We start from the raw sequence: 115343 nt of genomic DNA, 5'->3' as shown, positions 1-115343 counted from the left end.
CCATGCGGAGCACATGCCCTCATGAAACGCAGAGTTCTCTTCAGCGCGGTCGCCGGCGCTCTCCTCGCCGGCCTGACCGTCCTCTTCGCGCCCGTCTCCCCGGCGAACGCGCACGGCAACGTCACCGGCCCGGCCTCGCGCAACTACGGCTGCTACGAGCGCTGGGGCAGCAAGTTCCAGGATCCCACCATGGCCACCGAGGACCCGATGTGCTGGCAGGCCTGGCAGGCCAACCCGAACGCGATGTGGAACTGGAACGGCCTGTTCCGCGAGGGCGTGGCCGGCAACCACCAGGGCGCCATCCCGGACGGGCAGCTGTGCAGCGCCGGGCACACCGAGAGCGGCCGCTACAACGCCATGGACGTCGTCGGTGACTGGAAGGCGACCAACGTCGGCAACAGCTTCAACGTCAAGCTGTTCGACGGCGCGCGGCACGGCGCCGACTACATCTGGGTCTATGTGACCAAGCCCGGCTTCAACCCGGTGACCACGGCCCTGAAGTGGTCGGACCTGACGAAGGTGTCGGAGATCGGCAACACCCCGGCGGCGCAGTGGACGCAGCGCAGCGACGGCGTCGAGATCGACATCCCGGTGTCGTTGTCGGGTCGCAGCGGGCGGGCCATGGTTTACACGATCTGGCAGGCCAGCCACCTCGACCAGTCGTACTACTTCTGCAGCGACGTGAACTTCGGCGGCACGACGACCACGCCCCCGACGACGCCGCCCACCACCCCGCCGACGACTCCCCCGACCACCCCGCCGACCACGCCGCCGACGACGACCCCGCCGGCCTCCGGCGCCTGCTCGGCGACGTACGCGCTGACCAGTCAGTGGTCGGGCGGCTACCAGGCCGAGGTCAAGGTGACCGCGGGCACGGCCGCGATCAAGAGCTGGACGGTCAACCTGGCCTACGGCAGCGCGACCACGGTGCAGCAGTCGTGGAACTCGACCGTCACCGCCAGCGGCAACACGCTGGTCGCGAAGAACGCCACCTACAACGGGGCGTTGTCCGCGGGCGGCACCACGAGCTTCGGCTTCATCGGCAACGGGACAGCGGCCACGCCCACGGTGACCTGCACCGCCACCACCTGACCTCTGGCGCCGGGCTCACCGAGCCGTTAAAATCTGATGGGAGCGCTCCCAAACGGACCCCCGGCGAAAGGAGCCCGGCAACGACCGGCGGATCAAAACAACAGGGCTGCGGGGGACGGTGTGTCTGCCCTCCCCGTCCCCCGTATCAAACTGTTGCCCGAGAAGTCACCCGGCCGCGGCGATGCGGTCGAGCCACTCCCCCAGCAAGACCCGCTCGGCCTCGCTGAGCATCCCGAGTCGCGGCGCGAGAGCCCGCAGAGCGACGGCCGCCGCAACCGGCCCGCCCTGCCGGCCGACCGGCGCGTCGGTCAGAATGCGCGCGAGCACGACCTCGAGCATCATGTCGCCCAGCGCGGCATCACGCTGCTCCGGCGGCGTCGCCAGCAGCGTCTGGATGGTTCCGACCCCGGCGGCCTGAATGAGATCGACCGCCTGCGGCTCGGGCACCCGGAGCCGCCCCACCAGCGCCAGCCGATGCACCCGGGTCTCGAGAACCTGCCGGCCCCGGCGCGCCGCCGGTGACCCCTGCACCCGCCCCGGATCGCTGAGCAGCCGGAAGACGGCCGGATTGGCCAGCCCGAACTCGAGCTGCCGGCGCCAGCTCGCGCGCAGGTCGTCGAGCGGGTCGACATCCGCCGCGGCGGCCGCCGCCACCCCCGCGACCTTGGCCGAGACGAACTCGGCCATCACGTGCTCGGCCACCGCCTCGAGCAACCCGTCCTTGTCGCCGAAGAGGCGATAGATCGTCGGCGCCTGGACGCCGGCCCGCTCGGCCACCCCCCGGGTCGTCACCGCGCCGGGCCCCTCCGTGCGCAGCAGCGCCGCGGCGGCTTCGACGATTGCCCGGCCCCTGACCCCATCGCTCACGAACCAACGATAACACGTAGTTGCTATCGCCGATAACGGCTGCTACGGTCGTCGTGTTTCCACCGGTAACACGAAAGGCGAATCAATGATTACCGTCACCGGAGCCACCGGCGCCCTCAACGGCGCCACGGTCGACCACCTGCTCGAACGCCTGCCCGCCGGCGAGATCACGGTCGTCACGCGCGACATCGCCAAGGCCGAGCGGTTCGCCCGGCGCGGCGTCGCGGTCCGGCGCGGGGACTACGCCGAGCCCGCTTCCCTGCCGGCGGCGTTCGCGGGCGCGGATCAGCTGCTGCTCGTCTCCTCCAACGACCCCGGCGCGGACGCGACCGCCCTGCACCGCACGGCCATCGAGGCCGCGGTCGGCGCGGGCGTGAAGCGGATCCTCTACACCAGCCACCAGGCCGCCGCGCCGGACAATCCGTTCGCCCCGGGCCGCACCCACTTCGCCACCGAGCAGCTGCTGGCCGCCTCGGGGACGGCCTGGGTGTCGCTGCGCAACGGGTTCTACGCCCACAGCCTGCAGTGGCTGGCCGGCCCGTGGCAGGAGACGGGCGTGATCGCCGTGCCCGGCGACGGACCGGTGTCGTGGACGGCCCGCGAGGACGCCGCCGAGGCAGCCGCCGTCATCCTCGCCTCCGACGGGGCGTACGAGGGACCGGTCACCCTGACCGCGCCCGCCGCCCCCACCTTCGCCGAGCTGGCCGATGTCGCGTCCGAACTGGCCGGACGCACCATCACAGTCCAGCTGATGGACGAGGCGGACTGGGTCGCCGCCCGGCAGTCCGACCCCCGGACGCAGTTCCTGCTGGGTTTCTATCAGGCCGCGCGGGCCGGTTTCTTCGCCGGCGTCGACCCGCTGCTCGGCGACCTGCTGGGCCGTCAGCCCCGTACGGCTCGGGAAGCGCTGCGGGGCGGAAGCTGAGCCGTGGCCAGCAGGTGGAAGGCCTGAGCCTCGGCCGAGGTCCCGGGCCGGTCGAAAGTGGGCGCGCCGCAGGCCCCGCGAACCAGCCCGTACGCGTCGACCTCCCGCTCGGCCGCGGCGAGCAGCGAGCGGCCCACTCCCTCGTACGGGGAAGGCAGCCACCCGTCGGCGACCCCCGCGAGGGCCGCGTAGGCGAACATCTGCGCGGCGTTGGTCTCGCGGAACGTCGCCGGGTCGTCGAGCACGTCGTGGAACAACCCGTCGGGTCGCCGGAACTCCAGGCACGCGTCGAGCACCTCGCGCGCGTGCCCCGGCAGCTCGGTGGACCGCAGCTCGGGCGCCAGCCGTACGGCCCGGGCGATGCCCGCCACCACCCAGCCGTTCCCGCCGCCCCAACGCGCGGGGCGGCCGGGCGAGATCGCCGAGTAGACGCCGTCCCGGCACAACGCCCGCCGGTGCCCGTTGACCTGCCGCACCGCCTCGTCGAGCTCACCCGACAGGGCCAGAAACGGCACGACCATGTAGACCGTGTCGGCCCAGATCGACTGCGTAGCAAGGACGTGGAAAAGAGTGCCGTCCGTGGCACGCGGCGCGGCGTGCAGCAACCAGTCCAGCTGCCGCCGGGCGGCGTCCGCGAAGCCGGCCTTGACGACCGCCTCCCCGCACGCCGCGCCGTTGACCGCGTTGTCGTCCGGGCCGCCGAGCCGCCCGTCCGGGGCCTGCCGGGCCACCGCCGACTCGGCCATGAGCCGGGCCAGGTCGGCCCGGCCCAGGTCGAGGACCGCCTGCGCGGCGACCCCCTGCTCCCAGCTCTGCCGCTGCATGGCCAGCAGCGCGTCGAGAACCCTCATGCGAATCGGCTCTGTCGTCGCAGGGCGAGCAGCGCGTCGAGAAAGTTCATGCGAACAGGGCGCTGACCGACTCGCCGTTGTGGATCCGGCGCATCGCCTCGGCCAGCGCCGGCGCGACCGACAGGATGGTCAGCTTGTCGGTGCGGCCGCCCACCGGGATCGGCACCGTGTTCGTGCAGACGATCTCCTCGATCTCCTTCTCGTCGGAGAGCCGCTGCACCGCGTTCGCCGCGAACAGCCCGTGCGTGCAGGCGACCCGGACGCTGCGGACGTTGCGCTCGCGCAGCCGGTCGAGCAGCTCGAACACCGTGCTGCCCTTGGCGATCTCGTCGTCCAGCACGATCACGTCGCGGTCGGCCACCTCGCCGATGATCGTGCTGATCACGACCTTGTCGTCGGCGTAGCGCTGCTTGGCCCCGGCCGCCACGTCGACGCCGAGCAGCCGGGCGAACGCCGCCGCCTCCTTGGCGTTGCCCAGGTCGGGTGACACGACGACGGTGTTGCTCAGGTCGTAGCCCCGGAAGTGGCGGGCCAGCTCCTGCAACGCATGCAGGTGGTCGACGGGGATGTTGAAGAAGCCGTGCACCTGCGGCGAGTGCAGGGTCATGGCCAGCACCCGGTCGGCGCCGGCGGTGGTGAGCAGGTCGGCGACCAGGCGTCCCCCGATCGAGATGCGCGGGGCGTCCTTCTTGTCGCTGCGGGCGTACGCGTAATGGGGCAGGACAACCGTTATGCGGCCGGCCGAGGCGCCCCGGGCGGCGTCGAGCATGAAGAGCAGTTCGACCAAATTCTCCTGTACGGGTGGCACCAGCGGCTGGATCAGGAAGACGTCCCGCTCGCGGCAGTTGGCCTGCAGCTGCACCTCGATGCAGTCGTTGGCGAACCGGGACGTACGGGTGGGAAGCAACGGCACCCCGAGGTGATCGCAAATCTCGGCGGCGAGGTCGGGATGGGCGGATCCGGAGAAAACGGCAATGTCGCGCACGTGCCTTACCTTAAAATGCCGCCCCCGTACGGGTCACCACCGGGCGGGCCGGAGCGCTAGCGTGACAAGCATGAACGGTCTTGCCGTGGCGTGCCGCCGGGTGGTGCACATCTATCGGGCCGAAGCGGGCGATGTGGTGGCCCTCGCCGGTGTCGACCTCTCGATCGCGCCGGGTGAGACGCTGGCGCTCGTGGGCCCGTCCGGCTCCGGCAAGTCCACTCTGATCGCGCTGCTGGCGGGTCTGATGCGCCCCTCGGCGGGCCGGATCAACATCGGCACGTACGACATGGGCAAGCTCTCCGACGGCGAGATCTCCCGCCTGCGCGGCACCGAGATCGGCGTGGTCCTGCAGGGTGCGGCGAGAAACCTCCTCCCGTACGCGTCGCTGCATCGCAACATCTGGCTGGCGCAGCGCCGTGCGGCCCACACCCGCGGCATCCAGCTCGACGACCCCGACCGCATCCTCGACCTGGTCGGCCTGCCCGGGCAGGGCCGCCAGCGGCTGAGCGACCTGACCCCGGGCGGCCGGCAGCGGGCCGCCCTCGCCGTGGGCATCGCCACGGGCCCCGGCCTGCTGCTCGTCGACGAGCCGACCAGCCGGCTCGACACCGCGGGCCGCGACGAGGTGCTGGCGGCGATGGAGACGGTCAACGCCGAGCGGCAGACCACGATCGTGGTCGTCACCCACGACAACGAGGTCGGCGCCCGGCTGGGCCGCGCGGTGACGATCCGCGACGGCCGGGTCGGCGCCGAGGGCCGCGACGGGCAGGATTTCGCGGTGGTCGCGGGCGACGGCACGGTGCAGCTGCCGCCCGAGGTGCTGGGCAGCTATCCGCCCGGCACGCTCTTCACGGTGCAGCACATCGACGGCGAGGTCACCCTGGTGCCGGGCGGCACCGAGCAGGTCCTCTAGCCGTTTGTCAGCGCGCGCGTGATCCGGCCGCCGGCCGCCGCGCGGGTGCTAGCGCCTGTTTCGTAGCTGGGGTGGCAGCGAGGCCGGGTCCAGATTTCGTCTGGTGGTGGCCCGGGGGAGCCTGGCTCCCGGTGTTGGAACCTGGCTTCCCCGGGACGCCGCCAGGCGGGATCTGGGCCCTGCCGCAGCCCCGCCCCAGCTACGAAACAGGCGCTAGGTGCGCACCCAGTCGGTGGCGCCGTCGATCAGGTGCAGCTCGCGGTCGCAGGCCGCGGCGGCCTCGGGGTCGTGGGTGGCGAAGATGACCGTGGCGCCCCGGTCGGCCTCGGCCCGCAGCAGCTCCATGACCCGCTGGCGGTTGGCCGCGTCGAGCTCGCTGGTGATCTCGTCGGCCAGCAGCACGTCGCCCCGCAGGGCCAGGCCCCGGGCGATCGCCGTGCGCTGCTGCTGCCCGCCCGAGAGCTCCTCGATGAGCTGGTTGGCCTGACCCGACAGGCCCAGCGGCTCGAGCGCCTCGGCCGTGCGCCGGCGGGCCTCGGCCGCCGTGCCGCCGGTGGCGATGACCGCGACCGAGATGTTCTCGGCGGCGGTGAGGATCGCGGCCAGGCCGTTGTCCTGCGGGATCAGCACCACGCCGAGCTTGACCGCCTGGTCGCGGCCGGTCAGCCGCTCGCCGTCGACCAGCACCTCGCCCCGGGCCGGGGTGAGCAGGCCGGCCATCGCGCTCAGCAGCGTGGTCTTGCCGGCGCCGGAGGTGCCGGTGACGGCCAGGATCTGGCCGGGCCGGGCCTCGACGGTGACGCCGCGCAGCACCGTGAGGTCGCTGTCCCAGGCGAGGTCGGCGTCCACGACGCTCAGTGTTTTCACGAGTCGGCTCCTACGGTTTGATGCGGCGGCGGAGGTCGCGGCCGGTGGCCAGGGCCACGGCGGCCAGCACGAGCAGGACGAGGACGGTCACGCCGGCCAACGTGAGTATGCGTGGCCAGCCCGGCAGGGGCAGCGGGACGGGGGCCACGCCGGCCAGCGGCAGCGCCCAGCCGGTGGCGGCCCAGCCGGCCAGCGCGGTCAGCACGCCCACGGCGGCGGCGATGGTGACCAGCGCCGGATAGGTCCACAGCGTCGCCCGGCTCATCGTCGGGCCGGGCAGGCCCTGGGTGCGCAGCGCCGACAGGTCCTCGACGCGGCGGGCCCGGTCGACGGCGGCCGCCAGCACGAGGGCGAACGCGCCGAGCAGCACGGCCAGGCCGCCCGCGATCACGTGGAACCAGAGCGCCAGCGCCGGCCCCTGCTCGTCGAGCTGGCGGTGCACCCGCTCGGCCCGGCTGTCGCCGACGACGGTCAGGCCGGCCTTGGTGAGCCGCTGCTCGATGTCGGGCGGGGCCTGGTCGTTGAGCCAGACCTCGGGCGCCAGCGCCGGGGCGGCGTCGATGGCGAGCCGGTCGGCGTATTCGAGGTCGACCAGGCTGGCCACCTCGCCCGCGCGGGGCACGGCGGGCAGGTCGTCCCGCTTGGTCACGTCGATCGGGTAGCCGTCGATGCCGGTCAGGCCGCCGTCGATCGGGTCGTCGCCGGCCATCGCGACCGGCAGCGGGTAGGGCGTGGCGACGGGGTGGACCCAGGCGCCGTCGGGCAGCCCGTTCGGCGCGTCGACGTCGATGCGCAGGCCGTCGGGGGCCGCGCTGACCCGGCCGTTCTTGGGCATCCGCCAGCGGTCGGCGGCCAGCGCGACCTGGGACGGCTGGTCGCTGCCGATGCTGTGGACGGTGAGCCCGCCGGTCACGCCGATCACGTTGTCGTTGAGCGCGAACTGCAGGCCGTTGATCCGGCAGCCGTCCTCGCAGAGGTCCACCCGTTCGGCGTAGCGGGCGCGGCCCTCGCGCAGGTCGCCCAGGCGCACCACCGTCTCGCCGAGGTCGGTCAGCGACGACACGGCCACGTTGATCCGCAGCTCCTTGCCCTTGACGACCCCGGACGTGGTGGCCTCGACGACCAGCTCGGGCCCGCCGATCACCATCGGGGCCGGCGCGTCGGGCCGCAGGCGCCGCACGACCTGCTCGACCGAGGGGGCGCCGCCGGGCCAGGTCGCGACGGCGGCGAGCCGGGTGGTGTCGGCCGCCAGGCCCAGCGGCTCGGTGCCGCTGCTGTTGCGCAGCCGCGAGGTGGCCATGGCGAACTTGCCCTCGGGGTCGACCTCGCGCACGGCGTGCAGCAGCTGGCTGCGGAAGACCGGCGACACCTCGAGCACCCGCTGCGCGCCCACGCCCAGCTCGGCCTGCACGACCCGGCCGCGCGCGGCGACGTCGATCGCGCAGGTGGCGTAGCCGGCCACGGCGACCGTGGCGACCAGCAGCGCGAACAGGCGCTGGGCGCCGGGGCGGCGGGAGAGCTGGAAGGCGGCGAGGGCGGGGCCGAGCCGGCCGGCCCGCAGCGCGCCGGTGGCGTACCGGGTGACCAGCGGCAGCAGGGCCCGCGCGGCCAGCAGCGACAGGGCCAGCATGACGAACGCCGGGGCGAGCAGGCCGACGCCGGTGAGCGAGCCGTCCGTGACGGCCAGCTGCACGGCGCAGACGACGGCCAGCAGCACGACGACGGCCTCGACGGCCAGGGCGCGGGCGCCGTTGAGCTGGGGCGGGTTGCGGCGCAGCAGGAACGCGACCGGGCTGAGCAACTGCCGCCGCTGGGCCAGGACCGCCGCGCCGAGGGCGGCCGCCGCGGCGAGCGGGGCGTACCGCAGGGAGGCGAAACCGGGGTCGACCCCCACGCCCGGGAACCGGGCCGCCGCCACCACGTTGACCAGCAGCTGTCCGGCCAGGCAGCCCGCGACGGCGCCGGCCAAAATCGCCGCGAGGCTCTCGCCGGTGGCCAGCCACCACCGCGTCCACCAGCGGGACCCGCGCAGAGCCACCACGGCCAGCTCGGGCTGCCGGCCCTGGGTGCCGTAGCCGACGGCCAGAAAGATGCTGAAGCAGGCCAGCAGCACGAGCGGGACGGCGACCACCGGCACCAGCAGGTGCGCCGACGAGCGGCCGGAGTCGATCCGGTCGAGCAGGGCCGGGATGCCCGAGTCGACCTGCAGGTTGGGCCCGATCTCGGTGGACTTCCGGGTCAGCGCGAGCAGGCCGGCCCGCAGCTCGCCGAGCCTGTCGACGTCGAGCGCGGCGGGACCGGCGGCGCCGTCGATCGACAGGTCGGTCATGCCGTGGTCGGTCGCGGCCACGGTGACGGCGCCGGTGAAGACCGGCTCGTCGGGGCCGCGCCCGGGCACCGCGTCGAAGTAGCCGTGCGATCCCCAGTAGACGTCGGCCGGGTTCTCCACCTCGTACGTGCCGGCGACGGTGAGCCGCTTGGGCAGGCCCTCCGGCTCCCAGCGGGGCTCGCGCGGGTCGTCGAGGAAGGCCGCGTACGTCATCGTGACCGGGTCGCCCGCGGCCAGCCCGGCCCGCTTCGCCGTCCGCACCCCGACGATCACGTCGCCCTCGCCGACCAGGCAGCGGCCGCTGACGATCCGCACGTGCGCGCAGACGTCCTGCCGGTAGACCAGCTGCGTGTCGTTCTCGACGTCCGGCTCGAGGCCGACGGTCGGGAAGGCCGAGGCGTAGACGTAGCTGAAGCCGGGCAGCTCGATCAGGGCCGCGCCGATGTTGGCGAAGTCGGGCGTGCCCTCGTCCTGGATGCGGTTGTCGACCCGGCCGGTGATGCTCAGGGTGCGCTCGGCGGCCACCGACGTGTCGATCTGGCCGGCCGCGATGGCCCGGTCGACAGCGGTCAGATAGGCCGGCGACGCGACCGCGGAGGCCACCGCGAACAGGGCCAGCAGGGCGAGCGTGACGGCCTGGCCACGGCGGGTCCAGACCATGGCGAGCACCAGCGAGATCATCGGCCGGCTCCCGGCTCGCTCGCGCGCAGGCCGCGGATCATCGGCCCGCCCCCGTCTCACCCGCATGCAGGCCGCGGATCATCGGCCCGCCCCCGTCTCGCCGGCACGCAGGCCGCGGATCAGGGGGAGCACCGAGAGCCAGCCGACCAGCCCCAGCACGACGAGGGCGACCAGCCCGGTCACCGAGAGCGCGACCCAGCCCAGGGCGCCCGGCGCGGGCAGCACCGCCCAGCCGTCGGTGAAGCCGGCCACGGCCACCCGGGCCAGCGGGTTCGCGATCGCCGCGGCCAGCAGCCCGGCCGCCAGGCCCGTCCCGATCAAGACCAGAGTGCCCGCGTACGCCGTGCCGACCGCGACCGGCACGGGCAGGCCCTGCAGCCGCAACGCCCGCAGCTGCCCGAGGCGCTGGCGCCGGTCGACGGCCCCGGCCACGCCGACCGCCGCGGCCGCCAGCAGCAGCCCGACGACGCCCGCGATCAGCGCGAACCGGGCCACCGCGGACGGGGCCTGCTCGGCCAGGGCGGCGGCGCGGTCGGCGGCCACCCGCTCGTCGCCGATCACCAGGCCGGCCTCGCGCAGCGCGGTCACGACCGACAGCCCGGCGCCGGGCGCGAGCCACACCTGGAACTCGCCGGCCGGGTTGGTGTCCCCGGCGATGCGGCGAGCCGTCTCGAGGTCGACCAGCACGCCCGCGCGGCCGACGACTGGCAGCACCCCGGCCGCGCCGTCGAGGCGTACGGGAATCGGAGCGGCCCCCAGGGTGGGCAGGCCGGGCTCGTCGAAGCGCCACGACTCGGGGGCCGGGCCGGCCAGCACGATCGGCGGCGGGAGGGCGCTGTCGACCGCCCACACCTCGAAACCGATGTCGGTCGACTTGGTGGTGTTGAGGTCGGCCGTGATGCGCAGCGTGCCGGCGCGGGCGGCCACGTCGGGGGCGACGCCGACCGTGCCGGGCCGCCAGCGGGCGATGTCGCCGAGCTGCTCGGGGCCGAGGATCGCGGGCGCCGGGCCGGGCTGGGTCAGCGAACGCACGGTGACCGACGAGCCGCCGATGCCCACGCCACCCGGCGGGGCGTCGAACTGCCAGCGCAGGATGCGGCAGCCGGGCGCCTCAGCACAGCCGCTGACCGGCGCCGTACGGGTCTGTTCGCCCTGGCTGAGCCGGCCGAACGCCACCTGGGTGGGCGCGCCGGTGCCCTCGTTCTGCAGCACCAGGCCGAGCACGGCGGGCTTCGTGCCGTCGTAGCGCACCTGAACGGTGACCCGGTCGCCGGTGACGGCGGGCAGCGGCCGCGGGCCGGGACTCTCGGCGGTGGCCTTGGCGATCAGGTCGACCGGGCCGTACTCGTCGCGCCAATACGCCACCGCGGCCAGGCGGGAGCTGTCGACGGCGACGACCGGCGGGGTGCTGTCGCGGTCGACCACCACGGCCATCGCCTGGTCGCCGGCCGGGTCGGCCCGGCGTACGGCGTTGAGCAGCGCCGTGCGGTTGGGCGCCTGCACCGACAGCACCCGCTCGGCGCCCAGCTCGGCCCGGCTGCGCTCGAACCGGTGCTCGCCGTCGCCCCGCCACAGCCCGAACGTGGTGGCGAGCAGCGCGACCGCCACCACGACCAGCGCGAACACGCGGTCGCTGCCGGGCTGCCGGCTGACCTGCACCGCGGTCAGGCCGAGCCGCAGCCGCCCGGCGCGCACGGCCGCGCTGCCGCCCCGGTCGGCGACGCGGCCCAGCAGCCGGGCCAGCAGCAGCGCCACGGCCAGGGCGACGAGGGCCGGGGCGGCCAGCGCGAGACCGCTGTCGGGCGCGCTCGACCGGGCCTGATAGACGGCGGCCACCGCCACCGCGAGCAGCAGCAGGTCGGCCAGGCCGGACCGCCAGTCGCCGCGGCCCGAGCCCACCTGGCGCAGCAGGTCGGCCACCGGCCGGCGCAGCACCACGGCCTCGACCGCGGCCAGCACGAGCAGGCCGCCGAGCAGCACGGCCCCGGCCGCCGCGACCGAGAGCAGCAGCGCCTCGAGCCGCTGGGCCGGCGGCTCGACCGGGCCGGCCAGCCACCGCGCCAGTAGGTAGCCCAGCGGCAAGCCGAGCACCGCGCCCGCGGTCAGCGGCAGCAGATGCTGGCCCCAGGCCAGGCGCAGCATCGCGAACCGGGTGCTGCCGCGCAGCTTGAGCAGGGCGATGTCGCCGCGCCGGTCGCGGCCGGTGTAACGGCCCGCCAGGCCGATCGCGAACCAGGTCAGCACCAGCGTCTGGGTCATCGCGATGACCACGCCGAGCCGGATCTCCTCGCGGTCGCGGGCGATCGCGGTCAGCAGCGGGCCGCTGGCGTTGACCACCCGCAGACCTGACGCGCCGAGCTTGTATTCCGCCTGGCGCAGCACGGAGCCGAGCCGGAAGCCGTCGTCGCCGCGCAGCAGCTCGTCCGGGATCGTCACGTCGAACGTGGCCGTGGGCTCCCACAGCATCCGGTCGGCGAACGTGTCGAGTGCGGTGAACGCGGGGTCGAGCCCGCCGTCCGCCTCGAACAGCGAGTTGTTCCAATAAGGACCGTTGGGCTCCCGATAGCTGAAGAGGGCCACCACCTCGAGCCGGATCGGCTTGCTGCCGGGGCTGGGCGCCAGCTCCAGCGGATCGCCGACGCGCAGGCCGATCTGCTGCGCGGCGGACGAGCTGACGGCCACCTCGCCGCGGGCCCGCGGGCAGGCGCCGTCGAGGGTCAGGTGCGCGCAGGCGTCGTCGCGGTAGGCGATGCCCATGGCCGGGAAGGTGCCGCTGACGTCGACGACGAGCGGGAGCTGCAGGCCGATCACCGGGTCGGCCGCGGGCAGCGGCAACTGGGTCTGCATCGACGCCCTGACCTCGTCGATGGCGGTCTGCGGGGCGCCGTTGCTCTTGACGATCTGACGCACCGAGACGGTGCGCTGGTCGGCCGGGGCGGCGGCCACGTCGGCCGCGGCGGCGGCGTTGATGCTCGCATGGGCGAACCAGGGGCCGGCGGCGGCCACGGCGGCGGCCAGCGCGGTCAGCACCAGCACGGTGAGAACCTGGGCGGTCCGCGTCCGCACGGCACCCCAGATGAGCGCGAACATCGACCCTCCCCCCGCTGGGATCCCCCGGAGGTTACGCCACCGGGAGCACGCGCGGGGGGCCCTGTGGATTACAGCCAGCCGCGCCTTTTGAGGAAGTAGTAGAGGGCGACCGAGCCCGCCACGATCAGCGCCGAGCTGACCAGGAAGCCCCACCACTTCTCGTATCCCGGATAGGGCACGTTCTGGCCGAAGTAGCCGGTCAACGCGGTCGGCACGGCGACGATCGCGGCCCAAGCGGCCAGCTTGCGGGTGGTGTCGTTGAGCACGTTGCCCTGCTCGGCCGTGTCCGCCTGCAGCAGCTGGTCGATCCGGTCGCGCAGGTGCTCGACCTCGTCCAGGGTGTGCTGGGCGTGGTCCTCGACGTCGCGGTAGTACGGCTTCAGGTTGGCGTCGACCAGGCCCAGGTCGGTGCGCATGGCCTGGCCGACCAGCTCGGGCATGGGCGCGACGGCCCGGCGCAGCGCGGCCAGCAGCTTGCGCTGGTGGATGCCCTTCATCCGGACGGCCCGGGGCGCCCCGCCCTCCTCGAGCAGCGCGTCCTCGACCTGGTCCATCGCCGTGTCGAGGCCCTGGGTGGCCGCGTACTGCCCGTCGACGACCACGTCGAGCAGGCCGTAGAGCAGGAAGCCGACCCCGTCGGCCGCGCCCAGGTCGCTCGCCGCGTCCCACCGGTCGACGAACTTCGACGTGTCGCTGGGCGACTTGCGCACCGTGATCAGGGCCCGCGGCGTGACGAAGGCGCTGATCTCGGTCTTGCCGAAGCGGGTCTCGGAATCCTTGGTGGCGATGTCGACGGCGTACACGTTGAGGAAGACGTGATGGGGGTAGCGGTCGAGCTTGGGCCGCTCGTGATCGGTCATCGCGTCCTCGACGGCCAGCGGGTGCAGGTCGAACTGCTGGGCCACCAGCTCCAGGTCGCCGGGCTCGGGGGCGAACAGGTCGAGCCACAGCACCGCGTCGGGGTGCTGCTCGAGCAGGCCGGTCACCTCGTCGTAGCCGAAATCCCGCGCGAGCACCGTCCCCTTCTCGTAGAGACGGGTCGCGGTCGGGCAGGAGGGGGAGGTCACGTACCCACTATGCCTCCCGTCGGCCTAGGCTGAGCCGTGACCTGGCTCGACCAACTGCTGACCGCGTTCTACACCGCCAAGTGGCAGGTGACCGCCGATCAGGCGATCTACTACCGCGAGATCGTCGGCAACGCCTTCGGGCTCGGCTCCGCATTGTTCGGCCTGCGCCGCTCGGCGTGGGCGTGGCCGGTCGGCATCGTCGGCAACGTGCTGCTGTTCACGGTCTTCATGGGCCAGGCGGTCGGCAACGACCAAGGCACCCCGCTCTACGGCCAGGCCGCCCGGCAGGTGTTCTTCCTCATCGCCAGCGTCTACGGCTGGTGGCAGTGGAACAGCAACCGCCGCCGTACGCACGGGACTGCGGTCTCGCCGCACTGGGCGACGGCCCGCCAGCGCCTGTTCTACGGCTCGCTGGCCCTGACCGCCGTGGTGCTCTGCTTCTTCGTGTTCCGTACGGTGGGCGCCGGTTTCCCCGTCCCGTGGTGGTATTACCTGGCCGACTCGTGGATCTTCGTCGGCTCGATGCTGGCCACGTACGCGATGGCCCGCGGCTGGGTCGAGTTCTGGCTCTGCTGGATCGCCGTCGACCTCGTGGGCGTCCCCGAGCTGCTGCACTTCGGCTATTACCCGTCGGCCATCCTGTACGCCGTCTACGCCGCGTTCGTGGTCTGGGGCTTCGTCGTCTGGCTGCGCATCTCCCGTACGCCGGAAAGGCCGCCTGCCCTCGAGCAGGCGGCCCAGCCCGCCTAGACCTCCGTGGTGAGCTCGTAGACCTCGGTCGTCGGGTGGCCCGCGCGCTCGTGGATGCGCATGACGGCCTCCTTGCTGGGCGCGGTGCTCAGGCAGAAGACCTTGCCCTGCTCGGGGTCGAGCCAGGCCCGCTCGAAGTGCACGCCCTCCTCCCCCTCGATCTTGAGGTCGGCGTCGTGCGCGTCGGCCAGCTGCTCCGGGGTGACGCCGTGGAATCCGCTGTGTACGTCCTTGGCTTTCTCCCCGCGCTTCTCGGCGAGGAATCCCTGGGTCACCCCAGAGGGTTCCTGCTTCACGGGCGACTGCCCCATCCGGACGTTGGTCCGTTGAGGCCTTACACCGCCTCCACAGGCAGAGCCCGCCAGCCCGGCGGCCTTGATATTTATCGCCGCGTTGACGTCGCGGTCATGGTGTGCGCCGCAATGACAGGTCCACGACCTTACGTTCAGCGGCATCTTGTCAGCAAGCCGCCCATACGCCGAACATAGTTTCGAGGACGGGAACCAACGGTCGATCACGATCAGGTCCCGACCGTGCCACTTGGCCTTGTACTCAAGCATCACGCGGAATTGCCGCCAGGCCGCGTCAGAGACAGAACGAGCCAGCGTGTGGTTTTTGACCATGTTAAGCACGGTCAGATCCTCGATCACAATCGTTTGGTTCTCACGAATGAGCCGAGTAGTCAACTTGTGCAGGTAGTCCCGCCGACGATCAGCGATTCGAGCATGAACGCGGGCCACCTTGATCCGGGCTTTCGTCCGGTTCGCGGAGCCGCTCTCCTTCTTCGCCAAGTTCCGCTGCGCCCAGGCCAGCCTGACGCGGTCAGCACGTTCGTGCCGCGGGTTGGTGACCTTCTCCCCGGTCGATAGCGTCAGAAGGCTGTCGAGGCCGGCGTCAATGCCGACTGCCACATTTGCGGCAGATGCCTGCTCGATCACGTCGTCGCACAGCAACGACACAAACCAGCGGCCCGCAGCGTCCTGCGACACCGTCACCGTGGATGGCGACGCACCATCGGGAAGGGACCGCGACCAAACGATGTCGAGCGGCTCGCGCATCTTTGCCAGGGTCAGCTTGCCGTCGCGCCAGCGGAACGCTCTGTTTGTGTACTCCGCCGAACGACGCGATCTCTTCTTGCTCTTGAACCTCGGATACTTGGCCCTTTCGGCAAAGAAGTTCGTGAACGCATCTTGCAGATGCCGCAGCACCTGTTGCAACGGCACAGATGACACTTCGTTGAGAAACGCCAGTTGCTCGGTTTTCTTCCAGCCAGTCAACAAGGCCGAAGTGGCGTTGTAGTCCACCCGTTCCCGGCGAAGGGTCCACGCCTCAGTGCGAGCCTGCAAAGCCATATTGTAAACAAGCCGCACGCAACCAAATGTCCGGGCAAGCTCGCACGCCTGTCCGGGACTCGGATAGAAGCGGTATCTGAATGCCCGCTTCACCGTTCGACCACTCAAGGCTCGCAAAGTACACGCTCAGCCGATGAAAGTTCGGCGACTCGCCGCCTCTGTCGTAACTCATCTCCAGGCCCCCGTTATGTGGTCACGGTTGTCCGAGCGTAACTGGCCGCCGCCGACCTGCCCGACGCCCTGGCCAGCGACCACTTCGAGCGGGCGGGACGGTTCGACGAGGCGTTCCGGCACGCCCGGGCGGCGGCGCGGAAGGCGACCGCGATGTCGGCCCACCGGGAGGCGGCCGAGCTCTACCGCCGGGCCCGGCGCACCTGGCCGGCCCGGCTGCCCGACGCCGACCGGGCCGGGCTGCTGGCCGCGCTGGCGTGCGAGCTGGCCTCGATCGACGAGAACGAGGAGGCCGCCGCGTGCTTCTCGGAGGCGTACGACGTACGGCGGGAATTGGGTGATGACGCGGGGGCGGCGGCGCTGGTCCCCGACTGGGTGGCCGTGCGCCACTTGCTCGGAGCCGACCTGCCGACGCGCACCGAGGCGTTGCGGGCGGCGCTCCCCCTGGCCGCCGGGCAGCCGGCCACGCGGGCCGAGATCCACGCCGAACTGGCCGCCGCTTTCATGCTGGCCCGTCGCCTGGACGAGGCGCTCGTGGACGGCGAACGGGCCCGCGCGCTGAGCGCCGGCGACGGGACACGCTGCCATCTGGACGCCACGGTCGGGTCGGTGCTGCTGTTCGCGGGCCGCACCGAGGAGGGCACGGCGCTGCTGCGCGACGCGATCACCACGGCGTCCGCCCTGCGGCTCGAGGCCGTGGCGGCGCGGGCCTACCGGATGCTCGGCACGTCGATGTCGGTGCTGGTCGAATACGCGGAGGCGACCGCGACGCTGACCGAGGGGATCGCGTACGCCGAGCGGGTCGAGCAGTTCAACGACCGGCACTACATGGCGGCCCACCTGGCCCACGTGCAGTGGGCGACCGGCGACTGGACGACCGCCGCCACGACCGCCCGCCAGGCGCTGGCCGACGGCGCGGGCGGGATCACCACCGAGATCACGGCCCGGCACGTCCTCGGCTATGTGGCGATGGGGCGGGGATCGTACGGGGAAGCGGTCTCTCACCTGGAAGCCGCCGAAAACCTGGCCTCGGGCATGGGCGAGCTGCAGCGGCTCTCGCCCGCGTGGTGGGGGCTGGCCGAGACCGCTCTGGCCCAGGGTGACTTCGCCACCGCTGTGGCCCGCTGCGAGCAGGGTTACGCGGCGTCGGCACTGGTCAACGATGCGGCATACCTTTTCCCGTACGTCGTCACGGGTGTCCGGGCGCATCTGGCCGCCTCGGGCGTGACGGCCGCCCGCGACTGGCTCGGCCGCACATCGGAGCGGCTGCTGCTGCGCTCGATCCCCGGCACGCTGGGCGCCCTCGACCACGCCCTCGGGCTGATCCAGTTGCACGAGGGCCAGACCGGCAAGGCGCGGCTGACCCTGGCCGCCGCGGACTCGTTCTGGTCGGGCCGCCACCGCTTCTGGGAGGGCACGGCGATCCTGCTCGACCAGGCCCGCTGCGCCACCCGTGCGCGCCGCCCGGCCGACGCGGCCCGGTTCCGCGCGGCGGCGGAACACGCCTACGCCACCGCCGGCGCCCCGGCCGCGCCCGGGCGGCCGGCCACACCGGCCGTCTCGCCCCTCTCCACGCGAGAACTCGAGGTCGCCCGGCTCGTCGCCGACGGCATGACGAACCGCGAGATCGCCGCGGCGCTGACCATCGCGCCCAAGACCGCCGCCGCCCACGTCGAGCACATCCGCTCCAAGCTCGGCGTCTCCCGCCGGGCCCAGATCGCTACGTGGGTCGCCGCCCAATAGCACAATCCCGCCGACGTCCGGCCGTTATCCACAGCGCCCGGGTTATCCACAGGCACTGCGCCTCCGCCCACTCACCACCCTGCCCGCCCACCTGAAACGGTCACTGACCTGGGACCAAGGCGCCGAAATGGCCCCGCACCACCAGTTCAGCACCGCCAGCGGCATGCCCGTCTAATTCTGCGACCCACACAGCCCCTGGCAACGCGGATCGAACGAGAACACCAACGGCCTGCTCCGCCAGTACTTCCCCAAAGGCACCGACCTCGCCCAGCACCACCCCGACCACCTGGCCGCCGTCGCCGCCCAACTCAACCGGCGCCCCCGCATGACCCTCGACCGGGACACCCCGGCCGAACGCCTGGCTGAACTCCTCGACACCTACCGTGTTGCAACGACCCCTTGAAACCGCCGAGGGTGGGCCTGTGGGGTGATCGTTGATCTTGGACTGACGATCTCAACGGCTTCCGGCGGATGTGTCAGCTCAATGTCATGCGTGGTCGGCGGTTCACTTGCGCCGCTACGGCGGTCAGGCGTTCGGGGCTGTGCGGGCTGCAGAGATAAACCGCGTATCTGCGGCGCGACAGAGTTGGTGGTGCAGCGCCATCTCGGCGCGTTGGTCCGGGATCGAAGAGCGTTCCAGATGCTTGGCAGGCGGCACGGTGGCAGCAGGGCGTCACGGGCTTGTTCGGCATTCTGTCCGGCGGCCAGGTGCATCTTGACGAGATTCAGTTAGGGCGTTGACAGTTAGAGTTCTAACGGTTAGCTTTCTAAGCATGGAAGAACCCAGGTTCACGACCTCGCTCGAGCTGCTCCGCTGGATCGGGTGGGCTCAGCGCAAGGCGGCCGAGGACTGGGTGCGCGAGCGGGAGCTCAGCTTCGAGCAGAGCTTCGCGCTCGGGTATCTGGCCCAGAACCCGGGGGCGATCCAGCGGGACATCGCCGAGATCACCCGCACCAGTGCCGCTAGTGTGTCGAGCCTTCTGCAGGGGCTCGAACGCCGCGGGCTTGTCGAGCGCCGTACGGAGCCCGGCAATGAACGCAGCAAGCGCGTCTTCGCTACGGCGGCGGGGGCCGAGCTGATCGCCGGGTTCGAGGCTGCGATGAGCGGCGCCGACGAGACGATCCTGGCCCCGCTCGACGACGACGAGCGGGCCACCCTGCAGACCCTGCTTGAAAAGATCACCGCCGAACTGCCGCGGCCCACCCGCTAGAACTTCCGCTCCACCCCGCACCGCGACGGCACCCAACCGCCGCGCGCCCCAGCACGCCCTAGCACGCCCTAGCACGCCCAAACCCACCACACCCAGAGCACCGCACGCCCAACACCGCAGGCCGACACAAACGGCCGACATAAGCGCCAATGCAAGCGACCGGCACCGGACCGCCCGCGGCCGAGCCGCTGCACCGGCTCCTGCACCGGGCCACCCGGCATCACCCCGCCCCGGCATCCCGCCGCCGCGACCCCATCTGCTCCGGACACGAACCCGCGCCGCAACCGCGACTCAGCGCTGCCCGGATATTTCCGAAAGAGGCTGACATGAGCGCCACCACCCTGGATCCCACCGCGAAGCCCGACGCCGACGGCACCAACCGCTGGTATCTCGCCAGCGCCCCCATCCTGCGCGCGCTCGTGCACCTCTGCGTGCCCATGGCCGCCGCGATGATCGTCGGGGCTGTTTACAACGTCATCAACGCCGGCTTCGTCGGCTCGCAGCACGACACCGCGCTGCTGGCCGCGATCACCTTCGGCACCCCGCTGCTGGGCCTGGTCATGGCGATCGGCGGCGTGTTCGGGGTCGGCGGCGGGGCGCTCATCTCCCGCCTGCTCGGCGGCGCGGAGCACGACCCGGCCAAGGCCGGCGAGATCAAGCACGTGTCGTCGTTCGCCGTCTGGGGTTCGGTGATCACCGGGGCCGTCGTCGCCGGGGCCGGGCTGCTGTTGTTGCACCCGCTGGTGACGTTGCTCGGTGCGGATTCCGCCGCCGTCCCCGCCACCCGCGAGTACGTGGCCGTCATGCTGGCCTTCGTGCCCGTGCTGGCCGCCGCGTTCTGCCTCGAGCAGCTCGTCCGGGCCGAGGGCGCCGCCCGTCAGGCGATGATCGGCCTGATCCTCTCCACGGTCGCCAACGTCGTCTTCGACGTCTTCTTCATCCTGGTCTTCCACTGGGGCGTGGCCGGCGCGGCGCTCGGCACCGGGCTGGCCAACGCCGTCATGGTCGCCTACTTCGCCTTCTGGCTGACCCGCAACAGCGAGCACGTCAGCCTGGCCCCACGCTGGTTCACCCTCGGCAAGACCGTCGTCCAGCCGGTTTTCGGCGTCGGGGTCGGCGAGTTGCTGCAGTCCGCGTTCATGATCGTGACCGTTCTCGTCCTCAACAACCTGGCTTCCGCGTACGGGGATGGTCCGCTCGCCGCCATGGGGGTCGCGGTCCGGATCGCGCAGGTGCCCGAGTTCCTGATCATGGGTGTCACGATGGGCGTGCTGCCGCTGCTGGCCTACGCGTACGGCAAGGGCGACCGGGCCCGGCTCAACGCGGCGCTGCGGGCCTCCGCGGTCACGGTCGGCGCGGTCATGCTCGTCTTCTGCGGCGGCGTGTTCCTCTTCCGCGAGCAGGTGCTGGGCGCGTTCTCGGCGGACCACGCGGTGCTCACGATCGGCGTCACGATCCTGGTCGCTCAGCTCGTGGCGACGGTCGCCAACGGGTTCACCGGCCTGATCACGTCGATGTTCCAGGCGGCCGGGCTGGCCAAGCCGGCGATCGTGATGGGCATGGCCCAGGGCGTGCTCTTCATCCCGATCGTGCTGCTGGGCAACCTCTGGTACGGCCTGCCCGGCATCATCTGGGCCCTGACCGTCACCGAGTGCCTGGTCTTCGTGGCCGGCGCGGGCATGTGGCTGGCCTCGCGCGGCACGATCAACCGCGGCCTGGCCGAGGGCTCCCCCGAGCGCGCCGAAGCAGTGCTCGAGGAAGCCGCCGCGTAAGACTTCAGGCCGCCGACGGGCTCACGTTCGTACGGGATTTGACGATCTCGGCGACGTGGGCCACGGCCTCGTCCAGCGAGACGCCGTTGCGCTGCGACCCGTCGCGGTAGCGGAAGCTGACCGTGCCGCCGTTGACGTCGTCGTCGCCGGCGATCGCCATGACCGGGATCTTCTGCTGCTGCGCCGTACGGATCTTCTTCTGCATCCGGTCCGACGAGTGGTCGACCTCGGCCCGCACGCCGGCTCTCCGCAGCTTGGCGACGAACTCCTCCAAATACGTGGCGTGGTCGTCGCGGATCGGGATGCCCACCACCTGCACGGGCGCCAGCCAGGCCGGGAACGCGCCCGCGTAGTGCTCGACCAGCACGCCGAAGAACCGCTCGATCGACCCGAACTTGGCCGAGTGGATCATGACCGGCTCCTGGCGGGTGCCGTCGGCCGCCTGGAACTCGAGCCCGAAGCGGGCCGGCTGGTTGAAGTCGTACTGGATCGTCGACATCTGCCACGTACGGCCGATCGCGTCCTTGGCCTGCACGCTGATCTTCGGGCCGTAGAACGCCGCGCCGCCCGGGTCGAGCACGAGTTCGAGGCCGGACTCGGTGGCCGCGTCCTCCAGCACCTTGGTCGCCACGGCCCACTGCTCATCCGTACCGATGAACTTGTCGCTCTTGGGGTCGCGGGTCGAGAGCTCGAGGTAATAGTCGTCGAGGCCGAAGTCGTCGAGCAGCGACCGGACGAACTGCAGCAGGTGCTTGATCTCGCCCGGGGCCTGCTCGGCCGTCACGTACGAGTGGGAATCGTCCTGGGTCAGACCCCGTACGCGGGTCAGGCCGTGCACGACGCCCGACTTCTCGTAGCGGTAGACCGTGCCGAACTCGAAGAACCGCAGCGGCAGCTCACGGTAGGACCGCCCACGCGACCTGAAGATCAGGTTGTGCATCGGGCAGTTCATGGCCTTGAGGTAGTAGTCCGCGCCCTCCAGCTCCATGGGCGGGAACATGGTGTCCTTGTAGTACGGCAGGTGCCCGGAGGTGTGGAACAGCCCCTCCTTGCTGATGTGCGGCGTGCCGACGTACTGGAAGCCTTCCTCGATGTGACGGGCGCGGACGTAGTCCTCCATCTCGCGCTTGATGATGCCGCCCTTGGGGTGGAAGACGACCAGGCCCGAGCCGATCTCGTCGGGGAACGAGAACAGGTCGAGCTCGGTGCCCAGCTTGCGGTGGTCGCGGCGCTCGGCCTCGGCGAGGCGGTTCAGATAGGCCTTGAGCTCGTCGCGGGACGGCCACGCGGTGCCGTAGATGCGCTGGAGCTGCGGGTTCTTTTCCGAACCACGCCAGTACGCCGCCGCCGAGCGCATCAGCTTGAACGCCGGGATGAACCGGGTGCTGGGCAGATGCGGGCCGCGGCAGAGGTCGCCCCAGACGCGCTTGCCGTCCTTGTCGAGGTTGTCGTAGTGGGTCAGGTCGCCCGCCCCGACCACGCTCAGCTCGGCGTCGTCGACGTCACCCTTGATGTCGACCAGTTCCAGCTTGTACGGCTCGTGGGCGAGCTCGGTCTTGGCCTCGTCGAGCGAGGAGTACTCCCGGCGGCGGAAGCTCTGCCCGGCCTTGACGATCTCCTGCATCCGCTTCTCGAGCTTCGTCAGGTCTTCGGGCTGGAACGGCTTGGGCACGTCGAAGTCGTAGTAGAAGCCGTCCACGATCGGCGGGCCGATGCCCAGCTTGGCCTCGGGGAAGACGTCCTGCACGGCCTGGGCCAGCACGTGTGCGGCCGAGTGGCGCAGGACGTTCAACCCGTCGGGCTCGTCGATCGCGACCGGGGTCACGTCGGCGTCGGCCTGGGGCTGCCAGTCGAGGTCACGCAGGCGGCCCTCGGCGTCGCGCACGACCACGACCGCCTTGGGGCCCGACGTGGGGAGGCCGGCCGCGGCCACCGCATCGGCGGCCGTAGTCCCGGCCGGGACGACTAGGGGGTCGGCCACAGCGGAAGTACGGGGTGCGGACACGGTGATCTCCTTCGGCGATGAAACTGGCGACAACCTTGACGATGCTAGTCGCCCGGAAATTCCCCCGGCTTCTCCGCCTGCGTAATCCCCTAACGGGTGGGCGTACCGGCGCCGGGCGGGTAGCTCAGGATCCGCCGGCCCTGAGCGCGGCGTTCGAGGTCGTCGAGCGCGGCCAGCCGGCGGTCGAGGTTGAGCTGGGCCTGGGTCATCGCGCCGTCGTGCAGATTCTGGTGGGCCTCCCGCGAGGCGAGCAGGGCCTCCCGGTCGCGGCGCAGCAGCAGGCGGTTGGCCGAGTCGCGATCCTTGGCCGGCAGCCCCACGGCGGCGCCGACGATCTCGGGGTGCTCGACGATCGCCCGGTCCTGCACGAGCGGATGCTGGGACTGCCACCACGACGACTGACTCGCCTTCGTGGACCCGGCCAGGGCGAGCACGGCCGTCTCGTCGTACTCGGGCCGTTCGGTGTCCGGGATGACGGTGTCGCGATAGGTGTAGGCGGTCATCCGCTCGGCGATCACCTGGTCGTCCTGGTTGACCCGGGCCAGGATCTCGCCGATCTGGGCCACGTAGGAGTCGACGGTGGCCTGACCCGCGCCGGCCTCCAGGGGCGCGGTGATCGTGCCCGAGCGCAGGTCGACCCGCAGGCCCCGCTGCTCGGCCTCGGCCACCAGCCCGCGCAGCAGCCGCCGGTGGTCCTCGATCGCCCACGCGTAGTCCCGGATGATGTCGGCGATGATCGCGCAGTTGGTGTGCCCGGTGCCGACCTGCACGCGGATGTCGGCCAGCTTGTCCTGGGCGGCCTGCGAGCTGGGCCCGGCCGGCCAGTGATGGGGCAGGTCGCGGGCGGCCGGCCCGAGGTCCTCGACTGCCGCGTCGAGCGCGAGGGCCAGCTGGTCCCAGCGGCGGGCGATGCTCAGCAGCCGCCCGGTGTCGGCGTCGAGCAGCCCCGTCAACGTGATCGTCATCGGTTCACTCCCACGGCTTCCCGACCGACCGGATCCGGTCGGCGATCCGCTGGTCGACCTCGACGAAATCCCCTGCCGCGGCCCGCAGGTCGTGCCCGAGCTCGCGCACCAGCTGCCCGAGCCCGTCCACGGTGACCTCCCACGACCGCGCCGCGTCGGCCAGCCGCACGTCACACATGATCGCCCCGGCGACGGCCCCCTGGCCCGCGTACTCCCAGCTCTGAATCTGCCCGGCCACGGCGACGAGCCGTTCGCCGACCCCGTCGACCGCCTGCCCCATCGCCCGCACCTCGGGCGCGTCGATGCTGGTCATGTCGTCCATGCCTCCTAAACGGCGTGGTCACCCGATCCGGTTCACGCGTCGTAGGGTCGCCGGTATGCCTGTTGCGATCGCCGCACCCCACCCGGCCGCCGTCGACGCCGCGCGCGAGGTGGTCGCGGCCGGGGGCAACGCCTTCGACGCGGCCCTGGCGGCGGCCGGCGCGCTCACCGTCGCCTACCCGCACCAGTGCTCGGTGGGCGGGGACATGGTCGCGATGGTGCGTCCCGCCCATTCCCCCGTACGGGCGGTGGTCTCGATCGGCGCCGCGGCGCGCGCGGTGGACGTGGCCGCGCTGGGCGACCACATGCCCCAGAGCGGCCCGCAGACGGTGACTGTGCCCGGCGTGGTCGCGGGATGGGCCGCCGTGCACGGGCTCGGGGCGCGGCTGCCCCTCGACCGGCTGCTCGAGCCTGCGGTGCGGCTCGCGACCGAGGGCGTCGACCTGGCGCCGGGCTTGCGCACGGCCGTCGAGCGGCGGATCGACGTCATCCGCGCCGACCCCGGGCTGTCCGCGATCATGCTGCGGCCCCGGCTCGTGCAGCCGGCCCTGGCCGAGACGCTCACCGGGATCGGGCGGGACTGGCGATCGTTCTATGCGGGGCCGATCGTCGCCGGGGTGCGGGCCCTGGGCAGCCCGCTCGACGGCGAGGACTTCGCGGCACACGCGGCGGAGGTCGGCGAACCCCTGCGTACGGTGATCGGGGAAACCACCTGGCATGCCGCGCCGCCGCCGGTGCAGGGCGCGACGTTCCTGGCGATCGTGGGCTCGTCGTCGCTGGTTGCCGACAGCCTCCGCGCCCAGGCCGCCCGCGACGCCTTCCTCGGCGACCCCCGCGGCGGCCCGATCCCCGTCGACAGACTCCTTCTCCGTACGCCGTCGGTCGTGCCCTCCGCTGCCGAGGCGCCCGAGCCCGCCGGTGACACCGTCGCGGTGACCGCCGTCGACGACGAGGGCAACGCCGTCACGCTGATCCAGAGCGTCTTCGAGAGCTTCGGCGCGGGCCTGCTCGACCCGGCGACCGGGGTGGTGCTGCACAACCGGGGCTCGTCGTTCAGCCTCGACCCGGCCCACCCCGCCCACCTCGGACCCGGCCTGCGCCCGCCGCACACACTTTGCCCGGCCATCGCCACCACCGAGGACAGTGTGATCGCGCTGGGCTGCCAGGGCGGCCGCGCTCAGCCGTGGATCCTGGCCCAGCTGGCCCCCGACGTGCTCTCGGCCCCCGACCCCGGCGCCCTGGTGACCCGCCCCCGCTGGATCATCCGCGGCGACCACCTGATCCTCGAACCGGGCCTGGCCGAGCCACCCGGCACTTCGGACCTGCGGGTCTCGACCGTCCCGGCCTTGCACGACGACGCCGGCCACGTTCAGCTCTCCCGCCTGCGCAACGGCCTGCTGGACGCCGGAAGCGACCCCCGCGCCGACGGCCTGGCCGCGGTGCTTCCGTGATGAACGGTCCGGCATCAGCAGCTGCCGGACCGCTCGCCATTGCACGACAGCCACCCCCTCCCCGGGATGACCGCGCCTGCACCTAGTCAAACGACCCCTAGGCGCGAGTCAACTATGGCACGCCCCTTCAACGGCAGTCAACGGCCAGGCGGCGTCTCGCAGCGCGAATCCACAGTGGCGGATTCCCTTCCCTCAGTTCGTCAGCGGCCGACCCTGATCCGCCGCTCTTCGACCGTCAAGCGGAAACGGCCGGTAGGGGGCAGTTCCGCCGCTCGAGCCTCCCAGCCGCCGGAGGCGTTGCGCACCGCGGAATTGACAAGAACCGGCGAATCGGGACCGCCGAAGGACGCCAGCGTCACATGGTCATCCAGCGAGGCCGCCGGTCGCTGCTGCCGAAATATGGCCTTTCCCCAGTCGGCGGCGAGCCCCCGGAAGACCCGCTTGCGTTTCCAGAACGGGCTGCGCGGCCCGGACGAGCCGAGCCGCACCTCGACCCCGTCGTCAAGACTCACGGCCGCGCCGACGGTGTCCTCGCTGTCGAATCGCGCGTCGTGAACGTCATCCAGGCTCAGTTCCAGCACCGTGACGCCGGCTCGGGACAGTTTCAGATGGCCGCGGAGTGCCGGCCCGGCCTGTTCGACCCGCAAACAGCCGACCCGCACATCGGGCAACTCGCCAGGGACGATTCCGGCCTGATCGGTTTCGGAGAGAAGTTCGGGTTGTCCGGCCATCCACAAGCGACGGGCTGGGCGCCCGTGCCCCATCCAGGCAAGAGCCGCTCGCGCTCGCGCCGGGTCGGGCAGCGCGTGGAACAACGACATCGTGTTGTTGTCCCAGACGTCGGCGATGGTGGCGATCTCCTGGCGGTTGAAGAACCGCGCGTCGGCCGACAACTCCGCGATGCGGGCGGCCGACCGGTCGAGCAGCCCGGCCAGGAAGCTGGCCGTCACAGCAATTCCGCCAAGGGGGCTCGGACGCTGGGTGGGAACAGGTTGAGCGGCTCGAAGTCGGCCGGGGTGGCCCACAGCAGCTCGAAGCTGTTGAGCGGGCCGTTCTCGACCGCCTCGGGGCCGGACAGGACGGGGGTACCCTCGACGTCGGTCATGAGGAAGTAGACGGCCCGCCGTTTGACGTGCCGGCCCGACCACAGTTGCCGCTCGATGCGGGCGGTCAGCGTGGTCTCCTCGGTCAGCTCGCGCAGGGCCGCCTCCTCGAACGACTCTCCACGCTCGACACTCCCGCCCGGCAGCACGGCGTAGTGGTGACCCGCGCAGGCCAGGGCGCCACGCGGGCACATCACACACGGGCGGGGCCGCTGCAGGTATCGCTTGATCAGCAAGACCCGGCCCTCGGAGATCACGACGGCCACGGCGCGCGGTTGAGTCATGGGAAAAGAATGCCGCACAAACGGTCGATGTCGTCGTGGGTGGTGCCGAGGCCGAAGCTGACGCGGAGCAGGCCGCCGGTGCCGCAGTCGCCGTCGCCGCCGAGGCGCCGCACCAGCGGGTGGGCACAGAACATTCCCGCCCGTACGCCGATGCCGTGCTCGCGACCGAGCCGGTCGGCGACGGCGACCGGGTCGGGCAGGGCGTACGAGACGATGCCGACGCGCGGCTGCCGTCCGCCGAAGAGGGTGACACCTGCGGGGAGCGCAGCGAGCAGTGCACGCTCATGCTCGTCCAGCTTCGCGCGGTCGGCCTGCATCAACGCCTCGCAGACGGCGGCCAGCGCGACCGCCCCGACCAGGTTGGGGGTGCCGCCCTCGTGCCGCGCGGGGCCGGTCGCCCAGGTGACGTCGTGGTCGCCGACGGACAGGCTCGCGCCGCCGCCGCGCAGGTACGGTTCGGCCGCGTCGAGCCAGTCGCCGCGCCCGGCCAGCACGCCCGCCCCGAACGGCGCGTACAGCTTGTGCCCGGAGAAGGCGACATAGTCGGCGCCCAGCTCGCTCAGGTTCACCGGCCGGTGCGGCGCGAGCTGCGCGGCATCGAGCAAGACCCTTCCCCCGTACGAGTGAGCGACGTCAGCCAGCGCGCGGACCGGCCAGATCTCGCCCGTCACATTGCTCGCGCCGGTCACGGCGAGCAGCGCGGGGCCACGTACGGACTCGAAAGCGGAACGCACCTCCTGGACTGCCTCGTCGGGGTCGGCCGGCGCCGGCAGGCGCACGGGCGACGGCCAGGGCAGCAGGTTGGCGTGGTGCTCACCGTCGAACACGATCGTCGTGGTGCCCGCGGGCAGCGCGCGGGCCAGCAGGTTGAGCGAGTCTGTCGTGTTGCGCGTGAAGATGACGGTGTCGCCGTCGCGGGCGCCGACGAACTCTGCCACGATGTCGCGCGCCCGCTCGTAGGCGAGCGTCGACCGCTGCGATCGCAGACCCGCGCCGCGGTGCACGCTGCCGTAGTACGGAAGCAGATCCCGTACGGCGTCGGCCGCGGCCCGCACACAGGGCGCCGAGGCCGCGTAGTCGAGGTGAACGAACCGCCGCCCGTCCACGGTCAGGTCGGCACCGACGACATCAAGACGATCGACTGCGTCAGCTGAAAGGACCACCATGGCCACGCCTCCGGAGGCTCGCGCTTGCCCACGCCCGGCCGGGCGCAGACCTGGTCCTCACCCGGGGCACCCCATCGCGAACGGAAGGGTTGCCGGCCAGCAAGCCGGGGCTCCACGCTGGCACTCATGACCTGGGAAAGAGGCTAGCATCACTCAAGTCCTACCGGTCAAGTAGGCATAGGCTGGGCGCATGGACGAGCAGCTTTGGGCCGAGTGGCACGCCGAGCACGAGCGCACCCTCGCCGACCCGCACGGTTTCCTGGCCGTCACCAGCCTCAACTTCCTCACCGCGACCCCGCAGCGCTTCCCCGACGCCCCCGGCGAGTGGAGCACCGGCCCGGCCGGCCCCGTCGTCACCCTCACCCCCGGCGAATCGCTGACCGTCGACGGCGCCGAGGTAACCGGCCGCCACGAGTTCGGCGTCCTCCCCGAGCGCGGCGGCCTCAACGCCACGGCCGGCGAGGCCATCATCGAGGTAGCCAAACGCGGCGGCTTCGACATCGTCCGCCCCCGCCACCCCGGCAACGCGCTACGCACCGAGTTCCGCGGCACCCCCACATACGAGCCCACCAGCAAGTGGCAACTGACCGGCCGCTACGTCCCGTTCGACACCCCACGCGACATCACCGTGGGCGCCGCCGTCGAGGGTCTGGAGCACGTCTACGAGTCCCCCGGCGTGGTCGAGTTCGAGGCCCAGGGCACCCCGCTCTCCCTGACCCTGTTCAACGGCCGCACGCCGGGCTCGTTCTTCGCCCTCTTCACCGACGAAACCTCGGGCGTCACCACGTACGCGGCCAACCGCAGCCTGGCAATCCCCGCGCCGGCCCCCGACGGCACGGTCACCCTCGACTTCAACCGCGCCACCAACCTGCCCTGCGCCTACACAGACTTCGCGACCTGCCCCCTGCCACCCACCGAGAACAAACTCCCGATCGCGATCGAGGCCGGCGAGAAGATCCCGTACGAGCGCCAAGCGCACTCGGGGGCTTAGCTGCCGTCAACCAGTCCTTTGCGCAGCACCGGTGCGCGAGGCTCAGGTAATCCTCCCGCCCCTTCAACGGGGGGATTTCCGAAAGGAGTGACTGGACGTCCTGGATCGACGCGCCGAGCTGACTGATGACTTCCGAGACCGGTAGCGGCAGGCGCCCCGATCCTCTGCACTGATCACAAAGCGCATTGAAATCATCCAACCACCCTGAACCTTCGCAGCATTCACAAGCAGAAGTTCCAGAGGGCCAGACCGGGGCATGCCCGCACCGACAGCAGGCATGCCCGCCGACGGTCACGCAGTCCGACGAGACTTTCTTGTCCAGAAGGTCGCCGCAAATCGCACATCGCCCGCGCTGCCACCATTCCATCGCCTCAGTGAACCTGCGCGTGGCATATGCGCACGTCTCACCGACAACTCGTCCGATGACCCGGAACTCGGGCCACTGCCAGCAAACAGGCTCGGACCCAACTGCGCGCCGGCCCATGCCGCCTCGCTTCGTCAGGCACCTCCGGTGGAGGTCCGTGCGATCGGTTTACTCCCGGACGAAGCGAGCGGCAATAAGTGGAGGTCAGTCTGTCGTGCCCCCGACAGCGTCGCGCCAGGAGAATTCGGGGGTGTAGCCGAGTAGGCGGCGGGCTTTGTCGATGGAGAGGAGGGTTTCGTGTTCGGTGAGGTCTTTTTTGAGGGGGAGGTCGGGGAAGACCTCGGCGGCCAGTGCGGTGCTGGGGCGGGTCATCACGGTGTCGGCGTTGGCGATCACGAAAACTTCAACACCGGGTTTCCCGTACGCGAGGGAGAGTCGGACTGCTTGGGCGCCGTCGCGGGCGTCGATGTAGCCCCACGCGTTCCAGCTGCGTTGGTGGGGGTCAGTGTCGTACGTGGGGAAGGTTTTGTAGTCGGCGGGCTCCATGACGTTGGAGAAGCGTAGGCCGATCATCGTCAGCGTCGGGTCCCAGCGGCAGAACTGGGCGGCCATCTGCTCCTCGAGGTGCTTGGCCAGCGAGTACGACGAGTTGGGGCGGGCCGGATAGTCCTCGTCGGCCGGCAGGTACGGCGGTGGGGTGTCCTCGAAGGGCAGGCCGAGCACGGTCTCGCTGGACGCCCAGACGATGGTCTTGATGCCGGCTGTGCGGGCGGCGGCGAAGACGTTGTATGTCACCGTGATGTTGTTGTGGAAGGTCGCCGCGTTGGGGAGGAGGCCGGGGGCGGGGATCGCGGCCAGGTGGACCACGGCGTCGATCTTGTCGTAGCGGTCGTCGACGGCGGTCAGCACGGAGACGGCCTGGCCGAAATCGGACAAATCGGCCCTCGTCCACAGAGCCCGTGGATCGCTCCCCGGCGCCACGTCGAGGTTGACGACCTGGTGGCCGTGGTCGAGCAGATCCTTGACGACGGCGCGGCCGAGTTTGCCACTGCCACCGGTTACCGCGATGCGAGCCATGCAGACCTTTCTACCCCCGTACGAGGTGGGCTCGCAGGGCGGCCGCGATCTGCCCCGCCGCGGCGAGCTGGTCAGGTGTCAGGGCGTCGACGAAGAGCTCGCGGATGTCGCGCAGATGCGGGCGGGTGGCCTCCTGGAAAGCGGCGAGCCCCTCCGGCGCCAGCACTACCTCGTGGCCACGGTTGTCGGTGAGGCACTCCTCGCGGCGGATCAGCCCGCGCTTCTCCATCCGGCCGAGGTGGTGTGACAGGCGGCTGCGTTCCCAGCCGATCGTGGCCGCCAGCTCGGACGACCGCAGCCGCTGCCCGACGGCTTCGCTCAGCGCGAGCAGCACGGCGTAATCCCCCGGCGAGAGCCCGGACGACTGCTGCAGCCGGGCCGTCAGCTCGGCCCGGACGAGGTCGCCGGTCTCGAGGAAGTCGCGCCAGACCCGCAGTTCCTCCTGGGTGGGGAACCGCCGCGTGGTTGCGCTCACAACTCCACCTCCTGTGATTGACGTGTCAATAGTAGCGGGCATAATTGACACGTCAATCAGCTTGAGAGGGTCATGATGACGGAACTCACGTTCGGGCTCGACACCTTCGGCGACCGGCCGGAGGACGACAACGGCACCCTGCTCTCGCACGGCGCCGCCATCCGCCAGGTCGTCGACGAGGCCGTGCTGGCCGACGAGCTGGGCGTCGACGTGATCGCGCTGGGCGAGCACCACCGCCCGGAGTATGCGATCTCCAGCCCCGAGACCGTGCTCGCGGGCATCGCGGGCAAGACCGAGCGCATCCGCCTGGCCTCCGGTGTCACGGTGCTGAGCTCCGACGACCCCGTACGGGTGTTCCAGCGCTTCGCCACCGTCGACGCGCTCTCGAACGGCCGGGCCGAGGTCATCCTGGGCCGCGGGTCGTTCACCGAGTCGTTCCCGCTGTTCGGCTATGACATGGCCGACTACGACAAGCTGTTCGAGGAGAAGATCGAGCTCTTCGTGCAGCTGCTCGACGAGAAGCCGGTGACCTGGAGCGGCACGACCCGGGCGCCGCTGGTCGACGCCGACGTGTTCCCCAAGACCGATTCCGGCCGGCTGACGACGTGGGTCGGCGTGGGCGGCTCCCCGCAGTCCGTGGTCCGTACGGCGCGTTACGGCCTGCCCCTGATGCTCGCGATCATCGGCGGAACGCCCGACCGCTTCACCCCGTACGTGGATCTGTATCGCCGGGCCGCCGACCAGCTCGGCACGGTCGCGCACCCGGTCGGGATGCACTCGCCGGGGTTCATCGCGGACACCGACGAGCAGGCCAAGGAGTTGTTCTACCCGCGCTACAAGGTCATGCGGGACCGGATCGGCGCCCTGCGGGGCTGGCCGCCGCTGCGCAAGCAGGAGTTCGACTACGAGGTCGAGCACGGCTCGCTCTACATCGGCTCGCCCGAGACCGTGGCCCGCAAGATGGCCCGCGCGATCAAGGCGCTCGACGTCGGCCGGTTCGACCTGATCTACAGCGCCGGGTCGACCCCGGCCAGTGCCCGGCTGCGCGCCGTCGAGCTGTTCGGCACTAAGGTGCTGCCGATGACGCGTGAAATCCTGGCGGCGGGCTGACATGGCGACGATCGGCATCCTCGGCGCGGGCAAGGTCGGCACCGTGCTGGCCCGGCTCGCGATGGCGGCCGGGCACAAGGTGCTCATCTCCGGCTCGGGCGACGCCTCGAAGATCGGTCTGATCATCAGCGTGCTCGTGCCGGGGGCCGAGCCCACCACCTCGGCCGACGCGGCGGCCCGGGCCGACGTCGTGGTGCTGGCCCTGCCGCTGGGCAAGCACCGGACGCTGCCGGTCGAGCAGCTGCGCGGCAAGCTCGTCGTCGACGCCATGAACTACTGGTGGGAGGTCGACGGCATCCGTGACGACCTGACCGACCCGCGCACGTCGTCGAGCGAGATCGTGCAGGCCTTCCTGCCCGAGTCGCGCGTGGTCAAGGCGTTCAACCACATGGGCTATCACGACCTCGAGGAGGGCGCGCGGCCCGCCGGCACGCCCGGCCGCAAGGCGATCGCGGTGGCCGGGGACGACCCGGAGGACGTGGCCGCGGTCTCGGCGCTCGTCGACGACCTCGGGTTCGACCCCGTGGTGGCCGGTCCGCTGGCCCGGGGCGTACGGCTGGAGCCGGGCACCGAGGCGTTCGGCGCCAACGTCCCGGCGGCGGAACTGGAGGCCATGATCGGCCGTTTCCCCGCTTCCGAGCGTGGTCGTGTGGTACTCGAAGCCCGTGGCGGCGGACACGCCGGATAGGACCTCCCAAGCGGGCACGACGAGCGCAGAATGAGCCGGTGAGCGAACCGGCGGCCCCGCAGGTCCAGCACGACCACCATGACCATCACGACCACTCGAAGCTGAAGGCGGCCGTCGTCGTCGGCGCACTCGGGGTCGTGTTCGGCGACATCGGGACGAGCCCGATCTACACCCTGCAGACGATCTTCAACCCGGCCGACCCGCACCCCGTGCCGATCAGCGACGGCAACATCCTGGGCGTCGTGTCGACGATCTTCTGGTCCGTCATGATCATCGTGACGCTGACGTACATCTCGCTAGTGATGCGGGTCAACAACGACGGTGAGGGCGGCATCATGGCCCTCATCACGCTGCTGCGCCGCTGGGGGTCCGACCACCGCCGGCGCAGCGCGGTCATCCTGGCCGCGCTGGGCATCTTCGGCGCCTCGCTGTTCTTCGGCGACAGCATGATCACCCCGGCCATCTCGGTGCTGTCCGCGATCGAGGGGCTCGAAACCGTGCGCCCCGGCCTCGAAGAGCTGGTCGTGCCGATCACCGCCGTGATCATCGTGATCCTGTTCGCGTTCCAGCGGCACGGCACGGCGGCCGTCGGGCGGCTCTTCGGCCCCATCATGATCGCCTGGTTCACGGTGATCGGCGCGGCCGGCGTGTGGGGCATCGTCGACGAGCCCCGCATCCTCGAGGCCCTCTCCCCCACCTTCGCGATCGGCTTCCTGGCCGGCAACTTCCACATCGCGTTCTTCGCGCTGGCCGCGATCGTGCTCTCGGTGACCGGCGCCGAGGCCCTGTACGCCGACATGGGCCACTTCGGGCGCAAGGCGATCGTGGCCGGGTGGCTCGCGCTGGTGCTGCCCGCCTGCACGCTGAGCTACCTGGGCCAGGGCGCCCTGCTGCTCGACGACCCGGGCAAGCTGACCAGCCCGTTCTTCCTGCTCGTGCCCGACGCGGCCCGGCTGCCCCTGGTCATCCTGGCCACGGCGGCCACCGTGATCGCCGCGCAGGCCGTCATCACCGGCGCCTACTCCGTGGCGTCACAGGCCGGCCAGCTCGGCTACCTTCCGCGACTGCGCATCGCGCACACCTCGGAGTCGACGGTCGGCCAGATCTACGTACCGTGGATCAATTGGCTGCTCATGGTCGCGGTGCTGGTGCTGGTCTTCGCGTTCCGCAGCTCGGCGGCGCTCGCTTATGCGTACGGGATGGCCGTGGTCGGCACGATCACCATCACCACGCTGTTGTTCCTGTATTTCGCGCGGGTCCGCTGGCACGCCCCGAAGTGGCTGGTGATCGGCGGGGGCGGCCTGCTGCTCGCCACCGACCTGCTGTTCGTCAGCGCCAACCTGACCAAGCTCGTGCACGGCGCGTGGCTGCCGCTGCTGATCGGGGTGATCGCGTTCACGGTGATGACCACGTGGCAGCGCGGCCGGCAGATCGTCACCGCGGAGCGTGACAAGGCCGAGGGTTCGCTGCGTGAGTTCGTCGACGACATGCAGACCCGCACGCCGGCCCTGACCCGGGTGCCGGGCACGGCGATCTTCCTGAACCGCGGCAAGCAGACCGCCCCGCTCGCGCTGCGGGCCAACGTCGAGCACAACCACGTGCGGCACGACCACGTGATCATCCTGTCGATCGAGACCGTGCCGGTGCCGCGGCTCCCCGACGACCAGCGCATCGCCGTCGACGACCTGGGCTACGCGGGCGACGGCATGACCCACGTGAGCGCGCGCTACGGATACATGGAGACGCCCGACGTGCCGGCCCTGCTGCGGACGCTGCAGGCCGAGCAGACCGAGGGCCCGATCTCGGTCGGCGACGCGTCCTACTTCCTGTCGAAGATCGAGCTCACCCGCGGCAGCTCACGCACGATGGCTCCGTGGCGCAAACGGCTGTTCATCGCCACCTCCTACATCACGGCCGACGCGGCGGAATACTTCAGCCTGCCCCGCGACCGTACGGTGATCATGGGGTCTCGAATCGAGGTGTGAAGTGGCGCAGCGTGGCCTCGGTCTTGGTCACCTGCGGCTGGTCGTCGGGGACGATCCCGTACGCCCGGAGCGCGCTGGACGTCTCGTCGGCGATCTCGGGCGCCCGCTCCGACGGGCAGCGCGTCGACAGCTCGGCGATCACAGTCTTGTCGGGGAACGTCCACTGCTCGGCGACCAGCGGGTGGTCGAGCGCCGCCAGCTGGAGCCGGCACCGCCGCACGACCACCGGGCCGAACGTGAGCAGGGTGTTCAACGGCACATTGGCGTACGCGGTGAGCAGGCGCTTCTGCCGGTTCGAGAGCAGCCGGGCCAGGGGCTTGCCGGCCCGGACCGTGCGCTCGACGTCGTGCCGCCCGAGGCGCCGCTTGAGCGTGCCCGAGCAGGCGTAGTTGTCGGGCAGCGCGTCGATCTCGACGGCGAACCCGTCGTCGCGCCGCAGCCAGCCCGGCAGCGCCTTGGGCAGCACCGGCCGCAGCTTGACCACGGCGTCGGCGCAGCGGCCCTTGTTGCTGCGGATCCGGACGATCAGGCCGTGCTGCTGCAGGGCGAGATCGACGGTGTCGAGGAAGTAGACCTTCCGCGTCAGACCACTCTTGAGATCGGCCCCGAGCTTGCGCAGGTCGCCATCGGCGACGGCCACCTTGAGCTCGACCTTGGGCACCTGGCCGGTCAGCGGAGGCTGCCAGAAACCCCTGGTCATCAATGCTTCAGTCACTGCACACCCGTGTCGATCGTGGTCCGATAGGGCGACCCGCATTCCCCGGATCGACCATGGGAAACGTTCCCTCTCTTTCCGTCATGTCCAGCTCGTTAACTTCGCGTTCACCTTGCCAGCCCCTGGACTTTACCTAACGGCAGGCAAGCGGCAATCCTACCCAACGTCAGGACCAGGCAACCCTCGTCGACTCGGCGGAGGCTGCCCGCTCATAGACGGCAGCGGTCAGCCAGGCCTGAGCCAAGTGCTCGGAATCGTGCGGATCAAGTCGGCCGAAGACATCCCGCGTACGCCGTACGCCCGCCGCCGCGAGCGCCTCGACCACGGCGGCGGCGGTCGTCAGGTGGGCGGCGGCCAGGCGTCGGGCGTCCTGCTCGGCACCCGACAGGAGGGCCGCGCGGCCGGTGGCCACGACCCGTTCCAGCTGGTGCCGAACCAGGTGCAGCGGGGGCGCCGGACGGGGTGGCGGAGGTGGGTCGCACGGGGTCGGACCGGGGACATCCGCCCTGGTCAAGCGTTGGGCGCCGAGGTCGGCGTGGCCTCCGTACGACGGCGGGAGCCAGGCCGCGGCGACGGCCAGGGCATCGATCCGGGCCGGGCCGGTGAAACGCCCGATGATCCGTACGGGGTGGCCTTGGGCTTGCGTGGCGAGCAGTCGCAGGTTGCCTACGTAAGGCAGGGCGGGATCTTCGTGCGGCGCTTCGACGGCGATGGCCGTGCCTCTCCCCTCGGCACCTTCGGCTGCCGTGCCTGCGCCTATGACCTTGATCAACATCCCCCGGCGGTCGGTGCCGATAATCACACCATTGACGTACGCCAGGTCGTGTGCGGCGGGCCGTTCCTGGGCGGGCAGCGCGGCTGCGGTCAGCCAGCGGTCGACTTGATAGGCCAGCGGGACGCGCCAAAGAGCGTCGAGCGGCTCCTCGAACCAGCCTGCGCCCGGCGCGGAGACTGCCTGGCGAGCCCGGCCGTGACTGAGCCGCCCGGCCGCCGAGGCGTGGGCATTGATCGCGCGCAGCCCGGCTCGTGACAGGTTGTGGTGGCTGAGGCGCACCTCGCCCAGGTCGACCGAGGCCCGCGTGGCCGTGAGCGCGACTGACGGCTCGGCCGGCTTGACGTCGGACACCACCCAGACGCGGCCCTGGGAGTCGGCCAGGTAAGTCACCGCGCCGGCGTGGCCGGTCGCCGCTCGTACGGGCTCGGCGAAAAGCCCGAAGAGCCGCAGGTCGCCGACCGGTTGGTAGTCGCGTCGAGCCACCCCTACGGCCCGGCCATCACCGGTGGCCAGGCGATGACACGTGCCGAGGAGCTCACGCAGGTCGTCGGCCAGCTCGGCGCGCCGGAACGCCGGATCCTCACGCCGGGCGGCCCGCAGATGTTCGACCACACGCACGGTCGCCGCGGCGGCGGTGTGCAGGCCGGTCGAGCGAGCCTGGTGGGCGGCGCGGAGCAGCGAGGCCTGCATGACCGCCCCGCCACCGGGGACGCCTCCGGCCAGCATCTCGGCCGCAGCCGACCATAGGTGGTGAGCGGCTTGACGCTGGGCGGCGCTGACTTGCGGATGCCCGGTGGCCGCGGCCGGTACGGGGCCGGCTTGGCCGGGGACGATCGCCGTGGCCGCGGCACCGGGATCGGGCTGGGCGTCGGACTTACGCGCCGGTTCGGCATCGGAGCCACGCTGTTTCCCCGCACCGGCACCGGCGGCGACCGGCTCCAGCTCCGGCTTTAGCCCCGGATTCAACCTCGGCCCCGGCGCAAGCCCCGGATTTGACCTCGGCCCCGGCGCAAGCCCCGGCTCCGACCCCGACTCCCGCTTCAGCCCCGCACTCGACCTCGGCCCCGGCTCCGACCCCGACTCCCGCTTCAGCCCCGCACTCGACCTCGGCCCCGGCGCAAGCCCCGGCTCCGACCCCGACTCCCGCTTCAGCCCCGCACTCGACCTCGGCCCCGGCGCAAGCCCCGGCTCCGACCCCGGCTCCGGCTCCGGCTCCGGCTCGAAAACGGCGGGAGGCAGCGGCTCGGCATCAGCGGACGGCTTCGACTCGCCATCTGCTCCTGGCTGCGAATCGGCGGTCAGATCCGGGTCTGCGCCTGTCCCCGCCCGCGCGATGGGCGACTCCAGCCCGCCATCCACGGCTGACTCCAGCCCGGCATCCGTCGACAGCTTCAGTCCGGCATTTGCGGACGGCTCCGGACCGGCATTTGTGGACGGCTCCGGCTCGTCGGTGAGGATGGGGGCGGCGCTGAGGACTGCGGCGCGGTGCAGGCAGCGGGGAAACAGCAGGCAGCTGCAGACGGCGTCGGCCTCCGTGAGCACCGGGATCGTCAGTGTGACCGTGGTCTTGTCGTCGGGGTGGACCGTCACGGTGGTGCCGGTCGTGTCGGTGGGCCAGGCCGACGCCTGTTCGACGGCGGCGTCGAGGCGACCCTTGAGCCGGGCGGGCAGGGCGGCGACGGCCGCGGCGGTGACGGCCGGGTCGACCGGGGGCAGGCTCATCGGACCCGGTCCCCGATCCAGCCGGCCAGCTCGAGCGGGCTCAGCGCGGCCACCGGCATCCCCGCCGCGACGAGCTGCCCCGCCACGCCGGTGCTGTAGCGCGGCCGGCCCCGGTCGTCGAGGCTGGCGCAGCCGAGCAGGGTCATGCCGTCGTCGACCAGGGCCCGGGTGGCGCCGAGCAGGTCACCGATCGGGAAGCCCTCCTCGAAGTCGCTGATCGTCACGACCATCGTGCGCGCGGGCACGATGCTCATCTGCCGGGCGTACCGCAGCGCCGCGGCGATGTGCGTGCCGCCGCCGACGCGGATTCCCAGCAGCAGCGACAGCGGGTCGGTCACGCGGTCGGTCAGGTCGATCACCTCGGTCGAGAACGTGACGAAGTGCGTCCGCAGCGCGGGCACCCCGGCCAGCACCGACGCCGTGAGCGCGGCCCAGATCGTCGACTCCTCCATCGACCCCGACACGTCGACCAGCAGAATCACCTGCCAGTCGACGCTGCGCCGCCCGCGGCTGCGGAACACCGGCCGCTCCGGAACGATCCGCGGCCGCCCGGCGTCGTCGGCCCGTACGGTGTGCAGGTTGCGCCGCACCGTCGCCGCCAGGTCGAGCCGCCCCGTCGGCCGCAGCGTGGGCCGCGGCGTCCCGATGCCGGTCAGCGCGGGCCGGATCCGCCGGGCCAGCCGCGCGGTCAGCTCATCGGTGAGCCGGGCGACCAACGGCCGCAGCTTGGCCAACCGGGCCTCGGGCAGCCCACCGGCCAGCGAGAGCACCGCATGCAACAGATCAACCGACGCCCGTACGCGGTCAGGGTCGGCCGCCATCAAGGCGTCGAGCCGCCCCTTCTCGGCCGCCCGGGCCAGCACCTCGTCGCGCACATCGGCCCCGAACAGCGCCTCCACATCGGTCAGCCAGTCCCGCACCTCGGGGTAGGCGGCCTCCTGCCCACCCCCACCACCGACCGTGTACGCACCCTCGCCGCGCCCGGCCCCGTAGAGCTCGTCGAGCGCCGTCGCCAGCCGCCGTTGCCGCTGCGACAGCCGCTCACTCTCCCGCCCGAGCAACAGCCGCCACCGCTCCACCGCCCCGATCGCCGTCGCGCCGTCATCCACAAAGGACGAAAAGGCGGCCCCAGAATGGTCGGAATTCGCGGGTGGGACGGGATTCGCGGGCGTGGCAAGGTCCGGAGCCGTCTCCGGATTTGCAGGCGGCACAAGACTCGAAGCCGCCGGATTCGTGGCTGCAGGGTTCGGAGGCGTTGAGGGAGCCGGGATCGCTGCAGTTGCGGATGGAGTGCCCGTTGAAGCGGTCATGCCCCGGATCGCGGCGGCGCCCGCACGGTCGGCGGCGAGCCAGGCGGCCAGCGTGGTGGCGTCGGTGGGCAGTTCGGTCGAGAACTCGCCGTGTTCGGTGGTCACCGTTTGCAGTAGGCGGTCGCGGTCGGCCGGGGACAGGGCGTCGAAGCCGCCGCGCAGGGCGGGCAATCGGCGTACGAAGGTGTCGTCGGGCATGTCCTCGATGACGGTCAGCAGGGGCGTCAACGCCTCGCCGGGCGACTGCAACAGGGCACCGGCCACGCTCAGGGCGCCGCGGAGGCGGTCGGTGGCCTCGGCGCCGGGCAGGTCGGCCCACGACCCCAGGCGTACGCCGAAAGCTTGTGGCTCCTCGTGCCCCAGCAGCACCCCGACGGCCGCCGCGGCGCCGCGCATCAGGGGTGAGCCGTCGCGGGCCAGCGTCTTGATCGCGTGGCCGAGCCGGAGCCGGCGACCGGACTCGTCGGCCGACTGCACCAGGTCGAGCAGGGCCCGCGCGTCCTCCACGCGTTGCGAACCGGTCAGCCCACCGATCGCCGCCACCGCCGAGGCGTGCAACGTGTCGCGCGCCTCGGGCACGCCCGCGAGCGGCTCACCGAGATGACCGCGTTGGAGCCGCCCGAGCAGCCGCAGCGCCGCCACGATCTGATCGAGCGAACCCACCATTTCCCGTACGTCGGACAACCGCTCGCAGGCCAGCCCCGGCAGCCCGCACGCGGCCGCCTCCTCGAGCCCGTCCAGGGCCTGCTCGGCGGTCGGCCCGCCATCGCGTTGCTCGCGGCGGCGACGGCTCGCCAGCACCCCCTCGGCCGCCTGCGCGAGCGTCACGCCGTGCAACCCGGCAATGGCCAGCGCGGCGTCGGCCGTGGGCGTCCACTCCACCCGCCACGTGGTGGTCAGCGTCTCGCCGCCCGGCACCGGCCCCGCCGTGCCCGCACTGCCGTAGAAGGCGCCGCACGCGTTGAGCCGCCGGATCGTGTGATCCCGTTCCCGGTCGGTGGGCGACCGCATCGGATCGAGCCGGACGCGTTGCCACTTGTCCCCGGGACCGGCGAGCTTGAGCCGCTTCAGATCGCGCTCCACGGCCGGCCGCAACCCCGTGACGGGCGCCCCCTTGGGCAGGCGACCCCGCTGCCGTCCGATCAGGACGGTCTCCATGGCCTTCGCCACTCCACGGCCCACGCCCACGGGAGCGCCCTGCGCGAGCACGGTCTGCAACGCCTCGACAAGCTCACCACGACCGGGCGCGGGCAACGACCGCAGCGACGCCAGATCCCCGGCCAGCCGAGCCACTTCGGCCGCCTCGCCGGGCCCGGCCGGTTGCCCCTGCCCGCGCAACTCCCGAGCCACCTCGACGGCGAACCGGTCGGCCGCCCGCCGAACTCCCTCCGGCTCAGCTCCACACTCGAAAACGGCTTGCTGCCACCGCGGATCCCGAATCCCGGCCGGATAGCCGGACCGCGCATCAAGCAGATCAAACGTATAGGGCACAAGCGAAACAACAGGCCCAGCAGTCCCCGAGCCTGCGCCCGGACGAGCAAGCAAAGGGCCAGCGGGCGCGACGTCGCCAGACGCGGAGTCGCCGGACCCAGAATCAGCGGCCGCAGAACTGCCGGGCATGGCGTCGCCAAGCGCCGTGTCGCCGGGCATGGCGTCGCCGAGCGCCATGTCGCCGGGCACGGCGCCAACGGCAGCAGAGCCACCGGACGCAACGTCGACGGGCGCAGAGTCGTCGGGCGCAGAGTCGACGGGCGCAGAGTCGTCGGGCGCAGAGTCGTCGGGCGCAGGGCCAACGGCAGCAGAGCCACCGGACGCAACGTCGACGGGCGCCGAGCCACTCATCGCGGACTTGCCGGTCGCGGAACTAGCGCCCGACGCGGCCTCACGGGTGGCGGCGGTGTGGCTGGACCAGTGGGCGGAGAACGAGGGCGGGATCGGGCCGTCCAGGAGCGCGGGGGCGTGGAAAGCGCCGATGACGACGGAGACTCGGCCCTGCGTCAGGGCGAGGTGGCCTCTCATCCAGGCTTCGCGAGCCAAGTCGAGGTCGTCGATGTTCGCACGGGAGGCGTCGTGGCGTAGCGCCCAGCCGACGGCCAGCGCGGCTCGGCGCACCGACTCGGGCGAGTTCCCCGGCGCGGCGGCCTCGACCCATCGGTCCCACAGATCGTCACCGGCGCGCCCCGACAGGGTCGCCTGCACGGTCTCGCCGAGCGTCGGCCCCAACGCCGGAGCCGACAACGGCCCACCCGACGGCGGTCGGTCCGTCAGGGCGGAAGACGGCCCCACCGTTCGCTCGCCTGGCCCGGCAGACGTTGGCCCGGGCGACGGCTGAGCCGAGGGATCGAGCGACGGCACACCGGCCGGAGCGGGAAGGGCAGCCGCGTAGTCGTCCTGGCGGGCGGGGTCCGTCAAAGGCAGATCGCAGCAGATGGCGGGGATGCCGTGCTCGAAAGCCCACCGCAGGGCGGCCAGTTCGGGGCTGAAGTCGGCGAACGGGTAGAACGCGACCGGCCCGTCCACAGTGGCCGCGGCCAGCGCGACCGGAGCCGACAGCGCGGGGTCGGCCAGCCAGCGCAGCCATGGTTGCATCTCGGCCGGGAGCTCGACCAGCACCGTCGCCGGGGCGAAGGCGTCGAGCAGGGCCGGCACGGCGGCCGCCAGCACCGGGGAGTGATGGCGGACGCCGATCAGCTGGACGCGGGGGTCGTCGGCCAGCGCGGCTATCTGCGACCGAGGGTCGGTCGGCGCGGCTGTCTGCGACCGGGAATCGGTCGGCGCGGCGAGCTGCGACCGGGGGTCAGTCACGTAGCACGTCCCGGTGTTCCCACAGTTGGCGCCACATGCGCGAACCCGCCTCGGCCCGCCGGCGCAGGGCGCCGTCCCAGTAGGCCAGCAGGCGTTCGGCGTCGGCCGGGTCGTCCTTGCGGACCACGCCGAGCAGGTGGCCGGGCAGCAGCGACAGCGGGTCGGGGCCGGGCAGGTACGCCGTGGACAGCCCGATCGAGGCGGCCACCGCGACCGCCTCGGCCGTGCTCATCACCGACGACGGGCGTTCCACCTCCCAGCCTTCGGCGCTGCTGCCCGTACGCAAATCGCGGAACGCCGTCACCAGCGTCTCGAGCACCGCCTCGTCGATGCCGAAGGTGGCCCCGCCGCGTTCGACGGCGGAGCGGGCCTGGCGGGTCACCAGCGCCACCTCGGCGTCGAGGTCGGCGATCGGCGGCACCACCTCGAAGTTGAAGCGGCGTTTGAGCGCGGCCGACATCTCGGAGACGCCGCGGTCGCGCAGGTTGGCCGTGGCGATCAGGCAGAACCCGGGCACCGCGAAGTCCGTGGTGCCGAGCTCGGGCACGCTGATCCGGCGCTCCGACATGATCGAAACCAGGGCGTCCTGCACCTCGGGCAGGCAGCGGGTGATCTCCTCGACGCGGGCGACGGCCGCGGTGCGCATGGCGGTGAGGATCGGCGACGGCACCAGCGACTCGGGCGAGGGCCCCTGGGCCAGCAGCAGCGCGTAGTTCCAGCCGTACCGGAGCTGGTCCTCGCTCGTGCCCGCGGTGCCCTGCACGGCCAGCGCGCTCGTGCCGCAGACGGCCGCGGCGAGCAGCTCGGACAGCATCGACTTGGCCGTGCCGGGCTCGCCCACCAGCAGCAGCCCGCGCTCCCCGGCCAGCGTGACGACGCACCGCTCGACCAGGGCGCGCTCGCCGACGAACTTGGGCTCGATGACCCGGCCGTTGACCGGCGCGCCGCCCGAGCCGGCCACGAACGTGACCACGGCCCGCGGGGTGAGCCGCCAGCCGGGCGGGCGCGGGCCCTCGTCGGCGGCGGCGAGGAAGGCCAGCTCGTCGGCGTAGCGCAGCTCGGGCGGGTCGATCTGGCGGGCGGTCACGGCTTCTCCTCGAGGTCGCGATAGCGGGGCACGTCGCCGGCGGTGACCCGGGCCCAGGCCGCGGCGAACAGGTCAGGCAGCGGCTGCGCGACCGTCTGCGCCTTGCCCACACCGATCAGGAACTGCTCCTTCCAGCTCTCCACCGGCAGCCGCGGCGCGCGGGTCGCCTGCCAGCCGCCGGGCAGGAACACCGGCCGTCCGGCCCGTTCCCGTTTGGCCTGCACGAGAAGCTCGGCCGCGACGAGGGCCTGCTGCGCCTTGCGGACCGCGGCCAGCTTCCAGCCGTTGAAGCCCTGCACGGCCTTGTCGGTCGGGTCGGGCAGGGTGAGCACCTGCAAGTAATACGCCGCGGTGTCGGTGTCGAGCCCGTGCCGCTCGGCGACCTCGGCGACCACCTGCGGCGCGCTCACCCGGGGATCGCGCGGATCGCCGGTCGCACCCTCCGGTGTGGACACGAGCACGTCGACCCAGTCGGAGAGCAGCACGCGCAGGGCCGTGGCGGTCTCGTCGTCGACGAAGCCGAGCGCCGGATCGTCGGCGCCGGTCAGCTTGGCCGGGGCGACGTGGCAGCTGGCGTACGTGCCGTGCGGGCTGTGCACATACAGCGCCGGGCCGACCTCCGGCGTCCGGGCGTTGTCGAAGTAGCCGTTGCCGACGAGCAGGGCCGGGTTGGCGATTCGCGCCCGGGCCAGCCGCAACGCCTCGGGCAGGGCCGCCCGCAGCGGATCCTCCCAGCGCAGCCTGTATGCCAGCCAGGGCAACGCGACCGCCACCGCCTTCAGATATGGCTCGGCGAACGGCGTGCCCTCGTCGGCCCGGGTCATCAGTTGCCAATATCCCTCGGCCTCGCTGCGGCCGTCCGTGCTGAGCCAGTCACCCGCCTGGGGCCCGGCGATCGCCTGCAGCACGGCCGCCGCCACCGAGTCGTCGACCACTCGGGCGAAGTCGGCCACCAGATCTTCCGGTACGGGGATCTGGCGGCCCCGCAGCGCGATCCACTGCTCGGCGAGCGCGGTCACGTCGGGGCCGTGCGACCACAGGCCGGCCGGGTCGGCCGGCATCGCGGCGTCGAGCAGCGCCAGCCGTTGCCGGGCGGTCAGCTCGCTCAGCGAGGCCCGGGCCACCTTGGCGTGCGCGGCGCTCAGGCCCAGGGTCGTCCGCTGCTCGGCGGTCAGGAAGTTGGCCTCCCAGGCGGTGATGCCGGGCAGCCCGGCCAGCAGCAGAACGGCCTCGCCCCGGGTCATGCCGGTCGCCGTGGTCAGGGCGTCGGCCGCCTCCGGACGCCACGGCGCGGGGCCGCGCTCGGCCAGCAGGGTGAGGAACGTGCGCAGCCGCTCGCCCGTCAGCCGGCCGCCGACCGGGAACTCCCGGCGCAGGTTGACGCCCTCGGGCAGCGTGAAGACGCCGTCGGGCGAGACCTGGACCGCGTCCCGCTCCCAGCGCCGCCGGCCCTGGTGATAGTTCTGCTGCGGCGGGAAGAGGACGGTGAGCCGCTCGCCGTCACGCCGGACCTCCACTTCGCTCGCGCTCGCGCGGGGCTGGGTCAGCTGCACCAGCCGGGCCGGCGGGCCGTCGCCGGCCAGCGGGGTGCCGGCCAGTTCGCCCAGGAAGACGGCGAGCGCCTCGCGATCCGCCGGCAGCGTCGACGCGGCGGCGGCCCGCAGCGCGACCCCGCCCAGCCCGGCCAGCAGCCCCGTCCAGGCGGAGCCGACCGCGGGGATCTCGCCGCGCCCCGCGCCGTCGCGCAGCAGGGCGCCGACCAGGCGGACCTGCTCGAGGGTCTGATGCCGCCCCGAGCCGTTGCCGTAATAGACCCGGTGGCCTGAGGTGAGACCGTCCCACGCCTGGTCGAGGGCGTCGTCGGTGACCGACAGCGACGCGGGGGCGGCCTCGGGCACGGTGTCGAGATGCTCGGGGATCTCGGCCAGGCGGCGGCGCATGCGCACGGCCCGCGAGATCACCTCGGCCAGCCGGGCCCGGAGCGCGACGTCGGTGACCGCCGGCAGGTGGGCCACCAGGTTGGCCGTGACGGCCTTGTTGACCGCGGTCGTGCCGGTGACGTCGGCGTCGACCGTGAGCAGCCGGGCCGCGGTCTCGTCGTCGAGCTTGCGCAGGGCGGCCGAGCCGGCCTCGTCGCGGGTGCGCAACGCGTGCCACCAGGCCAGCGGGGGCAGGGTGGAGGAGCCCTCGTTGTGCTCGGCCAGCAGGTGCTCGCCGTCGGCCGTCCAGATCCGGGTGCGCGCGTGGGGATAGCCGTCGAGCTGGGTCACCGGCAGCACCTCGGCCGAGCCCGGCATCGTCACCGCACCCGAGAGCCGGTCGAGGTCGGTGCGCCCGACCCGATAGAGCGTCTCCTCGGTCAGGGTCACGCGACGGCCGTCGATGCCCACCCCCACCCGTACGCCCCCGGCCGTGGCCGAGCGCCAGCCGATCTGCCCGTCCCGCACGCCGAGCGGCGACGCGGCGAACTCGGGCACGGCCGGGCGCACCTGGCAGCGCTCGGCCGCCAGCTCCTCGCCCGGCGCGAGCCCGGCCAGGAACGCGGGAACGCTGTAACGGCCCAGCTCCCCCGTACGGGGATCGAACTCGCGCCACCGCCAGGCGCCTTCCTCCTGCTCGCACCGCCAGAACGCCTGGCCGTCGCTCGCCAGCGGGAAGATCTCGGCGGGGCCGCGCACGTCACCCGCGTGCACCGGACCCACGCCGGTGGTGAGCCCGCCGCCGGGCAAAGGCAGCGGTTGGGCGGGCACTCCCCAGCCCCGCCGGTGCGGGGTCCAGTTGTGCTCGTGCCGATCGTCGGGGCGCGACGCCCAGTAGGCGGCCGAGCCGTCCTCGGTCGTCCACGCGACGACCAGGTCGCCGTCGACGGAGAAGCAGGCGGTGTGCGGATAGTGCGCGCGGGCGTGCCGGTCGCCCTGGGGCGGGATGCGATAGACGTGCTCGGTGACCTGGCCGCCGGGCGTGACCACGTGGGCCGATTGGTCGTCGTAGAGCACGATCTCGGGCCAGGACTCGCCGATCCGCAAGTTTTTCTTCTCGCTCGCGGCCGCCTCGTACGCCGGCCAGACGAACTCGGCGGGCAGGCCGGCCCGCAGGGTGCGCGCGACGACCGTGGCCATGTCGACCTCGGTCAGCTCGCGGAAGCCGTCGGGCACCAGCGCCATGCCGGTCGGCGACCACAGCGCGGCCAGCTCGCTCAGCGAGACGTCGAGCCCGGCGACGGTGCCCGCGGCGGCCCGGCTGGTCTGCTCGCGCACGATCTCGGCGAGCACCTCGCGCACACCGGCCACGGCGAGCACCTGCTCCACCGTACGGACGGGAAGAGCGGGACTGGTGAGCGCGCTGCCCTCGCGGAGCCGGGCGATCGCGGCCCGCACCCCCAGTTTGAGCAGCGGCCGCAGGCGCGGGTCGGCGGCCAGCGCGGCCAGGTCACGACGGCCCGGCAGCTGGTCGCGAGCCCATTCGTCGAGGTCGAGCCCGCCCCGGAAGTGACCCTCGGGGATGGCGACCGGCACGCCGCCGGCCAGGCACAGGTCGAGCACGTCGAGCTCGACCCGGTAACGGTGGGGCGCGAGCTCGACCTCCCCCTCGGTCAGCAGCCGCGGGATCATGCGCTCGACCAGCCCGAGCAGCCGGGCGTTGCGCTTGACGCCGCGATAGCCGGAGCCGCGGGACGCGAGGAACCGTTCGAGCCAGCGGGCGGAGCGGCCGTCCCACGTGCCGGCGCCGGTCAGCTCGTCGGCCGTGCCGGCGGCCTCCAGCAGCTCGAGCCACTGCTCGGTGATGTCGGTGTCCCAGCCCGGCGGGTCGGGGAAGATCTCGAGCAGGCGGAACCGGACGGCGGCGTCGCGCTTCGCCAGCCGGACGAGGCTCTTGCGATACGCCTTCCACACCGACGGATGCGAACGGGCCATCGCGGGATAGGTCAGCAGCTGGGTGACGACCTCGTCGGCCTGCTGCTCGGCGTCGAGCCCGGCCGCCTTGGCCAGCCGGGCCAGGTCGGCCGCCATCGACGCGTGCGGCGGCAGACCACCGGCGACCCGGCGCAGGGCAAGAGTGCGCACCAGCTCGTACGCCTCGGCGGGGTCGCGGCGGCCGGTGACGCCGCGCCCGTACTCGGCCAGCATGGCGGCCGTCAGCGCACCGGCGAAGGCGAACTCGAGGTGCACGTCGCGCACCCTGTCCTCGTCGATGACCAGCCCGTGCACCTGCTCGGCGCGGCGGGCCTCGGTGAAGCAGGTGCCGGCCATCCGGGCGTTCTCGGCGGCCACGAAGGCGCGGCCGGCCTGCTCCCAGAAGGTCGGCAGGAACTGCGGGGCGGCGGCGCCGAGGCGCTGGGCCAGGCCGTCGTAGCCGTCCTTGGCGTTGCCGGGCTTGCTGCGGGCCGTGCGGGCCAGCCGCTCCATCTCTTTGACCAGGGCCAGGGCGTGACGGCCGTTGGCCGGGTCGTGCACGAGGGCCCAGGCCGGGAAGCCGAGCGCCTGCCGCCGGGCGTGGCCGACGGGGACGGGCGCGGCGGCCGGGGCGAAGCCGAGGAACTCCATCGAGATGTCCTCGGCCGGGCCGACAGTGGCGCCGACCAGCCGGACGACCGTGCGGTCGTCGAGCACCGGGTGGGTGTAGGCGCGGGCGGTGACGGTGTCGAGCCCGCCCCCGGACGGTTCGCCGGCCAGGATCGCCCCGGCCTCCAGCAGTGGCTCGCTCATCGGTCACCCTCCTCGTCGGCCACGCGCCCGGCGTGCAGCGTGGCGGCCATCCGCATGCCCTCGGACCAGGCCACCGGCGGAACGTCGGCGGCGGCGATCGGATCGCCGGACGCGTCGGCGAAGCTCAGCTCGGAGGTCGACGCCTCGACGCCGGGATCGCCGTCACCGATCCAGACCGAGGCGACGACTGTCGTGCCGCCCTCCCAGACCCGGCACACGGCCGTGCCGCCCTGCACGCGATAACCGGCCGAGGTGGCCCGCGACTGCACGTGGCGCAGCTCCTTGTAACGGGCCCCGGCGTAGCGCCGCAGTTCGGCGCGCCGCTCGGCCTCCGTCCCGGGGCGCCAGATCTCGCGGAAGAGCTGCAGCAGGCCCTGCTCGACACCGAGGTCGGCGGCGAACTCCCGCAGGTCGTCGAGGTCGGGAAGCCGTACGGGGTGGGGGATGGCCACGGCGGTGGCGGTGATCCGGGCGGACTCGCCGTCGAGGTCGACCACGCCCAGCCCGGTGGCCGGGTCGGCGTCACGCAGCAGGCCCGCGGCCGCGACATCCCACTCGCCGTCGGCGGTCAGCGGGACGACCACGGCGTCGTGCAGGACGGCCCGCCACGTCTCGTCGGCCCAGACCTGGGCGATGACCCCGGCCGGCACCGGCAGCGACCGGACCATCCACCGCTCCACCTCGCCCCGGCACGACGCATCGTGGCGGCGCAGCCACTCGACGAGCTGCCGCAGGCCGACGACCGCTTCGTGGTCCTTCAGCGCCTTGGGCAGGCTCTTGAGCGGTTTGCCCCCAGCACCCTTGCGCGCGACCACTTTGCCCTGGTCGACACTGATCTCGTAGTCGGTCCCGGCCGGCACCCAGCCCATCGGCACTCCCCCATCGGCGAACGTGCCGCGGATTGTGCCATCGGGGGCTGACACTTTTCCGGGCGACGCCCGAACGGCGGACGGGAGACGCTCACCGGCGGATCTGCCAGCGGCTGGTTCCAGTGGGATAGGCCCGGGTCGTGCACGGCGTCGCGGTGCCGTCGAAGATCTCGACCATCGACCCGTCCAGAAACAGTTGTGGCGGCACCAGGGGAGACGCCGGGACGTCGAACTCGGCCACCAGCGTGTCGTCGAGCCAGAGAGCGGTGGGCCCGGGCTCGAGCGGTGTGCCCGGTGGCAGCTCACGGGCGGGACGAGAGATCAGCACATCCCCGGCCAGGGTCAGCTCCCGGCAATAGGTCAGGCTGCCGGCCCAGGGCGCGCCGGGCGGCGGGTCCCGTTCCCACGCCCAGGCCCACATGAACGTACGGTCGGGCCGGGAGAGAACGTGCGGGGCGTAGAAGCACGGGCCGCGGTCGAGCAGGCCGCCCGCGACGGGTCGGAAGCGGGGGCCGGGCAGCGTCAGGTCGCCGACCAGATAGCGGACGCCGGCCGGCCTGCCGTGGTGCAACAGGGAAAGCAGCAGCACCCAGCGGTCGCCGAAGCGGATCAGGTTGGGGCATTCCCAGATGTTGGCCGGAGCGATCATGGCCGCCACCGGGTCGTCGCCGGGCAGCAGGACGCCCAGCTCGTGCCAGGAAGTGAGGTCGTCGCAGTCGTAGACCAGGACGCACGGCTGCCCGGCGGTGTGGCCCGCGCCCTGAAGCGCGTACCGGTGGCCGAACGCCTCGAAGACGTACGGGTCGCGGGCGTGACTGATGGCCGGGTCGTCCGGCTGGCCGGCCACCGGGGTCGACGTCTGCTCCCACGTGCGCATCGAGCGGTCGCCGCGGGCCAGCAGCACGACGGAGCGATAGGAGTCGTCGGACACACCACTGTAGATGGCCGTCGGCACTCCCCCGTCGTCGACGACACAACCGCTCCAGCACCCGTACGCATCGGGCCGGCCCGGCCGGTTGGCCAGCGCGATCGGCTCCTGGCGCCAGGAGACCAGGTCGGCCGAGCTCATGTGGCCCCACTTGATCGCGTCGTGCACGGGCGCGTCCGGGTTGTGCTGGAAGAACACGTGATAGCGGCCGCCGGCGAAGAAGCAGCCGTTCGGATCGTTCACCCAGCCCCGCTCGGGCCGCCCGTGCCGACGCGGAAAGCCGGGTCCACTACCCCCTCAGCTCGCTCTCGAAGCGATCCTGGTCCCAACGTTCGGCGACTGCCTGGCGCACCAGGTCGGCCTGCGTACGCGGGGCCAGGCCGTCGATCGGCTGGTCACGGTCGAGGTTCGCGGGGAAGGCGTAGCCCTCGGCCGACGCGGCGATCACGTTGTCGACCGAGCCGGCGTGGTCGAGCAGCACGGGGTAGAGCGCGGACACCATCGCCGTACGGTCGACGGTTTCCATGGCCCGGCCGAAGCCCGACGAGACCTGCAGCAGGTTGGCCATCCGGCGTACGGCGGAGGATCTGTTGGTGCCGGCGCCGTGGAACAAGGCCGGATTGAAGAACGCGGCGTCGCCCTTGCTCAACGGCAGTTGCACGTGGTGCTGGTCGAAATAGCCGGTGAAGGAAGGCTGGTGGAACGCGATGTAGCCCGGCGGGTACTTCTGCGAGTGCGGCAGATAGAGCGTCGGGCCCGTCTCGACCGGCATGTCGACGTGGGCCACCGCGCCCTGCAACGTCAGCGCCGGTGACAGCGTGTGGATGTGCGCCGGGTAGCGCAGCGCCTGCTCCTGCGACATGAACCCGAGGTGGTAGTCGCGGTGCGCGACCTGCGCCTGGCCGCCCGGGTTGACCACGTTGACCTGCGACGTCACCTGATAGCCGGTGCCCAGCCAGGCCTCGCAGACCAGCGCGAGGGTGTCGTTGTCGTAGTACTCGGCGAAGGCCCGCGGGTCACGCAGCGCGAACTTGTCGATCGCGCCCCACACGCGGTCGTTGGCGCCGGGCTGCGCGAAGTGGTCCCCACCGCGTACGCCGGAAGCCTTTTGCTCCTCGATCAGATCGGCGAACACGGCGGTGGCCCGGTCGACCACGGCGGGCGCGAAGGCCGAGGTGAAGACCACGATGCCGGGGCCGTCGCGCAGCGCCCGGATCAGCTCGCCCTGGATCTCGCGGGTGCCGGCCAGGTCGCCCGGATAGATCAGCACGTTGTCGACGACGTCGGTCGCGTGCGGGTAGTCGGTCAGTTCCGTCTTCTGCTCGCAGACGGCCCGGAAGTCCTCCAGGCGGCAGTCCGCGGCGGTGAACCAGGTTGTCATGCCGTTCACGCTAGGGTCCGGCGCGAGCCGCCGGGCCCTTGAGAACCCCTCAAAAGGCCCTCATCGTGAACGCATGAGGCACCCGTACCGGATCCGCGAGATCGCCGTCCAGGCCGGGCTGAGCGAGGCCACCGTGGATCGGGTGCTGCACCGCCGGGGCGGGGTGCGCGAGAGCACGGTCCGCGAGGTGCGCCGGGCCATCGAGGACCTGGACCGGCAGCGCGACCAGGTGCGCCTCGGCGGCCGCACGTTCCTCGTCGACGTGGTCGTGCGGGCGCCGGCCCGGTTCTCGGCGGCGATCCGGGCGGCGATGGAGGCCGAGCTGCCGGGGCTGCGTCCGGCGATCGTCCGGGTCCGCTTCCACGACGGCGGCGACGTCGTGGGGACGCTCGCGCGGTTAGGACGTACGGGATCGCACGGGGTGGTCTTGAAAGCCCCGGACACGCCCGAGATCGTGGCCGCGACCCGCGCGTTGGCGGTGCCGCTGGTGACGCTGGTGACCGACCTGCCGGCGAGCCCGCGGATCGCGTACGCGGGCATCGACAACCACGCGGCCGGGGCGACCGCCGCCTATCTGATCGAGCAGTGGCTGGGCGACCGGCCGGGTTCGGTGCTGGTCGTGCGCGCGCACGAGTCGTTCCGCGGCGAGGACGACCGGGCCGCCGGGTTCCGGGCCGAGATCCGCCGGCCCGTCGTCGAGTCCGTCGACGAGGCAACCGCCCTGCGCGCGGCCCGCGAGCAGCATCCGGACATCCGGGCGATCTACTCCCTCTACGCCGGTGCGGGCGGCAACACGGCCGTGGTCGAGGCGTTCCAGGGCCACCCGTACGGGGTCTTCATCGCCCACGACCTCGACCGGGAGAACACGATGCTGCTCCGCGAGCGCAAGCTCTCCGCCGTCCTGCACCACGACCTGCGTACGGACCTGCGCCGGGCCTGCCACGCCGTGCTGCAGGCCCACGGCGCGCTGCCCGGCCCGGTGCGCACCAACCCGTCGGCCGTGCAGGTCATCACGCCGCACAACGCGCCGCCGGTCGAGTTCTGACTTGACCCGTACCTTGGGGTACGGGTTTAGGGTCGCGGCATGCGGGTGGGTGAACTGGCGCGCCGCACCGGGACGACGGTCCGGGCGCTGCGCTACTACGAGGCGGCCGGCCTGGTCGTGCCGCGGCGGCTGAGCAACGGCTACCGCGAGTACGAGCCGGTCGCCGAGCGGCAGGTCGCGCAGATCCGCGAGCTGATGGCGCTGGGCCTGTCGGTCGAGGAGACCCGCCCGTTCGTGGAGTCGATCGCCGCCGGGCAGGACGTGTGCGCGGCCGCGCTGGCCACGTTCCGCAGCACGGTGACCGGCCTGCAGTCCCGGATCGGCGAACTGACCGCACAGCGGGATGCGCTCGACGCTCGCATCGACGAGGCCGCCCGCCAGGTCATCACCACCGCACCTTTCTTAGATGCCGACCCGGGCTCACTGGCCGGCCGCGCGCTGCCGCCGCTGAGCTTCTACGCCACCGACGGCCGCCCGGTCGACCTGTCGGCGCTCGGCACCGGCCGTACGGTGGTGTTCGTCTACCCCCTGACCGGCCGCCCCGGCGTCGACCTGCCCCGCAGCCTCCTCGAGGTGCACGGGGCTCGCGACCAGGCGCTGTGGCTGCGCGACCACCACGCCGAGATCCTGGCCGCCGGGGCCGCCCGCGTCTACGGCCTCTCGGCCCAGTCGACCGGCTATCAGCGCGAGCTCGTGCACCGCCTGCAGCTGCCCTACCCACTGATCCCCGACCCGCGGCTGACCCTGGCGGCCGCCCTCGGCCTGCCCACCCTGGCCGAGGGCACCCTCTACGACCGCCTGACCCTGATCGTCACCGACGACGTCGTGGAACACGTCTTCCACCCGATCCGCGACCCGGCCTCCCACGCCCTCGAGGTCATGCGCTGGCTGGCCCGCATGTCCTAGTTCGATCGGTTCGGCGGCTTTCGCCGATTTATTCGCCAGCTGTCACAGGCCGAACAAGAGGCGGCACCGTCCGTAAAGATGTCTCGGTGGACACGACGACAGCGCTGATCTTTCTCCTGGTCGCCCTGGTGATGATGAGCCTCGTCGCCATGCTGCTCTTCGGCCCGTCCCGACGCCGGTGACCCGTCAGTCCGTTCCCCCGGCTACCTGCTGATCACAGTCGAGCACCGACCCGGTCACCACACCGCTGCGGGGCGACAGCAGGAACACCACGAAGTCGGCGATCTCGTCTCCCTGCGCGAGCCGGCCCATCGGCAGGGCCCCGGGTGCCGCCGCTGACCAGCACCAACCGCGGCCTCGGCCGGGGCTTCGAGCAGGGATGAGATCTCGTCGTCGAGGCGGACCAGGGTCAGGGAGGCGCCGGCCATGTCGAGGGACGTGCAGTATTCGCCGACGTAGCTGCGGCCGACCGTGATGCCTTGGGCGGTCAGGCGCTGGCTGGCCCGGCGGAACAGGATGTAGAGCTCGCTGATCGGCGTGCCACCGAGCCCGTTGATCATCAGGGCGACCCGGTCGCCCGAGCGGTAGGGCAGGTCGGGCACGACGGCGTCGAGCAGGTCGTCGACGATCTGGTCGGCCGCGGCCAGCTTGCGGCGTTCGCGGCCCGGTTCGCCGTGGATGCCGACGCCGAACTCCATCTCGTCGCCGCCCAGGTCGAACAGCGGGGAGCCCTTCGCGGGCGGCGTGCACGCGGTCAGCGCGACCCCCATCGTACGGGTGACGTCGTTGACCTTGCGGCCGATGCGGAGCAGCTCGTCGAGGTCGGCGCCCTGCTCGCTCGCCGCCCCGACCGCCTTGATGACGAAGAAGTTGCCGGCCACGCCGCGCCGGCCGACCGTGTAGAGCGAGTCCTGCACGGCGACGTCGTCGTTGACGGTCAGGATCTCGCAGCGGATGCCGTCGGCGTCGGCCATCTCCTTACCCATGTCGAAGGCCATCCGGTCGCCGGTGTAGTTGTTGACCAGCAGCAGCACACCCTTGGGCGAGGCCAGCAGCTTCGCCGTCTCGTAGACGTAGTCCATCGGCGGCGCCGCGAACACGTCACCGGGGCAGGCCGCGTCGAGCATGCCCTTGCCGACCACCATCACGTGCGCGGGTTCGTGCCCGGAACCGGAGCCCTGCACGATCGAGACCTTGTTCTCGCTGGGCGCGGCGGCCCGCATGATCAGGTTGTAGGCGGGGACGTATTTCAGTGTGTCCGGGTTGGCGAGGGCGATCCCCTCGAGCATCTCGGGCACGAAGTTCTTGGGATCGTTGACGAACTTTTTCACGACGAAGCTCCTTCTCCAGGCCAGATCTCGCTGATCCGTTCGGCGATGACAGCCACCGCCATCGCTCCGGCGTCGACCGATCCCCTGCTGCGTTCGCCGGTGTACGCAGCACGTCCCCGCTTGGCGACCATCTCGCTGGTGGCGTCGGCCGCTTTGCGGGCGGCTGACGCGGCCTCGGCCAGGGGACCTCCGGAAAGAGCGTTGGTGAACGGCACCAGCGCGTCCAGCAGCGTCTTGTCGCCCACATCGGACTGCCCGCGCGCCTTGATGCCCTCGATCGCCGCCCGCAGCATCGCCACCACCTGGTCGCCGGTGAGGTCGGCGGAGTCGCCCGCGGCCCCGCCGGCCCGCATGAACGCGGTGCCCCAGAGCGGTCCCGACGTGCCGCCGATCCGGGAGGCGATGACCATTCCCGTACGTTTGAGGAACGCGCCCGGGCTGCTGCGGTCGAGGTCGTCCCAGCCCTCCAGCAGCTTCTCGAACCCGCGGGCCAGTGAGTAGCCGAAGTCGCCGTCGCCGACCACCGAGTCGAGGTCGCCGAAGTACTTCTCGTTCCCGATCGCGGTCTCGGCGATAGTGCGGACCACCAGTTCCGTGCTGGCCAGGCTCATCGGGGCTCCTCCAGACAGGCGCGCATGTCGTCGAGCGTCACGTAGTCGCCGGGCCGGGCCGCGCCCCGGTTGGCCAGCACCTCGATCGGCGTACGGCCGGGGTCGCCCAGTTCCGAGACCACCAGCACGCTCTCGTCGAAGCTCTCGCCGCGGGTGTAGTCGTTGACGGTGACCAGGCAGCGCAGCCCGGCGCCGGTCGCGGCCAGCAGCCCGTTGCGCGAGTCCTCGATCACGAGCGTCCGCGCGCGGTCCAGTCCGAGGCGGGCCACCGTCAGGTCGTAGATCGCCGGGTCGGGCTTCTTGGCCGGCACCACGTCACCCGCGAAGACGGGAATGCTGTTCGGGCCGACCGCCTTCTCGAGCACGGCCCGGACGGATTCCTCGGCCGACGTCGACGCCACGGCCACGACCCAGCCCGCGTCGAGGGCCGCGTGGATGATCCGCGCGATGCCGGGCCGGGGCGGGACGCGGCCGTCGGCGACGAGCTGCTTGAACGCGGCCGTCTTCGCCTTGTGCCAGGCCAGCAGCAATTCCGTACGGTCGGCATCTCCCACGGCCGCCGCGAAGGCCGGGTCGGCGAACAGGCTCGCCATCCGCTCCTTGCCCCCGCCGATCTTGAGCTTCTCGCCGTACTCCCGCTCGGTCCACCGCACCGGCAGCCCGAACCGCTCGAAGGTGGCGTTGAAGGCGGGCAGGTGGCCGTGGCGTTCGGTGTCGGCCAGCACCCCGTCGCAGTCGAAGACGAGCGCGGTCACCAGGCCCGCCCCGATCCCCCGAAGAGCCGGATGTGCTGCTTGGCCATGTCGACCACGGCCGCCCGCTGGGCCCGGAACAGTGTCGGCGGGTCCCACTTGTTCCGCTCCTCGGCCACCCGCAACGACTCCAGACTCGACCGCAGGAAGCTCTCCTTGAGCGCCGTCGAGATGTTGACCTTGGCGCAGCCGCGGGCGATGAGGTCGGTGAACTGCTCGTCGGCCAGCCCGGTGCCGCCGTGCAGGGCCATCGGGATGCCGGTCGCCGCGACCAGGTCGGTCACCCGCCGCACGTTCAGGGCCGGCGCCTGCTTGTATTGCCCGTGCGCGTTGCCGATGGCCGGGGCGAAACAGTCCACCCCCGTACGCCGGATGAAGTCGACGGCCACCTCGAGCGACTGGACCGTCGACGCGTCGTCCGAGCCCAGGTCGTCCTCGACCCCCTGGATGCCCTCGATCTCGCCCTCGACATGCGCTCCCGTACGGCGTGCCTCGGCCACCACCTCAGTCGTCTGCTTGAGGTTCTCGGTCACGTCGAGCTCGTGCGCGTCGAACAGCACCGAGTTCCAGCCCGCGGCCAGGCAATCCGAGATCACCGTACGGTCGGGGCAGTGGTCGAGGTGCAGCGTGACCGGCACCTCGACACCGCGTACGAGGGCGTCGAAAATGCCCTTGAGCTGGGCGGTTCCGTACTGCTTGACGGTCTTGACGGAGGTTTGCAGGATGACCGGGGCGTGTTCCTCGACGGCCGCCGCCAGGACGGCCTCGATGCTCAGGTCGTTGACGATGTTGAAGGCCGCCACCCCGTACCAGCCGGTCAGGGCACGGTCGAGGATCTCCTTCATGGCGACGACGGGCATGCGCCCAGTCAAGCCACGATCACTCGTACGCGGTATGGGGTGTTTCCCCCAGGCCCAGCCAGCCGCTGTCGAGGGCCGTCACGACCGCCGCCGTCCGGTTCGACGTGCCGGTCTTCCGCATGATCGCCCCGACGTGCTTCTCGACGGTCTTGGGTGACAGGCCGAGCCCGGTGGCGATCTCGCGATAGGTCAGCCCCTGCCGCATCAGCTCGAGCACGTCGTCCTCCCGCGCGGTCAACGGCGACCCCGGCAGCCGATCGGCCCGCACGATCGCGGCCGCCACCGTCTGCGTCAGCACCTCGAGGTCGTCGACGTCCCGCGCCGAGAACACCCCGGCCCGCGGCGCGAAGGTCACACTGACCGCGATCACGTCACCGCGCCACCAGATCGGCACCGCGGCCGCCGGCCCCCGCCGCACCGGATCGGACCCGGCCAGATGGCCGCCCCGCAGCCGCCCGTACTCCTCGACGACCCCCGGCCGCCGGCGGCTGAAGGCCCAGCCGGTCGCCCCCTCGTCGAGCGGGAACGTGTCACCGAGCCGGCACAACGCCCCGTGCTCGGCGGCCTTGGTGTAATGCCCGGCCCCGGCGTCCACGAGCGACACACTGCCGGCGGCCGCCCCGGTCAGCCGCGCGGTATGCCGCAACAATCGCCGCAACACGGCCGCCAGCCCGAGGTCGCGATACACGTCCGCGACCACGTCCTCGCCCGCCCCGGCACCCACCCCTCGAACATAGGCCTCACAGCGGCATCGGATCCATGTCACAGTTGGCCCGAGTCCACTGTTCAGCGGCAAATGTGGCGGGGTGGTCGGCGCCGAGGGTCCGTTGGTAGCGCTCGACGGTGTCCTGCCTCAGCTCCGTCGCCTCGTCCAACCGGCCCAGCACTTTGAGGTCGATCGCCAGGTTCAGAGCCGCGGCCAGCGTGGACGGATGATCCTCGGCGAGAACATTGCGGTAGCGCGCGAGGTTCTCGGTGTCGAGGTCGTGAGCCGCCTGGTATTCGCGAGAGGCGAAGAGATCGCTGGCCAGATTGGTTGTACAACCCAGCGTCAGGATGTGCGAGTCGCCCAGCCGGTCGCGCAGACGGCGTGCGGTCGCCTCGTTGAGCCCGCGTGAGTCAGTCAGGTTGCCCCGCAACCGCAGGATGATCGCCAGGTTGCCACCGGCGGAGAGCGCGTGCGGATGTTCCTTGCCGAGCGTCAGCCGGAACCGCCGGAAGTTCTCCTCGGCGATCTGCTCGGCCTCGTCGAGTTGGCCGGCCTGGCGCAGGTCGAGCGACAGGTTCAGGGCGGCCGCGAGCGTGCTGGGGTTGTCCGCCCCCAGCGCTATCTGATACCTGTCCAGTGCGTCCCGCGACAGGTCAAGCGCGCCTTGATGGTCGCCGGCCTTGCGGCGGGTCACCGACAGGCTCCGATAGGTCTCCAGCGTCTGCGGGTCGCGGTTGCCGAGTGTGTCGACGAACGTCTGGGCCAGCAGCTCGAACTCGTCGCGCGACTCCATGTAGTCGCCGAGCTGCCGCCGATCGATCAGGACACCACGCATGGCGACGAGCGTGTCCACATGCCCGGCGCCGAATGTCCGGACCTTGCCGTTGTAGATCTCGACATCGAGCTCGCGCGCCTCCTCGAACAGCCCGGCCAGCCGAAGACTGACCGCGAGGTTGTGCCCGGCGTTCAGCGTGATCGGGTCGTGTTCGCCGAGTCCGCGGCCACACTTGGCGTAGACCTCGCGGGACAGGTCGACGGCCTCCTGGAACTTGCCCTGGACCCGCAGGTCGGCGGCCACCGCCTGGATCGCGTCGAAGGTCGCCTCGTACTCCTCGCCGAGCTGCTCGCGATGCGTTTCCAGGAGGACGGAGTTCAGCGAGGCCGCCTCCTCGTAACGCCCCAGCGCGAACAACACGTAACCCAGCCAACGACCGATCTCGAGCCGCTGCGGCGGTTCGGCGGCCCCCTCCGGCGGCGCCCAGGATTCGTACGCGTCCTGGGAGATGGACAGGCTCTCCTTGAGGTCACCCCACCGGGCGTGATACTTGGCTTCGTTGATCACAAGCTGACGTACGAACGGCTCCTCCGCGTCGACGATCGCGCCGGAAGCGCGAAGGTGCGGATAGAGCTCGGCGTAGCGAGGCCACGAGGATCGGATCTCGGGCTGGTTCGGGTCGTTCACCGCGAGCAGCCGATGAGCCCGTCCGCGCATCTTCCGGCGTTCCTGCTCATCCATACGTTGAACGAGAACCGCCTGCACCAGCCGGTGCAGCTGGATGTTGTTGTTGACGTGGTCGATCCGGGCCAGCGCATACCGGCTGATCTCGCGGATGGAGCGGCCGAACTGGATGGGATCGCGCAGCGCCGAGTCGGCCTCCTCCTCGATCTGCGCCGCGCTGGGCCCGAGCAGCAGCCCGCGCGAGATCGGCTCGGGGGCAAGGAACGCACAGAGCTGCAGGAGCCGGAGGGCGGCGGGCCGGTTGCGGGCCAGATGGTCGAGCGACACGTTCCAGGCCGCCGCGACCGGGATCTGATAGAACGGCACCGGCGTCGACATTTCCATGAGCTCGGTCGTCTTGCTGTCGAACAGCTCGAGGTATTCGTGGGCCGGCATCCCGGTCTCCGCCAGCCACGCGCCGGCCTGCTCGATGGCGAGCGGCAGATCGCCCAGCACCTCCGAGAGCTTGTTCGCGTCGTCATCGCTCAGCACCGAGCGTTTGCCCACCTGCCCCGGCCGGTCGGTGCGCAATCGCAGCAGGCTGATGCTCTCGGCGCGCTCGAAGACGTCGACCTCGAGGCTTCGGGCAACCGCTCCCCACCGAGAGTTGCGGGACGTGACCAGGATGCGGCCCGGGCCGCCCTTGGGGAAGAACTCGGTCACCTCTTCCGGGCTGTCGGCGTTGTCGAAGATCAGCAGCCAGTTGGAGTACGGGGTGCCTCTCCGCAGCGCATCACGTACTGCGGGAACGGCGGCGGCGGCCTCGGCCTCGACCGGCAGTTCGAGCCGCTGTGCCAGCTCCACCATTCCCGCGACGATCTGGGACGTCTGCTCGGCGGAGATCCACCAGATGACTTCGTACTCGGCCTGGTGCTGGTAGACGTACTCGATGACTACCTGGGTCTTCCCCACGCCACCCATGCCGTGCAGCGCCTCCGGCAGCACCGCCGTCGTTCCGGCGGCAAGCCGCGTCCGTAGCTGCTCGAGCAGCTCCAGCCGGCCGGTGAAGTTCGGGTTCCGAGGTGGCAGCCGGCCGAAGATCACTGGCACCCGCGCGGCCGAGCCGGGTGCCTTCGGCGCGACGTCCACTGTCGGCTTGGGGAAGGGGGACTCGGCACCCTGGTTCGCTTGCACGGTGACCTCCGGGGGTGTCGGTGGCGTGAACGGCGCCGGGGAAGGCGGGACGAGGTTTCGCTCGATCTCGCCGGCGAGCGCGAGGTGCGGGCCGGAGAGCGCGCGCAGGACGACGGCCTGGACCTGCGCCAGCCGGCGCTCACCGGGCGAGATCGACGTGATCGTGGTGTGCGAGGGGGAACGGACCGCGGAGGCCACCAGCCGGATCAACGGCACCCGGTCGCCCAGATATTGATCGAGGAGGTGCAGCACCTGCCTCGTGGTCTGCTGATCGGACGCGCGCAGCAGGGCGACCCGGGCCCCGGCCACGAACTCGTGCGTGACCAGGCCGAGATCGTCCACCGCCGGGTTGGCCGCGACCGGCCCGAGGAGGCCCGCCACCACCAGCTCGGCCAAGTGCTCGGGCCGGGAACCGGGCAGCAGCCTCGCCTGGACGAGCCGCATGATCGAGATATTCAGCGGCGCCGCCGCGAGCAGGCGCGCCAGGCTGACGGCTTGCGGTGACGCTTCGGCCCGGAAGAGGGCGACAGTCCGGCCGGGCGAAGCCGGTGCCGGATCGCCTCGGTGCACCGGCGGCCCGGCCGCCGGGTCGGACAGGAAGAGACAGGGAACCGCGACCGGCTCGGCCTCCGGCGACGAGATCAACCGGGCCAGTTCGTAGAGCCACGGGCCGTCGAGCTCGATCACCGGAACGATCAGCGACGGTACGGCCGCCTCCTGTTCGCCGAGGTCGGTCGGGGTGGCGTCGGCATGCAGCCGCAGCCCGGCATTCGCGTGCGCGTCCCCGAGCGGCTCAAGGCTGGTCCGCAGCCCGATCACCCCCGAGCGCCCCCACAGCTGCTGCGGCAGCATGTGAACTGCCGCCACCAGATGCGTCTCGCCCCAGGCCCGCAACGCCTCGGTCAGGGTTCCCCGACGCCAGCCGGGTGCGGCGCCGTCGGTGCAGATCAGGAGGAGCCGGGGCCGGCCGGGCTCGACCAGGACCTGGGCCGCGCGGGTGGGCTCCTGGTCGGTCAGGCGAGCGAGGCGGGGCGGTTCGGCGGTGGTCGACGGCACCCGCAGGCGCCAGCGGCGCACCCTGCGGAAGATCTCCAGCCGGACGATCTCGTCGGCGAAGGCGTCGATGGCCTCGGTCCACAACTGCATCGAATGGTGATCATCGACGAGAACCTCGAAGTCCCAGTCGTCGCGCGACACGCCCAGCTCCGCCAACGGCCGCAAGGCCGCGGCAACTGTGCCGTCCCCCGGATAGCTGACGACCACGGGCCACTGCGCGTCGCCACCCGGCAGGTGCACAGTCTGCTGTTCGATCGTCGTGACATCGCCGGACGGCGCCTCGGGCAAAGTCGGCCCCTGACCGGCTGACGGCGACGATTCGGCCACTGCCGCTACTCCTCCCCCGCGGTCACCACGAACTCCCCCGGCAAGCGGGAGGGATCGTCCCAGAGCAGGACGAGGTCCTGACCGACCCCGCCACCATCCTCATTCATCGATGCGGTGATCCTCAACTGCGATGCACGATCCGGCAGTTCTGCCATGCCACCGTCGAAAATGAGGTTCTCGACCAGCCTCAGAAAAGATCGCGACGGCGGCTCGGTGCGATGCCAGATGACAATCGGCACCCCGGTGCGGATGGCGATCCGAATCTCCCTGGCGGCGCCGTCCTGACGCCCCGGCGGGGGTTCACTGAGGATCATCGTCACGATCCGCTCCTCGCGCTGGATCTCCTCCTCCAGCCGGTGGTCCGCCCCTCGGCTGGCCAGCCAGTCGACGCCGTGCGGGGATCGGCGCAGGCTGTGCCACCGCTTGTTCCACGCCCTCCGGCCGCCTTTGCGAATCCGGTCCAGACTGCGCACCACCACCGGGTAGTGCATGTAGAGAGGAACCGGGCCGTCGACCGGATCGTGTTCCTTGCGCCATCTTTCGACGGGCAGGTTCAGCAATTCGAAGGGCAGCAGGAATTCGAGCCGCAGCTGCCCGTCATCGCCTCCCAGCCAGCTTCTCTCCGCTGTGGCCACGATTTCCTGCACGGCGGCTTCGAGGCCGGCCTGGGGCACGACCCGCCCGATCCCGCGCTTGAAGCGGTCGGTCCGCGACCACTGGGTCCAGGAGACGACCGAGAAGAGGTCGGGACGGTCGAAGTCGATGGCGATGAGCAGGGTGGGGTCCCAGCGTTGATCGACCGGCACCCGGGGCAGGCTGTAAACGGCGCGCTGAAACGGCCCGACGATGTCCCACCGCCGCACGAGCCGGTCGAGCAGGCGCCGCAGCGGGTTCGGACCCTGCTCCCCGGCCGGAAGCAGGTCGGCGATCGACCACAGGAAGATCGTGCAGGGTGGTACCCGTTCGTCGCTCTCGTTGAGCCCGGCCAGGTAGACGAACATGCGCCAGGCATCGTCACAGTGGGGCGGCGGCGAACTGAACCCGAACGGCGTCGCGCGTCGATAGAGGTCGTGCAGATTGGTCAGAGTCACCGTCGCCAGTTCGGCCCGGAGCGACCACCAGTCGTCATCGTCGAAAACGACGGCCGCGTTCCACTCGTCGTAGAGCTGGCGCAAGGTCAGCAAGGCCGGCGAGCGAAGACGAGAATCCTGCTCCAGCACATCGACCAGATGACCGAGACACTCGGCGGCCGCACAGTCGCGGACGATGTGCGTCAGATGCTCTGCAGTGCCGGCGCCGGGCTCTACGCGCAGGTCACCGTAATGACGTGCCGTCACGGCGGCGATGAGCCGGTCACGGTCCCCGGAGTCGCTGAGGCCACCGCTCTCGTTCAGCAGAGCCACGATGCGCATCCTGACGCCCGACCGGACGTCCTGTGCGCCCTGGGGCCGTGGACCGGGTTCGGGGATCTCCGGCGTCAACGGTCTTTACTCAGGCAAGCCCGCACCGGTCTCTCCTCTCATGGGCCCGAGACACCCCTCGACGGGAAGAGACGGAGTTCCACCGAAGGGTAACCGGGAGAGTTCGAAGACTACCGATAGTGCGAGCTCGATACCACTCAGCGACGCTCGAACCAACGGACGAGGGACCGCGCCGACGCCCCCTCACCCCGCGCGGCAATGCGCAGCGCGACAGCGCGCACCACCTCGGGGCGGCCGAGAAGGAACGCCGGCTCCTCGCCGAGCGCCGCCATGGACAGGCCGAGGCCCAACCAGGCGCGTGCGTCTCCGGGGTTCTCGTCGAGGTACGCCTCGTAGAAGGTCCGCGCCTCGTCGTACTCTCCCGCGACGAGATGCACGTCGCCTGCGAGCGCACCCGGGACGTGCTCGGCGACATCGGCGGGAACCGCCCGGATGTCCTCGAACTCCTGCGGCCGGCCGAGCCGGACCCGGGCGAGAACGGCGCGGCTGTCGAGGCGTCCGACTTCACGGTCGACGACCGGCTCGCGGTCGGGGAACTCCGGCGGGATCACGCACGGCAGCCCGGCCCGCCAGGCCTCGGCGAGGTCGTCGACCGCCTCCGGCGGCACGGGGAGATGATGACAGCGCCATTGACCGTAATGGTCCGCGGCCGCGGCTTCGGCCCGGGCCCGGATTGCCGGCTCGACGGGCTCCGTCATCCACTGTTCCACCGGCTGGGCCAGATTTCGCACGAGCTGCCGGCCCAGCGGCGTGAGCCCGGGATGCCCGTCGATGCCGGCGAGCACCCGGTGCAGCTGATAGCGCCACAGCGCGAACTCGTATCGCGCCACCGCATGATCGCGGCCACGGAAGAATCCAGTGATACCGATAAATGCGTAAATGCCCTGAATCAGGCCGGCCAGCGGTCGCGGATCGTCCCGCCACGGCGCGTAGACCCGGGAGCCGGTCTTCTCCTCCACGAACCGGAACAGGTGCAGGGCGGCTCCGAGCCGGACGTGCTGCGTCTCATGCACCATGGTCGAGGCGAGCTGCTCCGCGTCCTCCGGCATGGACGCGACTACGGCGGCGAACGCCTCGTCGCACGAGGCACTGAGCGGCCGGTGTCGTTTGGCCTTCGGGATGGGAGCCACTAATGCCAGCGACGCCGCGACCGATTCGGCGGCCGTCCGGTCCTGTTCGACGAGGACTGCCCAGGCATCGACCGTGAGCGAGCGCCAGGCGCTCACGTCCTCGGCGGACAATGGCTCGGCGGCGGAATAGTTTCGCAAGTTCCGGTACGGATGGACGTCGTCCAGGACGAATTCGAGGCGCGTTCCCGCGGTCTCGGCCACACAGAGCACGGCAGGGTGCCAGCCGGTCTCGCCGGGCGCGACCAGCACGCGTTGATCCCCGACGGTCACCGTCACCGTCCCCGCGACGGCTTCGACGTGCGCCGGCACCGCGTCGAGCCCGGCGAACGTTGCGTAACCGAGGCCGGGCAACACCGCCACGCCGTCACGGACAGGGATGTCCATGGAGAAGTCGATGCCGGCTCTGATCGCTCCGGTAGCGGCCATCGCGTGCAGATAGCCGATGTCGAGCCACAGTGGCGCGTCCTCGGGGACGATCTTCCGCAGCCGTCGGTAGAGGTGAGCGGCCCAGATACCCGAAAGTGGATACATCAGGACCTGCTCGGCCGCCACGGGATCTGCCTTCTCGGCCGCGGTCAGAAGCTGCCATGCCGATTCCGGCGACGCAAGAGGTCCGGCGTCATGCCCCTCGTTGAACAGCGTGTGCAGAAGTCCGTAAAGGACGACCATCCGCGCGCTGCGTTCGGTCACCGCCAGCCGCTGCACGGTCGCGGCGGTGCCTCGCCCGTGAGTCAGTTCCTCGAAGTCAGACGCCGTTACGCGATGCAAGCGAGTAGAGGTTCGCCCCGGAACGGTGGCGACCTGACGTTCGAGAGTCAACGCGGTGTCTCCTGGCGGCAGGAGGAGTAGGCCGCGGCGATTCTTGCATATGCACGTGCAGGGCGAGCACCGATCGCGCGGCAAGTCTCATCCGCCAGCCGTGCGGGTGACGCCGCCTCGGATCAGTCGAGGCGTTGCGGGTTGTAGCCGCTGATGCTCTGGCTCGGCTGATCGATGCGGCGCAGGAAGTCCAGCAGCGGTCGGCGAAAGGCTTCCGGGTCCTGCTCGGCCAGCTCGCCGAAGCTCAGGTCACTGAGATCGAGGAGCCGGGTTTCGACTTCCGGTGAGTCCTGGCCCATCTGCTTCACCTTCGTACGAGGTATGCCGCATCCAGCCGCACGGCCCCGGGGATCGTAGCGGACGGCCGGCTTGGTTCTTGCGCGCCACTACGGCTTCCCCACAGCAGACCGTGATGAAGCGTTCCGTCACAGAATGCTAACGCCGCCGTCCGCGGGGAAGGGGCCGGATCGGCAGATCGGCCACCCCTTCCGGCCAGGCCGAGCATGGGCCGGAAGGATGCCGCCGCGGAAGCGCCGAGCCGAAGCCCCCTCCGTAGCCGGAACGCGTCGTAAATTCGAGGGAGGCTCGGGTGTATCGGCCTGGTTACAGTGTGATCACGGGCACCCTGCCGGGGTGATCGAACGGCCCTTCGTCGACGCCGGGAGACGATGACCTCGATGCGGGTGGTCAATCCAGGACTGGTGGTGCACGCCTTCTGCCCGCTCACCGGCCCGAAGTCCGAACGGGCCTACGCCGAGGCCCGCCGGATCTGGGAAGACTGCCAGTTCTCGCTCGCGATGAAGAATCCTCTGCCCGGCATTCCGTTGCATCTGCCGGCGACGGTCCCGGGCCCGACCAGCCCTGCCGGGCTCGTCCTGGCCGCACAACAACGCGGTGGGGCCGGCTTCCAAGCAGTCGCGCGGCGCGTGGACGACCTGCTCACCCTGTCATTCATCTTGTCGCAGCCGGATCCGTCCCGCTTGGATTGGTCAGACCTGCTCAACAGCTGGGTCACGGTCGCCGCGCCCTGGCCCAGCGACCTTGCATGCATCCACCTCTATCAAGCCGAGGTCGCGGACGGCACTCCCGGCGAACTGGACGCGACCTTGGCGCGATCGCTGGCTGACGGTCTGCCCGTGCAACTGCCGGACCGCTGGTGGACAGCCGGCACCCGGGCCGGCGACCACCTCGTCACCTACCAGCCGGTCGAGCGGGAAAACCCACGGTCGCTGCTGGTGCTCGCGCCCGCCGACCGATCCACCGAACTCAACTCGTGGACCTGGTCGGACGGGAGCCCCAGCCTGCCGCCGTCGGCCAGCCGGCCGCCCTTCCCGCTGTCCGCAGCACCCGTCGGGCCGCCGTCCGCGCCCTCGATACCGGCGACGGCTGCGGCGCCCGCGACCGCCGATGACCCTTTTCGGCGGCGGGTGCTGGTCTGCACGTCGGATCCGCAGGTTCAGAGCAGAATGCACGACTTCCTGCGGTCGATCGGTCTCAGCCCGGTGGAGCGCGACGAATGCATCGACCCCGACGTCACGCTCACTCCGGGATCCATGGACATCATGGTCGCCGGTATGCGGCTGGCCCGGGTCACCATCGTGGTGGCGACGTCCGGGGAGGTGATCGAGGGCGGGCGAACGGACACCGACCAGGGGTTCCTCGTTCAGGCTCTGCTGGCCCTGACTCTGGCCCGGCGCCAGCACCTCCTGGTCGTCGCGGGCAGCCCGGAGCTGCCGCCGGAGATTCATGACCGTGGAATTCCCTTGACCGACAGCCCGCTGACGAAACAGTCGCTCGCGAACCGGCTCAGGGCGGCCGGCTGTGAACCGGACACGACAGGCAGCGCCTGGCTCGAATCCGGGGTGTTCGAGGGACTCGACGCCTACAAGCGGCGGCCCCGCTGAGCGGTCACGGGTTCTGGCAGGTCCACTTGATCGTGCCGGTGACGGCGTCGCCGGGCAGGCCGCCCTCACCGGTGGTGGCGAGCTTCTTGAAGGTCCACGTGCCGCCGCCCTTGCCGTCGGTCTTGACTGCGCTCGACGTGGAGTCGGGCCAGGTGCCGTAGATCTTGTTGTCGATGGCGATGCTGGGGCGGGAGCCGGGGGCCACCAGTTGGTCCTTCGGGTAGTCGCCGGGGCCGGCGTAGTCGTCGATCCACAGTTCGACGGTGACCTTGTGGTCCGCGACGTTGCCGTCGAGCAGGCCGGCCATGGCGAAGATCGTGGAGCCGTCCTCGCGTTTTGTGCCGCGGGAGTATTCGGCGCAGTCTTTCAGGAACTTCCCGTTGAGGGACGGGGCCAGGGCGGTCTGCTTGCCCGAGAGAGCCCCACCGAGGTCGAAGGTCATGGTGACCTTCGGGCCGAGCGAGAAGTCGCCGCCATTGTCCGCCTCGGCCGGGATGGGTGATTCCTCCATCCCACAAGCGGTCAGTGTCGCCAACACGATCGTGGACATTACGACGGCGCTGGTCCGCAGTGCACTTAGCATGTTTTCACTCCCTGTCCGACCTGTGCGGGAAGCCTGACCGGCGCCGCCAAAAAACCACCAAAGAGGCGCGGGTGCGGTTCGAGGTTCTGGGGCCGGTACGGGTTTTGAGCGACAAGAGCGAGGTGGCGGTGCCGCCGAAACCGCGGGCGTTGCTGGCCGTGCTGCTGGCGGCCCGCGGCAAACCGGTGACGGTGGAGCGCCTGCTGGCCGAGCTGTGGCCGGACGGCGCGCCGTCGACGGCCACGGCGACGCTGCAGATGCACGTCTCGGCGCTGCGCAAGGTTGTCGGCGACCGGGTCGGCACGGGCGCGGGCGGTTACCGGCTCGACCTGGCCGGGGCGGAGTTCGACGCGGCCGAGTTCGAGCGGTCGCGTGACCTGGATTTGTGGCGCGGGGAGCCGTACGAGGGGGTGGCCGCCGGGCCGTCCGTCGCGGCGGCCTCGGCCCGGCTCGCGGAGTTGCGGCTCGGCGCCCGGCAGGAGTGGGCGCGCCGGGCCCTGGCCGACGGCCGGCATGTGGCGGCGGCGACCGAGCTGGCCGGGTGGGTGGCCGCCCAGCCCACCGCCGAGGGCCTGGTCCGGCTGCTGATGACGGCGCTTTACCGCTCGGGGCGGGCCGGGGAGGCGCTCTCCGCGTACGACCGGACGGCCGCGGCCCTGGCCGACCTGGGCGCCCACCCGGGCCCGGAGCTCGACGCGCTGGCCGCCGCCGTACGCCGGCAGGATCCGACGCTGGACCGTCCCGCGCCCGGCGTGCCCGCCCAGCGCAACCGGTTCATCGGGCGCCGGGCCGAGCTCGACCGGGTGATCGAGCTGCTGGGCCGGTCGCGGCTGCTGACGATCGTGGGGCCGGGTGGCGCCGGCAAGACCCGGCTCAGCGTCGAACTGGCCCGCGAGGTGGCCGCCGACCACGAGGCGGTGCACGTGGTCGAGCTGGCCGAGCATCGGGACGGCCCGCTCGAGCTGCGCCTGGCCGCGGCGGCGGGCATCCGCGAGGAGCCGGGCACCCCGATTCTCGAGACGGTGACGCGGCAGCTCGGCGGCCGGGTGCTGCTGGTGCTCGACAACTGCGAGCACGTGCTGGCCGAGGCGGCCAAGCTGGCGTACACGCTGCTCGCGGACTGCCCAGGGCTGCGCCTGGTGGCCACCAGCCGGGAACAGCTCGGGCTCAGCGGCGAGGTGATCTTCACGCTGGGCGGGCTGGCCATCCCCGCCCCGGGTGCGACGGATCCCCAGGCCGATGCCGTACGGCTCCTGGCCGATCGCGTGGCCGCGGCGCGCGGCGGCACCGGGCTGGCCCCGGCCGAACAGGCGGTGGCGGCCGAGCTGTGCCGCCGGCTCGACGGCCTGCCGCTCGCCATCGAACTGGCCGCGGCCCGGCTGCGCGCCGTGCCGCTGTCCGAGATCGTGTCGCGGCTCGACCGGCAGCTCGACCTGCTCACCGGCCGCTCGCCGGTGGCCCGGCACCAGACCATGCGGGCGGCCATCGACTGGGGCTACGAGCTGCTCGACGTCCCCCAGCAGGAGTTGCTGCGCCGGTTGGGGGTCTTCGCGGGCGGCTTCGAGCTGGCGGCCGCGGCCGAGGTGGCGGGCGGGGATCCGCTCGACCCGCTCACCCAGCTGGTCGACCGGTCCATGGTCGAGTGGCGGGACGGACGCTACCGCCTGATCGAGACCATCCGCGAGTACGCCCGCGAGCGCCTCGGGCCGGTCGAGCGCGCTTCGGCGTACGGGAACCTGGTTGGTTTTTGGACGACGAAGCTGGCCACGCCGCCGCCCGTGGACGGGCCCGCGCACACCGCCTGGCTGACCACGATCGGCGCCGACCACGACACGATCGTGGCCGCCGCCGACTGGGCGCTGCGCGAAGGTGAACCGGCGCAGGGGCTCGAGATCGTGGCCGCGATGTGGTGGTACTGGTGGGTCGCCGGGCGGATGGCCGAGGGGCTGGGCTGGCTCGACCGCGCGCTGGCGGCCTCGACCGAACCGTCGGCGCTGCGGGCCAAGGCCCTGCGCGCGGCGGCCGCCCTGGCCCGCAACTCGGGCGACCTCGACCGGGCGCGCCGGCTGGGCGAGGAGGGGCTGGCGACGTTCCGCGCGCTCGGCGACCGGGCCGGCATGATCGCCGCGTTGAACAACCTGCTGATCACCGCCCAGGCCCAGGAGGACTATCCGGCGTCGCTGGCGTTCGGGCGGGAGGCGCTGGAGCTGGCCGAGCGGGCCGCGGACGCCCGGATGGTCGCGGCGGCCTCGAACAACACGGCCGGGACGCTGCGCTGCATGGGCCGCCTGGACGAGGCCGAGGAGCTGTTCACGAAGGGGCTGGCCGGTTTTCGCGCCCTCAACGACCGGCGGGGCGAGGCGGCCGCGCTGAGCAACCTGTCGACGACCGATCGGCGGCGGGGGCGGTACGAGCCGGCCCGTGCCGCCATGCGCGAGGCGCTCGCCCTCTACACCGAGCTGGGCATCGCCGAGGGGCAGCTGGACGCGATCGAGGGGCTGGCCCAGCTCGACGTGCTGGAGTCGGCGGCCGAAAACGGGCTGCGGTTGCTCGTGCTGGCCGAGCGGGAACGGTCGGCCCTGGGCGCGCCCAGCTTCACCCCCGACGAGATCGCCGACCGCGACGCCGCCGAGGCCGCCGCCCGGGCCGCGCTGTCACCCGTTCAGGTGGCCCGCGCCTACCGCTCAGCGTCAGAGACTTCCCTGGTGGCGGCGGTGGCGGAGCTTCTTTAGGGATTCTTTGGCGGGGTCACGCAAAGTCTTCTCCAACAGCACTTCTCTTGAGGAGACCTCGTGAAGCACCGCCTCGTCGCCCTGGCCGCCCTCGTCGCCGTCTCCCTGACCGGAGGCTGCGGCATCATCGAGGACGCCGTCAACGGCACGCCCGCTCCGGCCCAGGCGACGACCCCGGCCGGGAACAAGCCGACCGCCGACTCCGGTTTCGGGTCGGTCAAGGATTCGGGCGACATCCCCGACGTGTGCCGGCTGCTCTCCAAGCAGGAGGTCACGTCGCTGACCGGCCGCACGATCACCCAGATCGACGAGGACGGCGCCGAGCCCGGCGAGGCCACCCGCTTCTGCCAGTGGCAGCAGGAGGACGGCCAGCTGGCGGTCTTCCTGAGCCGCACGACCGCCGCCGACTTCGACGTGATGATCGCCGAGGCCACCCCGGTCGACGGGGTCGGCGAGGACGCGTTCCTGCTCTCCGGCCACCTGTACGTCCTGTACGGCACCGTCCAGCTCGACATCTACTCCCGCGGCGGCTCCGACGACCAGAACCTGGCCGACGCCAAGAAGATCGCCAAGGTCCTCCTCCCCCGCGTCTGACCTACGATGACTCATGGACAACGTGTTCTTGCGGTGGCGGGAGCCGGCGACCCGGCTCCTGTCGCGGGCCCTTCCCGGTGATGTGCTGTGGTACATCGAGACGGAAAGACCCGTGTTCGCGCTGACCTTTGACGACGGGCCGCATCCGGAGACGACGCCGGGGCTGCTCGAGGTGTTGCGGGAGCATGGGGCGAAGGCGACGTTCTTCCTGGTCGGTGAGCGGGTCCGGGCCAATCCGCGGGTGGTCGAGCAGATCGTGGCCGAGGGGCACGAGGTGGCCAACCACCTGATGCGCGACGAGCGGTCGGTGCTGGTGCCCGACGAGCAGTTCGAGCGGGAGCTGGCCGAGACGAGCCGGCTGCTCGAGGCGTACGGGCCGGTCCGGTGGTTTCGCCCAGGATCCGGCTTCTACAAGCCGCAGATGCTCAGGACGGCGGCTGAGCAGGGGTTAAGGGCCGTGCTGGGGACGCTCGTCGCGGGTAACACCGGCGGGCCCGGGGACGGCGCGATCGCCGGTGGGCTGGCCGCCTCGGTGCGAGCAGGCTCGATCGTCGTGCTGCACGAGGGCACCGAGAAGCGGCGCGGGGTGGTCGCGACCACTGACGAGTTGCTCAGCGCGAGCGGACTGACCGCGGTCAGCGTATCGACGCTGGTCGGTTAGCCTCGGGTGTGCCGTTCACCGACTTACCCGATCCGTCCGCTTCCGTCTCGCTCGACGATCTGGTCGAGCGGCTGCGCCGGCTGAAGGTGTGGGCCGGCGACCCCTCGTACGACGCGATCACCGAGCGGGTCAATGCGGCCTGGCGGGCGGCGGGGCGGCCGGCGAGCGAGCTGGCCCGGCGGTCCACGGTGGCCAACTGCTTCGTGTCGGGACGGCGGCGCTTCAACACCGACCTCGTGCTGGCCGTCGTCGAGGCGTTGCACCCCGACCCGGCGTACGTGAATCAGTGGCGGCAGGCGTTGCGCGTCGTTACCGGCGAGTCGGAGGCTGTGGCCCAGGTTCGGGTGCTCGACGAGCTGCCGCAGGATCTGGCCACGTTCACCGGGCGGGTCCGCGAGCTCGACCGGCTGCGGCTGGCCGCGCGCGAGGGCGACGCCGTGGTGATCTCGGCGATCGAGGGCATGGCCGGCATCGGCAAGACGCAGCTGGCCGTCCGGGCGGGGCATCTGCTGCTGCGCGACAACGAGGTCGACCGGGTGCTCTTCGTCAACCTGCGCGGCTTCCACCCCGACGACACCCAGCCGCCCGCCGACCCGTCCGCCGTGCTCGACGGCTTCCTGCGCCTGCTCGGGGTCCCCGGCCACCAGATCCCGTACGGGCTGGAAGCGCGAGCCGAGGCCTTCCGTCACCGGATCGCCGGCACCCGCGCCCTGATCGTCCTCGACAACGCGGCCGACGCCGAACAGGTCCGCCCGCTGCTGCCGCGAACAAAAGACTGCCTGACTCTGATCACCAGCCGCCGCAGCCTGACCGAGCTCGCCCCGGCGATCCGGCTCGCCGTCGACGCCTTCACCCCCGACGAGGCACTCACCTACCTGGCCGGCGCGTTGCCTGACATAGCAGAGGGCCCGGCCAAGAGGATCGCCGAGCGCTGCGGCTACCTCCCCCTCGCGCTCAGCCTGATCGCCGCCCACATCCGCAACACTCCGGGTTGGACGCTGGCCGACCACGCCGACCGCCTCGACGAACGGCACCGCGACCGCCGCCTCGACTCCGGCGTCGAACACGCCCTAGACCTCTCCTACCGCGCCCTGCCCGCCGACCGCCAGCGTGTGCTGCGCTTGGCCGCCCTGCACCCGGGCCAGGATTTCGACGCGTACGCGGTGGCCGCCCTGACCGGCGACTCGGAAAACGACCTCGAAGCCCTCCGCGACGACCACCTGCTGCAGGAGACCGCGCCCGGCCGCTACTCGTTCCACGACCTCGTCCGCGCGTACGCCACCGGCCGCGCCCACGACCAGGACCCGCCGGCCGCCCGCCGCGCGGCCCTGACCCGCCTGTACGACCACTACCTGGCCACGGCGGCCGCCGCGATGTCGACGCTTCACCCGGCCGAGGCCCACCGTCGCCCGGCGATCCCGCCGACCGGCCTGCCCGCCCCCGACCTCTCCGGCCGCGAGGCCGCGACCGACTGGCTGGACACCGAGCGGACCACCCTGCTGGCCGTCGCCGCGCAGGCCGGGCCCGGCCACGTCACCCGCCTGGCCCAGGTGCTCTACCGCTACTTCCAGGGCAGCAGCAACGCCGACGCCCTGATCGTGCACGGCCACGCGCTGCGGGCCGCGAACGACAGCGGCGACCTCGGCGGTCAGGCCCATGCCCTGGTCGGGATCGGCATCGCCCACCTGCGGATGGGCAGCATCGCGCGCGGGGTCACGTGCCTGCGCCAGGCGGTCGGGCTGTTCCGCGAGCTGGACGAGCCGGGCGGGCAGGCGCTGGCCCTGACCAACCTGGGCACGCTGGCGGAACGGGCGGGGCGGCTCGACGAGGCGGTGAGCCTCTGGCAGGAGACCCTGACGCTGTTCCGGCGGGCCGGGGACCGTTCCGGGGAAGCCATGACGTTGAACGGTCTCGGCGGCGCCATGGAACGGGCGGGCCGCTACCCGGAGGCGATCGCCTACTCCCGGGAGGCGCTGGCGCTGGCCGAGCGGGCCGGCAACCTGCACGCCGAGGCGTTCGTGCTCAACTCGCTCGGCTTCGGCGAGATGAAGGCGGGCGAGCTCGGGCCGGCCGGCGAGCACCTGCGCCGGGCCCTGGAGCTGTTCCGGCGGCTCGGCAGCCGGGCCGGCGAGGCCACCGTGCTCGATTCGCTGGGGCTGCTGCACACCCGGCTGGGCCGGGCCGCCGAGGCGGTCGGCTTCCACGAGGAGGCGCTCGTCATCGTCCGCGAGAACGGCGACCAGGACGGCGAGGTTCACGTGCTCAACGGGCTGGGCGAGGCCACGCTGGCCGCGGACCGGCCCGCCGACGCGATCGCCCACCACACGGCCGCGCTGGTGCTCGCGACCGAGCTGGGCGTGCGCGGTCAGCAGGCGCTGGCCCACGCCGGACTGGGCCGGGCCACCGGCGAGGCCGAGCATCTCCGGCAGGCGCTGGCGCTGTATGTCGAGCTGGGCGCGCCCGACGCCGAGCAGATCGAGGCCGAGCTGGCGGCCCTACAGAATGCCGAGGCGGTGGGCGGCTGACACGGCGGCCGCGCGGTCGGGCACCTCGAGCTTGGCGTAGATGCGCAGCAGGTGGGTCTTGACGGTGGCCTCGCTGATGTAGAGCGCCGCCGCCACCTCGCGGTTGGTGCGGCCCTGGGCGACCAGCGCCACGATCTCGCGCTCGCGGGCGCTGAGCTGCCCGGTCGGCGTGGGCTTGCGGGGCCGTACGCGGGAAAGCAGCACCGCGGCGACCGAGGGCGACAGCACCGTCTCGCCCCGCGCGGCGGCCCGGACGGCGCGGAACAGCTCCTCGCGCGGCGCGTCCTTGAGCAGATAGCCGATCGCGCCCGCCTCGACCGCGGGCAGCACGTCGGAGTCGGTGTCGTGCGTGGTCAGCACCAGCACCCGGACGGTCGGCACGCGTTCGAGCAGCAGCCGGATCAGCGTGCCGCCGCTGGGCTCGGGCATGCGCAGGTCGGTCAGCACGACGTCGGGGCGTTCGGCCGCGACCACGGTCAGCGCCTCGGCGCCCCCGGCGGCCTCGCCCACGATCGCGAAGTCGGGCTGGGTGCCGAGCATGCCGCGCAACCCGTCCCGGACGACGGGGTGATCGTCGACCACAACGAGCCGCACCGTCATCACGCCACCTCGATCGCGGGCAGGGTCACGTTGACCGTCGTGCCGTGGCCGGGCGCCGACTCGACGGCCACCGACCCGGCCAGCGCGGCGACCCGTTCGCGCAGCGCGACCAGCCCGAACCCGGCCCCCGGGCGTGGCTCGAAGCCGATCCCGTCGTCGCGCACGTCCAGCACGATGATGTCCTCCATGTAGGACAGGGTGACGTCGGCCCGCTTGGCCCGCGCGTGCTTGCCCACGTTGGCCAGCGCCTCCTGCGCCGCGCGGAGCAGCGTCACCTCGACCTCCGAGTGCACCGGCAGCGGCGTCCCGGTCATCGTGAAGCTCGCCGGCACGTCGTGCCGCTCACTCCAGTTCGACACAGTTTCCCGTACGGCGTCAGCCAGCCGTTGATCCTGCAACGGCCCCGGGCGCAGCGCGTCGATCGAGCGGCGCACCTCGGCCAGGCTCGTACGGGCCAGCTCTTGCGCCTGGCCGAGCCGCCGCGCCTGCTCCTCCGGCAGCTCGCCGATCGCCTCGAGCTGGGTGACGATGCCGGTCAGGCCCTGGGCCACGGTGTCGTGGATCTCGCGCGCCAGCCGGGCCCGCTCCTCGGCCACACCCGCCTCACGGCTCAGCCGCGCGTTCTCGGCGGCCATGGCGACCAGCTCGCTGTTGACCTCGCGACGCCGGATCGCCTCGCGCTCCATCACCCGGATCATCGTGCCGAACAGCGCGGCCAGCGGCGTCACGACGAACAAGTTGATCAGCACCGAGCCGAAGTTGGCGTGCGAGGCGATCAGCCAGGGCACGTTGGCCGCGACCACCCCCACGTCGCGAAACCGGCCGTCAGCGCCAGCGTGACCAGGTGATAGCCGGCCGGGGCACCGGAGAAAAGCGAGATCCCGTACGCGGTCACGAGCAGCCCGTACGGGAGCAGCGCCCAAACCTGGTTCCATCGGTGCTCCGCCACTGCCCTCACGCCGCCATCCTGCCTGTTCCGCGGGTGAGCCGGCGCAGCAGAATCTCGGCCGGCCCTTGCCGTCCGGCCCGGCGCAGCAGTTCGGCCGGCCCGACCGAGACGGCCCACGTCACCAGCGCCAGCAGAGCGACCGTCCCCGTGCCCAAGGTCCGGCCCAGACCCAGCCCGTACGGCATGAGCAGCGCGACGAACACCACGGACTGGAACAGATAGCAGCTCAGCGACCGTTGCCCGCACGCCGCGAGCGCCCGCACGACCGGACCCGGCCGGCGCCCGACGCGGACGGCCAGCAGCCCGATCAGCGCCGCGTAGCCCAGGCCGCCCGCGATGCCGGTGACCGCGTGCAGGGCGTTCACGGCCCACAACGACGACGTCGTCCAGAAGTGCCCGACCGCGAGCCCGGCCGGCAACCCGCCCGCGATCGCCGTGGTCAGGCCGAGCACCGCCGTCCGGACCAGCAGCGGGCGATGGGCGGCCGGGTCGGCCAGGATCCCGCGGCGGGCGGCCCACGTGCCGACCAGGATGGCGCTGCCCACGCCGAGCACGCCGAACGGGGTCATCAGCCACTCGGCCGGGCGCAGCAGCATGGCCCGCAGCGGGTCGGTCTGCTCGAACGACCAGAAGAACGAGCGGCCGCCGTCCGACGGCATCGCGTACGCCATGCCCTGCACCAGCGCGACCACGACCAGCCAGCCGGCCGCGGCGAGCAGCAGCTTGCGGTCGCTGACGGCGGTCAGGCCTAGGCCGTGTTTCGTGGCTGGGGTGGGAGCGAGGCCGGGTCCAGATTTCGTCTGGTGGTGGCCCGGGGAAGCCTGGCTCCCGGTGTTGGAACCGGGCTTTTCCGGGACGCCGCCAGGCGGGATCTGGGCCCTGCCGCAGCCCCGCTCCAGCCACGAAACACGGCCTAGCAGCACGAGCCCGGCCAGCCCGTACAGGCCGAGGATGTCGCCCGGGAACAGCAGCAGGGCGTGGGCGAAACCGAACGCGATCAACCACAGGCTGCGGCGGCGGACGTACGCTCGGCCCTTCGTCTGGAGGAGCTGCACGACCCCGTACGCGAAAAGGGCCGCGAACAAGGGGTAGGCGCGCGCGTCGACCAGCGTCACGGTGAGGACGCTGACGATCCGGTCGGCGAGCCCGGACTCGACGATGTGCTGGCGCACCCCGTACGGGCGGCCGTAGAGATAGACGACGGAGTTGGCCAGCGCGATGAGCGCCAGCATGAGCCCGCGGGCGAGATCCGGGGCCAGCAACCGATCTGTTCTTGGTGCCACGGTGAGTGTCATGGCTCGAGTCTTCGGCCGGGCCACCCCCGCCCGTAGTCCGTCAGCTCGCCATGGATTCAACCGATCGACGTATGGCGCCCGTGGTTGATCATTGACCGGTGACGTTCTCGTTGAGCACCCCGCCGCTGTTCGCCGCGCTGGCCCCCGCCCGCCGGGTGCTGATCGCCGGGGCCGGTGGCGGCTTCGACGTGTATGCCGGGTTGCCGCTGGCCCTGGCCCTGTGGGAGGCCGGCGTCGAGGTGCACCTGGCCAACCTGTCGTTCTCCGAGCTCGAACTGGTCGACCGCGAGTCGTGGCTCACCGAGCAGATCGTGGCGGTGACCCCCGCGTCGGCCAGTCCGGACTGGTATTTCCCCGAGGGCGTGCTGGCCAAGTGGCTGGCGTCGCAAGACCTTCCCTCGACCGTGTACGCGTTTCCGCCGCTCGGCGTGCAGACGTTGCGGGAGGCGTACGGGCATCTGGTCGCCCTGCACGACATCGACGCGATCGTGCTCGTCGACGGCGGCACCGACATCCTCATGCGCGGCGACGAGAACGGGATCGGCACCCCCGTCGAGGATTTGACCAGCGTGGGCGCCGTGGCCGGGATCGACCTGCCGATCAAGCTGGTGACCTGCCTCGGGTTCGGCATCGACGCGTATCACGGGGTGCAGAGCGTCGAGGTGCTGGAGAATCTGGCCGCGCTCGACCGGGAGGGCGGCTATCTGGGCGCGCTGTCGATTCCCGGCTCCTCCCGCGAGGCCCGCCTCTACCGCGCCGCCGTGGCCGACGCGGCCGCCGCCACCCCCGACCGCCCCAGCATCGTCAACGGCCAGATAGCCGCGGCCCTGGCCGGCGAGTTCGGCGACGTCCAGTTCACCCGGCGCACCACCGGCAGCGCACTCTTCGTCAACCCGCTGATGACCGTCTATTTCACAGTCAACCTCGACAAGCTGGCCGCCCGCTGCCTCTACCTCGACCGCATCGAGAACACCGTGGGCCGCCGCCAGGTGATCTCCCGGATCGAGGCCTACCGCAACGAGGTCACGACCCGCATCCCCCGCGCCTATCCCCACTGACCAGGATCAGCGGCGGCGGACCACGTTGAAGGCGATCTCGCTGCTGCGGTGGTAGTCGATGGCGTACAGCACCCGCTCGCCCTCGCGGGACACGCACGTCTCCTCGACCAGCAGCCACGGGTCGTACTGGGCCAGGTCGTAGGTCTTGGAATGCTCGGGCGGCAGGTTCGCGGCCGACAGGCGGGCGATCGACGAGACGACGTGATGCCCGTGCCCCTCCAGGATCTTGGTGATCGAGGCGCCCCAGTTGCGGAACTCCAGCGGGCCGGGCAGCGCGTCACGCCGGATGATGTTGATGCTGAAGACCATCGGCTGGTCGTCGCCGAGCCGCAGCCGCACCAGCCGGATGACCGGGTCGCCCTCCTCCAGCTGGAGCTCGCGGGCGACCCGGGCATCGGCGACGGCCTCCTCCACGCTGAGCACCACATTGGTCACCGTGTAGCCCAGGCCCTGCAGCAGCTCGGTGATGCTCTCGTAGATGTTGACCGGCCGCTCGATCGGCAGCGACCCCAGCGCCGAGACGAACCGGCCCCGGCCCTGGATGGCGGTCACCATCCCGTCCTGCTCCAGCAGCTTCAGCGCCTCGCGGACCTTGTTGCGGGAGACGCCGAACCGCTCCGACAGCTCGGGCTCGGTCGGCAACTGGTCACCCGGCCCCAGCCCGTCCTGCGCGATGAGCTGACGGATGTCTTCCTTCAGCTGGGGAGCCATCTTGGCGGTCACGGTTCTCTCCTCGGCAGAGAGCGACTGGGGATGGAGGGCAGGGGTCACTTTACGGCCGCGGGCACCAGTTCAACGCGGCGCGGGCGATGACGGCGACGTTCGCCGGCACCAGTTCAGCGCGGCGCGGGCGATGAACGCGGCGGAGACGGCGATGTTCTCCAGCCGCACGCGTTCGTCGGCCGCGTGCGCCCGCCGGACGTCGCCGGGCCCGCAGACCAGGGCCGGGATCCCCTGCGCCTCATAGAAGTTGGCGTCCGATTGTGCGGCGGCGGTGACGGGCGCGGCCAACGCGTCGATGCCCGTCAGACCGTTGCGGGCGGCCAACATCTGCCGGGTGAACTCGCTGTCCGGGTCGGTGTAGGCCGGCGGCCACGTGTCGGTCCAGGTGAACTCGACCGGGTGTTCCCGCAGCCAAGGGTCAAGGTCCGACGCCGTACGGATGTGGTGCTCGATCTCCCGCCGGATCTGCTCGGACGTGTTGCCGGGCGGGAACGACAGCAGGTAGTCGATGCGCGCCCGGTCGGGGAAGAACGGGGCCGCCTCGACGCCGACGTCCGCCCGCAGCACCCCGGGATGGATGATGAACGCGCCGGGCGGGAAGGCCGGGTGGCTCTTGCTGAAGGCCCACTGCTCCTCGAGCTGGCGCATCGCCTGATAGACGTAGAACGCCTTGTCGATGGCGTTGACGCCGATCGCGTCGCCGGTGCCGCCGGCCCGGATGGCCAGGTTGCGGGCGGCCCAGTGCGCCGACTTGCCCCGGACGGTCAGCGAGAACAGGTAGTTGCCGGCGGCGACGTTGGAGACGTCCAGCACCCGCGGCTCGGGCGAGGTCGGCTCGGGCACGAGCGCGCCGTCCACCCGGAAGCCGGCCTCGAGCACGGCGGTGGTGCCGATCTCGTGGCTCATCGTCTCCTCGCCGACCACGGAGTGGATGTGCAGGTCGCCGTCGAGCGTGACCCCGGCGTCGCGCAGGGCCTTGGCGGCGAGCCACATGGCCGCGTGCCCGGCCTTCATGTCGGTGGCGCCGAGCCCGTAGAGATAGCCGTCCTCGACGACCGCCGTCCACGGGTCGTCGAAGCGGCCGCGCTGCGGGGCGACGGTGTCGATGTGCCCGTTGAGCGCGAGGGAACGGCCGCCGCCGGCGCCGGGCCGCACGGCGACCAGGTTGGGCCGGCCCTCGGCCACCTCGACCCAGTTGAGGTCGAAGCCCAGCGGGCCCAGCGCCTCGGCCAGGATCTGGTTGGCCCGGCGCTCCCCGCCCTCGTAGTCCGCGCCGTCGACGCCGGGCTGCCGCGGGTTGACGCTGCGCACGGCGACCAGGTCGACGAGCAGCTGCTGGGCGTCGGCGGCGCCGGCCGTGATCGCGGCATCGATCGCGGCCAGGGTGCCGTCCAGGTCGGTCATCGTGACTCCTTGTCGAGTGGCAGGTGCGGCCAGCCCGAGCGGTACGCACAGGTGGCGGCGGCGAAACGGGCGCCCGTGGCGAGCGCCTCGGGCAGCGCTCCGCCGCCAAGCCGGGCCGCGATGAAACCGGCGATGAAGCTGTCCCCGGCGCCGGTCGTGTCGACCACATCGGCCGGCAGGGCCTCCTGCTCATACCAGCGGCCCTCGCTGAGGCCGAGCGAGCCCTCGGCGCCGCGGGTCGCGACGACCACGCCCACTCCGGCGGCGGCCGTGCCCGCGGCGAGCTCGCGGGCGTCACCGCTCTCGCCGGCCGACAGGAACGCGACGTCGAGGTCGGTCACCCCGGCGGCGACCGCGCAGTCCTGGCTGACGGTGACCCGCCCGGCCAGCGCCTTCCGCAGCCGGGTGGCCTCGGGCAGCATGCCGATGTGGACCCAGCTCGCCCCGGCGATCCGCTCGACCTCGGCGCCGGCCGGGAAGTACTCGGCGGTGACGCCGAAGTCCTCCCGGTCGAAGGTGCGGTCGCCGTTCGCGGCCACACTGATCTCGGTGACCGCGGTGGGCCCGTCGAGCACGGTCAGGTCGCCGGTCGGGATCCCGTTGACCTCGAGCCCCGACCGGATGACCGCGGCGAGCGGGTCGGGGCCCACCGCGCCGAAGTAGCGTACGGAAATGCCGGCCCGGGCCAGCTGAACCGCCACGTTGAAGGCGTTGCCCCCGCTGTAGTCGCGCTCCTCGCCGCCCCGATAGCGGTCCACGCAGTTGTCGCCGACGACGGCCACCCAGGTGCTCATAGGGTCTGCGCTCCCGTCATGATCGCGACGGCGTCGGTCATCGAGTGGCTTTGCGGGGTGATCGTCCCGGCGCACTTGCCGAGACGCTGGATGTGGATGCGGTCGGCCACCTCGAACACCTGCGGCATGTTGTGGCTGATCAGGATGACCGCCACGCCGCGGTCGCGCAGGGTGCGGATCAGCTGGAGCACCTGGTTGGACTCGCGCACGCCGAGCGCCGCGGTCGGCTCGTCCAGCACGACCACCTTGGACCCGAAGGCCGCGGCCCGGGCCACCGCGACGGCCTGCCGCTGGCCGCCGGAAAGGTTCTCGACCGGCACGGTCACGTCCTGCAGGGTCGAGATGCCCAGCTCGGTCAGCTCGGCCCGGGCCCGCTCGCGCATGCCCTTGACGTCGAGCGAGCGGAACACCGAGCCCAGCACGCCCTTGCGCCGCACCTCGCGGCCGAGGAACAGGTTGGCCGCCACGTCGAGGGCCGGGGAGACGGCCAGCGTCTGATAGACCGTCTCCAGCCCGGCCGCCCGCGCGTCCTGCGGGCGCTTGAAGCTGACCGGCTCGCCGTTGACGAACAGCTCGCCCGACGTCGGGATCTCGGCGCCGGTCAGGCATTTGATCAGCGTGGACTTGCCGGCCCCGTTGTCGCCGATCACGGCCAGGATCTCGCCCGGCAGCAGCTGGAGCCCGACGCCGTCCAGGCCGACCACCCGCCCGTACGTCTTGACCAGGTTTTTCGCCTCGAGAACGGGGGTCATGACTTCGCCTTCCGGATCCACTGGTCGACCGCCACGGCCACGATCACGAGAACGCCGACCGTCAGGGTCTGATAGAGGACGTCGAGGCCGGCCAGGGCCAGGCCGTTGCGGAACACGCCGACGATCAGGGCGCCCAGCAGCGTGCCCCAGATGACGCCGCGGCCGCCGAACAGGCTCGTGCCGCCGATGACGACCGCCGTGATCGAGTCCAGGTTGAGGTCGAGGCCGGAGTTCGGGCTGGCCGCGTTGGTGCGCCCGATCTGGATCCATGCGGTGATCGCGATGATCGCCCCGGCCACGAGGTAGACCGAGGCCAGCACCCGGTTCACGCGGACACCCGAGAGCCGGGCGGCCTCCTTGTCGTCCCCGACGGCGTAGACGTGCCGGCCCCAGGCGGTCCGCTTCAGGACGTACGCGATGAGGACGTAGAGGGCGAGCATGATGAGCACGCCGACACTGATCTTGATGCCGAGCACCGAGAGGGTGTCGCCGGTGAAGGTGAGGGTGCTGGACAGCTGCGAGCCGCGCACCGTGTTGCCGTCGGTGTAGAGCAGCGTCAGCGCGGTGAAGATGCTCAGCGTGCCCAGCGTCACGATGAACGGCGGGAGCTTGAGGCGGGTCACGAGCAGCCCGTTCAGGGCGCCGGCAGCAATACCGGCGGCCAGGCCGAGCACGAGGGCCAGCACCGGCGGCACACCCGAGGAGGAGGCCGACTGGGCCATCACCATGGCCGCCAGGATCATGGCGGCGCCGACCGAGAGGTCGATCCCGGCGGTCAGGATGACGAGGGTCTGCGCGATCGCCAGGGTGCCGACGACGGCGACCTGCTGGGTGATCAGGGACAGGTTGGCCGGGGCCAGGAAGCGGTCGTTGAGCAGTCCGAACACGAGCACCGCGACGACGAGCACGACGGCGGGGCTGATGGCCGGATACCGGTGCAGCAGGTCGCGCACGCGGGAGAGCGGTGTCGAGCGGTCGGCGAAGGCCGAGGATAAGTCCGTCATCCAAATTCTCCAGAACTGAGCCGGGCGGGAGCGCTCGCACGCCCCCGCCCGTCAGCCGTCAGAAACAGTCCTTCAGGCCCTCGGCCGTGTCGATGCTGGTCACGCCGTCCATCGGCTCCTCGGTCACCAGGCTGACGCCGGTGCTGACGAAGTCCTTGCCCTCGTCCGACTTCGGTTCGACGCCGTTGGCCACCAGGTCGTGGATGGCCTTGACGCCCTGCTCGGCCATCTTGAGCGGGTACTGCTGGGCGGTGGCCTGCAGGATGCCGTCCTTGACGTAGTTCACGCCGTCGCAGGCGCCGTCGATCGAGACCGTGATCAGCCCGTCGGTCTTGCCCGCGGCTTTCAGCGCCTGATAACCCCCGTACGAGGCCGGCTCGTTGATGCCGTAGATGACGTTGATGTTCGGGTTCTTGCTGAGCAGCGTCTCGGTCGACGTGCGGCCGCCGTCCTCGGTGCCCTCGGTGGGCAGGTTGCCGACGATCGTGTACTTGCCGCCCTTGCCCCCGGTGTAGTTGCCGGTCTTGGCCTCGTCGCCGTTGACCTTGGGGTCCGCCACGTCGATGCCCATGCCGGTCAGGAACCCCTGGTCACGGTCGTAGTCCACGGTCAGCACCTTGTCGCCGAACAGGTCGAGCAGGGCGATCGTGGCGTCCTTGCCGTCGAGCTTCTTCGCCGTCCACTCGCCGACCAGCCGGCCCGCCTCGAAGTTGTCGGTGGCGTAGGTCGTGTCGACCAGGGAGGCCGGGTCGGGCACCGTGTCGAGGGCGATGACCTTCACGCCGGCGTCGCGCGCCTTGGCGATCGCGTCGAAGACCCCGGGCCCGTTCGGGGTGATCAGGATGCCCTGGTCACCGCGGGAGATCGCGTTCTCGATGGCCTGGATCTGGGTGTCCTCGTCGCCGTCCACCTTGCCGGCGGCGACGGTCAGGTTCACGCCGAGGTCCTGCGAGGCCTTCGTGGCGCCGTCGGCCATCTTCTTGAAGAACGAGGTGCCCTGGGTCTTGATGATCAGCGTGACCGACACCTTCTTGTCGTCGCCACCGGCGGCGGAGCCGCTGTCCGACGAGCAGGCCGCGAGGCCCAGCGTGAGAAGCGCCGCGCTGCAGGCGGCAAGGACCTTCCGATTCACCATGTGGGGGGTTCCTTATCTGGTCAGTAGTCGATGCGGCGGTAGTACCGGCGGGTGGTCAGGGGGTGGTTGCGGACCGTCGCGAGGTGCTCGCTGAAGCGCTCGAGGACGGTGGCGTGCACGACGTGGCTCACGAGGGCCCGCGTGCCGGCGCCGAGGCCGGGCATGGCGAAGTCGGCCGTGTCGAGGACGGTGAACGTGTCGGTCACGCTCGGGACGAAGCGCTCGACCCGCTCGGCCAGCTCCCGCGTGGGGCCCTCGCCCTTCAGCAGGAAGACGCTGACGCCCTTCTCGACCAGCTCCAACGTGCCGTGGAAGAAGTCCGAGGCGTGCACCGGACGCGTCCGGACCCACTGCATCTCCTCGAGGATGCAGGTGGCGAAATACCACGACTCGGTCCACGACGGGCCGGCCCCGGTGAAGATGTGGTAGCGCTCCTCGGCGAACTGCTTGGCCAGCTCGGCCGCGCGCCCCTCGAAGGCGCGCTTGGCCTCGAGCAGGTGACCCGGCAACGTCCGCAGCTCACCGACCAGCGTGGCGTAGTCGTCCCGCTCGCCGCGGTGCTGCTGGATCGACAACACGACCAGCAGCGACTGCAGGTAGAACGACTCGGACGAGGTGTCGTCGGCCGCCCGTACGGTGAAGTTGTGGTCGGCCGCCTGCGCCAGCGGTGACTCGTCGTTGCCGGTCAGCGCGATGACCGTGGCGCCCTTCTTGCGGGCCAGGTCGTTGATCGCGAGGGCTTCCTTCGTCGTGCCCGACAGCGAGGGGATGACGACGATCGACTGCGGGCCCAGGTTCTTCGAGTCCACGGCCAGCAGCTCCGCCGCGTTCTCGAGGAACGTGGGGAAGTCCGACTCGCGCTGCATCAGCTGCGCGGCCGGCTGCATGAGGACGCCCGCACCGCCGGCGCCGAGGAAGAAGAGGTTCTTGGCCCCCTCGTCGAGCAGCCGGCCGATGAGGGTGTCGATCGGCTCGGCCAGGGCGACCGCGGCCGCCTGGATGGCCACGAAGCGGTCTTCGTCGAAGTTCAGCAAAGCTCTGGCTCACTTTCGTGTTGTCCACGACTTGCTGAGTTGTCTGATGACTCGGCAAGTTGGTGAACGACAGTTTTGTGTTGTCTGACTATGCTGTCAATAGTGTGAACGACCCTGTTACCGGAGTTAACCGATAGGTAACACTCCGTGACCGACCGTGTCCCGGGAGATCCAAAACTGGGTTGTGGCAGCCTTGAAGGCATGCGGGTGCTTCTGGTCGAGGACGACGACTCGATCGCGGTGCCGCTCGTGCAGGGGCTCGCGCGCTTCGGCATCGACGCCGAGCACGTCACGACCGGCGCCGCCGCGCTGGCCGCGGCCCCGGCCGACCTGGTGCTGCTCGACCTGGGCCTGCCCGACATCGACGGCGTCGACGTCTGCTGGGAGCTCAACCGCACCCGCGACGTCCCGATCATCATGCTGACCTCGCGTCGCGCCGAGGCCGACCTGGTCCGCGGGCTCGAGGGCGGCGCCGACGACTACCTGGCCAAGCCGTTCAGCCTGCGCGAGCTGGTCGCGCGGATCCGGGCCGTCGACCGCCGCTCCCGGGCCACCCGGGCCGCCCCGCCGCCGTCCGACGCCCAGACCCTGGGTCCGCTCAGCATCGACCGGGCGACCCGGGAGGTCAGCGTCGACGGCCGGCCGGTGACGCTCGCGCCCAAGGAGTACGACCTGCTGGAGATGCTCGCCGCCCGGCCCGGCACCATGGTCCTGCGGCAGAAGCTGCTCGAGCAGATCTGGGCCACCACCGACAGCCGCAGCAAGACCCTCGACTTCCACATCGCGTCGCTGCGGCGCAAGCTGGGCCGGCCGGACTGGATCGAGACCCGCCGCGGCGTGGGGTTCCGGCTCGTCGTGACATGACCCGCCGTCTCGTCCTCACCTATCTGTCGCTCGTGCTGGCCGTCCTGATCGGACTCGCGGTGCCGCTGGGCTACCTGTATCACCGCAGCGAGCAACAGCAGGCGTTCCGGCAGCTGGAACGCGAGGCGGAGATCGTCGCCGCCTACGTCGACGCCGAGCTCAGCGAGGACGACGGCGACCAGGTCGAGGACATCGCCACCGCGGCCGCGCAGCGCTGGGGCGGGCAGGTCGAGCTCTTCGACGTCACCGGCAGGCTCACCTACAGCACGATGCCGCAGATCACCGACACGGCCGACGTCCTGCCGGCGCTCGGCGAGGGCGGCCGGATCGGTCACCGCATCAGCGACATCGGCGGCGTCCGCATGATGTCGGTGTCGGTGTCGTACCACCCCGGCAAGCCGACGTCCGGTGCCGTGCGGCTGAGCGTGCCGATGGCCCCGGTCACCGAGCAGATCCGCCGGGTCTGGGCGCTGCTGGCCGCGGTCTGCCTGCTCGTCCTGGCGGGCAGCGCCGCCGTCGCGCTGGGGCTGGCCCGCTGGATCGTCCGCCCGGTCAAGGCCCTCGAACAGGCCACCCAGCAACTCGCCGAGGACACCGGGCCGGCCGCCGTCCGGATCGCCGGCGGGCCACCGGAGCTGCGGCGGCTGACCGAGACGTTCAACCGCACCGCGCACCGCCTGCACGCCGCGCTGGCCGCGCGCGGGGCCTTCGCCGACCACGCCTCGCACCAGCTGAAGGGGCCGCTGGCCGCGCTGCGCCTGCGGCTGGAGAACCTGGAGCCGGAGCTCTCCCCGGCCGGCCTGCAGGGTCTGGAGGCCGCGCTCAGCGAGACCGAACGGCTCGACAAGCTGGTCAACTCCCTGCTCGACCTGACCATGATCGAGCGGCGGGACGAGACGCCGGTCGTCGTCGACGTGGCCGCCGAGGCCGCGGCCCGCGCGGCGATCTGGCGGCCGCTCGCCGCCGAACGCGACGTCACCATCGCCGTCGACGCCGCCGGGCCCCTGCGGGCGAGCGCGATGCCGGGCGCCATCGAGCAGATCCTCGACAACCTCGTCTCCAACGCGCTCAACGCCGCGCCCGCGGGCAGCACCGTCCGGCTGACCGCGGCCCGTACGGGGGAAGGTTTGGTCGCGCTGCACGTCGTCGACGCCGGGCCGGGCCTGCCGGACGATCAGCGGGAGAAGGCGCTCGAGCCCTTCTGGCGCGCTCCCGGGGCACCCCGCGGCGGCACCGGCCTCGGCCTCGCCCTGGTGGTCAAGCTGGCCCGGGCCGGCGGCGGCGACGTCCGGCTAGACGCCGCCACGCCCACCGGCCTCGACGCCGTCGTCACCTTCCCCGCTTGAGGCCGGCACCGCCTCGGCGGCCTTACGCAGCCGGACCTGGGTAATCGCGCGCCCGGTGACCTGGGTGATCTCGGCCCGATAGACATCGAGCGTGACGACCTCGCCGGGCGCGGTCGGGATGTGCCCGAGCCGCGACAGCACCAGACCCGCGACCGTCGTGTAGTCGCCGTCCTGCAGGTGCTCCACGTCGACGCCGATGTCGGGCAGGTCGTGGATCGGGAAGATGCCGGGCAGCAGCATCGCGCCGTCGTCCTCGTGCACCACCGACTGCACGTCCCGGTCGGTCTCGTCGTAGATCTCGCCGACGACCTCCTCGACCAGGTCCTCCATGGTGACGATGCCGTCGATGGCGCCGCGCTCGTCGACCACCAGGGCCAGCTGCTGCCGCTGGGTGCGCATCTGCAGCATGGCGTCGGAGACCTTGAGCGTCTCGGGCAGGAACAGCGCCGCGTACTTGTGCTCCCCCACCGTCCCGGTCGCGTCCACCAGATCCCGCAGGTGCACCACGCCCAGCACATCGTCGAGCCCGGCCGGGCCGACCACCGGCGCGCGGGAGTGACCGCCCGCGACCAGCTTGCCGAGCGCCTCCCGTACGGGTGTGTCGGCCGGCAGCGCCAGCACCTCGCGCCGCGGCACCAGGATCTCCCGCAGGATACGGTCGGCGATCTCGAAGGCGCCGGCGATGATCGTGCGCTGCTCGGCCGAGAACTCCTGCTGCGCCTGGACCATGTCGCGGATCTCCTCGGGGCTGACCTCCTCGCGGCCGGCGTCCGGGTTGTTGCCCGTCAGCCGCACGACGACGTCGGTCGTGCGGCCCAGCAGCCACACCGCCGGGCGCGAGAAGCTGGACAGCACGTCGAGCGGCCGGGCCACCACCAGCGCCCACGCCTCCGCGCGCTGCATGGCGATGCGCTTGGGGGCGAGCTCGCCGATCACCAGGGTGAAGAACGTCAGCACGATCGTGACCAGGACGATCGAGGCCGGCTCGGCCGCGCCGCCGAGGAAGCCGAGCGGCTCGACCAGCGGCTGCGCCAGCGAGACGGCGGCCGACGCCGACGCCAGGAAGCCGGCCAGCGTGATGCCGATCTGGATCGTGGCCAGGAACCGGTTGGGGTCACGGGCCAGCCGGGCCAGGGTGCGCCCGCTCCGGCTCTCGCGCTCGAGGCGCTGCAGCTGGCTCTCCCGCAGCGACACCAGCGCCATCTCGCTGCCCGCGAAGATCGCGTTCAGCAGCACCAGCACCACCACAAGTACGATCTGCCATCCAAAACCGCTCACTGCGGTAACTCAACTCCTCGCTTTGTGAATTGTTTCTCGCCGACCCGGAATACTACTTGAGGTTTGGACTTCCCCCCGCTTCGGGAAATGGGTCGGCAACCCCGCACTGAGGAGCTGAAGTGGAAGTAACCGGTATTATCACCGCGATCGTCATCGGCCTGATCATCGGCGCCCTGGGCCGCCTGGTCGTGCCCGGCAAGCAGAACATCCCGATCTGGCTGACCATCGTCGTCGGCGTGCTCGCGGCCATCGTCGGCACGTTCATCGCCGCAGCTCTGGGCGTCGACGACACCAGCGGCATCGACTGGATCGAGCTGCTGATCCAGGTCGCGCTGGCCGCCGTGGGCGTCAGCCTGGTGGCCGGTCTCTACGGGCGCCGCCGCTGACCGGCCCACTCTCCGCAAGGCCCCGCCGGCACCGTCGCCGGCGGGGCCTTCGCCATTCCCGGCAATTGCTGGAAGTCACCTTGGAAAAGGGAAAGGAGAAGTAAAGGAGAAGGCGAGAAAAAGGTGAGAAGAAGACCTCCGTTCACTCTGGAGGGCGGAACTCACAGCGCGCTTTCAGCCGGGTTCATTACTTTCCTGCCCGATCGCGAAAATCGAGCCATCGGGAGTGGTGACGTGGTCTTCAAGAAAATGCTGGGCGCGCTCGGGGTCGGCGGCGTGAGCGTCGACACGGTGCTCCAGAGCCCCGACGGCACCCCGGGAGCGGCCCTGACCGGCCGGGTGGAGCTGGTCGGGGGCGGCAGCGACGCCGCCATCGAGCACATCACGCTGAGCCTGGTGACCCGGATGGAGGCCGGCAGCGGGCCCGGCGAGCGCACCGCCACCGGCGAGTTCCACCGGCTGGTGGTCAGCGGGCCCCTGCGCCTGGCCGCGAACGAACGCCGGGCGTTGCCGTTCCAGCTGGTGCTGCCGTGGGAGACGCCGATCACGACGGTGTACGGGCAGGCCCTGCACGGCATGGTGATGGGCGTACGGACCGAGGTGGCGATCGCCCGCGCGGTGGACAAGGGCGACCTCGACGCCGTCCGGGTGCACCCGCTGCCCGTGCAGCAGCGCATCCTCGACGCGTTCGCGCAGCTCGGCTTTGTGTTCAAGAGCGCCGACCTGGAGCACGGGCGGATCAACGGCGTGGCCCAGACGCTGCCGTTCCATCAGGAGATCGAGTACTACCCGGCCCAGCAGTACGCGCGCCTCGTACGGGAGGTCGAGCTCACCTTCGTCACCAGCCCGCACGCGGTCGAGGTGGTGCTGGAGTTCGACAAGCGCGGCGGCATGTACGGCGGCGGCCACGACTCGTACGGGCGCTACACCGTGGCCCACACCGACGCCGACACCGTCGACTGGGCGCAGCAGGTGGACGGGTGGGTCCGCCAGGCGCTCGAACACCGCCAGGCGGCGCCCGGCTTCGGCGCCCAGCCCGGCTTCGGGGCTCAGCCCGGCTTTGGTGGCCAGCCCGGCTATCCCCAGCCCGGATACGGTGGCCAGCCCGGCTATGGCGGTCAGCCTGGATATTCCGGACATTCCGGGCGGCGAGGTCCGGGCATGGGCGGGGTGGCCGCCGGCGTCGTCGGCGGTCTGGCCGCGGGTTACCTGGCCGGCGAGGTCATGGACGAGATCTTCGAGGACGACGACGCCGGGGACGCCGAGGAGTAGCCGCCTTTTCCGGACCGGGGCCCGCCGGTCGACAGCCTGGTCGGGAAGGCAACGTCGACGCCGGCCGGGGGTGAGCCGTGCACGGGCGTGGGAGGCGCCTGCCGCTTGCCGTTGCGCTGCTCGCCTCCGTGCTCGGCCGCGCGCGGGAACCGACCGCGGCCGCGAGATGACGTGCGGGCTGCGGACCGACGGTTCGCTGCGATGCCGCTACACGAGCTTCGCCATCGTCCCCTGGCCGTTGCGCGCGTCCATACCTAGAACTACTATGCCTCGTACTTCTAGGTATGGAGGGCCGCGCATGCGGGTGACCAAGGATCTGGTGGCCGCCTCGGCGACACCGATCGTGCTCGGCATCCTCGCCGAGGGCGAGAGCTACGGGTATGCCATCCTGCGCCGGATCAGTGATCTGTCCGGCGGCGAGCTGGACTGGACCGAGGGCTTCCTCTATCCCCTGCTGCACCGGCTGGAGCGGCTCGGCCACGTCGAGGCGAGCTGGCAGTCGGTGCCCGGGGAACGCCGCCGCAAGTACTACCGGATCACCCGGCAGGGCCGGGCCGAGCTGGCCGACCAGCAACGTCAATGGCGCACCGTCGTCGAGGCGCTGCACCAGGTCTGGCCGCCGTTCATCGCCTTGGAGGGCAACGCGTGACCGTCACCAACGGCAACGACGAGCTTGAGGCTCAGTTCGCCCAGTGGCGCGCGTACGTGCGGCGCCGCCCCGAGCTGGTCGAGTCGGACGCCGACGAGCTGGAGGATCACCTGCGCGACTCGGTCGACACGCTCGTGGAACGGGGGCTGGCCCCCGACGAGGCGTTCCTGATCGCGGTCAAGCGGATGGGCGGGCTCGACGACCTGTCCCGCGAGTTCGCCCGCGAGCATTCCGAACGGCTGTGGAAGCAGCTGGTGTTCACCGGTGACCCCGGACGGGACAGCACTTCTCGCCGCGACGTCGTCGCCATGCTCGTGTGCGCGTTCGGCGCCGCCGTCTCGATCAAGATCCCTGCGCTTTTCGGCCTGAGTTACGACGACGACGGCTCGTTCTACGCCCCCAACCTGGCCCTGTTCGCGCTGCCCTGGCTGGCCGCGTTCCTGGTGTGGCGGCGACGGCCCGGCGCCGGCGTGATCGGGGCCCTGGTGGCCCTGTTCGCGGTCGGTGTGGCCGGGGCCAACGCCTATCCGGTGGACAGCGACTCCCAGTCCGCGACCCTGATCATGACGCACCTGCCGATCGCCCTGTGGCTGGTGGTCGGGCTGGCCTACGTCTCCGACGACCTGCGCTCGGCCCGCCGCCGGATGGACTTCATCCGTTTCACCGGCGAATGGTTCGTCTATCTCGTGTTGATGGGTCTCGGCGGCGGGGTCCTCATTGCCTTCCTGTACGGCATCTTCGACGCGATCGGCGTCGAGCCGGACACTGTGATCGGCAACTGGGTGGTGCCGTGCGGTTTCGTGGCCGCGACGGTCGTCGCCGGCTGGCTCGTGGAGGTCAAGCAGGGGGTCATCGAGAACATCGCGCCGGTGCTGACCCGCCTGTTCACCCCGCTGTTCACCGTGGCGCTGCTGGCCTTCCTCGTCACCGTCGGCTGGAACGGCCGGGGCATCGAGATCGACCGCGAGACGCTGGTGATGTTCGACCTGCTGCTCGCGGTGGTGCTGGGCCTGCTGCTGTATTCGCTGTCGGCCCGCGACCCGCAGGCCCCGCCCGGCCCGTTCGACGTGCTGCAGCTCGGCCTCGTGGTGAGCGCGCTGGTGATCGACGCGCTGGTGCTCTACACGATGACCGGCCGCATCGCCGAATACGGCACCACGCCCAACAACGTGGCCGCGCTCGGCGAGAACATCGTGCTGCTGGTCAATCTGGCCTGGTCGGCGTGGCTGCTGCTGCGGTTCGTCCGCCGGCGCGGCGGGTTCGCCTCGATCGAGCGCTGGCAGACCAACTACCTTCCCGCGTACGCGGTCTGGTTCTGGACTGTGGTGCTGGTCCTGCCCCCGCTGTTCAGCTTCCGCTGAGCACCGGCTGGGCGATCTCGGTCTCCCACGTCGCGGGGTCGGGCCGCTCCCCCGGATCGGTCAGGTATGTCTCCCACGGCGCACCGGCCGCGGTCAGCCCCTTGTCCCGCATCCATTTCTCGATCTCCTGATAGGACTCGGGCAGGCCGTCGTACGGCCCCCGGTGGATCGCCACCACGGCCTGCCCGGCGGGAATGACGATCGCCTCGATCCCCTCCCCCGGCGCGGCCGGCGGCGGCCCGGCGATGGTGATGCCGCCCTCGATGACCAGCGAGCCCATGCCCACCTCGGGATAGCGGGCGAACGGCGGCCCCGCGATGGCCAGCCCCTCCCGCTGGGCGTACTCGAAGACCTTGGGCAGGCTCGCGGACAACGCGGCGGCGATCTCGTCCCGCGTGATCCGGTTCCGCACCACCAGGGCATGGATGACAGGCGTTTCCCGGAGGGAGATCTCGAGCGGCACGACGACTTTCCTCTCGTTGAGGCTGATCCGGTAAAGACTGAGGCACGGCGCCGCCGACCCCACGGTGCGGGCGTGCGTGGCCGCCACCTTGCGACCGGCGACGTGCAGACCGCGGGCCCGGTAACGCAGCGGACTGCGACCGAGGTGGCGCTTGAAGGTGCGGCTGAAGACCTCATGACTGGCGAACCCGTGGTCGGCCGCGATCACCGAGACCCGCCGGCCGCCGGCCACCACGTCGCCCGCGGCCCGCGCGATCCGCACCCGGGTCGTGTACGCCTTCGGCGTCTCCCCCACGAGCCGCCCGAACCGCCGATGCAGATCGAACCGCGACCGGTGCGCCAGCTTGGCCAGCACCGACAGCGACACATCTTCGCCCAGCCGCGCGTTGACCGTAGCCAGCAGCCGAAGCATCTCCCCCACACCGGACGACACCCTCGGACCGTACCGGTTGGCGGCCATCACAACTTGACGCTTCTTGCGCCGTCGGCGATCCGATCGGCCTCGAACAGGTCGTTCCTTATGACGCGCAATCCGGATGGAACCTCTTCGAGGTGCTCGACGCCGTCCTGCAGCGCCCGCCGCCAGAGGCGCTACGCCACTGGCGGCACGCAGTTACGCAGTCGACTCGGGACCTGCAGAAGCGAACGCGCGCACGCTTGAAGAAGGAAGAGGAGGAAAGGCAGACGCGAGCCCCCGACACGCGAGGGCAAGGAGCAAGGGGCAAGGGGCAAGGGGCAAGGGCCCTGAGCCCAACAGATAGCCCCCAAGGCGAAGCCAAAGACCCAAGCCGCGGGTGGCGAAGCCACTTCCAGCCCACCCACCATCAAAGGGCGGGAGCGGCAGAGGGGGTGCGGGTGGCGAAGCCCCCGCTTTGGCGCGACGAAGTCGCGCCGGAAGGAACGAGGCGGCAAGGCCTGCGCATTATGCAGGCACACTGCCGCCCCCGACTCGTGGGCGATACTGGGATCGAACCAGTGACCTCTCCGGTGTGAACGGAGCGCTCTCCCGCTGAGCTAATCGCCCTCAACGCGTCATGACTGTACTAGATGTGACCCCCGGGCGGCGAACAGGGGGTCAGGACAGCCAGTCGCGTCCTTTTTCGATCAGGTCGATGCCGAAGCTCAGGCGGAACGTGGTGTAGACGACCGCGCTCACGAACAGGAACGTGGCCAGGCCGACGAGGCCTTTCACGGGCCATGACTGGCGGCCGATCCAGTGCGTCCACGCGAGCACGTGTTTTTTCGTGAACTCGAGCAGGTGTTTGGCCCACGCGAATTCGATGGCCCAGATCGCGAGGCCGGCGATCACGATGGCCCAGCCGGGGCCGGGGAGCGGGATCGCCACGATGCCGACGGCGACGACGATGGCGCCGAGGACTGCGACGGAGATTTTCAGGGCGAGCCGTCCGGTGGGGTTGGCTCGGATCTTCTCCAGCACACCCGTCGGGGCCCGGTCTTGGTCGGGTTTCGTAGTCATTTCATCCCCCAGTGTTCCGGAGCCCCGTCACCACCCGGGAGAAATGGACGTTACCGGAGTAAGTCAACTGCTGGACCACCCGACGCCGGGCGGAACCGAGTACTTGGGGCAGAACAGTACAAGATATCGCTTTTTGTCTTGTGCGAAAGGGTTTTCGGAACCGTCTTCCCACTACTGGGTGAGATCAGCGTATGGCGGAGCGTAACGACAGGGATCACCTGAGTATGGGAAACGCGGGGTTCACCAGCCTCGCAGCGGTGCCGGGGGGAGTTCGTCCATGAGTACCATTCGTCCAACGACCGTCGAGGTCGAGACCTCGCTGCGGCTCGTAGCGCCTGACGCCACGGCTCTGCCCGTGCGCGCCAGTCTGCGCTACGACCCAGCCGACCCTTATGCGGTCCACGTGTTGTTCCACGCAGAATCAGCCGGTGGGGAAGCCGTGAGCTGGTCCTTTGCGCGGGAACTGCTCGTGACCGGGCTCGATGAGCCTGCGGGTATCGGGGACGTCCGGGTGTGGCCGTGGGCCACGCCGCGGGGCGACTTCGTGGCCCTCGCGTTGTCGTCGCCTGACGGCAACGCACTGTTCGAGGTGCCTCGCAGCGTCCTTGTCCGATTCCTCCGTCGCACCTATGTGGTGGTGCCGCGCGGCCGAGAATCCGAACATCTGGACGTCGACGCGGCGGTGAATCGGTTGCTGGCGGGCCGATAGCGCGGGAAATGCGACAGGCGACCCGTACGGACACTGCCGGTCCGTACGGGTCGCCTTTTGCATAAACCGCCCGATATATAAATAACCAGACATTCGGCGCAGAAATGGCGTCCGATGAGGCGTAAAGACGACAGCCGGGGCCCGGACGCGTTTTGCCTCGTGCATCGCTGGTCAACGCCGGTTACCGTCGTGGCGCGATGTCCAGCACAGCAGCGCGGCAGCAGACCGCGATCACGTTCCGGCCGCCCGGGTGGGCGGGCGTCGGCACCTGCGCGCTGGACGCCACTTCCGCCCAGCCGCCGGTCCGCCTGCCGTATCACGTGCTGGTGCTGGCCACGGCCGGGCACGGCACGGTCGAGGTCGACTTCTTCGGGCACGCGTGCCGGCCCGGCACCCTGCTCTGGATCCGCCCCGGCCAGGCCCTGCGCGTCGGGCGCAACGGGCTGATCGCCGCCGTGGTCACGTTCGAGCCCGCGCTCCTGAAGGACGACGTTCCGCCGCAGAACCGCTGGCAGCTGCGCGGCGAGGACGAGGACGCGGTGATCAGCGAGTTCACCCAGCTCGCGGTCGATCACGAGCGGCACGCGCCGAGCTCGATCGCCGCCGACCTGCTGCGTCACCAGCTGCACGTGCTGCTGTTGCGGCTGGCCCTGCTCAGCTCGGACGCGCCGCCCGGCCCCGAGAGCCGCACCTACTCCCGGTTCCGGGGCCTGCTCGAGGCCGGCCACCCGCACAGCCGCCGCGTCGAGGATTACGCGGAGGAGCTCGGGTGCTCCGTGCGTACGCTCACCCGGGCTTGTCTTTCCGTCACGGGCCGCACGGCCAAGCAGGTTGTCGACGACCGGGTCTCGCTGGAGGCCCGCCGCCTGCTCGCGTGCACGCCCCTGTCGGTCGCCGAGGTCGGCCGTCACCTGGGTTTTCCCGAGCCGACCAACTTCGGCCGCTTCTTCCATCGCGAGGTCGGCATGAGCCCCGGCCAGTTCCGCGCGGAGGCCTCGGCCGAGCCCCGCGGCGTCATTCCCGCACAGCGACGATCATCTGACTGAGCGTAATTCCCATAAAACCGTGGGGTATGTGCGAGTCGGTGGCGCCGAAGGGGCATGATGGATGCGTGCAGATCTCCGCGCGCGGCGACTACGCGGTCCGGGCCGCCCTGAGCTTGGCTAGGGCTTACCCGGCATTGATGTCCGCCCAAGCCATCGCCCAGGATCAGGAAATGCCCCGCAAGTTCCTCGAGGCGGTGCTGGCCGACCTGCGCCGCGCCGGCGTCGTGCGAGCCCAGCGTGGCGCCGAGGGTGGCTACACATTGTCACAGTCGCCCCGCGACGTGACGATCGGTCAGATCCTGCGCGCGGTCGACGGGCCGCTGGCCGGGGTGCGCGGCCTCCGTCCGGAGGAGACTCGCTACACCGGCGCCGCGGAAAACCTGCCCAATCTCTGGGTCGCCGTGCGGGCCGCGGTGCGCGAGGTGGTCGACGAGGTCAACCTGGCCGAGCTGATCAGCGGCCGCATGCCGGCGCACGTCCGCAAGCTGACTACCCGCCCCGACGCGTGGCAACCGCGCTGACGTTTGCCGATTTACGCGATGGGGAATCGAACGCCCATCCGACAAACCTTGGAGGGACGTACCGATGGGCCTCGTTTTCCGCAAGCGTAAGAAGATCGGCCCGTTGATCCTGAACTTCACCGAGAACGGCTATTCCTCGTGGAGTCTCAAGATCGGCCGCTGGTCCTGGAACTCACGCGCCAAGGCGCACCGCGTCGACCTGCCCGGCCCGTTCAGCTGGAAGCAGGACAAGAGCCGCTCCTAATGGCCGTTCCTAATAAGAGATGACGACGTCCCCGCCGAGCCGCCCGTGTGACGGCTCGCGGGTGACAGTCCCCGCGTCGACCAGCGTGTGCAGCACCCGTGTGGCGTCGGCGGCTCGATACACCGTCTCGGTCAGGGCAAAGGTCCGCAATTCGGTCACCGTACGAGATCCCGTACGCTCCAAATAGGCCAGCATCTCGCGGCGGAGCGGCCCGGGGTGCGGGGTCAGCGAGATGTCGATCAGGTGCCGGTCCGGGTCACCCGGGTCGCGATAGCGGACGCCGGCGAACTCGTCGACCGACCACAGGGCCTCCTTGAAGCCCTCGAGGCTCTTCCCGGCCGTCGCGCCGAAGACCAGCAGCTCACCCGGTTCGTCCGAGACGGCCAGCTCGACCTGGGTGAACAGGGGCCACCCCGTACGGTAGGGATCGGTTTTGGTCTCAGGCGGCAGAACCAGCAGCATCTCGGCCGGCTTGCCCGCGGTCAGCGCGGCCACGGTGGCGGGCGCGGGAGCGTCACCCGCGTCCAGGAACCCCAGCAGGGGTACGCGTTGGGCCCCGATCGCCTTGAGGCCCACGGGCAGCGTTTTGTCCGTTCCACCGGGAATTGTGTGCACGGCCAGCCCGGCCCCCGCGCCCGACTGCTCGGCGATCGCCGACAGCCGCGCGCCGGCCTCCCCCAGCTCGTCGCCGATGGCCAGCATCGTGAGCTCGCGACCCCGTACGAGGTCGGACTGCTCGGCCAGAACCCGCATCGCCGCCTCGGCCGTCGCGCCCGCGGAGGCATGGACGTAAATCACACGCCGGGCACGGTGCAGGGCGGCCGGAGCCCAGGCCTCGAGATAGCGGACCAGGAGTTCCTGCTTGATCTGGGTGATCGCGTCGTAGGACATATGCGAGTTCTACAGTGTCCGACCAGCGAAGTGATCGCAACCTTGCACTTGTACCTACAGTGGTCACATGAGCACTATGGGACACGTGGCCCCTCCACCGCTCGCCGAACTCACCGCGCGCGCCCAGACGTTGTCGTCTGCCGGCGACCTCGCGGGGGCCCGGCGCGTGCTGGACAACGTGCTCGACCCGGCCGCCGCCACCGACCCCCGGCAGGCCGACGCCGACCTCGCGCTGGCCGCGGCCCTGCACGCACGCATCCTGATCGCCCTCGGCGACGCCCACGGCGCCCGGCTCTGGGCCGGCTATGCCCACGCCGCCGAGGAACGCCTGCACGGCCCCCAGCACGACCGCACGATCGGCGCCGCCGCCACGCACGCGGCCGTCCTGCAGCGGGTCGGCCACTTCGGCCGGGCCGCCCAGGTCTATCGCCAGCTCGTGGGCGACCTGACCGAGCTCGAGGGCGCCGACTCCCCACGGGTGCTGGCGGCCGAGGCCGACCTGGCCACGGCCGAGCACGCGGCGGGTCACTGCACGGCCGCCCGCTCCCGGCTCACGGCGGCCTGGCGGCGGCACAGCAAGCGCTACGGCGACGCGTCCCCGGCCGGCATCAAGATGCTGGCCCGCCTCGGCGCGATGGAGCGCGAGTGCGGCCGCGACGAGCAGGCCCGCGAGCATCTGGCCAAGGCGCAGGAGCTGTGCGCCCGCTATCTGCCCTTCGACCACCCCCTCGTACGCCAGGTGGCCGCGCTGGTGGCGGGCTCCGCGTCGGGCAAGCACGTCTGCGGGCGGGTCGAGCAGTCCGACGGCCCCGGCGTGACCACGGTCGGCGCCCCCGGCGTGCGGACAGTGCCCTTCCCGCGGCGCCCCACCGTGCCCGACCCCGAGGAGTTCCCGCCCGACGACCCCGCCCAGCCGCCGGCCGACAACCGCCCGACCGATCCCAACGGCACGGTCTATCAGCAGCCGCTCTATCTGGCCGACGTGCACCAGGAGCCCGGTGACCTGCAGGGCCGCCACGCCCGCGCCGACACTCCCCCGCCGATGCCCGGCCGCCGCGCCCCCGACTACGGCCCCGACGGCCGTCCCCAGCCGGTCGGCTCGGCCCCCGCCTCGACGTACACGCTGCCCCCGAACACCGAAAGGCGCCTTCCCGTACGCACGGAGCCCGCCCCCGGCCCACGCCGGCGCCAGCCCTTCGTGCTCGCCGCCGTGCTCGTCGCGGGCGTGGCCGCCGCGGTCGCCGTCGTGGCCCTCACCCTCCCCGACGCCGACGGAGCCGAGGGCCCGGCGGCCACCGCGACTACACCGCCCGCCGCCTCCTCCGCGGCTCCGCCACCGCCCTCGACCGCGGCCACCAGCCGCCCGCCGACCGCCGACCCCGGCGCCCCCACCGGCGTCAAACTCCGCGACAACCGCGACAGCGTCCTGCTGCAGTGGACATACCCCCGCAATTCGGAAGGCCCGATCCTGGTCTCGGGCGGCCGCGCCGGGCAGCCGCAGAAGCCGTTCCAGCAGTTGCCCGCGGGCAGCACCGACTACGTGGTCTACGGCCTCAACGAGTCGTCGAACTACTGCTTCACAATCGCGATCGCCTACGCCACCAACAACATCGACCGCTCGGCCCCGGTCTGCACCAAACGCTGACACCTCGCCCCGAGTTCTCCGGCCCTCAGAGATGACCACTGTGCCGCAGCGATCGGACGGGAAGCCGCGCGGTCAGCAGCCATCGGGCCGTCGACCTGACGATCGTGGGCAAGTCGCTGTCGGCGCGTACTCGTCGTAGCGTCGCTTCGTCGCCGTCGGTTCCGGCCCCGTACACGACACCATGCAGAACCGAGGCGCCGATCATCGAAGGGCGCCGCGCAAGGCGCGTCTGCACTTCGAGGATTTTCGACCACGGTGTCACGGCCGGGCCCTCCGCGCAGTGCGGCAAGGCCCAGGCTGCGGCCAGCCGAGCGCTCTCCTCGGCGTGGGGATCGGTCAGGATCCGGTGGAGCACCGGCCGATGGTTTCCCGACCGCAGCAGCGTCATCGTCCGCAACAGGACGCCTAGGTCGCAGTGCCGCCGTCGCCGCAAGTCCTCCTCAATCTCGACGAGCAGGCAGGAAGCGACGGCAGCGCGGACCGGAGTGCCGGCGATGAACATGGCAGCCAGCATCCGATCGTCCGGGTTCGGGTCGTAAAGCGCCTGTCCGACCAGCTCGGTCAGCATCTCGTCCGTACTCGGCCCGGCGGGCGACACGCGGGCACAGGCACGCGTCGAGATCCGGCGAGGCCGGGAACTGGTCGCCCAGACGGAAGCCGCGTCGGCCCGCGTCGCCCCGCCGGCCCGGAGTTCCGACTCAACTTCAGACGCGAGTCGTCGTAGTCCCTCGTCGAGGGTTGAGTCGTTCAGCAGGCTAGTGACAGCCCGGCCGATCCGGCTTGAGTCCTCGTGTGTGAAATGGCGGCGCCGGATCTTTCGAGACGCCGCGAGCAAGGCCCCGACGAGCGCTCGATCCGAAGCCGGTGACTCGACGGCTTGGCGGATGTATCGGCCGGCGACGAGATCAGGCGAGGAATCCAGCAGGGAGAGCGGCTCGATCACGACCGGCGTGCTGTCTTCGGCGAGATCGATGCACGCCCCGATCGCCGATGCACCGGCCCACCGGTGTTCCAGCAACCGACTCAGCGCCTCCTGCCGTTGCAACCAACCGCAGTGCTCCGCAACCACCAGTTCGCCCAGCAGCCGATCGCTGACCGCGTCCCAGAGGCGCGGCGGGTGGAGCCTCAGATCTGGCGCCGCCCGGACATGATCCGACAGCTCGATCCAACTTGGGCCGCCCATCTCATCCTTGCCGGCCGAGCGCTCCAGTAGTTCGTGCAAACGCTTGTCATCGTCGACGGCCGTGGCGCCCGGCCCGCTCGCCGTGCCGGCAGCTCGCTCGATCGCGTGTTTGAGAGCCGTCAGGCATCCGAGCTCCAGCCCGAGGAGACCTTCGTACCGATTCACCGTCGCTGTCGAGATGGCCGTCTTACCACTCTCCCAGCGCGACACGGTCGGGGCGTCCGGCGTATGGCCACCGCCAGGCCAGGCACGTGCGAAGTTCTTGGCGATCCGAAGCTCCTCGTCGGCGCCGAGCTTCCGATTGACCTTCAGTAACCAACCGATCCGGCGTCTGACCGTTCTGACCGACACGGGCGGCAATGTAGCGGGACATACAAGATCAAGGCAATCATGTCGCCCGATTGCAGCAATAGGCCGGCCTTGCAATTGATCTACGGGACCGTCGGCGGCCTGAGTAGCCTTCGCTCGCAGGTCGCCCGATCAGCGGAGGAACTGATGAAGACTCGTCGATTCAAGAAGCCGCTACACCTTTCGCTCGCCCTGACCGTCGCCGCCACCGCTTTCACCGTCGCCGCGGCCGCTCCGGCATCAGCCGCCACCGAATGCCGCGGCTCTGCCTGCAATGGAATCGACCCGGCAGAGACGCCCTGCGGCGCCGATGCCGGCAACATCGATTCCTTTCACTACAGCGGCACTAATGAATGGTTGCAGGGCGCATTGATGGAGCTTCGCCGATCGTCGGCTTGCGACGCCGCCTGGGCGCGTGTCACCGGCGGCGACTGCATGCCGCCGTGGCGCGATTGCGGCTTCGTTCTGGAGGTGTCGGGTGACTCCGCCCAACTCGGGTCCAATCCCCGGGCAGGCCAGCACTGGACTCCGATGTGGTCCTTCCGGTCCTACGTCCGGGGGTGCTTCGTCACCTACGAAATGAACCCGGATGCCGAGTACACGCGTGATCAGTGCACGGCCTGGCGCTGAAAGGACAATAGATCGGCAATGCGATCGATACTGCATCTGATCCGAGCGCATCCGGTGTCGACCGGCATCGGGATCCTGCTGGCTCTGGCCGGCATATTTATCAGCCTGCCCGCCGACAGCGGCGGCAAGTTTCTGGCCTTCGCCGGTGCCGCCCTGCTTCTGGGGGCGCTTCCGCTCCTGTATGGATCGCGACGCGCGCGGGTCGGCGGGGCCGTCCTCGGATTCGCGGGCGCCGGGTTGTGGGCATTCGTCTTCGCGACCCTGGGAATCGATGCTTTCGTTTACTACTTCCGCTCACCCGAGGTCACGGTGAATCCGTTATCGGGCACCCACTCAACGGCATTCACCGGCGCCGGAGAAGGCTTCTCGCCGAACGGTGGCGTCGAGGTTACGGCGACCAAACCGGACGGCAGCAGGTATCGGGGCCTGCACTCCATGACGGCCGACTCGGCCGGACATCTGGAGTGGAGCTGGAAGTGGGAGAGCGGTGATCCCGACGGCAAATGGCGGGTCACGTTCAAGGACATGAAGACCGGCAAGCCGGCGTATGCGGAATTCATCATTCAAGGGAAAGAACCGGCACCGACGGCCGCCCGGCCCGAGGTCGAGGTCTCTCCCAAGGCCGGCGATCGGAACACGCACTTCCAAGGCACGGCATCGGGCTTCACACCGGCCGGGTCGGTGCTGATCACCGCGATCCAGCCAGACGGCCGGAGGTATCCGCAGGAATATCGCAAGACGCCGGACGGCTCGGGTCGATTCACCTGGTCGTGGCGGTGGGACTCAGGCGACGCCACCGGAAGGTGGACCATCGTTTTCGACGACCAGGGCGGCAGTCATGACGCCCGGGTCGAGCTCACAATCCGATGAACAGCCGACGAGGACGTGATGAGCGTGCCCACCTGCGGTGTGTCGCCTGGGCGATGCCGTGCACCAGGCGGGCCAGGCCCGCTGCTCCGTCGGGGTCGTCGGCTCGGCGAACGACGGTCAGGATGGGGCGGACCTCGTCCAGTTCGATGGCGGCTTGCAGCAACACATAGTGCAGGACCAGGGCGGCCAGGCGGGCGTTGCCGTCGTCGTACGGGTGGAAGAACGCGACGTCGAGGTACGCCCGGGCGGCCCGGGACGCTGCCGGGAGGGTGGGGTCGGCCGCGTCGTGCAGGCACGATGCGTACCGCTGCTCGGTGTCGGCGTGCAGGCCGTACCGGTCCCGGCCGTTCTTGGCGAAGGCCGGGCCGCGGCGGAAGGTGACCTCGGGCAGGCCGCGCAGCAGGGCGTTCCAGCGGGCCGTCACGGCGGGGGTGAGAGCCGCGCCCGTGGTCGCCGTCCGGCGGACCTCGGTGGGCAGCGAGCCGAGCCTGGGGTGGGTGGCGAACCCGTCCCGTACGGCGTGGATCGGGCTGGTCAGGTGAGGGACGACGGTGCGCCACGGCACCTGCTCGCGGATCTGCTGCCAGGCCGTCAGCTGGTCAGGGAAGGACACCGGCCACCTTTCCGGCCAGGCGCCCGGCCACCGACTCGACCAGCTGGCTGTCCGGCTCGGCCCAGCTGGCGAATCGGCCGCCGATCGCGTGATCGAGCAGCCGGCCGCGTTCGGCGGGGGCGACGCCGGCCGCCTCGAGGAACCAGCCGAGCACCGTTGTGCAGCAGCGGTACCAGGCGGACTCGTACTGCGCACGCTCTCCGACCGCGGTCACCAGGTGGGCGACCGCTCGCTCCCAGCCGTCGAGGTCGTCCGGGGCCAGCGGCAGGTAACGGTCGAAGCAGTCGGCGATCTCCACCAGCCAGTCGTGCCATTCGATCAGGGCGGCGGTGACGACGGCGGCGGTCGCTTCCGGGGTGGTGACCGAATCCGAGTAGCAGCACCAGTTGGCGACCGGGCCGCCGTCGAAGTCGGCCTCGCCGATCCCCCAGCGCCAGCCGAGCGTCCACGTTCCATAGCGGTCCATCAGGCCGATCGCGATGCTCTCCAGCCACAAGTCCCGCAGACGCCAATCCGCTTCCTGCGCCGGCGGTGCCGTCACCAGCGGGGCCACCACTGCGGCGACCGTCGCCGGGTCGAAGCTCCGCGCCCGCGGATCGACATCGGCCCACGTCAGCGAGGTCGGGTGGGGGATCTGCTGGGTGAAGTGCTCGGGGTGCCAGCGGCCGATGCCGGGTGCCTTCACCGCGCGCCAGGCCACCGGATCCCCCGTACGGCCGGGGTCGGCCGGGGCCATGGCGGCGAACCGGCCGCGCGCGTCGGTGGCCAGTTCGACGGTGAGTTCGTGCCAGGCCACGAGGGCGCGGGCCAGGCGGTCAAGGGTCTCGGCGGGCGTCGTGATGGTCAGCCAGACGTCCCTCCAGATCGGAATGACGCCACGATCCTGGTAGTCCTCCAACTCCACCGTGTGTTGCCAGCCCACGGCCCACGGGCCGAGACGCTCGACCAGGGCCGCCGTCATCCGGTCCCACCAGAAGTCGGCGAGCCGCCAGTCGGTGCCGGGCGGCGGGACGTCGGCCGCCGGGGGCAGCGACCGCACCAACGCGGCCACACCCGCCGGGTCGAAATCGGGGCGGGTCGCGGGGTCGACGTCACGCCAGGTGAGCGAGCGGAACTCGGGCAGGTCGACACGGTCGACGGTCACAATGGTCGGCCTTTCCTCGGACAGCCGTAGGCAACCAGTCAAGAGCGGCCGGCCGTGGCCACGGCGCCCTCGATGACTACCTGTAGGCAGTCGCGGAAGAGGTCGTCGACTGTGCGGCCGGGCTGGAAGTAGTCGGTGATGGCGGCGACCACGGTCGGGTGTTGTTCGGTGAAGGTGGGCAGGTCGAAGCCTTCGAGGGCGGCCCCCTCCGGGCGCGGGGCCTGCTCCTCGAGGACGTGGCCGACGGTGAAGCGTTCGACGGTCAGGACGATCACGCGGGCCTGCCGGAGCGGGATGCCGCGGGCCACCAGCGTGCTCATGGCCAGCTCGGAGAGCGCGGCCACGGTGCGGGACAGCTGGGCGGCGGAGACGACCCGGGCGCCGTCCGGGTGGGCCAGCAGGGCTCGGCGCAGCCGCTCGGCGAGGGCGCCCAGCCACTCGGGCCAGGGCTGATCGGGCTCGGGCGGGGCCACGGCGGCGAACTCCTGGTCGAGGATCGCGTCGGCGATCGCGGTGACCAGGGCGGCCTTGTTGGGCACGTGCCAGTAGAGCGTCGGCGACTGCACGCCGAGCCGGGCGGCGAGTTTGCGGGTCGTCACGCCGTCGAAGCCCTCGGCGTCGAGCAGGGCGACGGCCTCGTCGACGATCCGCTGTCGATCAAGCGCCAAAATCGGTACCTCCACCGGCACTCTATCAGTGCTAGATTCTCTCTATCACTGATAGAGAGGGACAAGGAATGAAGCTCCTGCACCGAGTGACTCATCTGATTCCCGGCGTGCCAGCGCACGCCGAACGGCCGGTCGGGCACCAAGGCCATGGGCTCGCCGCGCACCCCGCGCCGCCGCACCACAACCGTCCGCCCCGGTTCCTGCCGGGCTGGCAGCGCCGGATCGCGGCGCTCTTCGGCCGGGAGTCGTGATGAAAGCCGCGGTGCTGCACGAGATCGGTGGCATCCCCCGCTACGAGGACTTCCCCGATCCCGTCGCCGGGGACGACGAGGTGGTCATCGACGTCAAGGCGGTGGCGGTCGAGACCGTCGACAAGCGCATCGCGGCCGGCACCCACTACGCGAGCGGGGGATACACCGCGCGACTGCCGGCGATTCCGGGCTTCGACGGCGTGGGCACGCTTCCGGACGGCACGCTGGTCGGGTTCGGCAACCCGCGTCTGCCCTACGGCGCGCTGGCCGAGAGGACCGTCGTGCCCGTGGGGGCGTCCGTGCCGATCGTGGAAGGCCTGGACCCGGCGGTCGCGACCGTGTTGGGCACGGCGATCACCGGCATGTCGATCAGGACCGCGGGCGGCTTCATGCCGGGCGAGACCGTGCTGGTGCAGGGGGCCACCGGGGTCGCGGGACGGCTCGCGGTGCAGGTGGCCCGGCTGCTCGGCGCCGGACGCATCGTCGCGACCGGCCGTGACGACGATCAGTTGCGGGAGGTACGGAGTCTGGGCGCCGACGTGGTGATCAACACTGCCGTGGCGGACGAGGCGCTCGCGCAGGCCTACGTGGATGCCAAGGGCGACGGATACGACGTCGTGCTCGACTACCTGTGGGGGCGGCCCACCGAGATCCTGCTGCGATCGCTGGTCCCGCGGACGTTCGCCTTCGGGAAACCGACCCGGCTGATCCAGATCGGGGAATCCGCGGGTGGCACGCTCACTGTCGCCGCGGAGAGCCTGCGCACCTCCGGGGTCGAGATCTGCGGGGCGGCCAAGGGGCTCGACGCCGGGACCATGCAGGAGGCGTACGGGCAGGTGGTGGACTGGACGCGGGCCGGGCGGCTGACCTTCGACGTGCTGAGGGTCCCGCTGAGCGACATCGAGACCGCCTGGCAGTGCACCGACCTGCGGGGTCGCCGGCTGGTCGTCGTGCCGTGAGTCAGAACCGGATCGTCTGGAGGACGCCGCGGCCGTCCGTGGCGAGGCCACCGTCGCCGACCTTCAGGCCGCCGTTCGGGCCGGTCAGGGAGAAAGCGCCGGAGTCGCCTTCCGGAGCGATCGTCCAGGTCTGGGCCGGGGCCGCGTTCTCGCACGGTTGCAGGGTCAGTCGCACCCCGCTGGTGGCCGCGACGCAATAGCCGGGGCGGGCGGCCGGGGTGACCACCACCCGGTTCGGAGTGTCGACCGGGGCCGGGAAGATGATCATGCTGGTGGTCTCGTCCTTGGCGGATCCGGAGAAGTCGACCACGCCACCCACTCCTACCTGCATCCACCGGTCCAGGCCGTCGTCGGGCACGTCGATCACGACCCTGGCGTTCAGGTCGACGCCGCGCACGGTGATGGTCGAGGTCACGTCGCTGGAGGGCCGGGACGGGAGTGGGGGCGGCCACGAGAACGACGGCGTCACGCTCGGGGCCGCCGGTTGAGGAGTCCGATCGGGATCACCGCCCCCGCGGTTGAGCACCGTGCCGAGGCCGGCCGCCGCGATCAGCACGGCGGCGAAGGCGGCGCCGACCGCCCGGTTGCGCCGGCGCCGGTCGCCGCGGCGGCGGATCTCGGCGGCCGGGGCGGGGCCGGTGGTCCGTTGCAGATGTTCCGCGTAGGCGTCGAGTCCTTCCCGGATCCGGTCGTCAGACATCGCGGCGCTCCTGGCCCATCTCGAAAGTGTCGCTGTCGTTCAGGTGAGCGGCCAGGGCCCGGCGTCCGCGGGCCAGCCAGGTGGTGATCGTGCCGGCCGGGATGCCGAGCTCGGAATGGATCTCGGCCACGGTCAGCCCGGCCACGTGGTGCAGCACGATCACCCGGCGCTGGTCGGCCGGGATCTTGCGGAGGGCCGCGACGATCGCGACGTGGTCCGGGCCGAGCTCGTCGACGGTCTGGTCGGTCGTCTCGCGCCAGTGGGCCTGGATCCGGTTGACGGCCTTGCGCCAGGTGCTCACCGCTTGGCGGTAGGCGACCTGGCGTACCCAGGCCTCGGGGTTCTCGTACTTGCTGATCTTGTGCCAGCGGTTCCAGGCTCGCAGGTACGCCTCGGCCACGGCGTCCTCGGCCTCGGCCCGGCTGCCGACCATCATGGCCACGTGGGCCAGGACGCGACGCGAGGACAACGCGTAGAAGGAGTCGAAGTCCTCGGCGTCACGCATGGGGAAGGGAAGCTCCGTGGGTCAGCCGGCGTACTTGATGGTCTGCAGGCCCACCCGGCCCCGGCCGTTCGTCGTGATCTTGCCATTGTCGACCCGAATGACCCCGTACGCCCCGTGAAGCTCGAATTGCCCGGAGTCGCCCGCCGGGACGATCGTGAAGACCTGCTGCGTACGGCCGGTCTTACAGGTCTCCAGCTTCAGCGCGGCACCTTTGGTGTCGGCGACGCAGTAGCCCGGGCCCAGGTCCTCGTTGTAGAAGGGCGGCTTGATCAGCACCTTGTTCTTCCCGCGTACGGGGGCCGCCTTGAGCGACATCATCGTGTTGTCGGTCCGCGCGGTGCCGGTGAAGTCGACGCCGTTCTTGCCGACCGACAGCCACCGGTCGACCCCGTCGTCGGCCACGTCGATCAGCACGCCCTTGTTGATCGTGATGCCGAGCTTGACCAGCTGACTGACGTCGGAGGTCGCCACCGAAGGCTTGGCCGGCGACGCCGCCGAAGAAGGCTTGGCGGCCGGCGACGCCACGCTGGCGACGGGCGAGGTGGCGGAAGACGCGACAGGCGTAGTAGCGGGCTGAGCGGCCGGAGCGGCGCTGTTGGCGCAGGCGGTGAGGCTGAGGGCACCGAAGACGGCGGCAGCTCCAAAGGCGATGGAACGCATGGGGGGTCTCCTTCAGTAGGGATGTGCCACGAACACGCCCCACGAGGAGTCCCGATTTCAGACCGAAGGTAACGAAAAGATAACGGCTGCCGGGCGCAGCGGCGCCGAGGACGGTTCGTATCCTGGTGGGATGGATGAAGACCAGTTGGAGGCCGTTGCCGACTTCGCCGCGCTAGGGCTGCGGCCGGAGCTGCTGCGCGCGCTGGCTGGTCTGGGCTACGAGGAGCCCACCCCGATCCAGCGCGAGGCCATCCCGCCCCTGGTCGAGGGCAAGGATCTGGTCGGCCAGGCCGCGACGGGCACGGGCAAGACGGCCGCCTTCGCGCTGCCGCTGCTGCAGGGCCTCGAGGCCGGGGCGCAGGACGGGCCGGCGTCGCTGGTGCTGGTGCCGACCCGCGAGCTGGCCGAGCAGGTGTCGCAGGCGGTCCACCGCTACGGGCGCGAGCTCGGCGTGCAGGTCCTCCCCGTCTACGGCGGGCAGCCGATCACCCGTCAGCTGCAGGTGCTGCGGCGCGGCGTCGACATCGTGGTGGGCACGCCGGGCCGGGTCCTCGACCACATCGAGCGGGGCACCCTGCAGCTCGGCGAGGTGGGCGCGGTCGTGCTCGACGAGGCCGACGAGATGCTCGACATGGGCTTCGCCGAGGACATCGAGGCCATCCTGGCCGAGACGCCCGACACCCGGCAGACCGTGCTCTTCTCGGCGACCATGCCGCCGCGCATCGACGCCATCGCCCGCCGCCACCTGCGCGACCCGCTGCGCATCCGGATGGGCCGCGACACCGCCACGGCCGACACCCTGCCCAAGGTGCGCCAGAGCGCCTTCCTGATCGCCCGCGCCCACAAGACGGCCGCGCTCGGCCGCGTGCTCGACGTCGAGGCGCCGCAGGCGGCGATCGTGTTCTGCCGCACCCGCGAGGAGGTCGACGAGGTCACCCAGAGCCTCAACGGCCGGGGTTATCGGGCCGAGGCGCTGCACGGCGGCATGAGCCAGGATCAGCGCGACCGGGTGATGGGCCGGCTCCGCGGCGGCAGCACCGAGCTGCTGGTGGCCACCGACGTGGCGGCCCGCGGGCTCGACGTCGACCTGCTGACCCACGTCATCAACTACAACGTGCCCTCGGCCCCCGAGGCGTACGTGCACCGCATCGGCCGGGTCGGCCGGGCCGGGCGCGAGGGCGCCGCCATCACCCTGGCCGAGCCGCGCGAGCAGCGGATGATCAAGGCGATCGAGCGCCTGACCGGGCAGCGCATCACCATGGAGAAGCTGCCCACCGTCACCGACCTGCGGGCGCGCCGCCTGGAGCTGCTGCGCACGACCGTGCGGGAGACGCTGGAGGACGACGACCTCGAGCGGTTCCGGCCGATCCTCGAGCGGCTCGTCGACGACGCCGACATCGAGCAGGTGGCGCTGGCCGGCCTGAAGCTGCTCAACGACGCGAACGGCGGCGACGTCGACGAGCCCGAGATCCCGGCCGCGATGCCCCCGCGCGAGCGCGAGCAGCGCGACCGCACCAAGCCGGGCGGGGGCCGCTTCCCCAACGAGCGCCGCCCGCGGGGGAACAACGACGACACCACCCGGCTGTTCGTCGGCATCGGCCGCCGGGCCGGCCTGCGCCCGCAGGATCTGGTCGGCGCCATCACCAACGAGTCCGGCCTGCCGGCCCGCGACGTCGGGGCGATCCAGATCACCGACCGCTTCGCGCTGGTCGAGGTGCCCGAGGGCGAGGCCGACCGGGTGATCCAGTCACTGCAGAAGAGCACGATCCGCGGCAAGCGCCCGACCGTGCGCCGGGAAAGGTACAACCGCTAGGCCGCCGGGATCGTCTGCACGGTCCGGTGGGAGCGAACTACGACGGGAGTGATCGGCATGGCTGAGGAGAAGGCGATTCTGGCCGGGGGCTGCTTCTGGGGGATGCAGGATCTGATCCGCCGCCGGCCCGGGGTGATCACGACCAGGGTCGGCTACACCGGGGGCCGGGTCGAGAACGCGACCTACTACAACCACGACGGCCACGCCGAGGCCATCGAGATCACGTACGACCCGGCCCTGACGTCGTACCGGGATCTGCTCGAGTTCTTCTTCCAGATCCACGACCCGACCACGCTCAACCGGCAGGGCAACGACATCGGCACCAGCTACCGGTCGGCGATCTTCTACACCGACGACGAGCAGAAGCGGGTCGCCGAGGACACGATCGCCGACGTCGAGGCGTCGGGGCTGTGGCCGGGCAAGGTCGTCACCGAGGTCACCGCGGCCGGGCCGTTCTGGGAGGCCGAGCCGGAGCACCAGGATTATCTGGAGCGCATCCCCGACGGCTACACGTGCCACTTCCCGCGCCCGGACTGGAAGCTGCCTAAGCGCCCCGCTGCATAGGTAACTCGCCCGACGGCGAGGAAGCCGGCCGCGGGCGGGTCATCAGGGTGCCGCGATGCTCGTCGTCGCCCCGCACGAGGGCAGCGATGCGCTCGCACACTTCGGGCTCGATCGGGCTCAGCGTGGGCCGGGCCGGCTGCTGGGTGATCCAGCCCTGCACGTGCCGGATCCGCTGCTCGTAGATCTCGCGCAGGGTCAGCGGGGACTCGTCGTCGACGCCCTCGACGATGACGACCCGCGGCGCGTGGCTGGCGTGCCGGGCGGTGTCCATCACCAGCGACAGCTCCTTGGCGGCCAGCGGGTGGTGCAGGATCGCCCGGTCCACCTTGATCTGGGTCAGCGGCAGCTCGGCCATCCGCGACAGCGACGCGTAGCCCTCGCCGAAGTCGTCGACGGCGAACGCCACCCCGACGTCGCGGGCGATCGCGGCCAGCCGGTTGTGGAAGTACGCGTGCGGCGCCTCGGCCCACTGCTCGCCGCGGCGGGGCTCGATCGGGTCCTGCTCCGAGATCTCCAGCGTGATCGCGGCCGGGTCGAGGCCCAGCTCGGCGATCGCCGTCCGCAACACCTCGACGTACGCGTCGCTGAGCAGCGAGCGGACGGCGACGTTGATCGACAGCGGTTTCGGGGAGGCCCACGGGCCCTCGGCGTGCGCCCGGGCGTACGTGTGCAGGGCCATCCGCAGGATCACCTTGTCGCGCTCGACCACGAACCGGTCGCCCCACACCTCGGCCAGGCGCAGCATCGCGACCGGGGCCCGCGAGTCGGCCGCCGAGCGCCGGGCCAGCGCCTCGTAGCTGTGCACCTCGATCCGCCGGGCGGTCTTGCCCAGCGTGACGACCGGCTGGAACACCACGCTGTAGGACTCGAGGACCCGGCGATAGAGCTCGAAGCAGTGCTCGAACAGCGCGCGGGGCAGCCGGCCGAACGCCTCGCGCAGGGCGGTCAGCACCTCGATCTCGGCCTCGTCGGGGGCGGCCGCGAAATCCGTACGCCAGACGGTTTCGAGGATCTTGGCCACGGGCTGACCGAGGCCCAGCAGCTCGGGCGCGGGGTCGACCAGGGCCAGCAGCAGGGACCGGCCCTCGGCGTGCCGCAGCGGCACGCAGAGCACGGTGCGGTGATCGTCGTGGACGGTGTGGCCGAACCAGTCGGCGCCGGGCGGGAAGCGCAGCATCGGGCGGATCGCGTCGAGGTCGAACCGCTTGCTCGAGTCGATCGGCTGGAATCCGCCCGCGGTGTATTCGAGCAGCGCCGTCGAGTGGGCCTTGGTGGCCGCGCGCACGTATTCGACCCGCGAGGGGGCGGCCAGCCCGGCGTCGGCGCGGGTGCCGGTCGAGCGGGGGGCGGCGTGCCGGGGCATCCGCGCGTGCTGCGACAGCCTGCGGATCAGCTGCCCGATCTCGCCGGTGGCGGCGTCGAGCGGGTTGGCCAGCGGCAGCACGGCCGGCGCGGGATCACCGGCGGACCCGACGAGCACGACGTCCTCGGTCCACGACGGGCCCGTGACCAGCGGCGACAAACCCTGTTCCCGTACGGCCGCAGCCAGCCCCCCGAACGTGACGCGTTGCTGCCGGCGCAGCGTGGCCAGCACGTGCGCGGTGAGCACGCCGTGACCGATGACCGGGGTCTCGCGTTCCGCCGCGTCCTCGGCGCAGGACACCAGGGCGCCGTACCGGTGGCTCCGCGGGCCGAGGAAGCCGGACGGGCCGGCCGCGTCGACGACGAGCACGGCGGCGCCGGCGAAGAACTCGAGCACGTCCCGTTCGAGAAACGCCATCCGCAGGCCCGAGTCGGGCTTTTCGGAAAGGGCGGATTCGTCCAGATCGGGAGTGACCAAATAGGTCTCGGAGCCGCGACTCCACATCGGGGTGATCGCCTGACCCGCGAAATAGACAACAAGCAGGTCTGTTTTGTCGGCCCGGGTCGCGAATTGCCGGAGCGCAGCCTTGACGTCACTCGCTGTGACACGCGGGCCCGTGAACAGCCGCGCGTCGAAGCCCTCGAGCTCGAGCAGCTCGTGGACGGCCTCGGCGTCTCGTTCGGCGAAGCGCAGGCGGGTGTAGGCGTCGTTGACACCCACAATCACCGCGAAGCGCTGATTTGCCATCGAACGCCTCCGGTTTACGCGCACTCCCTCACTGAACTGCTTCGAGTGCGGCCGTCGCTGATGATAGCGATCAGGCCGCTCCAATCAAATCGATCTAGAGCGACATTTCCACCCGTACGGGGTAGTGATCTGAGGCGAACTCGGTCTCGTCCCCGCGGATCACCGTCATATCGGACGCGGCGTCGGCGATCCGGGGGCTGGCCAGCACGTAGTCGAGGCGCATGCGGCTGAACTCGCGGCCGCCCCCGCGCGTGGTCGGCACCGTCAGCGGCGAGCCCGAGCCAACCCGTTTCCACAGGTCGACATAGCCGGCGGCACCGAAGGCGGCCAGCGCCCGGGTGTCGGCCGTGCCGTCCGCGGCCAGGTGACGGGCGCGCAGGAAGCCGGGCTGCGGGGCGAGCGTCTCGGTGTGGTCGGTGCCCGGGTCGAGGCCGTTCAGGTCGCCGGCCAGGACAGTGGGCAGCTTGTCCGGGTTGTACCGTGCGGCCAGCCAGACCGCCTCGCGCATCCGGCGGTACGGCGAGAACGGATTCAGGTGAGTGCTCACCACGCGAAGCGGGCCGGCCGGGGTCGCCACCGTCACGATCGCGGCCGCGTGGTGCAGGCGGAACCGTACGGCCGCGCGGTCGGTGACCTGCAGGGGCGGCCGGACGAGCACGGCGACCGGCTGCCCGAGGAACGAGCGGGCCAGGTGCGGCACCATGCCCACCGCGTTGGCCAGGCCGGTCATGATCCGGCCGTCGTCGCGGTCGAAGTCGCGCAGCTCCTGCAGGGCCAGCAGGTCGGGCCGCTCCCGCTTGATCACCGTGGCGATCGCGTCGAGCCGGCCCTTGCCGCCGGTCTTGATGTTCCAGGTCATGAACCTCATACGGCCACCGGCCTCTGCTCCTGCTGCTGCCGCACGACGAGCGCCGCCTCGCTGACGGTCACGGCCCGCTCGTTCGGCCGCACGATCAAGTAGAGCGCACCGACCCAGCACGCCGTCAGCAGCGCCGCCCCGAGCACGTCGGTCGGGTGGTGCATGCCGCGATACATCCGGGACACCGCCACCAGCGCCGGCATGAGCACCGCGAGGGCCAGGAAGACATAGCGCCACCACTGCCGTACGCGGGGCATGACGACGACCGCGATGGCGACCCAGACGCACATCGTGGCCGCGATGTGGCCCGACGGGAACGACGAGGTCGGCATCTGGCCGTCCAGCTGCTCGACCGGGGGCCGCGGGCGCCCGACGGCGGCCGCGCTGGTCAGGAACAGGGTGAGCTCGCCGGCCATGGTCAGCACGATGAACACGATCGGCCGCCACTGCCGCCACAGGGCCAGCGCCAGCGGGCAGACGACCAGGCAGATCATCAGGATCGCGTGGGTGTCGCCGGCCTTGGAGGCGAGCCAGCTCAGGTAGTCGAGCCGCTCGGTGCGGAACGTCTGCAGCCACCGGTTCACGCCCTCGTCCCACGAGCCGAACGCGGTGTCATTCGTCCAGTTCGTGAAGGCGTACCCGACGAAGTAGAGGACGCCGAACGTGAACACCCAGCCGACCAGGATCTCGGCGCCCTTGGCCCACGGGTGGGGCAGCACCTTCTCCTCGGCCGGGGCGGGCTCGAGGTCGGCGGAGGCCTCCGGCTCGAGGCCGTCGGTGACGGGCGGGACGGGGTGCCCGGCCTCGCGGCGCCACACCCGGAACGCGTACGCGGTGATGCTGATCCAGGCCAGGCCGAGCAGCCACCCGGCGAGCACGTCGGAGAGGAAGTGCACGCTCAGGGCGATGCGGGTCAGCCCGACGGTCACGATGATCAGGGCCGCGACGGCCAGGATCGCGCCCTTCCAGCGCCCGCGGGTGGCCGAGAGCAGCACCAGGGCCAGCGAGCCCCAGACGATCGTCGCGCCCAGCGTGTGCCCGCTCGGGAAGCTGTTGCCGCCGCCGAACGCGACCGGGTCGGCGACCACCGGGCGCAGCCGGCCGACCAGGGCCTTGAGCGACGGGTCGAGGATCATCGCGCCGAGGCCGGTGACCGCCAGATAGATCGCCAGGCGCGGGCGGCGGCGGATCAGCAGCCACAGCACCACCATCGTGACCAGCGGGATCAGCACGCCCCGGCCACCCAGCGAGGTGATCGTGGTGATCACCTTGACGACCGCCGGATGCGGCGCGACCAGGTTGTTCATGCCCTCGGCGATCGACTGGTCGAGCTCGCGCAGCGGGGTCCAGTTGCCCCGCACGAGCAGCAGCAACAGGCCGAACCCGAGGCCCGCGAGCACCACCGCGGCCAGGCCGGCCACGCTACGCCCGGCGAAATGCCTTACCGGCGCCCATCCGGCGCGTTCCACCACATGATTGTCGTCGGTCACATAGCGGGCTTTACCCGGAGCGCTTCTCCCGTACACCGCGCCCGATGCGGGCCGGTCGCCGCGGCCGGGGCTTACCGCTCTTCGCCTTGGGCTCGTCGGGGCTCGGTTCCCATTTGTCCTGCAGCGCGGGCCGCTCGACCCCGACCCGGGCCGCCTCGAGCTGAGCCGCGAACGCGATGCCGAGGAACAACGCGATGCCGGTGAGGTTGGCCCAGAGCAGCAGCGCCATGATCGCGGTCAGCGGCCCGTACGTGGCGCCGAAGTTGCTGCCGAAGCGCACGTACCCGGCGAGCAGCAGGCTGGCCAGCCACCACAGCGCGGTCGCGACCACGGCCCCGAACAGCAGCCAGGAGTAGCCGGGCTGACGGCGGCGGGGCGAGTATTTGAACAGCAGGCCGACCGCGAAGATGATCAGCAGCAGGCTCAGCGGCCACCGTACGAAATCCCAGGCCACCCGCACGTCGCCGGCCCACGGCCAATGCCGGGCCCCCGCGTCGCCGAAGGCTCGGCCCCCCACGAGCAGCAGGAACCCGAACAGGGCGGGAATGCCCGCGCACACCGCGAGCAGCCCGGCCCAGAGGTATTTGAACAGCGCCGGCCGGTCCCGCTCGACGCCGTAGATGCGGTTGGCACCCCGCTCGATCTGGGCCATCGCGGTCATCAGCGCGACCAGGCCGGTGATCAGACCGAGGGTCAGCGCCACCTCACCGGCGTCGCTGCTGCTCTCACTGTCCTCGAGCAGCTCGCCCACCAGCGGATCGCTCGCGCCCGGGGTCAGCTCGAGGATCGTCTCGGCCACGACCCGCCCGCCGTCCTCGGCGCCCAGGTCGGCCGCGAGACCGGCCAGGGCGATGAGGAACGGCACGATGGCCAGGCAGAGCTGGAAGGCGAAGGCGCGGGCATGACTGAAGCCGTCGCCGTAGCGGAACCGGATGAACGCGTCGCGCACCAGCGGCCAGCGGCCGTAGTGGTAGAGCGCGTGCACGGCGTCGTCGGCCGAGAGCTCCTCCCCCCGCATGTCCCGCGTCTCGGGGACCGGCTCCGTACTACTCACGGGCCGCCTCACGGATGTCCTCGGCCGCCTCGGCCGCGGCGCTCACGTCGTACGCGAGGTCGTCGTCGCCGGCGGGCCGCGGCACGCTGAGCAGCAGGGCCTTGGGCCGTACGGAGATCTTGAGGGTGCGGCCGGGCTCGATCAGGTCGCCGTCGAGCTGGCGGGGCTGCGTGCTGCGGGAATGGATCTCGATCTTGGAGGCCGTGTACGTCTCCATCAGCGGCACCCGGTCGCGGCGGCGGACCACGCCCCAGGCCAGCGACACCCAGTGGGCCAGGTTGTTGGGGCTCAGCACGGCCACGTCGAGCTGCCCGTCGGCCGGGTCGGCCTCGGTCAGCAGCCGCACCCCGCCCTGCAGCCGGCCCACGTTGCCGACGATCACCGTACGGGGGCGGCGCGGCATCGGCGGCCGGTCG

97 protein-coding genes, 1 tRNA gene, 2 pseudogenes and 1 riboswitch (1 of these 101 cut by a window edge) are annotated in these 115343 nt (G+C 71.4%); of the genes and pseudogenes, 38 read left to right on the top strand and 62 right to left on the bottom strand.

What is annotated here, in order from left to right; all coding sequences use genetic code 11:
- Positions 1–21 precede the first annotated feature (21 nt).
- Positions 22–1092 carry a lytic polysaccharide monooxygenase auxiliary activity family 9 protein gene (locus JKJ07_RS08180; RefSeq protein WP_202990612.1) on the top strand — a complete coding sequence of 357 codons (1071 nt, stop codon included), beginning with the start codon at positions 22–24 and terminating at the stop codon, positions 1090–1092.
- A gap of 165 nt (positions 1093–1257) precedes the next feature.
- Here JKJ07_RS08180 and JKJ07_RS08175 read toward each other — a convergent pair whose 3' ends face one another.
- Positions 1258–1959, bottom strand: a complete 702-nt coding sequence (locus JKJ07_RS08175; protein WP_202990611.1) for a TetR/AcrR family transcriptional regulator — start codon at positions 1957–1959, stop codon at positions 1258–1260.
- An 85-nt stretch (positions 1960–2044) separates the two neighbouring features.
- On the opposite strand from JKJ07_RS08175, the gene JKJ07_RS08170 reads away from it, so the two are divergent.
- Positions 2045–2884, top strand: a complete 840-nt coding sequence (locus JKJ07_RS08170; protein WP_202990610.1) for an NmrA family NAD(P)-binding protein — start codon at positions 2045–2047, stop codon at positions 2882–2884.
- Here JKJ07_RS08170 and JKJ07_RS08165 read toward each other — a convergent pair.
- Positions 2842–3735: a glycoside hydrolase family 88 protein gene (locus JKJ07_RS08165; protein WP_202990609.1), complete on the bottom strand. Its 894-nt coding sequence runs from the start codon at positions 3733–3735 to the stop codon at positions 2842–2844. The genes JKJ07_RS08170 and JKJ07_RS08165 overlap by 43 nt on opposite strands.
- Before the next feature lie 46 nt (positions 3736–3781).
- On the bottom strand, positions 3782–4720 hold the full coding sequence (locus tag JKJ07_RS08160; RefSeq protein WP_202990608.1) for a ribose-phosphate diphosphokinase: 939 nt from the start codon (positions 4718–4720) through the stop codon (positions 3782–3784).
- Between the two features lie 70 nt (positions 4721–4790).
- Here JKJ07_RS08160 and JKJ07_RS08155 point away from each other — a divergent pair, with 70 nt between their 5' ends.
- Entirely contained in the window at positions 4791–5633 is an 843-nt protein-coding gene (locus tag JKJ07_RS08155) for an ABC transporter ATP-binding protein (RefSeq protein WP_202990607.1), read from the top strand.
- Between the two features lie 213 nt (positions 5634–5846).
- Here the strand turns inward: JKJ07_RS08155 and JKJ07_RS08150 are convergent, their stop codons facing one another.
- From JKJ07_RS08150 to JKJ07_RS08135, 4 genes are all read right to left on the bottom strand, one after another.
- Complete coding sequence (locus JKJ07_RS08150; RefSeq protein WP_202990606.1) at positions 5847–6500, bottom strand: ABC transporter ATP-binding protein; 654 nt, start codon at positions 6498–6500, stop codon at positions 5847–5849.
- 10 nt (positions 6501–6510) lie between these two features.
- Complete coding sequence (locus tag JKJ07_RS08145; RefSeq protein WP_202990605.1) at positions 6511–9510, bottom strand: FtsX-like permease family protein; 3000 nt, start codon at positions 9508–9510, stop codon at positions 6511–6513.
- 78 nt (positions 9511–9588) lie between these two features.
- Positions 9589–12600, bottom strand: a complete 3012-nt coding sequence (locus JKJ07_RS08140; protein ID WP_202990604.1) for an FtsX-like permease family protein — start codon at positions 12598–12600, stop codon at positions 9589–9591.
- Positions 12601–12668: 68 nt separating this feature from the next.
- Positions 12669–13667, bottom strand: coding sequence for a magnesium transporter CorA family protein (locus JKJ07_RS08135; protein ID WP_202990603.1), 999 nt, complete (start codon positions 13665–13667; stop codon positions 12669–12671).
- Positions 13668–13703: 36 nt separating this feature from the next.
- On the opposite strand from JKJ07_RS08135, the gene JKJ07_RS08130 reads away from it, so the two are divergent.
- Positions 13704–14417, top strand: coding sequence for a nicotinamide mononucleotide transporter family protein (locus tag JKJ07_RS08130; protein ID WP_202990602.1), 714 nt, complete (start codon positions 13704–13706; stop codon positions 14415–14417).
- On the opposite strand, the gene JKJ07_RS08125 is transcribed toward JKJ07_RS08130, so the two are convergent.
- Positions 14414–15862, bottom strand: coding sequence for an SCO4226 family nickel-binding protein (locus JKJ07_RS08125; RefSeq protein WP_202990601.1), 1449 nt, complete (start codon positions 15860–15862; stop codon positions 14414–14416). The genes JKJ07_RS08130 and JKJ07_RS08125 overlap by 4 nt on opposite strands.
- Before the next feature lie 231 nt (positions 15863–16093).
- Here JKJ07_RS08125 and JKJ07_RS51630 point away from each other — a divergent pair, with 231 nt between their 5' ends.
- The 4 genes and pseudogenes from JKJ07_RS51630 to JKJ07_RS08105 all read left to right on the top strand — a co-directional run bounded on the left by JKJ07_RS51630 (position 16094) and on the right by JKJ07_RS08105 (position 20666).
- A complete protein-coding gene (locus JKJ07_RS51630; protein ID WP_307834163.1) occupies positions 16094–17683 on the top strand; it encodes a helix-turn-helix transcriptional regulator in 1590 nt (529 codons plus the stop codon).
- A 70-nt stretch (positions 17684–17753) separates the two neighbouring features.
- A pseudogene (locus JKJ07_RS08115) lies at positions 17754–18086 on the top strand (IS30 family transposase); the annotation flags it as partial.
- Positions 18087–18456: 370 nt separating this feature from the next.
- Positions 18457–18894: a MarR family winged helix-turn-helix transcriptional regulator gene (locus JKJ07_RS08110; protein WP_202990600.1), complete on the top strand. Its 438-nt coding sequence runs from the start codon at positions 18457–18459 to the stop codon at positions 18892–18894.
- A 326-nt stretch (positions 18895–19220) separates the two neighbouring features.
- On the top strand, positions 19221–20666 hold the full coding sequence (locus tag JKJ07_RS08105) for an MATE family efflux transporter (protein WP_202990599.1): 1446 nt from the start codon (positions 19221–19223) through the stop codon (positions 20664–20666).
- A 4-nt stretch (positions 20667–20670) separates the two neighbouring features.
- Here the strand turns inward: JKJ07_RS08105 and thrS are convergent, their stop codons facing one another.
- From thrS to JKJ07_RS08090, 3 genes are all read right to left on the bottom strand, one after another.
- The gene (gene thrS / locus JKJ07_RS08100) at positions 20671–22671 is read right to left on the bottom strand and encodes a threonine--tRNA ligase (protein ID WP_202990598.1); all 2001 of its coding nucleotides are present in this window, start codon (positions 22669–22671) and stop codon (positions 20671–20673) included.
- A gap of 89 nt (positions 22672–22760) precedes the next feature.
- A complete protein-coding gene (locus tag JKJ07_RS08095) occupies positions 22761–23636 on the bottom strand; it encodes a hypothetical protein (RefSeq protein ID WP_202990597.1) in 876 nt (291 codons plus the stop codon).
- A 4-nt stretch (positions 23637–23640) separates the two neighbouring features.
- Positions 23641–23949 carry a hypothetical protein gene (locus JKJ07_RS08090; protein ID WP_202990596.1) on the bottom strand — a complete coding sequence of 103 codons (309 nt, stop codon included), beginning with the start codon at positions 23947–23949 and terminating at the stop codon, positions 23641–23643.
- Positions 23950–24013: 64 nt separating this feature from the next.
- Here JKJ07_RS08090 and JKJ07_RS08085 point away from each other — a divergent pair, with 64 nt between their 5' ends.
- Complete coding sequence (locus tag JKJ07_RS08085) at positions 24014–25408, top strand: gamma-glutamyltransferase (RefSeq protein ID WP_202990595.1); 1395 nt, start codon at positions 24014–24016, stop codon at positions 25406–25408.
- A 200-nt stretch (positions 25409–25608) separates the two neighbouring features.
- On the opposite strand, the gene JKJ07_RS08080 is transcribed toward JKJ07_RS08085, so the two are convergent.
- The 3 genes from JKJ07_RS08080 to JKJ07_RS08070 are packed head-to-tail and all read right to left on the bottom strand — an operon-like array spanning position 25609 to position 27961.
- The gene (locus JKJ07_RS08080; protein WP_202990594.1) at positions 25609–26358 is read right to left on the bottom strand and encodes a hypothetical protein; all 750 of its coding nucleotides are present in this window, start codon (positions 26356–26358) and stop codon (positions 25609–25611) included.
- Entirely contained in the window at positions 26355–26795 is a 441-nt protein-coding gene (locus JKJ07_RS08075) for an NUDIX hydrolase (protein WP_202990593.1), read from the bottom strand. Before JKJ07_RS08075 ends, JKJ07_RS08080 begins: the two co-directional genes overlap by 4 nt.
- Positions 26792–27961, bottom strand: a complete 1170-nt coding sequence (locus tag JKJ07_RS08070) for an aminotransferase class V-fold PLP-dependent enzyme (RefSeq protein ID WP_202990592.1) — start codon at positions 27959–27961, stop codon at positions 26792–26794. Before JKJ07_RS08070 ends, JKJ07_RS08075 begins: the two co-directional genes overlap by 4 nt.
- 15 nt (positions 27962–27976) lie before the next feature.
- Positions 27977–28093, bottom strand: a riboswitch (SAM riboswitch).
- 58 nt (positions 28094–28151) lie between these two features.
- Here JKJ07_RS08070 and JKJ07_RS08065 point away from each other — a divergent pair.
- Positions 28152–28952 carry a DUF1684 domain-containing protein gene (locus JKJ07_RS08065; protein WP_202990591.1) on the top strand — a complete coding sequence of 267 codons (801 nt, stop codon included), beginning with the start codon at positions 28152–28154 and terminating at the stop codon, positions 28950–28952.
- A gap of 568 nt (positions 28953–29520) precedes the next feature.
- Here the strand turns inward: JKJ07_RS08065 and JKJ07_RS08060 are convergent.
- Both JKJ07_RS08060 and JKJ07_RS08055 read right to left on the bottom strand, forming a co-directional pair.
- On the bottom strand, positions 29521–30393 hold the full coding sequence (locus JKJ07_RS08060) for an NAD-dependent epimerase/dehydratase family protein (RefSeq protein ID WP_202990590.1): 873 nt from the start codon (positions 30391–30393) through the stop codon (positions 29521–29523).
- Positions 30394–30403: 10 nt separating this feature from the next.
- Complete coding sequence (locus tag JKJ07_RS08055) at positions 30404–30868, bottom strand: MarR family winged helix-turn-helix transcriptional regulator (protein WP_307834162.1); 465 nt, start codon at positions 30866–30868, stop codon at positions 30404–30406.
- A 75-nt stretch (positions 30869–30943) separates the two neighbouring features.
- Between JKJ07_RS08055 and JKJ07_RS08050 the strand changes: the two genes are divergently transcribed.
- Genes JKJ07_RS08050 through JKJ07_RS08040 form a run of 3 tightly spaced genes read left to right on the top strand, consistent with a single transcriptional unit; the run spans position 30944 to position 34651 of the window.
- Positions 30944–31978, top strand: a complete 1035-nt coding sequence (locus JKJ07_RS08050; protein WP_202990588.1) for an LLM class flavin-dependent oxidoreductase — start codon at positions 30944–30946, stop codon at positions 31976–31978.
- Between the two features lies 1 nt (position 31979).
- Positions 31980–32666, top strand: coding sequence for an NADPH-dependent F420 reductase (locus JKJ07_RS08045; RefSeq protein WP_202990587.1), 687 nt, complete (start codon positions 31980–31982; stop codon positions 32664–32666).
- A gap of 38 nt (positions 32667–32704) precedes the next feature.
- The gene (locus JKJ07_RS08040) at positions 32705–34651 is read left to right on the top strand and encodes a potassium transporter Kup (RefSeq protein WP_307834161.1); all 1947 of its coding nucleotides are present in this window, start codon (positions 32705–32707) and stop codon (positions 34649–34651) included.
- On the opposite strand, the gene JKJ07_RS08035 is transcribed toward JKJ07_RS08040, so the two are convergent.
- The 8 genes and pseudogenes from JKJ07_RS08035 to JKJ07_RS08000 all read right to left on the bottom strand — a co-directional run bounded on the left by JKJ07_RS08035 (position 34626) and on the right by JKJ07_RS08000 (position 50949).
- On the bottom strand, positions 34626–35351 hold the full coding sequence (locus tag JKJ07_RS08035; RefSeq protein ID WP_202990586.1) for a CYTH domain-containing protein: 726 nt from the start codon (positions 35349–35351) through the stop codon (positions 34626–34628). The two genes, JKJ07_RS08040 and JKJ07_RS08035, sit on opposite strands and share 26 nt — an antisense overlap.
- Before the next feature lie 181 nt (positions 35352–35532).
- Positions 35533–37863, bottom strand: coding sequence for a hypothetical protein (locus tag JKJ07_RS08030; RefSeq protein ID WP_202990585.1), 2331 nt, complete (start codon positions 37861–37863; stop codon positions 35533–35535).
- Positions 37860–41978, bottom strand: a complete 4119-nt coding sequence (locus JKJ07_RS49695) for a DUF5682 family protein (protein WP_307834160.1) — start codon at positions 41976–41978, stop codon at positions 37860–37862. Before JKJ07_RS49695 ends, JKJ07_RS08030 begins: the two co-directional genes overlap by 4 nt.
- Positions 41971–43065, bottom strand: a complete 1095-nt coding sequence (locus JKJ07_RS08020) for an ATP-binding protein (protein ID WP_202990584.1) — start codon at positions 43063–43065, stop codon at positions 41971–41973. The genes JKJ07_RS49695 and JKJ07_RS08020 overlap by 8 nt, the downstream gene beginning before the upstream one ends.
- Entirely contained in the window at positions 43062–47771 is a 4710-nt protein-coding gene (locus JKJ07_RS08015; RefSeq protein WP_202990583.1) for a hypothetical protein, read from the bottom strand. The genes JKJ07_RS08020 and JKJ07_RS08015 overlap by 4 nt, the downstream gene beginning before the upstream one ends.
- On the bottom strand, positions 47768–48640 hold the full coding sequence (locus JKJ07_RS08010; RefSeq protein ID WP_202990582.1) for a DUF4132 domain-containing protein: 873 nt from the start codon (positions 48638–48640) through the stop codon (positions 47768–47770). Before JKJ07_RS08010 ends, JKJ07_RS08015 begins: the two co-directional genes overlap by 4 nt.
- Positions 48641–48731: 91 nt before the next feature.
- Positions 48732–49823 (bottom strand): annotated as a pseudogene (locus JKJ07_RS08005) (glycoside hydrolase family 32 protein); the annotation flags it as partial.
- A gap of 34 nt (positions 49824–49857) precedes the next feature.
- Entirely contained in the window at positions 49858–50949 is a 1092-nt protein-coding gene (locus JKJ07_RS08000; RefSeq protein ID WP_202990580.1) for a phytanoyl-CoA dioxygenase family protein, read from the bottom strand.
- A gap of 73 nt (positions 50950–51022) precedes the next feature.
- On the opposite strand from JKJ07_RS08000, the gene JKJ07_RS07995 reads away from it, so the two are divergent.
- Both JKJ07_RS07995 and JKJ07_RS07990 read left to right on the top strand, forming a co-directional pair.
- Positions 51023–51994 (top strand): LacI family DNA-binding transcriptional regulator, encoded by a 972-nt coding sequence (locus JKJ07_RS07995; RefSeq protein ID WP_202990579.1) that lies wholly within the window; start codon positions 51023–51025, stop codon positions 51992–51994.
- Positions 51995–52033: 39 nt separating this feature from the next.
- Positions 52034–52900, top strand: a complete 867-nt coding sequence (locus tag JKJ07_RS07990) for a MerR family transcriptional regulator (RefSeq protein WP_202990578.1) — start codon at positions 52034–52036, stop codon at positions 52898–52900.
- A gap of 236 nt (positions 52901–53136) precedes the next feature.
- On the opposite strand, the gene dhaK is transcribed toward JKJ07_RS07990, so the two are convergent.
- From dhaK to JKJ07_RS07945, 9 genes are all read right to left on the bottom strand, one after another.
- Positions 53137–54231, bottom strand: a complete 1095-nt coding sequence (gene dhaK, locus JKJ07_RS07985) for a dihydroxyacetone kinase subunit DhaK (protein ID WP_202990577.1) — start codon at positions 54229–54231, stop codon at positions 53137–53139.
- Positions 54228–54842 carry a dihydroxyacetone kinase subunit DhaL gene (gene dhaL / locus JKJ07_RS07980; RefSeq protein ID WP_202990576.1) on the bottom strand — a complete coding sequence of 205 codons (615 nt, stop codon included), beginning with the start codon at positions 54840–54842 and terminating at the stop codon, positions 54228–54230. The genes dhaK and dhaL overlap by 4 nt, the downstream gene beginning before the upstream one ends.
- Positions 54839–55597 carry an HAD-IA family hydrolase gene (locus JKJ07_RS07975; protein ID WP_202990575.1) on the bottom strand — a complete coding sequence of 253 codons (759 nt, stop codon included), beginning with the start codon at positions 55595–55597 and terminating at the stop codon, positions 54839–54841. The genes dhaL and JKJ07_RS07975 overlap by 4 nt, the downstream gene beginning before the upstream one ends.
- The gene (locus tag JKJ07_RS07970; RefSeq protein ID WP_202990574.1) at positions 55594–56454 is read right to left on the bottom strand and encodes a class II fructose-bisphosphate aldolase; all 861 of its coding nucleotides are present in this window, start codon (positions 56452–56454) and stop codon (positions 55594–55596) included. Before JKJ07_RS07970 ends, JKJ07_RS07975 begins: the two co-directional genes overlap by 4 nt.
- A 19-nt stretch (positions 56455–56473) precedes the next feature.
- On the bottom strand, positions 56474–57178 hold the full coding sequence (locus JKJ07_RS07965) for a LuxR C-terminal-related transcriptional regulator (RefSeq protein ID WP_202990573.1): 705 nt from the start codon (positions 57176–57178) through the stop codon (positions 56474–56476).
- 16 nt (positions 57179–57194) lie between these two features.
- Positions 57195–61178, bottom strand: coding sequence for an FxSxx-COOH system tetratricopeptide repeat protein (gene fxsT / locus JKJ07_RS07960; protein WP_202990572.1), 3984 nt, complete (start codon positions 61176–61178; stop codon positions 57195–57197).
- A gap of 5 nt (positions 61179–61183) precedes the next feature.
- Positions 61184–62581 (bottom strand): VMAP-C domain-containing protein, encoded by a 1398-nt coding sequence (locus tag JKJ07_RS07955; RefSeq protein ID WP_202990571.1) that lies wholly within the window; start codon positions 62579–62581, stop codon positions 61184–61186.
- Between the two features lie 215 nt (positions 62582–62796).
- A complete protein-coding gene (locus JKJ07_RS07950) occupies positions 62797–64608 on the bottom strand; it encodes an HEXXH motif domain-containing protein (RefSeq protein ID WP_202990570.1) in 1812 nt (603 codons plus the stop codon).
- 122 nt (positions 64609–64730) lie between these two features.
- Positions 64731–64907 carry a hypothetical protein gene (locus tag JKJ07_RS07945; RefSeq protein WP_202990569.1) on the bottom strand — a complete coding sequence of 59 codons (177 nt, stop codon included), beginning with the start codon at positions 64905–64907 and terminating at the stop codon, positions 64731–64733.
- Positions 64908–65276: 369 nt separating this feature from the next.
- Here JKJ07_RS07945 and JKJ07_RS07940 point away from each other — a divergent pair, with 369 nt between their 5' ends.
- Positions 65277–66512 carry a CATRA conflict system CASPASE/TPR repeat-associated protein gene (locus JKJ07_RS07940; protein ID WP_307834159.1) on the top strand — a complete coding sequence of 412 codons (1236 nt, stop codon included), beginning with the start codon at positions 65277–65279 and terminating at the stop codon, positions 66510–66512.
- 4 nt (positions 66513–66516) lie between these two features.
- On the opposite strand, the gene JKJ07_RS07935 is transcribed toward JKJ07_RS07940, so the two are convergent.
- Positions 66517–67023 carry a hypothetical protein gene (locus tag JKJ07_RS07935; RefSeq protein WP_202990567.1) on the bottom strand — a complete coding sequence of 169 codons (507 nt, stop codon included), beginning with the start codon at positions 67021–67023 and terminating at the stop codon, positions 66517–66519.
- A gap of 143 nt (positions 67024–67166) precedes the next feature.
- Here JKJ07_RS07935 and JKJ07_RS07930 point away from each other — a divergent pair, with 143 nt between their 5' ends.
- The 4 genes from JKJ07_RS07930 to JKJ07_RS07915 are packed head-to-tail and all read left to right on the top strand — an operon-like array spanning position 67167 to position 73607.
- Positions 67167–69827 (top strand): AfsR/SARP family transcriptional regulator, encoded by a 2661-nt coding sequence (locus tag JKJ07_RS07930; protein WP_202990566.1) that lies wholly within the window; start codon positions 67167–67169, stop codon positions 69825–69827.
- A gap of 60 nt (positions 69828–69887) precedes the next feature.
- Positions 69888–70421 (top strand): DUF3558 family protein, encoded by a 534-nt coding sequence (locus JKJ07_RS07925; protein ID WP_202990565.1) that lies wholly within the window; start codon positions 69888–69890, stop codon positions 70419–70421.
- Positions 70422–70434: 13 nt separating this feature from the next.
- Positions 70435–71082, top strand: coding sequence for a polysaccharide deacetylase family protein (locus JKJ07_RS07920; protein ID WP_202990564.1), 648 nt, complete (start codon positions 70435–70437; stop codon positions 71080–71082).
- Between the two features lie 8 nt (positions 71083–71090).
- Entirely contained in the window at positions 71091–73607 is a 2517-nt protein-coding gene (locus JKJ07_RS07915; protein ID WP_307834158.1) for an ATP-binding protein, read from the top strand.
- Here the strand turns inward: JKJ07_RS07915 and JKJ07_RS07910 are convergent.
- Genes JKJ07_RS07910 through JKJ07_RS07895 form a run of 4 tightly spaced genes read right to left on the bottom strand, consistent with a single transcriptional unit; the run spans position 73578 to position 76451 of the window.
- Entirely contained in the window at positions 73578–74207 is a 630-nt protein-coding gene (locus tag JKJ07_RS07910; protein WP_202990563.1) for a response regulator, read from the bottom strand. The two genes, JKJ07_RS07915 and JKJ07_RS07910, sit on opposite strands and share 30 nt — an antisense overlap.
- A complete protein-coding gene (locus JKJ07_RS07905; protein WP_202990562.1) occupies positions 74207–75016 on the bottom strand; it encodes a sensor histidine kinase in 810 nt (269 codons plus the stop codon). Before JKJ07_RS07905 ends, JKJ07_RS07910 begins: the two co-directional genes overlap by 1 nt.
- Positions 74983–75165, bottom strand: coding sequence for a hypothetical protein (locus JKJ07_RS07900; RefSeq protein WP_202990561.1), 183 nt, complete (start codon positions 75163–75165; stop codon positions 74983–74985). Before JKJ07_RS07900 ends, JKJ07_RS07905 begins: the two co-directional genes overlap by 34 nt.
- Positions 75162–76451 carry a DUF418 domain-containing protein gene (locus JKJ07_RS07895; RefSeq protein WP_202990560.1) on the bottom strand — a complete coding sequence of 430 codons (1290 nt, stop codon included), beginning with the start codon at positions 76449–76451 and terminating at the stop codon, positions 75162–75164. Before JKJ07_RS07895 ends, JKJ07_RS07900 begins: the two co-directional genes overlap by 4 nt.
- Before the next feature lie 98 nt (positions 76452–76549).
- On the opposite strand from JKJ07_RS07895, the gene JKJ07_RS07890 reads away from it, so the two are divergent.
- Positions 76550–77509, top strand: coding sequence for a DUF1152 domain-containing protein (locus JKJ07_RS07890; protein WP_202990559.1), 960 nt, complete (start codon positions 76550–76552; stop codon positions 77507–77509).
- 6 nt (positions 77510–77515) lie between these two features.
- On the opposite strand, the gene JKJ07_RS07885 is transcribed toward JKJ07_RS07890, so the two are convergent.
- The 7 genes from JKJ07_RS07885 to JKJ07_RS07855 form a co-directional block, all read right to left on the bottom strand.
- A complete protein-coding gene (locus tag JKJ07_RS07885; RefSeq protein ID WP_202990558.1) occupies positions 77516–78232 on the bottom strand; it encodes a GntR family transcriptional regulator in 717 nt (238 codons plus the stop codon).
- Between the two features lie 69 nt (positions 78233–78301).
- Positions 78302–79636, bottom strand: coding sequence for a M20/M25/M40 family metallo-hydrolase (locus tag JKJ07_RS07880; RefSeq protein WP_202990557.1), 1335 nt, complete (start codon positions 79634–79636; stop codon positions 78302–78304).
- Positions 79633–80430 (bottom strand): PfkB family carbohydrate kinase, encoded by a 798-nt coding sequence (locus JKJ07_RS07875; protein WP_202990556.1) that lies wholly within the window; start codon positions 80428–80430, stop codon positions 79633–79635. The genes JKJ07_RS07880 and JKJ07_RS07875 overlap by 4 nt, the downstream gene beginning before the upstream one ends.
- Positions 80427–81182, bottom strand: a complete 756-nt coding sequence (locus JKJ07_RS07870; RefSeq protein WP_202990555.1) for an ATP-binding cassette domain-containing protein — start codon at positions 81180–81182, stop codon at positions 80427–80429. The genes JKJ07_RS07875 and JKJ07_RS07870 overlap by 4 nt, the downstream gene beginning before the upstream one ends.
- A complete protein-coding gene (locus JKJ07_RS07865; protein WP_202990554.1) occupies positions 81179–82186 on the bottom strand; it encodes an ABC transporter permease in 1008 nt (335 codons plus the stop codon). The genes JKJ07_RS07870 and JKJ07_RS07865 overlap by 4 nt, the downstream gene beginning before the upstream one ends.
- A 58-nt stretch (positions 82187–82244) precedes the next feature.
- Entirely contained in the window at positions 82245–83321 is a 1077-nt protein-coding gene (locus JKJ07_RS07860; RefSeq protein ID WP_202990553.1) for a substrate-binding domain-containing protein, read from the bottom strand.
- A 20-nt stretch (positions 83322–83341) separates the two neighbouring features.
- Positions 83342–84355, bottom strand: coding sequence for an SIS domain-containing protein (locus JKJ07_RS07855; RefSeq protein ID WP_202990552.1), 1014 nt, complete (start codon positions 84353–84355; stop codon positions 83342–83344).
- 201 nt (positions 84356–84556) lie between these two features.
- On the opposite strand from JKJ07_RS07855, the gene JKJ07_RS07850 reads away from it, so the two are divergent.
- Both JKJ07_RS07850 and JKJ07_RS07845 read left to right on the top strand, forming a co-directional pair.
- Positions 84557–85219, top strand: a complete 663-nt coding sequence (locus JKJ07_RS07850) for a response regulator transcription factor (RefSeq protein ID WP_202990551.1) — start codon at positions 84557–84559, stop codon at positions 85217–85219.
- Complete coding sequence (locus JKJ07_RS07845; RefSeq protein ID WP_202990550.1) at positions 85216–86565, top strand: sensor histidine kinase; 1350 nt, start codon at positions 85216–85218, stop codon at positions 86563–86565. The genes JKJ07_RS07850 and JKJ07_RS07845 overlap by 4 nt, the downstream gene beginning before the upstream one ends.
- Here JKJ07_RS07845 and JKJ07_RS07840 read toward each other — a convergent pair.
- The gene (locus tag JKJ07_RS07840; protein ID WP_202990549.1) at positions 86512–87843 is read right to left on the bottom strand and encodes a hemolysin family protein; all 1332 of its coding nucleotides are present in this window, start codon (positions 87841–87843) and stop codon (positions 86512–86514) included. The genes JKJ07_RS07845 and JKJ07_RS07840 overlap by 54 nt on opposite strands.
- Before the next feature lie 119 nt (positions 87844–87962).
- Between JKJ07_RS07840 and JKJ07_RS07835 the strand changes: the two genes are divergently transcribed.
- The 4 genes from JKJ07_RS07835 (at position 87963) to JKJ07_RS07820 (ending at position 91511) form a co-directional block, all read left to right on the top strand.
- Positions 87963–88229, top strand: a complete 267-nt coding sequence (locus tag JKJ07_RS07835; protein WP_202990548.1) for a GlsB/YeaQ/YmgE family stress response membrane protein — start codon at positions 87963–87965, stop codon at positions 88227–88229.
- Between the two features lie 234 nt (positions 88230–88463).
- Positions 88464–89501 carry a sporulation protein gene (locus JKJ07_RS07830; RefSeq protein ID WP_202990547.1) on the top strand — a complete coding sequence of 346 codons (1038 nt, stop codon included), beginning with the start codon at positions 88464–88466 and terminating at the stop codon, positions 89499–89501.
- A gap of 298 nt (positions 89502–89799) precedes the next feature.
- Positions 89800–90150 carry a PadR family transcriptional regulator gene (locus JKJ07_RS07825; protein ID WP_202990546.1) on the top strand — a complete coding sequence of 117 codons (351 nt, stop codon included), beginning with the start codon at positions 89800–89802 and terminating at the stop codon, positions 90148–90150.
- The gene (locus tag JKJ07_RS07820) at positions 90147–91511 is read left to right on the top strand and encodes a permease prefix domain 1-containing protein (RefSeq protein WP_202990545.1); all 1365 of its coding nucleotides are present in this window, start codon (positions 90147–90149) and stop codon (positions 91509–91511) included. The genes JKJ07_RS07825 and JKJ07_RS07820 overlap by 4 nt, the downstream gene beginning before the upstream one ends.
- Here JKJ07_RS07820 and JKJ07_RS07815 read toward each other — a convergent pair.
- The 3 genes from JKJ07_RS07815 to JKJ07_RS07805 form a co-directional block, all read right to left on the bottom strand.
- The gene (locus JKJ07_RS07815) at positions 91498–92406 is read right to left on the bottom strand and encodes a helix-turn-helix domain-containing protein (protein ID WP_202990544.1); all 909 of its coding nucleotides are present in this window, start codon (positions 92404–92406) and stop codon (positions 91498–91500) included. The two genes, JKJ07_RS07820 and JKJ07_RS07815, sit on opposite strands and share 14 nt — an antisense overlap.
- Before the next feature lie 519 nt (positions 92407–92925).
- Positions 92926–92997, bottom strand: a tRNA-Val gene (locus tag JKJ07_RS07810).
- Between the two features lie 51 nt (positions 92998–93048).
- Positions 93049–93450, bottom strand: a complete 402-nt coding sequence (locus tag JKJ07_RS07805; protein WP_202990543.1) for a TIGR02611 family protein — start codon at positions 93448–93450, stop codon at positions 93049–93051.
- Between the two features lie 277 nt (positions 93451–93727).
- Here JKJ07_RS07805 and JKJ07_RS07800 point away from each other — a divergent pair, with 277 nt between their 5' ends.
- The 4 genes from JKJ07_RS07800 (at position 93728) to JKJ07_RS07785 (ending at position 95970) form a co-directional block, all read left to right on the top strand.
- Positions 93728–94159 carry an SsgA family sporulation/cell division regulator gene (locus tag JKJ07_RS07800; protein WP_020514863.1) on the top strand — a complete coding sequence of 144 codons (432 nt, stop codon included), beginning with the start codon at positions 93728–93730 and terminating at the stop codon, positions 94157–94159.
- A 197-nt stretch (positions 94160–94356) separates the two neighbouring features.
- Positions 94357–95205 carry a helix-turn-helix transcriptional regulator gene (locus tag JKJ07_RS07795; protein ID WP_202990542.1) on the top strand — a complete coding sequence of 283 codons (849 nt, stop codon included), beginning with the start codon at positions 94357–94359 and terminating at the stop codon, positions 95203–95205.
- Between the two features lie 65 nt (positions 95206–95270).
- A complete protein-coding gene (locus tag JKJ07_RS07790; protein ID WP_184956002.1) occupies positions 95271–95726 on the top strand; it encodes an RrF2 family transcriptional regulator in 456 nt (151 codons plus the stop codon).
- A 64-nt stretch (positions 95727–95790) separates the two neighbouring features.
- On the top strand, positions 95791–95970 hold the full coding sequence (locus tag JKJ07_RS07785) for a DUF4236 domain-containing protein (protein WP_202990541.1): 180 nt from the start codon (positions 95791–95793) through the stop codon (positions 95968–95970).
- A 9-nt stretch (positions 95971–95979) separates the two neighbouring features.
- On the opposite strand, the gene JKJ07_RS07780 is transcribed toward JKJ07_RS07785, so the two are convergent.
- A complete protein-coding gene (locus JKJ07_RS07780; RefSeq protein ID WP_202990540.1) occupies positions 95980–96861 on the bottom strand; it encodes a hypothetical protein in 882 nt (293 codons plus the stop codon).
- Positions 96862–96928: 67 nt separating this feature from the next.
- Here JKJ07_RS07780 and JKJ07_RS07775 point away from each other — a divergent pair, with 67 nt between their 5' ends.
- Complete coding sequence (locus JKJ07_RS07775; RefSeq protein ID WP_236028466.1) at positions 96929–98506, top strand: fibronectin type III domain-containing protein; 1578 nt, start codon at positions 96929–96931, stop codon at positions 98504–98506.
- A 25-nt stretch (positions 98507–98531) separates the two neighbouring features.
- Here JKJ07_RS07775 and JKJ07_RS07770 read toward each other — a convergent pair whose 3' ends face one another.
- Positions 98532–100040 carry a hypothetical protein gene (locus JKJ07_RS07770; protein ID WP_202990539.1) on the bottom strand — a complete coding sequence of 503 codons (1509 nt, stop codon included), beginning with the start codon at positions 100038–100040 and terminating at the stop codon, positions 98532–98534.
- Positions 100041–100184: 144 nt separating this feature from the next.
- On the opposite strand from JKJ07_RS07770, the gene JKJ07_RS07765 reads away from it, so the two are divergent.
- Entirely contained in the window at positions 100185–100667 is a 483-nt protein-coding gene (locus JKJ07_RS07765; protein WP_202990538.1) for a DUF2690 domain-containing protein, read from the top strand.
- Between the two features lie 18 nt (positions 100668–100685).
- Complete coding sequence (locus tag JKJ07_RS07760; protein WP_202990537.1) at positions 100686–101537, top strand: hypothetical protein; 852 nt, start codon at positions 100686–100688, stop codon at positions 101535–101537.
- On the opposite strand, the gene JKJ07_RS51625 is transcribed toward JKJ07_RS07760, so the two are convergent.
- From JKJ07_RS51625 to JKJ07_RS07745, 3 genes are read right to left on the bottom strand one after another with little or no spacing between them, the layout of a single operon-like run.
- Positions 101524–102150, bottom strand: a complete 627-nt coding sequence (locus JKJ07_RS51625) for a Fic family protein (RefSeq protein ID WP_202990536.1) — start codon at positions 102148–102150, stop codon at positions 101524–101526. The genes JKJ07_RS07760 and JKJ07_RS51625 overlap by 14 nt on opposite strands.
- Positions 102137–103294 (bottom strand): hypothetical protein, encoded by a 1158-nt coding sequence (locus JKJ07_RS07750; RefSeq protein WP_202990535.1) that lies wholly within the window; start codon positions 103292–103294, stop codon positions 102137–102139. The genes JKJ07_RS51625 and JKJ07_RS07750 overlap by 14 nt, the downstream gene beginning before the upstream one ends.
- Before the next feature lie 38 nt (positions 103295–103332).
- Entirely contained in the window at positions 103333–103962 is a 630-nt protein-coding gene (locus JKJ07_RS07745; protein WP_202990534.1) for a TetR/AcrR family transcriptional regulator C-terminal domain-containing protein, read from the bottom strand.
- Positions 103963–104069: 107 nt separating this feature from the next.
- On the opposite strand from JKJ07_RS07745, the gene JKJ07_RS07740 reads away from it, so the two are divergent.
- Together JKJ07_RS07740 and JKJ07_RS07735 are read left to right on the top strand one after the other, a co-directional pair.
- The gene (locus JKJ07_RS07740; RefSeq protein WP_202990533.1) at positions 104070–104213 is read left to right on the top strand and encodes a hypothetical protein; all 144 of its coding nucleotides are present in this window, start codon (positions 104070–104072) and stop codon (positions 104211–104213) included.
- Positions 104213–105172 (top strand): quinone oxidoreductase family protein, encoded by a 960-nt coding sequence (locus tag JKJ07_RS07735; RefSeq protein WP_202990532.1) that lies wholly within the window; start codon positions 104213–104215, stop codon positions 105170–105172. Before JKJ07_RS07740 ends, JKJ07_RS07735 begins: the two co-directional genes overlap by 1 nt.
- A gap of 1 nt (position 105173) precedes the next feature.
- Here JKJ07_RS07735 and JKJ07_RS07730 read toward each other — a convergent pair whose 3' ends face one another.
- Genes JKJ07_RS07730 through JKJ07_RS07720 form a run of 3 tightly spaced genes read right to left on the bottom strand, consistent with a single transcriptional unit; the run spans position 105174 to position 107037 of the window.
- Positions 105174–105872 carry a hypothetical protein gene (locus JKJ07_RS07730; protein ID WP_202990531.1) on the bottom strand — a complete coding sequence of 233 codons (699 nt, stop codon included), beginning with the start codon at positions 105870–105872 and terminating at the stop codon, positions 105174–105176.
- On the bottom strand, positions 105865–106377 hold the full coding sequence (locus tag JKJ07_RS07725) for a sigma-70 family RNA polymerase sigma factor (protein WP_202990530.1): 513 nt from the start codon (positions 106375–106377) through the stop codon (positions 105865–105867). The genes JKJ07_RS07730 and JKJ07_RS07725 overlap by 8 nt, the downstream gene beginning before the upstream one ends.
- Positions 106378–106398: 21 nt before the next feature.
- On the bottom strand, positions 106399–107037 hold the full coding sequence (locus JKJ07_RS07720) for a hypothetical protein (protein ID WP_202990529.1): 639 nt from the start codon (positions 107035–107037) through the stop codon (positions 106399–106401).
- A 130-nt stretch (positions 107038–107167) separates the two neighbouring features.
- Between JKJ07_RS07720 and JKJ07_RS07715 the strand changes: the two genes are divergently transcribed.
- Complete coding sequence (locus tag JKJ07_RS07715; protein ID WP_202990528.1) at positions 107168–108850, top strand: DEAD/DEAH box helicase; 1683 nt, start codon at positions 107168–107170, stop codon at positions 108848–108850.
- A 57-nt stretch (positions 108851–108907) separates the two neighbouring features.
- The gene (msrA, locus tag JKJ07_RS07710; protein ID WP_202990527.1) at positions 108908–109414 is read left to right on the top strand and encodes a peptide-methionine (S)-S-oxide reductase MsrA; all 507 of its coding nucleotides are present in this window, start codon (positions 108908–108910) and stop codon (positions 109412–109414) included.
- Here the strand turns inward: msrA and JKJ07_RS07705 are convergent.
- From JKJ07_RS07705 to JKJ07_RS07685, 5 genes are all read right to left on the bottom strand, one after another.
- Entirely contained in the window at positions 109395–111524 is a 2130-nt protein-coding gene (locus JKJ07_RS07705; RefSeq protein WP_236028465.1) for an EAL domain-containing protein, read from the bottom strand. The two genes, msrA and JKJ07_RS07705, sit on opposite strands and share 20 nt — an antisense overlap.
- 94 nt (positions 111525–111618) lie before the next feature.
- Entirely contained in the window at positions 111619–112392 is a 774-nt protein-coding gene (locus JKJ07_RS07700; protein WP_202990526.1) for an endonuclease/exonuclease/phosphatase family protein, read from the bottom strand.
- Positions 112389–113873: a phosphatase PAP2 family protein gene (locus JKJ07_RS07695; protein WP_202990525.1), complete on the bottom strand. Its 1485-nt coding sequence runs from the start codon at positions 113871–113873 to the stop codon at positions 112389–112391. The genes JKJ07_RS07700 and JKJ07_RS07695 overlap by 4 nt, the downstream gene beginning before the upstream one ends.
- A 10-nt stretch (positions 113874–113883) precedes the next feature.
- On the bottom strand, positions 113884–114927 hold the full coding sequence (locus JKJ07_RS07690) for a YihY/virulence factor BrkB family protein (RefSeq protein ID WP_202990524.1): 1044 nt from the start codon (positions 114925–114927) through the stop codon (positions 113884–113886).
- Positions 114920–115343, bottom strand: partial view of a diacylglycerol/lipid kinase family protein gene (locus JKJ07_RS07685; protein WP_202990523.1) — the end only. The gene runs 491 nt beyond the window's last position; the window shows 424 of its 915 coding nt (coding positions 492–915); its start codon lies beyond the right edge, outside the window — the gene reads right to left on this strand; the stop codon is at positions 114920–114922. Before JKJ07_RS07685 ends, JKJ07_RS07690 begins: the two co-directional genes overlap by 8 nt.

The organism is Paractinoplanes lichenicola, assembly GCF_016785085.1.
Lineage (GTDB): Bacteria > Actinomycetota > Actinomycetes > Mycobacteriales > Micromonosporaceae > Actinoplanes > Actinoplanes lichenicola.
Note: the sequence above shows the minus strand (reverse complement) of the source record. Positions and strands in the feature narration are given on the sequence as shown.

Bases quoted from the DNA above. Each gene is read 5' to 3' on its own strand.
- JKJ07_RS07775 (WP_236028466.1), top strand. From the start codon at position 96,929: ATGAGCACTATGGGACACGTGGCCCCTCCACCGCTCGCCGAACTCACC.
- JKJ07_RS07970 (WP_202990574.1), bottom strand. From the start codon at position 56,454: ATGCCCGTCGTCGCCATGAAGGAGATCCTCGACCGTGCCCTGACCGGC.
- JKJ07_RS07715 (WP_202990528.1), top strand. From the start codon at position 107,168: ATGGATGAAGACCAGTTGGAGGCCGTTGCCGACTTCGCCGCGCTAGGG.
- JKJ07_RS07875 (WP_202990556.1), bottom strand. From the start codon at position 80,430: ATGAGCACCTGGGTGGCCGTCGTCGGCGACAACTGCGTGGACCGCTAT.
- JKJ07_RS07990 (WP_202990578.1), top strand. From the start codon at position 52,034: ATGCGGGTGGGTGAACTGGCGCGCCGCACCGGGACGACGGTCCGGGCG.
- JKJ07_RS07880 (WP_202990557.1), bottom strand. From the start codon at position 79,636: ATGACCGACCTGGACGGCACCCTGGCCGCGATCGATGCCGCGATCACG.
- JKJ07_RS07945 (WP_202990569.1), bottom strand. From the start codon at position 64,907: ATGGGCCAGGACTCACCGGAAGTCGAAACCCGGCTCCTCGATCTCAGT.
- JKJ07_RS07800 (WP_020514863.1), top strand. From the start codon at position 93,728: ATGAGTACCATTCGTCCAACGACCGTCGAGGTCGAGACCTCGCTGCGG.
- JKJ07_RS07735 (WP_202990532.1), top strand. From the start codon at position 104,213: ATGAAAGCCGCGGTGCTGCACGAGATCGGTGGCATCCCCCGCTACGAG.
- msrA (WP_202990527.1), top strand. From the start codon at position 108,908: ATGGCTGAGGAGAAGGCGATTCTGGCCGGGGGCTGCTTCTGGGGGATG.
- JKJ07_RS08105 (WP_202990599.1), top strand. From the start codon at position 19,221: ATGAGCGCCACCACCCTGGATCCCACCGCGAAGCCCGACGCCGACGGC.
- JKJ07_RS08085 (WP_202990595.1), top strand. From the start codon at position 24,014: ATGCCTGTTGCGATCGCCGCACCCCACCCGGCCGCCGTCGACGCCGCG.
- JKJ07_RS07760 (WP_202990537.1), top strand. From the start codon at position 100,686: ATGCGATCGATACTGCATCTGATCCGAGCGCATCCGGTGTCGACCGGC.
- JKJ07_RS08155 (WP_202990607.1), top strand. From the start codon at position 4,791: ATGAACGGTCTTGCCGTGGCGTGCCGCCGGGTGGTGCACATCTATCGG.
- JKJ07_RS07870 (WP_202990555.1), bottom strand. From the start codon at position 81,182: ATGACCCCCGTTCTCGAGGCGAAAAACCTGGTCAAGACGTACGGGCGG.
- JKJ07_RS07920 (WP_202990564.1), top strand. From the start codon at position 70,435: ATGGACAACGTGTTCTTGCGGTGGCGGGAGCCGGCGACCCGGCTCCTG.
- JKJ07_RS07805 (WP_202990543.1), bottom strand. From the start codon at position 93,450: ATGACTACGAAACCCGACCAAGACCGGGCCCCGACGGGTGTGCTGGAG.
- JKJ07_RS08035 (WP_202990586.1), bottom strand. From the start codon at position 35,351: ATGACCAGGGGTTTCTGGCAGCCTCCGCTGACCGGCCAGGTGCCCAAG.
- JKJ07_RS07845 (WP_202990550.1), top strand. From the start codon at position 85,216: ATGACCCGCCGTCTCGTCCTCACCTATCTGTCGCTCGTGCTGGCCGTC.
- JKJ07_RS08070 (WP_202990592.1), bottom strand. From the start codon at position 27,961: ATGGTGGTCCTTTCAGCTGACGCAGTCGATCGTCTTGATGTCGTCGGT.
- JKJ07_RS08000 (WP_202990580.1), bottom strand. From the start codon at position 50,949: ATGACAACCTGGTTCACCGCCGCGGACTGCCGCCTGGAGGACTTCCGG.
- JKJ07_RS07720 (WP_202990529.1), bottom strand. From the start codon at position 107,037: ATGCGTTCCATCGCCTTTGGAGCTGCCGCCGTCTTCGGTGCCCTCAGC.
- JKJ07_RS08050 (WP_202990588.1), top strand. From the start codon at position 30,944: ATGACGGAACTCACGTTCGGGCTCGACACCTTCGGCGACCGGCCGGAG.
- JKJ07_RS07895 (WP_202990560.1), bottom strand. From the start codon at position 76,451: ATGACACTCACCGTGGCACCAAGAACAGATCGGTTGCTGGCCCCGGAT.
- JKJ07_RS08065 (WP_202990591.1), top strand. From the start codon at position 28,152: ATGGACGAGCAGCTTTGGGCCGAGTGGCACGCCGAGCACGAGCGCACC.
- JKJ07_RS08095 (WP_202990597.1), bottom strand. From the start codon at position 23,636: ATGACGATCACGTTGACGGGGCTGCTCGACGCCGACACCGGGCGGCTG.
- JKJ07_RS08180 (WP_202990612.1), top strand. From the start codon at position 22: ATGAAACGCAGAGTTCTCTTCAGCGCGGTCGCCGGCGCTCTCCTCGCC.
- JKJ07_RS08015 (WP_202990583.1), bottom strand. From the start codon at position 47,771: ATGAGCGAGCCACTGCTGGAGGCCGGGGCGATCCTGGCCGGCGAACCG.
- JKJ07_RS08090 (WP_202990596.1), bottom strand. From the start codon at position 23,949: ATGACCAGCATCGACGCGCCCGAGGTGCGGGCGATGGGGCAGGCGGTC.
- JKJ07_RS07935 (WP_202990567.1), bottom strand. From the start codon at position 67,023: ATGGAGGAATCACCCATCCCGGCCGAGGCGGACAATGGCGGCGACTTC.
- JKJ07_RS08110 (WP_202990600.1), top strand. From the start codon at position 18,457: ATGGAAGAACCCAGGTTCACGACCTCGCTCGAGCTGCTCCGCTGGATC.
- JKJ07_RS07730 (WP_202990531.1), bottom strand. From the start codon at position 105,872: ATGTCTGACGACCGGATCCGGGAAGGACTCGACGCCTACGCGGAACAT.
- JKJ07_RS08045 (WP_202990587.1), top strand. From the start codon at position 31,980: ATGGCGACGATCGGCATCCTCGGCGCGGGCAAGGTCGGCACCGTGCTG.
- JKJ07_RS08060 (WP_202990590.1), bottom strand. From the start codon at position 30,393: ATGGCTCGCATCGCGGTAACCGGTGGCAGTGGCAAACTCGGCCGCGCC.
- JKJ07_RS07825 (WP_202990546.1), top strand. From the start codon at position 89,800: ATGCGGGTGACCAAGGATCTGGTGGCCGCCTCGGCGACACCGATCGTG.
- JKJ07_RS07850 (WP_202990551.1), top strand. From the start codon at position 84,557: ATGCGGGTGCTTCTGGTCGAGGACGACGACTCGATCGCGGTGCCGCTC.
- JKJ07_RS08165 (WP_202990609.1), bottom strand. From the start codon at position 3,735: ATGAGGGTTCTCGACGCGCTGCTGGCCATGCAGCGGCAGAGCTGGGAG.
- JKJ07_RS08010 (WP_202990582.1), bottom strand. From the start codon at position 48,640: ATGGGCTGGGTGCCGGCCGGGACCGACTACGAGATCAGTGTCGACCAG.
- JKJ07_RS07995 (WP_202990579.1), top strand. From the start codon at position 51,023: ATGAGGCACCCGTACCGGATCCGCGAGATCGCCGTCCAGGCCGGGCTG.
- JKJ07_RS07865 (WP_202990554.1), bottom strand. From the start codon at position 82,186: ATGACGGACTTATCCTCGGCCTTCGCCGACCGCTCGACACCGCTCTCC.
- dhaL (WP_202990576.1), bottom strand. From the start codon at position 54,842: ATGAGCCTGGCCAGCACGGAACTGGTGGTCCGCACTATCGCCGAGACC.
- JKJ07_RS51630 (WP_307834163.1), top strand. From the start codon at position 16,094: ATGTCGGCCCACCGGGAGGCGGCCGAGCTCTACCGCCGGGCCCGGCGC.
- JKJ07_RS07705 (WP_236028465.1), bottom strand. From the start codon at position 111,524: ATGGCAAATCAGCGCTTCGCGGTGATTGTGGGTGTCAACGACGCCTAC.
- JKJ07_RS08030 (WP_202990585.1), bottom strand. From the start codon at position 37,863: ATGAGCCTGCCCCCGGTCGACCCGGCCGTCACCGCCGCGGCCGTCGCC.
- JKJ07_RS07700 (WP_202990526.1), bottom strand. From the start codon at position 112,392: ATGAGGTTCATGACCTGGAACATCAAGACCGGCGGCAAGGGCCGGCTC.
- JKJ07_RS08075 (WP_202990593.1), bottom strand. From the start codon at position 26,795: ATGACTCAACCGCGCGCCGTGGCCGTCGTGATCTCCGAGGGCCGGGTC.
- JKJ07_RS07780 (WP_202990540.1), bottom strand. From the start codon at position 96,861: ATGTCCTACGACGCGATCACCCAGATCAAGCAGGAACTCCTGGTCCGC.
- JKJ07_RS07795 (WP_202990542.1), top strand. From the start codon at position 94,357: ATGTCCAGCACAGCAGCGCGGCAGCAGACCGCGATCACGTTCCGGCCG.
- JKJ07_RS08145 (WP_202990605.1), bottom strand. From the start codon at position 9,510: ATGATCTCGCTGGTGCTCGCCATGGTCTGGACCCGCCGTGGCCAGGCC.
- JKJ07_RS07725 (WP_202990530.1), bottom strand. From the start codon at position 106,377: ATGCGTGACGCCGAGGACTTCGACTCCTTCTACGCGTTGTCCTCGCGT.
- JKJ07_RS07860 (WP_202990553.1), bottom strand. From the start codon at position 83,321: ATGGTGAATCGGAAGGTCCTTGCCGCCTGCAGCGCGGCGCTTCTCACG.
- JKJ07_RS07940 (WP_307834159.1), top strand. From the start codon at position 65,277: ATGACCTCGATGCGGGTGGTCAATCCAGGACTGGTGGTGCACGCCTTC.
- JKJ07_RS07910 (WP_202990563.1), bottom strand. From the start codon at position 74,207: ATGACGGTGCGGCTCGTTGTGGTCGACGATCACCCCGTCGTCCGGGAC.
- JKJ07_RS07765 (WP_202990538.1), top strand. From the start codon at position 100,185: ATGAAGACTCGTCGATTCAAGAAGCCGCTACACCTTTCGCTCGCCCTG.
- JKJ07_RS08170 (WP_202990610.1), top strand. From the start codon at position 2,045: ATGATTACCGTCACCGGAGCCACCGGCGCCCTCAACGGCGCCACGGTC.
- JKJ07_RS07785 (WP_202990541.1), top strand. From the start codon at position 95,791: ATGGGCCTCGTTTTCCGCAAGCGTAAGAAGATCGGCCCGTTGATCCTG.
- JKJ07_RS08140 (WP_202990604.1), bottom strand. From the start codon at position 12,600: ATGTTCGCGCTCATCTGGGGTGCCGTGCGGACGCGGACCGCCCAGGTT.